At 69.9% G+C, this 115,343-nt stretch carries 88 protein-coding genes, 3 tRNA genes and 2 pseudogenes (2 of these 93 running past the window's edge); 48 read left to right on the top strand and 45 right to left on the bottom strand.

Going from position 1 to position 115,343, the window contains the following annotated elements:
- Positions 1 to 4,708 carry the 5' portion of a DUF5979 domain-containing protein gene (locus IM770_RS09520; protein WP_203580891.1) on the bottom strand. Its footprint begins 4,274 nt before the window's first position, so the window shows 4,708 of its 8,982 coding nt (coding positions 1-4,708); it begins with the start codon at positions 4,706 to 4,708; its stop codon lies beyond the left edge, outside the window.
- Between the two features lie 187 nt (positions 4,709 to 4,895).
- On the opposite strand from IM770_RS09520, the gene argG reads away from it, so the two are divergent.
- The 4 genes from argG (at position 4,896) to IM770_RS09500 (ending at position 9,776) form a co-directional block, all read left to right on the top strand.
- The gene (gene argG / locus IM770_RS09515) at positions 4,896 to 6,338 is read left to right on the top strand and encodes an argininosuccinate synthase (protein ID WP_203580890.1); all 1,443 of its coding nucleotides are present in this window, start codon (positions 4,896 to 4,898) and stop codon (positions 6,336 to 6,338) included.
- A 134-nt stretch (positions 6,339 to 6,472) separates the two neighbouring features.
- Positions 6,473 to 7,174, top strand: coding sequence for a TetR/AcrR family transcriptional regulator (locus tag IM770_RS09510; RefSeq protein ID WP_203580889.1), 702 nt, complete (start codon positions 6,473 to 6,475; stop codon positions 7,172 to 7,174).
- The gene (locus IM770_RS09505) at positions 7,171 to 7,926 is read left to right on the top strand and encodes a hypothetical protein (RefSeq protein WP_307785421.1); all 756 of its coding nucleotides are present in this window, start codon (positions 7,171 to 7,173) and stop codon (positions 7,924 to 7,926) included. Before IM770_RS09510 ends, IM770_RS09505 begins: the two co-directional genes overlap by 4 nt.
- A complete protein-coding gene (locus IM770_RS09500) occupies positions 7,923 to 9,776 on the top strand; it encodes a YhgE/Pip domain-containing protein (protein WP_203580888.1) in 1,854 nt (617 codons plus the stop codon). The genes IM770_RS09505 and IM770_RS09500 overlap by 4 nt, the downstream gene beginning before the upstream one ends.
- Positions 9,777 to 9,833: 57 nt before the next feature.
- On the opposite strand, the gene IM770_RS09495 is transcribed toward IM770_RS09500, so the two are convergent.
- Entirely contained in the window at positions 9,834 to 10,175 is a 342-nt protein-coding gene (locus tag IM770_RS09495) for a hypothetical protein (RefSeq protein WP_203580887.1), read from the bottom strand.
- Positions 10,176 to 10,407: 232 nt separating this feature from the next.
- Between IM770_RS09495 and IM770_RS09490 the strand changes: the two genes are divergently transcribed.
- Positions 10,408 to 13,074 carry a penicillin acylase family protein gene (locus tag IM770_RS09490; protein ID WP_203580886.1) on the top strand — a complete coding sequence of 889 codons (2,667 nt, stop codon included), beginning with the start codon at positions 10,408 to 10,410 and terminating at the stop codon, positions 13,072 to 13,074.
- Between the two features lie 80 nt (positions 13,075 to 13,154).
- On the opposite strand, the gene IM770_RS09485 is transcribed toward IM770_RS09490, so the two are convergent.
- From IM770_RS09485 to IM770_RS09475, 3 genes are all read right to left on the bottom strand, one after another.
- On the bottom strand, positions 13,155 to 13,448 hold the full coding sequence (locus tag IM770_RS09485; RefSeq protein ID WP_203580885.1) for a hypothetical protein: 294 nt from the start codon (positions 13,446 to 13,448) through the stop codon (positions 13,155 to 13,157).
- 125 nt (positions 13,449 to 13,573) lie between these two features.
- Complete coding sequence (locus tag IM770_RS09480; RefSeq protein ID WP_203580884.1) at positions 13,574 to 13,780, bottom strand: hypothetical protein; 207 nt, start codon at positions 13,778 to 13,780, stop codon at positions 13,574 to 13,576.
- Between the two features lie 58 nt (positions 13,781 to 13,838).
- Entirely contained in the window at positions 13,839 to 14,546 is a 708-nt protein-coding gene (locus tag IM770_RS09475; RefSeq protein WP_203580883.1) for an RIO2 family protein, read from the bottom strand.
- On the opposite strand from IM770_RS09475, the gene IM770_RS09470 reads away from it, so the two are divergent.
- On the top strand, positions 14,539 to 15,426 hold the full coding sequence (locus IM770_RS09470) for a phosphotransferase (RefSeq protein ID WP_203580882.1): 888 nt from the start codon (positions 14,539 to 14,541) through the stop codon (positions 15,424 to 15,426). The two genes, IM770_RS09475 and IM770_RS09470, sit on opposite strands and share 8 nt — an antisense overlap.
- Before the next feature lie 102 nt (positions 15,427 to 15,528).
- On the opposite strand, the gene IM770_RS09465 is transcribed toward IM770_RS09470, so the two are convergent.
- Positions 15,529 to 16,296 carry a DeoR/GlpR family DNA-binding transcription regulator gene (locus IM770_RS09465; protein WP_203580881.1) on the bottom strand — a complete coding sequence of 256 codons (768 nt, stop codon included), beginning with the start codon at positions 16,294 to 16,296 and terminating at the stop codon, positions 15,529 to 15,531.
- A 53-nt stretch (positions 16,297 to 16,349) separates the two neighbouring features.
- Here IM770_RS09465 and IM770_RS09460 point away from each other — a divergent pair, with 53 nt between their 5' ends.
- Complete coding sequence (locus IM770_RS09460; protein WP_307785420.1) at positions 16,350 to 17,588, top strand: MFS transporter; 1,239 nt, start codon at positions 16,350 to 16,352, stop codon at positions 17,586 to 17,588.
- 325 nt (positions 17,589 to 17,913) lie between these two features.
- Here the strand turns inward: IM770_RS09460 and IM770_RS09455 are convergent, their stop codons facing one another.
- A complete protein-coding gene (locus IM770_RS09455) occupies positions 17,914 to 18,111 on the bottom strand; it encodes a hypothetical protein (RefSeq protein ID WP_203580880.1) in 198 nt (65 codons plus the stop codon).
- A 535-nt stretch (positions 18,112 to 18,646) separates the two neighbouring features.
- Here IM770_RS09455 and IM770_RS09450 point away from each other — a divergent pair.
- On the top strand, positions 18,647 to 19,138 hold the full coding sequence (locus IM770_RS09450) for a MarR family transcriptional regulator (RefSeq protein ID WP_203580879.1): 492 nt from the start codon (positions 18,647 to 18,649) through the stop codon (positions 19,136 to 19,138).
- 57 nt (positions 19,139 to 19,195) lie between these two features.
- Here IM770_RS09450 and IM770_RS09445 read toward each other — a convergent pair.
- From IM770_RS09445 to IM770_RS09435, 3 genes and pseudogenes are all read right to left on the bottom strand, one after another.
- A pseudogene (locus tag IM770_RS09445) lies at positions 19,196 to 19,402 on the bottom strand (acyl-CoA desaturase); the annotation flags it as partial.
- Between the two features lie 85 nt (positions 19,403 to 19,487).
- The gene (locus IM770_RS09440) at positions 19,488 to 20,048 is read right to left on the bottom strand and encodes a hypothetical protein (protein ID WP_203580878.1); all 561 of its coding nucleotides are present in this window, start codon (positions 20,046 to 20,048) and stop codon (positions 19,488 to 19,490) included.
- Positions 20,049 to 20,358: 310 nt separating this feature from the next.
- Positions 20,359 to 21,036 carry a TetR/AcrR family transcriptional regulator gene (locus tag IM770_RS09435; RefSeq protein WP_203580877.1) on the bottom strand — a complete coding sequence of 226 codons (678 nt, stop codon included), beginning with the start codon at positions 21,034 to 21,036 and terminating at the stop codon, positions 20,359 to 20,361.
- 49 nt (positions 21,037 to 21,085) lie between these two features.
- Between IM770_RS09435 and IM770_RS09430 the strand changes: the two genes are divergently transcribed.
- Positions 21,086 to 21,901 (top strand): alpha/beta fold hydrolase, encoded by an 816-nt coding sequence (locus IM770_RS09430; RefSeq protein ID WP_203580876.1) that lies wholly within the window; start codon positions 21,086 to 21,088, stop codon positions 21,899 to 21,901.
- A gap of 329 nt (positions 21,902 to 22,230) precedes the next feature.
- Here IM770_RS09430 and IM770_RS09425 read toward each other — a convergent pair whose 3' ends face one another.
- Positions 22,231 to 22,509, bottom strand: coding sequence for a hypothetical protein (locus IM770_RS09425; RefSeq protein WP_203580875.1), 279 nt, complete (start codon positions 22,507 to 22,509; stop codon positions 22,231 to 22,233).
- A 115-nt stretch (positions 22,510 to 22,624) separates the two neighbouring features.
- On the opposite strand from IM770_RS09425, the gene IM770_RS09420 reads away from it, so the two are divergent.
- The 4 genes from IM770_RS09420 (at position 22,625) to IM770_RS09405 (ending at position 27,169) form a co-directional block, all read left to right on the top strand.
- Complete coding sequence (locus IM770_RS09420) at positions 22,625 to 24,538, top strand: alkyl/aryl-sulfatase (protein WP_203580874.1); 1,914 nt, start codon at positions 22,625 to 22,627, stop codon at positions 24,536 to 24,538.
- 593 nt (positions 24,539 to 25,131) lie between these two features.
- A complete protein-coding gene (locus IM770_RS09415) occupies positions 25,132 to 25,476 on the top strand; it encodes a VOC family protein (protein ID WP_203580873.1) in 345 nt (114 codons plus the stop codon).
- Between the two features lie 183 nt (positions 25,477 to 25,659).
- Entirely contained in the window at positions 25,660 to 26,472 is an 813-nt protein-coding gene (locus IM770_RS09410; protein ID WP_203580872.1) for an SGNH/GDSL hydrolase family protein, read from the top strand.
- 97 nt (positions 26,473 to 26,569) lie between these two features.
- A complete protein-coding gene (locus tag IM770_RS09405) occupies positions 26,570 to 27,169 on the top strand; it encodes a GNAT family N-acetyltransferase (protein ID WP_203580871.1) in 600 nt (199 codons plus the stop codon).
- A gap of 258 nt (positions 27,170 to 27,427) precedes the next feature.
- Here IM770_RS09405 and IM770_RS09400 read toward each other — a convergent pair whose 3' ends face one another.
- Together IM770_RS09400 and IM770_RS09395 are read right to left on the bottom strand one after the other, a co-directional pair.
- The gene (locus IM770_RS09400) at positions 27,428 to 27,913 is read right to left on the bottom strand and encodes a hemerythrin domain-containing protein (RefSeq protein ID WP_203580870.1); all 486 of its coding nucleotides are present in this window, start codon (positions 27,911 to 27,913) and stop codon (positions 27,428 to 27,430) included.
- Positions 27,914 to 28,208: 295 nt separating this feature from the next.
- Entirely contained in the window at positions 28,209 to 28,682 is a 474-nt protein-coding gene (locus tag IM770_RS09395; protein WP_203580869.1) for an SRPBCC family protein, read from the bottom strand.
- A gap of 122 nt (positions 28,683 to 28,804) precedes the next feature.
- Here IM770_RS09395 and IM770_RS17930 point away from each other — a divergent pair.
- Positions 28,805 to 29,047, top strand: a pseudogene (locus IM770_RS17930) (recombinase family protein); the annotation flags it as partial.
- 183 nt (positions 29,048 to 29,230) lie between these two features.
- Here the strand turns inward: IM770_RS17930 and IM770_RS17925 are convergent.
- Both IM770_RS17925 and IM770_RS09385 read right to left on the bottom strand, forming a co-directional pair.
- Positions 29,231 to 29,635 carry a PIN domain-containing protein gene (locus IM770_RS17925; RefSeq protein ID WP_307785419.1) on the bottom strand — a complete coding sequence of 135 codons (405 nt, stop codon included), beginning with the start codon at positions 29,633 to 29,635 and terminating at the stop codon, positions 29,231 to 29,233.
- Positions 29,632 to 29,853 carry a type II toxin-antitoxin system VapB family antitoxin gene (locus IM770_RS09385; protein ID WP_203580868.1) on the bottom strand — a complete coding sequence of 74 codons (222 nt, stop codon included), beginning with the start codon at positions 29,851 to 29,853 and terminating at the stop codon, positions 29,632 to 29,634. Before IM770_RS09385 ends, IM770_RS17925 begins: the two co-directional genes overlap by 4 nt.
- Positions 29,854 to 30,036: 183 nt before the next feature.
- Between IM770_RS09385 and IM770_RS09380 the strand changes: the two genes are divergently transcribed.
- Together IM770_RS09380 and IM770_RS09375 are read left to right on the top strand one after the other, a co-directional pair.
- The gene (locus tag IM770_RS09380; protein WP_203580867.1) at positions 30,037 to 30,663 is read left to right on the top strand and encodes a hypothetical protein; all 627 of its coding nucleotides are present in this window, start codon (positions 30,037 to 30,039) and stop codon (positions 30,661 to 30,663) included.
- 6 nt (positions 30,664 to 30,669) lie between these two features.
- Complete coding sequence (locus tag IM770_RS09375; RefSeq protein WP_203580866.1) at positions 30,670 to 30,984, top strand: hypothetical protein; 315 nt, start codon at positions 30,670 to 30,672, stop codon at positions 30,982 to 30,984.
- Between the two features lie 441 nt (positions 30,985 to 31,425).
- Here the strand turns inward: IM770_RS09375 and mnhG are convergent, their stop codons facing one another.
- From mnhG to IM770_RS09345, 6 genes are read right to left on the bottom strand one after another with little or no spacing between them, the layout of a single operon-like run.
- Complete coding sequence (gene mnhG, locus IM770_RS09370) at positions 31,426 to 31,800, bottom strand: monovalent cation/H(+) antiporter subunit G (protein ID WP_203580865.1); 375 nt, start codon at positions 31,798 to 31,800, stop codon at positions 31,426 to 31,428.
- Positions 31,800 to 32,066 carry an MrpF/PhaF family protein gene (locus tag IM770_RS09365; protein WP_203580864.1) on the bottom strand — a complete coding sequence of 89 codons (267 nt, stop codon included), beginning with the start codon at positions 32,064 to 32,066 and terminating at the stop codon, positions 31,800 to 31,802. Before IM770_RS09365 ends, mnhG begins: the two co-directional genes overlap by 1 nt.
- Positions 32,063 to 32,668, bottom strand: coding sequence for a Na+/H+ antiporter subunit E (locus tag IM770_RS09360; protein WP_203580863.1), 606 nt, complete (start codon positions 32,666 to 32,668; stop codon positions 32,063 to 32,065). The genes IM770_RS09365 and IM770_RS09360 overlap by 4 nt, the downstream gene beginning before the upstream one ends.
- Positions 32,665 to 34,248, bottom strand: a complete 1,584-nt coding sequence (locus tag IM770_RS09355; RefSeq protein ID WP_203580862.1) for a Na+/H+ antiporter subunit D — start codon at positions 34,246 to 34,248, stop codon at positions 32,665 to 32,667. Before IM770_RS09355 ends, IM770_RS09360 begins: the two co-directional genes overlap by 4 nt.
- Positions 34,245 to 34,862, bottom strand: a complete 618-nt coding sequence (locus tag IM770_RS09350) for a Na(+)/H(+) antiporter subunit C (RefSeq protein WP_203580861.1) — start codon at positions 34,860 to 34,862, stop codon at positions 34,245 to 34,247. Before IM770_RS09350 ends, IM770_RS09355 begins: the two co-directional genes overlap by 4 nt.
- On the bottom strand, positions 34,859 to 37,789 hold the full coding sequence (locus IM770_RS09345; protein ID WP_203580860.1) for a Na+/H+ antiporter subunit A: 2,931 nt from the start codon (positions 37,787 to 37,789) through the stop codon (positions 34,859 to 34,861). The genes IM770_RS09350 and IM770_RS09345 overlap by 4 nt, the downstream gene beginning before the upstream one ends.
- 148 nt (positions 37,790 to 37,937) lie before the next feature.
- Between IM770_RS09345 and IM770_RS09340 the strand changes: the two genes are divergently transcribed.
- A complete protein-coding gene (locus IM770_RS09340; protein ID WP_307785418.1) occupies positions 37,938 to 39,503 on the top strand; it encodes a hypothetical protein in 1,566 nt (521 codons plus the stop codon).
- Positions 39,504 to 39,537: 34 nt separating this feature from the next.
- Here the strand turns inward: IM770_RS09340 and IM770_RS09335 are convergent, their stop codons facing one another.
- A complete protein-coding gene (locus IM770_RS09335; protein WP_203580859.1) occupies positions 39,538 to 40,605 on the bottom strand; it encodes a LacI family DNA-binding transcriptional regulator in 1,068 nt (355 codons plus the stop codon).
- 81 nt (positions 40,606 to 40,686) lie between these two features.
- Here IM770_RS09335 and IM770_RS09330 point away from each other — a divergent pair, with 81 nt between their 5' ends.
- The 7 genes from IM770_RS09330 to IM770_RS09300 all read left to right on the top strand — a co-directional run bounded on the left by IM770_RS09330 (position 40,687) and on the right by IM770_RS09300 (position 50,441).
- On the top strand, positions 40,687 to 41,940 hold the full coding sequence (locus IM770_RS09330) for an MFS transporter (protein ID WP_203580858.1): 1,254 nt from the start codon (positions 40,687 to 40,689) through the stop codon (positions 41,938 to 41,940).
- A 21-nt stretch (positions 41,941 to 41,961) separates the two neighbouring features.
- Positions 41,962 to 42,657, top strand: a complete 696-nt coding sequence (nucS, locus tag IM770_RS09325; protein ID WP_203580857.1) for an endonuclease NucS — start codon at positions 41,962 to 41,964, stop codon at positions 42,655 to 42,657.
- A gap of 100 nt (positions 42,658 to 42,757) precedes the next feature.
- Positions 42,758 to 45,694, top strand: coding sequence for a glycosyl hydrolase (locus tag IM770_RS09320; protein ID WP_203580856.1), 2,937 nt, complete (start codon positions 42,758 to 42,760; stop codon positions 45,692 to 45,694).
- Positions 45,695 to 45,727: 33 nt separating this feature from the next.
- Entirely contained in the window at positions 45,728 to 46,246 is a 519-nt protein-coding gene (locus tag IM770_RS09315) for a MarR family winged helix-turn-helix transcriptional regulator (RefSeq protein WP_203580855.1), read from the top strand.
- 10 nt (positions 46,247 to 46,256) lie between these two features.
- A complete protein-coding gene (locus IM770_RS09310) occupies positions 46,257 to 47,015 on the top strand; it encodes an HAD hydrolase-like protein (protein WP_203580854.1) in 759 nt (252 codons plus the stop codon).
- Positions 47,008 to 48,273 carry a coiled-coil domain-containing protein gene (locus tag IM770_RS09305; RefSeq protein ID WP_203580853.1) on the top strand — a complete coding sequence of 422 codons (1,266 nt, stop codon included), beginning with the start codon at positions 47,008 to 47,010 and terminating at the stop codon, positions 48,271 to 48,273. Before IM770_RS09310 ends, IM770_RS09305 begins: the two co-directional genes overlap by 8 nt.
- 56 nt (positions 48,274 to 48,329) lie before the next feature.
- Entirely contained in the window at positions 48,330 to 50,441 is a 2,112-nt protein-coding gene (locus tag IM770_RS09300) for a bifunctional lysylphosphatidylglycerol flippase/synthetase MprF (protein ID WP_203580852.1), read from the top strand.
- Positions 50,442 to 50,641: 200 nt separating this feature from the next.
- Here the strand turns inward: IM770_RS09300 and IM770_RS09295 are convergent, their stop codons facing one another.
- A complete protein-coding gene (locus IM770_RS09295; protein WP_109208752.1) occupies positions 50,642 to 50,848 on the bottom strand; it encodes a cold-shock protein in 207 nt (68 codons plus the stop codon).
- A 367-nt stretch (positions 50,849 to 51,215) separates the two neighbouring features.
- Between IM770_RS09295 and IM770_RS09290 the strand changes: the two genes are divergently transcribed.
- A complete protein-coding gene (locus IM770_RS09290) occupies positions 51,216 to 51,848 on the top strand; it encodes a GntR family transcriptional regulator (RefSeq protein ID WP_203580851.1) in 633 nt (210 codons plus the stop codon).
- Positions 51,849 to 51,952: 104 nt separating this feature from the next.
- Positions 51,953 to 52,453, top strand: a complete 501-nt coding sequence (locus tag IM770_RS09285; protein ID WP_203580850.1) for a GNAT family N-acetyltransferase — start codon at positions 51,953 to 51,955, stop codon at positions 52,451 to 52,453.
- A gap of 85 nt (positions 52,454 to 52,538) precedes the next feature.
- Here IM770_RS09285 and IM770_RS09280 read toward each other — a convergent pair.
- A tRNA-Leu gene (locus IM770_RS09280) sits at positions 52,539 to 52,622 on the bottom strand.
- 157 nt (positions 52,623 to 52,779) lie between these two features.
- On the opposite strand from IM770_RS09280, the gene IM770_RS09275 reads away from it, so the two are divergent.
- From IM770_RS09275 to pknB, 7 genes are all read left to right on the top strand, one after another.
- The gene (locus IM770_RS09275) at positions 52,780 to 53,523 is read left to right on the top strand and encodes an FHA domain-containing protein (RefSeq protein ID WP_203580849.1); all 744 of its coding nucleotides are present in this window, start codon (positions 52,780 to 52,782) and stop codon (positions 53,521 to 53,523) included.
- Positions 53,520 to 54,056, top strand: coding sequence for an FHA domain-containing protein FhaB/FipA (locus IM770_RS09270; protein WP_203580848.1), 537 nt, complete (start codon positions 53,520 to 53,522; stop codon positions 54,054 to 54,056). Before IM770_RS09275 ends, IM770_RS09270 begins: the two co-directional genes overlap by 4 nt.
- A gap of 18 nt (positions 54,057 to 54,074) precedes the next feature.
- A complete protein-coding gene (locus IM770_RS09265; protein ID WP_203580847.1) occupies positions 54,075 to 55,313 on the top strand; it encodes a PP2C family protein-serine/threonine phosphatase in 1,239 nt (412 codons plus the stop codon).
- On the top strand, positions 55,310 to 56,698 hold the full coding sequence (locus IM770_RS09260; RefSeq protein WP_203580846.1) for an FtsW/RodA/SpoVE family cell cycle protein: 1,389 nt from the start codon (positions 55,310 to 55,312) through the stop codon (positions 56,696 to 56,698). Before IM770_RS09265 ends, IM770_RS09260 begins: the two co-directional genes overlap by 4 nt.
- Position 56,699: 1 nt before the next feature.
- Positions 56,700 to 58,160, top strand: coding sequence for a peptidoglycan D,D-transpeptidase FtsI family protein (locus IM770_RS09255; RefSeq protein ID WP_203580845.1), 1,461 nt, complete (start codon positions 56,700 to 56,702; stop codon positions 58,158 to 58,160).
- The gene (locus tag IM770_RS09250; RefSeq protein ID WP_203580844.1) at positions 58,157 to 59,869 is read left to right on the top strand and encodes a serine/threonine-protein kinase; all 1,713 of its coding nucleotides are present in this window, start codon (positions 58,157 to 58,159) and stop codon (positions 59,867 to 59,869) included. The genes IM770_RS09255 and IM770_RS09250 overlap by 4 nt, the downstream gene beginning before the upstream one ends.
- Before the next feature lie 98 nt (positions 59,870 to 59,967).
- Positions 59,968 to 61,662 carry a Stk1 family PASTA domain-containing Ser/Thr kinase gene (gene pknB / locus IM770_RS09245; protein WP_203580843.1) on the top strand — a complete coding sequence of 565 codons (1,695 nt, stop codon included), beginning with the start codon at positions 59,968 to 59,970 and terminating at the stop codon, positions 61,660 to 61,662.
- Between the two features lie 13 nt (positions 61,663 to 61,675).
- Here pknB and IM770_RS09240 read toward each other — a convergent pair whose 3' ends face one another.
- Genes IM770_RS09240 through IM770_RS09230 form a run of 3 tightly spaced genes read right to left on the bottom strand, consistent with a single transcriptional unit; the run spans position 61,676 to position 63,299 of the window.
- A complete protein-coding gene (locus tag IM770_RS09240) occupies positions 61,676 to 62,326 on the bottom strand; it encodes an anthranilate synthase component II (protein WP_203580842.1) in 651 nt (216 codons plus the stop codon).
- The gene (locus tag IM770_RS09235; protein ID WP_203580841.1) at positions 62,323 to 62,511 is read right to left on the bottom strand and encodes a hypothetical protein; all 189 of its coding nucleotides are present in this window, start codon (positions 62,509 to 62,511) and stop codon (positions 62,323 to 62,325) included. The genes IM770_RS09240 and IM770_RS09235 overlap by 4 nt, the downstream gene beginning before the upstream one ends.
- Positions 62,511 to 63,299 (bottom strand): class E sortase, encoded by a 789-nt coding sequence (locus tag IM770_RS09230; RefSeq protein WP_307785417.1) that lies wholly within the window; start codon positions 63,297 to 63,299, stop codon positions 62,511 to 62,513. Before IM770_RS09230 ends, IM770_RS09235 begins: the two co-directional genes overlap by 1 nt.
- 55 nt (positions 63,300 to 63,354) lie before the next feature.
- Here IM770_RS09230 and IM770_RS09225 point away from each other — a divergent pair, with 55 nt between their 5' ends.
- Positions 63,355 to 63,594 carry a cell division protein CrgA gene (locus tag IM770_RS09225; protein WP_203580839.1) on the top strand — a complete coding sequence of 80 codons (240 nt, stop codon included), beginning with the start codon at positions 63,355 to 63,357 and terminating at the stop codon, positions 63,592 to 63,594.
- Positions 63,595 to 63,770: 176 nt separating this feature from the next.
- On the opposite strand, the gene IM770_RS09220 is transcribed toward IM770_RS09225, so the two are convergent.
- Together IM770_RS09220 and IM770_RS09215 are read right to left on the bottom strand one after the other, a co-directional pair.
- A complete protein-coding gene (locus tag IM770_RS09220; RefSeq protein ID WP_203580838.1) occupies positions 63,771 to 64,661 on the bottom strand; it encodes a rhomboid family intramembrane serine protease in 891 nt (296 codons plus the stop codon).
- 9 nt (positions 64,662 to 64,670) lie between these two features.
- Positions 64,671 to 65,243, bottom strand: coding sequence for a peptidylprolyl isomerase (locus tag IM770_RS09215; RefSeq protein WP_203580837.1), 573 nt, complete (start codon positions 65,241 to 65,243; stop codon positions 64,671 to 64,673).
- A gap of 96 nt (positions 65,244 to 65,339) precedes the next feature.
- Between IM770_RS09215 and IM770_RS09210 the strand changes: the two genes are divergently transcribed.
- Both IM770_RS09210 and IM770_RS09205 read left to right on the top strand, forming a co-directional pair.
- Positions 65,340 to 65,855 carry a DNA helicase gene (locus IM770_RS09210; RefSeq protein ID WP_203580836.1) on the top strand — a complete coding sequence of 172 codons (516 nt, stop codon included), beginning with the start codon at positions 65,340 to 65,342 and terminating at the stop codon, positions 65,853 to 65,855.
- Positions 65,848 to 66,369 (top strand): aminoacyl-tRNA deacylase, encoded by a 522-nt coding sequence (locus tag IM770_RS09205; RefSeq protein ID WP_203580835.1) that lies wholly within the window; start codon positions 65,848 to 65,850, stop codon positions 66,367 to 66,369. Before IM770_RS09210 ends, IM770_RS09205 begins: the two co-directional genes overlap by 8 nt.
- Positions 66,370 to 66,388: 19 nt before the next feature.
- On the opposite strand, the gene IM770_RS09200 is transcribed toward IM770_RS09205, so the two are convergent.
- The 3 genes from IM770_RS09200 to IM770_RS09190 all read right to left on the bottom strand — a co-directional run bounded on the left by IM770_RS09200 (position 66,389) and on the right by IM770_RS09190 (position 67,144).
- The gene (locus tag IM770_RS09200; RefSeq protein WP_203580834.1) at positions 66,389 to 66,829 is read right to left on the bottom strand and encodes an NUDIX hydrolase; all 441 of its coding nucleotides are present in this window, start codon (positions 66,827 to 66,829) and stop codon (positions 66,389 to 66,391) included.
- Between the two features lie 73 nt (positions 66,830 to 66,902).
- A tRNA-Ala gene (locus tag IM770_RS09195) sits at positions 66,903 to 66,975 on the bottom strand.
- A 95-nt stretch (positions 66,976 to 67,070) separates the two neighbouring features.
- A tRNA-Ile gene (locus IM770_RS09190) sits at positions 67,071 to 67,144 on the bottom strand.
- Between the two features lie 85 nt (positions 67,145 to 67,229).
- On the opposite strand from IM770_RS09190, the gene IM770_RS09185 reads away from it, so the two are divergent.
- The gene (locus IM770_RS09185) at positions 67,230 to 67,943 is read left to right on the top strand and encodes a VIT1/CCC1 transporter family protein (protein WP_203580833.1); all 714 of its coding nucleotides are present in this window, start codon (positions 67,230 to 67,232) and stop codon (positions 67,941 to 67,943) included.
- A 65-nt stretch (positions 67,944 to 68,008) separates the two neighbouring features.
- Here the strand turns inward: IM770_RS09185 and IM770_RS09180 are convergent, their stop codons facing one another.
- The 7 genes from IM770_RS09180 to dnaA all read right to left on the bottom strand — a co-directional run bounded on the left by IM770_RS09180 (position 68,009) and on the right by dnaA (position 78,254).
- Positions 68,009 to 68,413, bottom strand: coding sequence for a DUF3566 domain-containing protein (locus IM770_RS09180; protein ID WP_203580832.1), 405 nt, complete (start codon positions 68,411 to 68,413; stop codon positions 68,009 to 68,011).
- Positions 68,410 to 71,049, bottom strand: a complete 2,640-nt coding sequence (gene gyrA, locus IM770_RS09175) for a DNA gyrase subunit A (RefSeq protein WP_203580831.1) — start codon at positions 71,047 to 71,049, stop codon at positions 68,410 to 68,412. The genes IM770_RS09180 and gyrA overlap by 4 nt, the downstream gene beginning before the upstream one ends.
- Positions 71,050 to 71,149: 100 nt before the next feature.
- Positions 71,150 to 73,192 (bottom strand): DNA topoisomerase (ATP-hydrolyzing) subunit B, encoded by a 2,043-nt coding sequence (gene gyrB, locus IM770_RS09170; protein WP_203580830.1) that lies wholly within the window; start codon positions 73,190 to 73,192, stop codon positions 71,150 to 71,152.
- A 121-nt stretch (positions 73,193 to 73,313) separates the two neighbouring features.
- Complete coding sequence (locus IM770_RS09165; protein ID WP_203580829.1) at positions 73,314 to 73,877, bottom strand: DciA family protein; 564 nt, start codon at positions 73,875 to 73,877, stop codon at positions 73,314 to 73,316.
- Complete coding sequence (gene recF / locus IM770_RS09160; protein WP_203580828.1) at positions 73,870 to 75,096, bottom strand: DNA replication/repair protein RecF; 1,227 nt, start codon at positions 75,094 to 75,096, stop codon at positions 73,870 to 73,872. Before recF ends, IM770_RS09165 begins: the two co-directional genes overlap by 8 nt.
- Positions 75,097 to 75,178: 82 nt before the next feature.
- Positions 75,179 to 76,333 carry a DNA polymerase III subunit beta gene (gene dnaN / locus IM770_RS09155; protein WP_203580827.1) on the bottom strand — a complete coding sequence of 385 codons (1,155 nt, stop codon included), beginning with the start codon at positions 76,331 to 76,333 and terminating at the stop codon, positions 75,179 to 75,181.
- A gap of 478 nt (positions 76,334 to 76,811) precedes the next feature.
- A complete protein-coding gene (gene dnaA / locus IM770_RS09150; protein WP_203580826.1) occupies positions 76,812 to 78,254 on the bottom strand; it encodes a chromosomal replication initiator protein DnaA in 1,443 nt (480 codons plus the stop codon).
- Between the two features lie 311 nt (positions 78,255 to 78,565).
- Here dnaA and rpmH point away from each other — a divergent pair, with 311 nt between their 5' ends.
- The 8 genes from rpmH (at position 78,566) to IM770_RS09110 (ending at position 89,713) form a co-directional block, all read left to right on the top strand.
- On the top strand, positions 78,566 to 78,703 hold the full coding sequence (gene rpmH, locus IM770_RS09145) for a 50S ribosomal protein L34 (protein WP_005054680.1): 138 nt from the start codon (positions 78,566 to 78,568) through the stop codon (positions 78,701 to 78,703).
- A 17-nt stretch (positions 78,704 to 78,720) separates the two neighbouring features.
- Entirely contained in the window at positions 78,721 to 79,059 is a 339-nt protein-coding gene (rnpA, locus tag IM770_RS09140; RefSeq protein WP_203580825.1) for a ribonuclease P protein component, read from the top strand.
- A complete protein-coding gene (gene yidD, locus IM770_RS09135) occupies positions 79,056 to 79,412 on the top strand; it encodes a membrane protein insertion efficiency factor YidD (RefSeq protein ID WP_203580824.1) in 357 nt (118 codons plus the stop codon). The genes rnpA and yidD overlap by 4 nt, the downstream gene beginning before the upstream one ends.
- Positions 79,413 to 79,420: 8 nt before the next feature.
- Positions 79,421 to 80,566, top strand: a complete 1,146-nt coding sequence (gene yidC, locus IM770_RS09130; RefSeq protein ID WP_203580823.1) for a membrane protein insertase YidC — start codon at positions 79,421 to 79,423, stop codon at positions 80,564 to 80,566.
- Between the two features lie 35 nt (positions 80,567 to 80,601).
- Positions 80,602 to 81,120 carry a Jag family protein gene (locus IM770_RS09125; protein ID WP_203580822.1) on the top strand — a complete coding sequence of 173 codons (519 nt, stop codon included), beginning with the start codon at positions 80,602 to 80,604 and terminating at the stop codon, positions 81,118 to 81,120.
- A gap of 49 nt (positions 81,121 to 81,169) precedes the next feature.
- Positions 81,170 to 81,799, top strand: a complete 630-nt coding sequence (gene rsmG, locus IM770_RS09120) for a 16S rRNA (guanine(527)-N(7))-methyltransferase RsmG (RefSeq protein ID WP_203580821.1) — start codon at positions 81,170 to 81,172, stop codon at positions 81,797 to 81,799.
- 6,001 nt (positions 81,800 to 87,800) lie between these two features.
- A complete protein-coding gene (locus IM770_RS09115) occupies positions 87,801 to 88,724 on the top strand; it encodes a ParA family protein (RefSeq protein WP_307785429.1) in 924 nt (307 codons plus the stop codon).
- Positions 88,724 to 89,713, top strand: coding sequence for a ParB/RepB/Spo0J family partition protein (locus IM770_RS09110; protein WP_203580820.1), 990 nt, complete (start codon positions 88,724 to 88,726; stop codon positions 89,711 to 89,713). Before IM770_RS09115 ends, IM770_RS09110 begins: the two co-directional genes overlap by 1 nt.
- Here the strand turns inward: IM770_RS09110 and IM770_RS09105 are convergent.
- Entirely contained in the window at positions 89,708 to 90,970 is a 1,263-nt protein-coding gene (locus IM770_RS09105) for an RNA polymerase sigma factor (protein ID WP_203580819.1), read from the bottom strand. The genes IM770_RS09110 and IM770_RS09105 overlap by 6 nt on opposite strands.
- A 58-nt stretch (positions 90,971 to 91,028) precedes the next feature.
- Between IM770_RS09105 and IM770_RS09100 the strand changes: the two genes are divergently transcribed.
- The gene (locus IM770_RS09100) at positions 91,029 to 91,376 is read left to right on the top strand and encodes a tryptophan synthase subunit alpha (protein WP_372430667.1); all 348 of its coding nucleotides are present in this window, start codon (positions 91,029 to 91,031) and stop codon (positions 91,374 to 91,376) included.
- A 53-nt stretch (positions 91,377 to 91,429) separates the two neighbouring features.
- Here IM770_RS09100 and IM770_RS09095 read toward each other — a convergent pair whose 3' ends face one another.
- From IM770_RS09095 to IM770_RS09075, 5 genes are all read right to left on the bottom strand, one after another.
- Positions 91,430 to 91,846 (bottom strand): YciI family protein, encoded by a 417-nt coding sequence (locus IM770_RS09095; protein ID WP_203580817.1) that lies wholly within the window; start codon positions 91,844 to 91,846, stop codon positions 91,430 to 91,432.
- 208 nt (positions 91,847 to 92,054) lie between these two features.
- Complete coding sequence (trxA, locus tag IM770_RS09090) at positions 92,055 to 92,378, bottom strand: thioredoxin (protein WP_203580816.1); 324 nt, start codon at positions 92,376 to 92,378, stop codon at positions 92,055 to 92,057.
- A gap of 93 nt (positions 92,379 to 92,471) precedes the next feature.
- Positions 92,472 to 93,488: a thioredoxin-disulfide reductase gene (trxB, locus tag IM770_RS09085; RefSeq protein WP_203580815.1), complete on the bottom strand. Its 1,017-nt coding sequence runs from the start codon at positions 93,486 to 93,488 to the stop codon at positions 92,472 to 92,474.
- Between the two features lie 154 nt (positions 93,489 to 93,642).
- Positions 93,643 to 95,247 carry a murein biosynthesis integral membrane protein MurJ gene (gene murJ / locus IM770_RS09080; protein ID WP_203580814.1) on the bottom strand — a complete coding sequence of 535 codons (1,605 nt, stop codon included), beginning with the start codon at positions 95,245 to 95,247 and terminating at the stop codon, positions 93,643 to 93,645.
- A complete protein-coding gene (locus IM770_RS09075; protein ID WP_203580813.1) occupies positions 95,244 to 97,571 on the bottom strand; it encodes a DUF6049 family protein in 2,328 nt (775 codons plus the stop codon). The genes murJ and IM770_RS09075 overlap by 4 nt, the downstream gene beginning before the upstream one ends.
- 137 nt (positions 97,572 to 97,708) lie before the next feature.
- Between IM770_RS09075 and IM770_RS09070 the strand changes: the two genes are divergently transcribed.
- On the top strand, positions 97,709 to 99,247 hold the full coding sequence (locus IM770_RS09070) for a DUF7059 domain-containing protein (RefSeq protein WP_203580812.1): 1,539 nt from the start codon (positions 97,709 to 97,711) through the stop codon (positions 99,245 to 99,247).
- A 154-nt stretch (positions 99,248 to 99,401) separates the two neighbouring features.
- Positions 99,402 to 115,343, top strand: the 5' portion of a protein-coding gene (locus tag IM770_RS09065; RefSeq protein ID WP_203580811.1) for a hypothetical protein. It continues 9,327 nt past the right edge of the window; the window shows 15,942 of its 25,269 coding nt (coding positions 1-15,942); its start codon is at positions 99,402 to 99,404; its stop codon lies off the right edge, out of view.

Genomic DNA, 115,343 nt, shown 5'->3' with positions numbered 1-115,343 from the left:
CGGTCACATTCAGCACACCGAGGTCGTCGTCGCCCGGAACGGCGGGATCGCCGGCAAGGTCGCCCTTCACATACTTCTTCGTGGCGATGGTCGCGGCCGCAAGCGGCGTGATCTCGGTGTCGGCCGAGCATTCGGGCACGCCGGGCGGGGTGTTCTCGACCGGTTTCGGCGCGAGGTCGCTGCCGTTGACGACGGTCGTCCCCTCGCAGGTCTCGAAGAGGCGGTCAGACGTGACGGTCACCTCGTTGCCGACCGTGGTGTCGGGGGTCACGTCGTCGCGGAACCGCAGCGGGGCGCGAACGGTGAGGGTCCAGCCGGCGTTGAAGACGAAGTCGGCAGGTCCGTCGATCGACAGCACGCCGGTGGTCTCGTCGAGGGATGCGGTGAATCCCGGATCGCCGCTCGGGGCGCCGGGGCCGCTCAGAGTGAACGAATACGCGGGCGTCGCCGGCTCGACGAGCAGGGAGCCTTCGGCATCCGTCTCCACCTGATCGACCACGTGGAGGCCGGTCATGTCCCACTCACCCGTGTTGGTGACGGTGATGACGTACGGGATGAGTCCCGCGGCGCTGATCAGCGTGGACGAGCCACGCGTCTTCGTCACGCGCACCTCGTTGGGCCGGTGGAGGACGACGGTCGAGTCGGCGGCCTCGCCGGTCTGGGTGAACGTCTGCACCGGGCCGAACTGCGCGGTGCTGTACGACTGCACGTCATCGCTGATGACGCCGAGCGCCTCCTCGCCCGGGTTGGGCTGCAGGTCGGGTCGCGTGGTCGACACCAGCACCGCCGGGTCGCTGCGCAGGGTGTCGCGGCGCTCGGTGGTCATCGAGAACGTCAGCTGCGGGTTGTACGGGCGCTCCCACTGCACCACGTCGCCGCCGGCATCCACCTGCTGCGCGCGGAAGCGCACACCCACGACAGTGGTCGGATCGGCGACGCCCGCCGGAAGGTCCAGCACGAGGATGCTGCCGGGGGTGCCGTCGGTCCACTCACCCGCGACCCAGCACGGCGAAGCGTCGACGAGCGGCTCGCCGTTGCAGGTCGCGACGAGCTCGCCACCGCTGAGGGAGTACTCGATGTCGCTCGCCGCGTCGTCGTCGACGAGCACGTCCATCGCCAGCTGGTTCACGGGTGCCGGCACGTTGATCTGGGCGCCGACGAAGTCCATGGTGTTCCAGAACGTGGGCGTCGTGTCGGTGAGGCTGAAGAACGTGGCGCGCGCCGTGCCGTTGGGGCGACCGCCGAGCTGCGTGACGTAGCTGTTCGACTGGTCCTCGTAGACCGACTCGGGGGTGATCGACTTCGTCGTCGTGATCGAGTAGCTCGCGGCGACGATCGCGAACTCGTCGTTCGCATCGGCGGCGCCGGTGCCGCACTGGTTGTCGGCGCAGTCCTCGAGGACGGGGCTCTCGAGCTGCACGTGCGCGTCGTTCTCGATCGGCTCCCCCGGCGCGGTCACCGTGACCGGTGTGCTCGGGTCGGATCGGAGCACATCGCGCAGCTGCCACGTGAGCGTCACTGTGCCCGTGCCGCCGGAGGGGATGACGGCACCACCCGCGTCGTCGCGGAAGGCGACCGAGATGGCGGTGACGTCCGCCAGGGCCGCCGCGTCGAGCGCGAGCGCGTCGGCGTAGCCGAAGTCCGTGGGAGTGCCGTTGATGGTGAGCGTGACGGTCGTCTCGGACTCGCTGATGCCCTGTGGCCGCACGATCGCATCGATGTCGTAGAGGTTGAGCGTCTCGAACGCCGTCGGGTCGGCTTGGGTGGCGGCGGGATCCGTGATGACCATGCCCGTCACCCGCGCCTCGGAGGTGTTCGTCGCGACGAGGGTGCCGCTGATGAGGGGGTAGTCCTCGGGGGCGACGCCTGTCGCGGCGGAGGGGAGCCCCAGCGCGCTCTGGTCGAACTCCTTCGTGAGCGTCGCGTTGATCGGCTGGTCGACGATCAGGATCGTGTCGGCGTCGACGTCGGTGCTGTCCACGCCCGTCGCCGTGTTGACACCGTGCGCACTGGCGGTGTTGTTCACCAGGCCGGCCTCGCCCGTGTTGTAGGTGTAGCTGTGCAGGTCGCCGAGCACCGCCTGCGAGGGATCGCTGCGCAGCGTGTCGCGCACGCGGAAGTCCAGATCGAACGGCCGGCGATCGTAGGAGGTGCCTATGCCGGCACCTGCCGTCTTCTCGGTGAGCACGACGCGGACCGCGAGCGCGTCAGCGCTCTGCGCGTCGGAGAGCTCGTACCCGCCGAACTCGCCATCACAGCCGGCGGCGCACGCTTGAGCGGTGATGTCGGTCCACCCGGTGCCGTCGAGGTAGAGCGACACCTCCGTGACGACGGCAGTCACGATGAGCGGATCCGTGGTCGGGGTGATGGGGTCGATGCGCACGAGGTCGAAGGCGTCGTACACCGACGCGACCGTGTCGGCCGGGTCCTCTGTCTCGGAGATGTCGGTGAGCGTCATCTCCGAGATGTTGAGGCCGTCGGTCGACCACAGCAGGCGTGCCGTCCGCGTCTCGGCCGAGAGCGCCGGCACGTCGTCGTCGGGGGTCCACTCCTTGTCGAGGAAGTCGGGGCCAGGACCGCCGTCGATCGGCAGGAGGTCGATGTCGTCCGAGGCGTTGTCGGTGTGCTCCCCGCCCGCGGCGGGGTTGTCCACGAGCGACTCCGCGGTGTTGGTGAACGTGACCGGCTCGTCCTGCGGCTGGGTGACCGCGACGTCGATGTGGGTCACCACGGTGAATCCGGGCTGCAGGAGGTCGGGGCATCCGTCGGCGTCCCTCGGGAGGTACTCGAACTGGATGCCGCCGATGTCGTCCTGCAGGTCGGCGGGGATCTGGTACGACCACAGCACCTCGGGGCCGGGGACCTCGGTTGCGCCCGGGAAGTCCGTCCAGGGCCCGTCGGGCTTGTCCCAGTAACGGACGGTGAGGGTCGTGCACGAGGGGATGTCGGTGTTGTCGATCTCGGTCGCGGTGAAGTTGTCCCAGAACTCCGTCTCGACGCCCGGGAACTGCGGATCGGAGATCACGAGCCGCTCCGAGCCCGCGTTCGACTCCGGCGTCACGTTGCCGGTGAGCGTGATGTCGGCACTCGTGCCCGGCACACCCCAGATGGTGCCGGGGGTGATCGACTTCGTGACCGAGGTGTCGAGCGTCACCGAATCGATGGTGAAAGGCGCCTCGGCGTCGTCGGTGCCGGTCTGGCCCAGCGTGTTCTCGACGACGGTGTCGACGACGTTGGTGCTCGCCACCGACTCGGCCGTCGGCAGCGCGGTGACGTCCATGGGGATGGTCGCGTACGCGCCCGACACGATGTCGTCGCCCGCCGCGGAGTACACCACGGTGAAGCCCTCGACGGTGCAGCCGTCGGTCGGCGACGGGAGCGTGTCCTCGGTCGTGGTGGACGCGGTGCTCTCGGCGCAGTCGCTGTAGGTGTAGGTGATCTCGGCGGCGGTCGCGGCGATCGGCCACTCGATCCCGGAGCCGAACCCGTCGAAGCTGAGCCCCTGCTCGGTGAACGTCGGGCTGCCGGCGGAGGGTTCGGTGACCGTCAGCGTCTGCACGTTCTGCTCGCCGATCGTCGCGGTGATGCTCGCGGTCGTGCTCTGGCCGCTCACGAGCGTGTTGTCGGCGAACGACTTGTCGATCGTGACGTCCGGTGCGCGCTGGGCGATCGTCACGCTCGCGTCGTCGGTCACCGGCGGGCTGACGACCCCGGCCTTCGAGACCGTGGACGAGGCGTCGTTGGTGACCGTGACATCGGCGCCGTCGGGGATGCCGGAGACGGCCTCGTTCGTCACGGTGTGCACGACGATCTCGCCGGAGGCGCCGGGGGCGAACGTGCCGGTGAACGTGACGCGGATGCCGCCGGCCGAGCTGATCGGATCCGGCTCGGTGGTCGTCCACCCTCCGTCGACGTAGTACTCGGTGGTCGTCGCGGTCGTCCCATCAGGTGCGACGACGTCGTAGCCGGTCACGTCGAGGTATCCGCCGAACTCCGACGGCGGGGTCACCGGGTCCTGCACGACGATGGTGTCGACGTTCTGGTTCGAGGCGTTGACAGGGACGACGGTCCAGTCGACGGGCTGGCCCGGCACAGCGGGCACCGCGCTGGTGGGCGTCACGGTCTTGTCGATATCGGCCAGCAGAGTGGTGTCGACCGCGAGCACGACGTCGGCGTTGGCGGACGCGGCGGGGGCGTTGTCGCCGGTCGCCGTCGCCGTGTTCCTGACGGTGGCGCCGTCCCACGTTCCGTCGACGGCGGGATCGACGATCGCGCTCACCGTGATGGTCATGCTGTACCCGGCGGGCCACAGCACCGGGTCGACCGTGAGATCGAGTCCGGGGGCGACCGTGAAGGCGTTGCCGGCGGTGTCGACCTGCAGGTCGTACACGCCGGCGGGCTGACCGCCGGGCGGATTGATCTGCACCGACACCGGCTCCGGGTCGTCGGGGTTGAAGATCAGCGGCTCGGGGAGGGTGTCGCTGATGAGGGTGTTGAAGCACCCGGGATCGTTCGTCGACGAGCAGTTCAGCGTGATCTGATACGTCACCGCGTCGCCGGGACCGAACGGCCCCTCCTCGACCGCCGTCTTCTGGATCGAGAATGCCGCCACGGCGAACGCGGGCGAGGCGACGCCGAGGAAGACGGACGCGGCCGCCAAGACGATCACCGTGAGACCCGCGAGAAGACTTCGACGCCGCTGCTTCATGACCTGACCCCCGAAAACCGCCTAAAACCCCGAGCACACGTATCGGCCAGCCTAGGTCCAGGTCACAAGCCGTTTCTACAGGCGTGATGTGGCGGAAGTGAATCCTGTGACTCGCGGCGGGACGACAGCGTGCGGTCGCGCGACGCGGGGACGAGGCATCCGGATGCCGCTCACTAAACTGGGAGTCATGTCGAAGGTCCTCCAGTCCCTGCCCGTCGGCGAGCGCGTCGGCATCGCCTTCTCGGGAGGACTTGACACCTCCGTTGCGGTCGCGTGGATGCGCGACAAGGGGGCCATCCCCTGCACCTACACCGGCGACCTCGGCCAGCCCGACGAGGACGACATCGACGCGATCCCGAGCCGCGCGCTCGAGTACGGCGCCGAGGTCTCGCGCCTCGTGGACTGCAAGCCCGCACTCGTCGAAGAGGGCTTCGGCGCCCTCGCGTGCGGCGCGTTCCACATCCGCTCGGGCGGCCGCACCTACTTCAACACCACGCCCATCGGCCGCGCCGTCACCGGCACGCTCCTCGTCCGCGCGATGAAGGAGGACGGCGTCGACATCTGGGGCGACGGCTCCACCTACAAGGGCAACGACATCGAGCGGTTCTACCGCTACGGCCTGCTCGCCAACCCGGCGCTGCGGATCTACAAGCCGTGGCTCGACGCCGACTTCGTCACCGAGCTCGGCGGCCGCCAGGAGATGAGCGAGTGGCTCGTCGAGCACGGCTTCCCCTACCGCGACTCCGCGGAGAAGGCGTACTCGACCGACGCGAACATCTGGGGTGCGACGCACGAGGCGAAGACCCTCGAGCACCTCGACGTGTCGCTCGAGATCGTCGAGCCCATCATGGGTGTGCGCTTCTGGGACCCGGCCGTCGAGATCGAGACCGAAGACGTCACCGTCACCTTCGAGGCGGGCCGGCCGGTCGCCCTCAACGGTGTCGAGTTCGCCGACCCGGTCGAGCTCGTCTTCGAGGCCAACCGCATCGGCGGCCGCCACGGGCTCGGCATGAGCGACCAGATCGAGAACCGCATCATCGAGGCGAAGTCGCGCGGCATCTACGAGGCGCCGGGCATGGCGCTGCTGTTCACCGCGTACGAGCGCCTGGTCAACGGCATCCTCAACGAAGACACCCTCGCGACGTACCACGAGCAGGGTCGTCGCCTCGGCCGCCTCATGTACGAGGGTCGCTGGCTCGAGCCGCAGTCCCTCATGCTGCGCGAGTCGATCCAGAAGTGGGTGGGCTCGACCATCACCGGCTCGGTGACCCTGCGCCTGCGCCGGGGCGAGGACTACACGATCCTCGACACCACCGCCCCGCGCCTGTCGTACCACCCCGACAAGCTCTCGATGGAGCGCGTCGGCGACGCCGCGTTCGGCCCCACCGACCGCATCGGCCAGCTCACCATGCGCAACCTCGACATCGCCGACTCGCGCGTGCGCCTCGAGTACTACGCCTCGAAGGGCCTCATCGGCGGTGCGACCGGCGAGCTCGTGGGCCACCTCACGCAGGGCGAGGCCGGCGAGATCACGGAGCACGCCGAGCAGGCCAGCGCCGCGCAGGAAGAGCTGGCGGAGGCGACGGATGCCGCGAACGAGGCGTCCGCGTTCGACCTGGGAACCGACTGAGTCAGGTTCACCGGCCGTTGAGCGAGCGAGGAACGAGCGAGACGAAACGCACCACCCCGCCGCAGACCTGAGCCTCTGCTGTGAGCCAGCGCACTAACTTGCACACACTTGTGCAAGTTACCTAGCCTGGAGGCATGACCTCCTCGACTGACGCGGCACGCCGTCCGCGCCGCGACGCCCTCGAGAACCGCGCCGGCATCCTCGCCGCCGCGTACGTGGCGCTGGCGCACGACCCGCGCGCCTCCGTGGACGCGATCGCGCGGCAGGCGGGGCTCTCCCGCCGCGCGCTGTACGGCCACTTCGACGACCGCGACGCACTCGTCCGCGAACTCGTCGCCAAGGGCGCCGAGCGGTTCAACGCGGTGGCCGCCGCGATCGACGACGCCGACGCCCGCGTGGCGCTCGCACGCCTCGCCGCGACGCTGTGGAACGAGGCGGTCCACGTCCAGGTGCTCGCCGCCATCGCCCTCGACGAGGCGCACCTCGACGAGACGGCCACCGCTCTCGCGCCCCTCCGCCGCACCGTCGTGCGCATCGTCCGCGAGGGCCAGGACGCCGACCTGCTGCGCACCGATGTCGCCGCTCCCACCCTCGCGCGCCTCGTCGAAGAGACGGCGCGCACCGTGATCACGCGCATCGACGCGTCGTCGCCCGCGGCCCGCTCGCTCGCGGTGCGGTCGGTGCTCAGCATCGCGGGTCTCTCCTGGCGAGAAGCGGCGGAGGTGCTCGCCGAGCACCCCGAGATCCTGGCCCCGCCGGCCGACGGTACCGACGACGACACCACCGCCGACAACGACGCCGACGACGCCGCCCGGGCCGAAGCCGCCCGCTCGTGAGGGTGGAGCTCGACGCGGTCGGCAAGGGCCGCCGCGAGCACGCCCTGCCCCTCACCTCGACCGCGTTCGAGAGCGGACGCGTCACGCTCGCGGTCGCCGAGACCGCCCAGCGACCGACGGTGCTCGGCCTGCTCGCCTCGGGGCGGATGCGACCCGACACCGGCCGGGTCACGCTCGACGGCCGCCGCGACAGCGCCCGCCTGCGTCGCCGGGTCGCGCTCGTGGACGCCCCCGATGTGTCCGAGCCCGAGCCGAACGTCACCCTTGCCGGAGTGGCCGCCGAGGAGCTGATGTTCGCGGGCCGCCGGTCCGACCCGCTCGCGGTGCGACGCTGGCTCTCCGAGCACGGACTCGACGGCGTCGCCGGCCTCCCCGTCTCGAATGTCGACCCCGCCGACCGCGTGCGCGCCCTGTGCGAGCTCGCGGTGCTGCGCCGCGGGGTGGAGGGCCTCGTGCTCGTGTCGCCCGACCGCCACGGCGGCGAGCCCGCTGCCTGGTGGGCGGTTGCCGAGCACCTCGCCGCGCGCGGTCTCGCGGTGCTCGTGATCGCGGGCCAGGCCTCGGCCCCGGTGGCGGTGAGCGCACCTCTTACTCCGGCCGTTGAGCGAGCGAAGCGAGACGAAACGCCTCAGACCGTGTCGCACGAACGCCGCGTTTCGTCTCGCTCGTTCCTCGCTCGCTCAACGACCGGTTGGGGTGGGCGACTTCGGCTGCGCCGGCTCACCGCGCCGACGAGAGGGGACCGGCCATGAAGGTCCCCCAGATGATCCTCGCCGAGCTCCGGCGCCTCACGTCCACCCGCATGTCGCTCATCGCGCTCATCGCGCTGATGGCGGTGCCGATCCTCTACGGCGGCCTCTACCTCTGGGCCAACCGCGACCCGTACGGCCAGCTCGACCAGGTGCCGGCCGCACTCGTCGTCGCCGACACCGGCGCGCAGCTCAACGGGGTCGACCGCAACCTCGGCGACGAGGTCGCACAGGAACTCATCGAGGACGGCTCGTTCGACTGGCGCCTCGCCACCGCCGAAGTGGCCGATGCCGGCCTCGACGACGGCACCTACGACTTCGCGATCGAGGTTCCGCCCGACTTCACGGCATCCGTCGCCTCCCTCACGACCGGCGACCCGCACGCCGCCGACATCGTCCTGCACACCAGCGACGCCAACAACTACCTCGCCTCGACGATCGGCACGCAGGCGGTCGAGCGCATCCAGACAACGATCACAAACAAGGTGGTCGCCGAGGCGGGCCTCACGATGCTCGACGCCCTCGACACGATCAGGATCCAGCTGACGGATGCCGCCACCGGCGCCTCGCAGCTGGCAGACGGTCTCACCGAGGCGGGCGCCGGGGCGTCGCAGCTCTCCGAAGGCGCGACCCGCCTCGCCGACGGCACCGCGTCGCTGCGCGACGGTGCCGCCCAGCTCGCCGACGGAGCCGGACAGGTCTCGGGCGGCGCCGCCCAGGTGGCCGACGGCACCGCGCAGCTCGACGCGATCGCCGACCGCATCGGTGCGGCCTCCGCAGAAGCCCTGTCGACGCTCCCCGGCGTGCGCGACGACATCGCGGCGAAGCTCGCCGCCGCCGGCGTGGACCAGGCGCAGATCGATGAGGTGCTCGCCACCCTCGACCCGGTCGGTGAGCGGCTCACCGCGGTCGACGACCGCGTGCAGGGCGCGGTCGCGCAGGTGGATCGGCTGAACGACGGCGCGCAGCAGGTGTCGGCGGGGGCGGCGACCGTCGCCGCGGGCGCCTCGACGCTCGCGACGGGATCGGCGACCGCCGCCGACGGCGCCGCGCAGCTCCGCGACGGCGCCGGGACTCTCGACAGCGGGCTCGTGCAGCTCGAGGACGGCGCCGGGCAGCTCCGCGACGGGCTCGCCGACGGGGCCGCGCAGCTTCCGTCGTACGACGCCGCGACCCGCCAGGCCCAGGCCGACACCCTGGCCGCACCCGTCGCGATCGAGCGGTCGTCGCTCACGCAGGCGCAGAACTACGGGGCCGGCCTCGCCCCCTTCTTCGCCGCCCTCGCCGGCTGGATCGGCATCTACGCGCTGTTCCTCATCGTCAAGCCGGTGTCGAAGCGCGCCGTGACGGCGCTGCACTCGCCGATCCGCATCACCTTTGCGGGATGGGCGACCCCGGCGCTCCTCGGCGGCGTGCAGATGCTCGGACTGTTCGGCGTGCTCGCGCTCGCGCTCGGGTTCTCGTTCGCACACCCGCTCGCGACGCTCGGCATCCTGCTCCTCGCGAGCGCCACGTACGCCGCGATCGTGCTCGCCCTCAACGTCTGGCTCGGCTCGGTCGGGCAGTTCCTCGGCCTCGTGCTGATGGTGCTGCAGCTCGTGACCGCCGGCGGCACCTTCCCGTGGCAGACCCTGCCCGCGCCCCTCGCGGCACTGCACCACGTACTGCCGATGGGCTACGTCGTCGACGCCATGCGCCAGGTGATGTACGGCGGCAGCGCCGACCGGGTGTGGCTCGACCTGGCCGTCCTCGGCGTGTGGCTCGTGGGCGCGGGGGCGATCGCCGCGATCGGCGTCACCCGCATGACCCACTTCCGCACGCTGCGCGACCTGCAGCCCAGCGTCATCGGGTAGCGAGCACGCCGGAGAGACGGATGCCGCGACCCGCGGCATCCGTCTCGTCAAGGCAGATCAGCCGACGCCGCCCCCGTCGCAGGTGCCGTCGCCGATCTGCGACGCGTCGCCGTTGCCCGGGAACCACAGCACCTCGCCGTGACGCTCGTACCAGAAGGCGGGGATGATGTCTTCGTCATCCTGGTGCTTCTCGTGCGCGCGCACGACGGCGAGCTTGTCGGTCTCGATGTAGACGTACGGATTCTTCTCGCTGTGCGTCGCGTGACAGTACGCCACCCGGTGGGTGCCGTCTGCCGGATGCGACGCGAAGGCGGGTGCGGCGCTCCCGAGCGCGACGACCGCGGTGAAGGAAACGGCGGCTGCGACGGCAGCCGCACGGCGCTGAACGCGCGTGGACATGGACATATGGATCTCTCCCCAGTTGAGATCGGCCAGTGACGGGACGAGTCTGACAGCGGCTCACGTCCGTGACAAGGGGCCGATCGTGCGGCGAAAAGCTGAGACGATTCGGTCGCGGGCGGGCGTCGGGGTTACGATGCGGAAAGGTGTGCGTGCGACCCGAACGGCGCGGCACCGAGTTCCGCGGTGCCCGGCACCGCGTCTCCCCCACCCCAGCCCGGAAAGCCCTTCAATGCCGAAGCCCCAGCCCTCGCCCTACGCCGTCGATGACACCGCGCCGCGTCGATCCGTGGGGCGGAAGATCGGCATCGCCCTGTTCAGCATCCTGGCGGTCGTCGTCGTGCTCGCCCTCGTCGCGGTCGGCTTCGTGACGTGGACCGTGCAGCGCTCGTTCCCGCAGCTGAGCGGCGAGGTGAAGGCGAGCGGGCTCGACGCCGAGGTGACGGTGCAGCGCGACGCGCTCGGCATCCCGACCATCACGGCCGACTCGCCGGGTGACCTGTTCTTCGCGCAGGGCTACGTCCATGCGCAGGACCGCTTCTGGGAGATGGACTTCCGCCGGCACGTCACGAGCGGGCGACTGTCGGAGCTGTTCGGCGAGTCGCAGCTCGGCACCGACCAATTCCTCCGCACGCTCGGCTGGCACGACATCGCCCAGCAGGAGGTCGACGCGCTCGACGAGACCGAGCGCGCGTACTACGAGGCGTACGCCGACGGCGTGAACGCCTACCTGGCCGACAACCAGGGCGCCGACGCGTCGTTCGAGTACGCCGTGCTGGGCCTCCAGAACGCCGACTACGAGATCGAGCCGTGGACGCCCGCCGACTCGGTCGCATGGCTGAAGGCGATGGCCTGGGACCTCCGCAGCAACATCGAGAGCGAGACCGAGCGCGCCGTCATCGCCCCGGACTTCACCGAGGCGGAGATCGACCAGCTCTACCCGGGCTATCCCTTCGACCGCAACCCCGTGATCGTCCCCAAGATCTCGACGGTGCCCGCTGTCGGCACCGCCCCCGACGCCGAGGAGGGCTCGGGCGAGACCGAGGGCGCCGACTCGGGCGAGGGTGAGGGCGACGGCGGTGATGCGGCGGGAGAGACGGATGCCGCGACCGCCGCGATCGAGTGGACCGAGGTCGACGGCGTGATCGCGGCCGTGGGCGAGCTGGTGGGCGACGCCGGCGAGGGCATCGGCTCGAACTCGTGGGTGCTCTCGGGCAGCGTCACCGACACCGGCATGCCCCTGCTCTCGAACGACCCGCACCTCGGAGCGTCGCTGCCGAGCGTGTGGCACCAGATCCAGCTCAAGTGCTCCACCGTCGATGACGACTGCCCGTTCGACGTCGCAGGCTTCTCGTTCTCGGGCCTGCCGGGCGTCATCATCGGTCACAACGCGCGGGTCGCGTGGGGCTTCACGAACCTGACGACCGACGTCACCGACCTGTACCTCGAGAAGATCGAGGGCGACTCCTACCGGTACGACGGCGCGCTGGTGCCGCTCGAGACGCACACCGAGACGTTCAAGGTCGCCGGCGGCGACGATGTCAGCCTCGAGGTGCGCGCGACGGCCAACGGGCCGATCGTGTCGGGCCTGACCGACGACTTCACGGCGATCGCCGACGACCCGTTCACCGGCACCGACGGAACGGTGACCGCGCCGGCCGACGCGCCGGACGGCGAGTACGCGGTGAGCCTGCGCTGGACCGCGCTGCAGCCTGGGACCACGGCATCCGCCATCTTCGCGCTCAACACCGCGAAGGACTTCGACGACTTCCGCGGTGCCGCGGCCCTGTTCGACGTCCCGGCGCAGAACCTCATCTACGCCGACGTCGACGGCAACATCGGCTACCAGACGCCCGGCAAGCTGCCGATCCGCGGCGCCGGCGACGGCTCGATGCCGCAGCCCGGCTGGGACTCGACGTACGCGTGGCAGGGATTCATCCCGTTCGAGGAGCTGCCGGTGTCGTACAACCCGACCGAGGGCTACATCGTCACCGCGAACAACGCGATCGTCGGGCAGGACTACAGCCACCCCCTCACGACCGACTGGGACTACGGCTGGCGCGCCGCCCGCATCGACGAGCTCATCCAGCGCGCGATCGCGAAGGGCCCGGTGACCGCCGACGACCTCAACGCGATCCTCGCCGACGACTACTCGTTCATCGGCATGCGCCTGACGGCCGCGTACGCCGAGATCACCACGGGCGACGACGAGACCGATGCCGCGCTCGCGCTGCTGCAGGAGTGGGATGCCCAGAACGAGGCGGATTCTGCGGCAGCGGCGTACGCGAACGTGCTGTGGGACACCCTTGCCGAGAACGTCTTCGTCGACGGCCGCGAGAACCCTGCGCCGCTGAGCGGCCAGGGCCGGCTCTTCCTGGTGCTGGATTCCCTCTTCGACGACGAGGCGTCGCCGTGGTGGACCAACGACGAGCTGGGCGTGGACGGCATGGCCGACACTCTCAAGCGCGCGGCGATCGACGCGTACGAGCGCCTCGTCGACGAGCAGGGCGACAACCCCTCGCGCTGGAACTGGGGCAGCCTGCACGCGCTGCCGCTCGTGAACGACTCCTTCGGCACGTCGGGGATCGCCCCGATCGAGTGGCTGTTCAACCGCGGCCCGTTCCCGGTGGGCGGCGGCTCGTCGGTGGTGAACGCGACCGGCTGGGACCTCGGCTCGAGCTTCGCGACCGTCACCGTGCCGTCGATGCGCATGATCGTCGACCTGTCGGACTTCGACGCGTCGCGCTGGAACCAGCTCACCGGCCAGAGCGGCCACGCCTTCCACACGAACTACATCGATCAGGTGGAGTCGTGGCAGAAGGCCGAGCTGACGCCGTGGGCCTTCACGTCCGACGCGGTGGACGCTTCCACGACCGACACCCTCGTGCTCCGGCCCTGATCAGCGAACCGGGCTCCGGCGGTCCGACCGCCGCGGCCCGGGGTCGGGGTCGGGGTCGGGGTAGGCGGTGGCGCTGGTGGTCACACGCGCTGCAGCGAGCGGTTGTGGTGTGCGATCACCGCGACTCCGCACAGGATCGCGGTGAGCAGGGCCGCCACGCCCCAGTAGCCCAGCGGTGACGCGATGGCGGCGAAGCCGATCGTCGCCGCCCCGATGGTGCGGACGGCCACCGATGACCCGGAGGGTACGCGAGGGCTCGACCAGTACGGCACGCGCTGATCGTGATTGGCGCGCGCGAGCATGATCGCCGCGAGCAGGTACAGCGCGGCGCCGACGGCCGCGAGCATCAGGCCACCGGTCACCGTCATCTGCACCCGCTTATCCGACCACTCCTGCGCGACGGGCGCAAGCGCGAGATGTGGCACCCGCCTGTTGATCTTCGCCCGGGGCCCTCGGTATACCGCGCGGTGCCGTCACCGGTGCGGGATCTTCGACGAGATCACGCCCCGCTGGTCGGTGGCTTGTCCAGTCCGTGCCGGCCGGGCCGGTCGGGCTCGGCGGCCGTCGCAGGACTCACCGCCGAGGCATCCGCCGGTCCTTCGGTGCCGGGGTAGTGCGGCTCGTCGATCTCGATCGCCTTGTCGCGCTCGTCCTTCGGAGGCAGGTGGTCGAGGGGCTGCTTGATGTCGTCGGGGTGGTGACTCATGGGACGGAGTCTCGCTCCGCCCGGCGAGGTGACCGAGGGGCTTGACTTCGACGTTGCGTCAACGCCCACCCTCGTCCGCGTCGAGCGTCGACGCGCGGGCGAGTCGGTGCCGAGCATCGGCGGCCGCGAGGCCGAGGCGCATCGTCTCCCGGTCGGCTGGCTCCCACGGCCCGGACTCGGCGAGCGGGATCTCGGTCATGAAACGGCGCTCAGCTTCGGGGATGCCTGTGACCACGGCATCCGGATCCGACGCGGCAGTGGCGTAGAGTGCCGGACCGTCCGCGTAGAACGGGTCGATCAGCACGAGGCGGCCGTCGGACCCGCGCATGACATTCGACGGGTTCTCGTCGATCGGGCCGCACCAGGGCAGCTCCGCGAGAGCGCGCTCGTGGATCGCGCGCACGATGCGGGTCAGCTCGGCGACACTCTCGTCTTCCTCCAGAAGAAGGCGGTGCAGTCCGGCGGCATCCGACGGGTCCACAGGATGCAGGCGCTCCATGACCATGAGGTCGCCGCCGCCGGTCAGTCGCCGGTGCGCATACAGCCGTGGCACGAGGAGCGTGTGCTCGGTGCGGAGGTACAGCTCGGCGGTGTACGGGCCGGTCGGGTCGAACGGACTGATGCGCGCGACGGCCTGGCCGTCCGGTGACAGCAGCGCGATCGCCCAGTCCCCCGCGCCGAGCCGCGTCCAGCCCGCGTCTGTGAAGACGTGCTCGGCATCGCCGTGATCGGCGCTCGGCGCCGGGTCGGGGTATGGGGTGGGCACGACGCCCAGTCTCGCGCACCCGACGGGCGGGCCATCGCCCGATCTGTCGATGCTCGGACAAGATGGAGGGATGGCTGCGTTTTCGGAGGGACCTGAGGTCGAGCTTCCGCGCGGTGATGTCACGGAGGGAGTCGTTCGGATCGGCGACACTGTCCGCCGACCGCACCAATCGACGAGTGCCGTGGTCGAGGCCTACCTCCTCCACCTCGAGTCCGCCGGCTTCACCGGCGCGCCGCGCTGGCTCGGGCGAGACCACCAGGGGCGCGACGTCCTCACCTTCCTCGAGGGCGATGTCGCGGGCTCACCGGTCGATGCCTGGGCGACCAGCGACGAGGTCCTTCCCGGGGTTGCGCGTCTTCTTCGAAGGCTCCACGACGCGAGCGAATCGTTCGACCCGCCGACTCTGCCCGTCGAACCGGGGAAGCCCACACCGAGCTTTCCCGCCGGTGAACCGGTGATCTTCGGGCACCGCGACCTGACCCCTCAGAACACCGTGTTCCGCGATGGCGTCGCCTGGGGGGTCATCGACTTCGACCTCAGCAACCGCACGACGCGCTCGGTCGACTTCGTGAACACCGCGATGCACTGGGTTCCGCTCTGCGCCGACGTGGATGTCGAACCAGGTCAGGCGGGACGCGATGCAGGGTCGAGGCTCAGGTTGATGTACGACGCCTATGGCCGAGATCGGTTCGATGTGGATCTCTTGTTGGAGGCCGCTCGACTTCGATTCAGCGGGTCGTACGCCGCGATGAAATGGGCCGCGGAAAACCTCGGAGGCGGGTGGGCACGCATGTGGGACGAAGGCGTCGGCGATGTCATCCGGCGGCGGGTCGCCTGGCTCGACGAATCACGCGACGATCTCCGCCACGCGCTCGTCTGAGCGAGCGCGGCGCGGAGCGGAGCAAGGGCGAGCGGTTGGCTCGCTGCACGGCACTCCGAGACCATCCCGGAGCCCTTACCGCGCGCCGCGCATCGCGATCGATCAGCCCGCACGTGGTGCCGAGGGGTTGTCGGCGGCGGGGATGGTGAGCACTTCCACGCCTGCTTGCCGGGCTTGGTAGCGCACCACGACGCCGGCGTCCGGGGTGGTGACGATGGTGTCGAGGTCGGACAGATCACCGAACCGGTGGGCGGCGGTGCGGGAGAACTTGTCGGCGGTGGCGACCAGGATCGCGCGCCTGGAGTTGGCCAGCGCGGCCCGCTTGACTTGCGCGTCGCCCCAGCCGGCGACCGTGAGCCCTGTGTCCGGATCTGCCGCGCAGGCGCCGAAGATCGCCACGTCGAACCGCATGGCCCGCACCGCGTCGGCCGCACCGGCACTCGTGAATCCGAGGTCGTCATGGTCGACCAGTCCGCCAGGAACGATCACCTGGTTACCGGGTCGGCTTGCCAGCGCCGCTGCCGCGTGCAGCGACAGCGCCAACGCGGTCACACCGAGCCCTGCCAGCTCCACGGCAACCGCGAGCGCGGTCGTGCCGTTGTCGACGAGCACACTGTCACCGGGCTTGACCAACGTCGCCGCCAGGTCAGCGAGCGCCTGCTTCGTCACCGATTCCTCGGACTGCCGCAGCCCGAACGGGTACTCGCTGCCCCGTCGCTTGGCGGGGGCCGCACCACCACGGGTGCGGACGAGCGCGCCCTGCTCGGCGAATTCGACGAGGTCGCGGCGCACGCTGATCGTGGACACCCCGGTGAGCTCCGCGAGTTCACCAACCGTGCGGGGACCGGCCTCCACCGCCCGAATGATCATTCTCTGTCGTTCTGATCGGAACACCTGATCATTTTGACGCCTATCGTGCCGCTGTGACTACCGACAAAAAGACCGGCCGCCGCGGCATCACGGGCGTGGGCATCATGTTCGCCAGCAACGGCGCCATCTTCGCCGCCCTGCTGCCCTGGTACCCGACCATCGCCACCCGCCTGAACCTCAGCGCGGTCGAGTTCGGCTTCATGGTCGCATCCTTCGCGGTCGGCGCGATCGTGTCCTCCGCTCTGCCCGCACGCCTGATCGCCCGATATGGCCCGGTAAAGGTGTCGATCGTCGGCACGGTGCTGCTGGCACTCGCGATCATCGCCGCCCCGTGGGCGACGACCGGCTGGATGTTCGCCGCGTGCCTGTTCTTCGCTGGCTTCTTCGACGCGATCGTCGACGTCGCACAGAACGTCGCCGGCATCCGCGTGCAGGACGTCGTCGGACGCTCCATCCTCTCCTCCATGCACGCCTTCTGGAGCCTGGGCGGCGTGGCCAGCGGAGCGATCTCCACCGCGGCCGCCGCGGCAGGCGTGGACATGCGCCTGCAACTGGCGATCATGGGCGTCGCCGGGGCGACGCTCGTCATCGTCGGGGCGCTGATGACTGCTTCGCTGTCCGCCAATCCCGCGCCAGCAGCGGCACCGGCCGCGACGACCGGTTCCCGGTCGCAGCGGTGGGGCCGCGTCACCCTGCTTGCGCTGCCGCTGGTCATCATCGCCATCTGCGGCACGATGGTCGAAGACATCGCGAACAACTGGGCGGCGATGGCCGGCATGCAACTGGTCGGGCTCCCCGCCCAGGTCGCCGGCCTCGCGTTCACCGTGGTCATCGGCGCGCAATGCATCGGCCGGTTCACCGGCGACCTGCTGATCGAGAGATGGGGACGCGCCAACGTCGCCCGCCTCGGCGGCGCCATGATCGCACTCGGCGGACTCGTACTGGTCCTCAACCGTGCCGACATCGGAGCCCTGTTCTTCGGACTGGCCGCCATGGGCTACGGCTCCGCCACCCTCGTCCCCAGCGCCTTCAGCGCCGCCGCCAAACTCCCCGGCATCAGCGAAGGCGCCGGCGTCACCATCATCAGCTGGCTCATGCGCCTCGGCTTCCTGTTCACCAGCCCCCTCATCGGCACCATCACCGACACCGCCGGCCTGCGCTGGGGCCTCGGCACCCTCATCATCATCGGCATCACCACCGTGACGCTCGCCGGAGCGCTGCGCCCCCGACCCACCAGCACCGAAACAGAGGTCGTTCCATCACGTGACAAAGCCGGTGTCGGCGCCGCGTGAGCAGCGCGGGGCCGCTCGACGCGGCGGTCCCTGCGCGAAGTCATCCGCCCGCCACAACGCGATCCCCACCGCCGCCTGGGAGGGCTCCTCGACCCGGCGATCGCGGCCGCGTTCGCCGCACGGTCGGCGCAGAACCGCTCCGCGATGACGTTCCGCGTGAGCAGCCTGAAGCGGCCGGAGACCCGCGGGCCCGCGTCGCCCAGTACGTCGCCATGCTCGAGCGGGGCAAGACGATCCACTGAGTCGCGCTCGGCGGAACGAGGGCGCGAAGCCCATGCGCACTTGGTCCTCCGGGATGCGGGTGCGTTCATGGCGGCGCGGTCGGCTAGAAGCGTCGCACGTAGATGGCAATACCAGCCTGATCCTCGATGTCGAGGCGGTATTCCTCTCCTCGGAACCATGCGGCGGTGGGAATGGACCCGTCGGACTCCCGGTCTCGCATTTCGACGCCAACGGTGACGCGGCGCTGGCCGCCGGGAGCCACCTCGTCGAATCGGGCCTTGAACACGTTCGGCGGCTCCATGCACCGAGCGTACGCCGCGGACGAGAGGTCGACGTGACACCAGCATGGTCCGTCGTGATCACTGAGTTCGGGTCGCCGCACGCTCGGTTCCTGAGAGGGCGCACACGTCGGCGCCCTAGCGTTGCGAGATGAGCAGCGGACTCGATCAGCCGAGTGACCAGACGCCGGATGAGCGGCGCGTCGCTCGCGACAAACGGTGGGCGGAGGTTGGAGCTCAGAATCGGCACCCCGACCGATCGAAGCCGCGGACCCCGGCACGGCCTCATGCAAGTGAGCGTCTCCGCTCGCTGAAGCCGACCACTATTCCCTCGCGCGCGCCTGGCGATGATCCACAGGAGGCTTCCGAGCCTGATTAGTCGCTGAAGCCGCGGCGTCACTGGATTGCCAACCCGGATCCGGGCACGTGGTGTTACCCGGATGCACGGTGCTCGTCAATGGCTTAGGTGATCGGCACCGGAGCGTGGTGCTGTGGGGCCGTACCCGGGAGGGGTGCGCACAAGGTGCGCTCGTGCTCCGGGGATGAAAGGGAAGTGATATGTCGGAGATCGCGGCCACCGGGGGTGGCGCCGATCCGGGTCGCCCCGACGTCGGCGCGCTCCTGGAGAGAGTGCGACGCGCTGACGCGCGAATCGGACGACGCCGACGCCTGCCCGCAGCGTTGAGCGAGACCGACCGGGCCGCTATACGGTTCCTGGCGGAGACGGGACCCGCCACGGAGGTCACCACCACGATGATCGTCGCCGCCCTTCATATGGCGGCGGCATCGGGCACCGCGCTTGTCGACCGGCTGCTCGCGCAGGGCCTGGTCGTCGTCAATGTCAGTTCTCTGGACCGACGCAAGAAGATCATCAGCCTGGTCGACGACACCATGAACCCCGATGACCTCGACCCGATCACCACCACGCTCCGCGCGATCGCCGCGCGCTTGACACTGAGCGACGCCCAGGTCGTCGCCGGTTTCCTGGAAGAAGTCCTGGCCACCTTCACTCACGCCGCCCAACCCCCATCTCCGGCCAAGCTGCGCTGAGCAGTCGACACAGGTCATCCGGACAGTCTTCCGTGCCGCTGCGCCCTCGTCGACCACTCAGATCGCGCGCCGCTGGGCGACCAGGGGGCAGTCGAACGGATCCCGCTCGCCGAGACCCACCCGGTTGATGTAGCCGATCACGATCGCGTAGGACGCCAGCAAACGCGTAGAGGTGTAACGGATGCCCTGCGCGTCGCAGTAGGCCCGAACGATCACCGAAGCGCGGCGAAGGTGCGGCCGGGGCATCGAAGGGAACAGGTGGTGCACGCACGCGGACAGTGCGGCTTCGTTTCTTGCGTGGGTTGAGGATCGCCTGACGGGCGGCCAGCGGTAGTCTCACGCGTCAGGATCAGGCAGCGAGCTCTCCAGTCCGAACATCGGCAGGGGCCGCCGTGAGAGCGGTGAGGCAGATCACGCGGATGCGCCATCCGTACGAAGCGATCGCGAGTGTCGTGATCGCGTAGATCGTGGCGGCCTGCAGCACGTAGGCCGGGTAGTCGATGATCCAGCGGGCGTCTGATCCACCGCTGCCGAACGCAGGGTTGTCGCGCACCGATGGCGCGATTGCACCGACCCAGTACCCGACGGCCTGTGCCGCGCCGTACACGAGCAGTGCACCACCGACCGCGAGCCAGGCCTGGCCCCTGCGTGAGCTCCATACCGCTCGGGTTCTCCTGAGCGCGGACCGGGGGGTCCAACGCCCAGTGACCGGGGCTGCGATCGCGCTCATCAAGGGGGCGAAGACGAACGCCGCCGCGAGGAGCACGAGTAGCGTGAGCGAGCCGACGATGAGCAATTGCTCGCTCCCCGCCCGGCTGCGCATGAGCTCAGGAATGAGCAGCAAGATGAGAAGCGGAAGGCAGCCGACGATGGAAACGATCCAGGTTCGGACGAATGCGATGAAGGGCATGTCTCGAACCTAAGGAAGGCGGACGTCACGGAGAATCGGGAGAACCCCCGAGTCGCAGGCGGTCAAGGACCAGTCCCAGCGGCCGCGGTCTTCGCTGGCGGATCCTTGCACGCGCGCTTTGGTGTAGCCGGGTTCAAGCCGTATCCGATACCGAGCGCCACAGGTCTGACACGCTCCCGATCCGTAAAAGGGTAATGCGCGGGAGAGGTACCGCACGGGGCGAAGATCCCGACCCGATGGACGGTGTCGGCGGCGGATCGTGCCTGGCTGGGCAGGCGGGAAATTCGGCGGAGCTCCTCGTGCACGGCTCTCAGGGGGCGAGCAATCCACGGAGCACTCCCCGTACTACCCGTTCGAGGAGATCGTCTCGTGCGTCCATTGCTTCGTACTGTTGCGCTGCCGTTGCGGCTGCGGCTGCCGCTGCGAGGTGAGGGTAGGTGGCCGAGTCAACCGTCGGTGGGGCGTCGCTTTGGCGCGCCGCGCGAGGTTCTGGGGCGGAGGCGAACATCGCGGCAATGCCGGTGACCATGGCGATGGCCTCGAACTTGGCGTGGATGGGTCCGGTTTCACCTTCGAGCGCTCGCAGGCTCGTGTCGAAATAGCGGAGAGTCTCCGGCCCCGCACCAGCCAATCGAAGATCCATCTCCTTCAGCCACGGATGACGGCGGTAGAGGTCGCGCTGCGCATGTGCCATTCTCACCAAGGCATCGATTCCATTCCCGGGAGCAAGCTCGAAGGGCCGCAGCTCCGCGACCACTCGATCGGCCATGAGGGCGAGCAACTCGGACCGGTCCTTGATGTACCGGTACAGGCCACTCGCGCTCGTGCCCATGCGACCGGCAACAGCGCGCATCGACACGGCGCGCAACCCACCCTCGTCGGCGAGAGCGACCGCGGCCGCGACGATGTCGGCGCGATCGAGCGAGGGCACAGGACCGGGCGGACGTGTCCTCTCCGGGCGTTGACGCCCGGACGCCTGTTCGCTCATGAAAACAGACTAGACTGCGAACACCGTACGCAGATAAAAGGAGACAGCGGTGCCGAAGGTGCGCATGTTCGAGGCGAGCGATGGCACGGCCGTGCGCGTGACGTCGGTCGGCGCCGGCCCGGGTGTCGTGGTGGTGCACGGCGGTGGCGTCACCTCCCGTCTCTACAACCGCCTCGCGCACCGACTGGGTGATCGACTTACCGTGCACCTCTACGACCGGCGCGGCCGCGCTGGCGCTGCTCCCCGGACAGGCGGCTACTCGATCAGCGACGACATCGCCGACATCGACGCGGTCACGCGAGGCACGGGTGCCACCGGAGTGATCGGCCACAGCGTGGGTGGCTACATCGCCCTGCGTGCCGCCGAGGTTCTGCCCATCGGTCGGCTCGTACTGTACGACGCGGCGGTGAGCATCGACGGCCGCTTTCCCGCCGGGTGGCTGCCTGCCGCGCGAGCCGCGGCCGAAGCCGGCGACATCGCCCGAGCCCTCGCTTTGACCTCCGCGGGCATCAACACGCACCAGGTGACCAGCCGGTTGCCGCTGTCCATGCAGACTTCACTCACCAGCGCGTTCCTACGGACCCCCATCGGCGCACAGATGGCGGAGCTGCTCCCGTCCACGCTCGCGGAATCACAAGAAGTGATCGACAACGACGGGCCTGCCACCCGATGGGCCGACATCTCCGCCGACGTTCTCGTTGCATACGGCGTAGCGGGACCGCGCTACTACGCGGGACTGAGCCAGGCTCTCGCCGATGCAATCCCCAGCGCAACTGTCCTCCCCATACGGCATCACGGTCACGACGGGATCAATCGAGCACCCCGCGCACTCGTCGACGCGACCGTCGCCTTTCTCCTCGAGTGACGGCCACGTGTCTTCGATGCACTCACTCGCCCACGCCTGAACCTGCTGGCACCGCCCGTGTATCCGTGGATCCCTCACGGTGCGGCGCCCTTGTGGCGCGTCCTGCTCGCACAGAAGCTAACGTATGACGCGCTAGTCGCAAGCCACCACGTCGACCGAGCGGCTCCGGCCGACCTGGTGTCGCTTATCCCTACGATGAAAATCGAAAGCGTTCGCGCATTGGATTGGCGTCGGCAGCAGTCCGGAGACATGCAGGATCGCGCTGGCGACGACGCAGTGAATGCAGCAGTGGCCGCGGCACGCGCGTATGTCGCGGACAGCGTCAAAGACTAGCCCGAGAAACAGCACAGGCAGCGGCGGCTGGCGTCAGCGACGCTGTCTTCCATCGCATCGATCCGCTGGTCGTGCGATGAATCAATGTCGATGTCGCCATCGGCAACGCCGCAGTCGAACTCGACCGCGACGCCGATGCGGCTGTTCGAACGCTTGAGTCGTTGCAGTCGTTGGGTACCGGATTGAGCCGTGACATCGTTCGACCGGTCGCTTCCTACCTTCGCGTGGATCGGCCGGCCGATGTGGGTTGGCGAGCGCTCCGCGATCGTCTTCACCGACCCTCAAACTGGTCGGTAGACGATCTCGGCACTTTGATCCCACCCCATCGTTGAGCACGCGGCTCGGTGGCATATAGCGTGAGGAATCGCCAACCGACTCCGGGGAGAGTTCATGTCTGACGCCGTCGCGCCCAAGCCCGCATCGTCCCACACCGCTCGAGCGAACGCCGCGGCCCGCGAGGGCCTCCCGCTCGCAGATCGCCGGGACTACGACGATGCCCGACGCGGCTTCATCGCGACGCTCTCCGAGCCGGTGATCCGTCGCGGCGACGGCGTGCCGGTGATCGACGTCGCCGGCCACGACTTCGTCCTCGACACGGACGACGCGCCCGACACGGTGCACCCGAGCCTGTGGCGGCACGCGCAGGTCAACCAGAGCCACGGGCTGTTCGAGGTGACCTCCGGCATCTACCAGGTACGCGGACTCGACCTGTCGAACATCACGATCGTCGAGGGCGATGAGGGCATCATCGTGATCGACCCCCTCGTTTACAAGGAGACCGCCCAGGCGGCGCTCGACCTCTACCGGGCGCACCGGGGCGATAGGCCGGTGAAGGCGCTCATCTACACGCACAGCCATGGCGACCACTACGGCGGTGCCAAGGCGGTCCTCAGCCAGGAGGAGGTGGACGCCGGGCGAGCGGTCGTGATCGCGCCCGAAGGGTTCCTCTCTGAGGCGGTGGCCGAGAACGTCTACGCCGGGAACGCCATGACACGACGCGCCATCTACATGTACGGGCCGCTGATCCCGCCCGGACCGCAGGGACACATCAATGCGGGCCTTGCGAACGCCCTGTCGAACATGGGGTCGTCCACGCTCATCGCGCCGACGGACCTCATTCGCGAGACCGGCGAGAAGCGCACGGTCGACGGTGTCGAGATGGTCTTCCAGATGGCGCCCGGCACCGAGGCGCCTGCCGAGTTCCTCATCCATCTCCCGCAGCGCCGGGCGCTGTGTGCGGCGGAAGACGCGACGCACACCCTGCACAACCTGTACACCCTCCGAGGAGCGCAGGTGCGGGATGCCGCGACCTGGTGGAAGACGCTCAACGAGACGATCGAGCTCTTCGGCGCCGACACCGACGTCATCTTCGCCCAGCACCACTGGCCCCGCTGGGGATCGGCCGACATCGTGGCGTTCCTCGAAAGCCAGCGCGACCTGTACAAGTTCCTTCACGACCGGGTTCTGCACCTTGCCAACAAGGGCGAGACGATGGTCGAGATCGCCGAGCAGCTCGCACTTCCCCCCGGGCTCTCGGCGCAGTGGCATAACCGTGACTACTACGGCTCCGTCAACCACAACGCCAAGGCGGTCTACCAGCGATACCTGGGATGGTACGACTCGAACCCGGCGCACCTGCACCCGCTCCCGCCGGTCGACGCGGCGACCCGGTACGTCGAACTGGCCGGAGGGGTCGATGCGCTGCTGGCAAGGGTGCAGGCGGCGTTCGATGCCGGTGACTATCGCTGGGCGGCCGAGCTCGGATCCCACCTCGTGTTCGCTCAGCCCGGCAACCGTGACGCGGCGCTGCTCCAGGCCGACATCCTTGAGCAGCTCGGCTACCAGTGCGAGAACCCGACCTGGCGCAACGAGTACCTCATGGGCGCGCAGGAGCTGCGCGGAGGGGTCCGCGACCTCGGCAAGATCGAGCTCGCGACGCTCGACGTCCTCGGAGCGATGCCTCCCGAGATGATCTTCGACTACATGGGGATCAAGCTCGACGGCTCGCGTGCCGCCGGCGCTTCGTCGCGCATCCAGTGGACGATCGGCGACACGGGAACGACCTACGCTCTGGAGCTGCGCAACGGCGTCCTCATTTACACCGTCGACAAGACGCTCGACGCACCCGAAGCCACGGTGCACTCAACGAAGGCAGCCCTGGCCCGCGCCGTATTCGGCACCTCCGGAGTGGCCGAAGCGGTCGCCAGCGGAGACATTAGCGTTGACGGCTCCAGCCAGGTCATCGTCGAGCTGTTCGCACTCCTCGAGAACTTCCCCTTCTGGTTCCCTATCGTCCAACCCTGAGCACCGCGGGTCCTCATGTGCATAGAACGAGACGGGTTCCAGACATTCGAATGGCCCGCCAGCTCGAACTGCTTTGGTCGCGTGAGGCCCACCGGCTGCATCCTGGGGCTGACGACCTCCCACGGATGCTGACGCACACGGCCAGGACGTGTTCCACGATTCGTCCTGGACCAACTGGGAGCGGCAGAACACCGACGCATTCATCGCTCGCGACCCGACGTTCATCAGAACAGCCCCGAACGCCGGAAGCTTGAGTCGTTGATCGCCGCTTGGGCGAGCCGGGCTCACCAAAGTCGTCACGATCCCATGCCGTGGGAGTACACCCGCGGCTATGCGCGTTCCAGTGCCGTCCCCCTCGAGAACCACACACACCCGTGATGAGGCGTTGGTCTCGCTAAGCCACGACCAGGTGGAGTCCGAAAACGGAGGGCCTGCGCCTGGAGTGATTCACGCCCGCCGAGGGACCGGCGATGGCTCTCCGCTCGACGTCCCGGCACGGCGACCACTGCGGACCGCAGCAATACGCGCTGATCCGATCCGATCCGACAACCTCGGGTTGACGGCGACGGACGATTGTGGACAGGCTCGGAGCTATGGCATCCGTGGAGCACTTCGAGATCCCCGCTGACGACGTCGACCGCGCGCAGGCCTTCTACGGAAAGGTCTTCGGTTTCACCTTCGAGGATTGGGGCGACGGCAACATCATGCTGCGCACTGGGAGCGACGCCGGCATCAACGGTGACATCCACCAGCGCGGTCCCGTGTCGCACCCGACTGTCGTGATCTCGGTCGATGATCTCGAGGCGACCATTGCGGCCGTCGTCAAGGGTGGTGGCGAGCAGGTCGGCGAAATCGAATCGATGGGCGAGACCGCCCGCTACGCATACGTGAAGGATTCCGAAGGGAATGTCATCGGGTTGTACGCCGACGCCCCGTAGCATCTGCGCGCACAACGTGACGGTCGCCGGGTTCGAACCCTTGAGCCGGCGGGCCAATGGCTGACGCCCGACGCGCGGCTCGCCGCGCGAAAGGGGGCCCTCAGCGAGAGAGGCACGCCTCACCACCCCTTATGTGCGGGCGCCGCCGGGAGTACTGTGCCGGCCAGGAGGGAAGACCTCGCCATGCCCCACACTCCGCGCTTCGCGCGCACTCCGATCCCTGCGGTGATTGTCGGCATCCTGATCCTCACCGGGTGCTCGCCGAGTGCGGGCAGCGCGAGCGAGGCAGATGGCGCGGCTCCGAGTCCACCCTCCGCAACGGACTACGTGGCGCTGGGGGACTCCTGGCCGCACGGCGGCCATTGCGGCGGATGCACGACGTTCGCCGGCCTCTACGCGGACGGACTCCAGACCGCGCTCGGCGCAACGGTCGCCTTCGACAACAGGACAACGAACGGCGGCGACACTCAGAGCATGCTCGCCGACATGAAGAGCGATGAGGATCTTCGGGATTCGCTCTCCCGCGCAGAGGTCGTGATGATCTCTACGGGACCGAACGACCTCGACTCGGCCGGTGCCCTCTCCAGCCTGGGGTCAGGGACGTGCGGGGCGGACAGCGCCTGCCTCACCGACCTATACGGACTGTGGGAGGAGAACTTCGCCGCGATCCTCGAAGAGATCGCGAAGCTCCGCGGCAGCGCCCCGACCGTGGTGCGCCTCGTCACGCCGCAGAACATCTTCGTCTCCGACCCCTCGATCGCCCCCGCCTACGGCCTGCCGGAAGACTTCGGCACGACGACGGGTCTCGACATCTCGCGCAAGCTCGCCGAGATCATGTGCACGGCTGCATCCGACCATGGGGGGCACTGCGTCGACGTCGTCCAGCTCTTCAACCGCCCCGACGGGACGACACCGCGCGACGAGAACACTCCGGAGTCGCATCAAGACCTCGCCGACGCGCTCGTGGCCACAGGGACCGCCGAGCTCGACAGCTGAGCTCGAGATGTTCATGCCGCCGCTGACCGCGATCCGCAGCCACTCGGTCAGCGGGTCTTTTGCCCGTCGTCAGAGTCTCGCGCCCTAGGTTGGCTCTGTGAGCTCAGCACCGTTCCTCGTCAAACCGACACTTGAGGGCGAGCGCGCGACCCTGCGGCCGTTCACCGCGCCAGACATCGACGCGATGGGCGAGGTATTGGCGGACCCGGAGGTGCTCAAGCTCACCGGCAGCGTCCGCACGACGGCCGAGACCCTCGACCAGCCGACCCAGCTTGATGCCCGAACCCGACAGTGGTACGAGACGCGCGGGACGGAGCCTGATCGGCTTGATCTCGCCATCATCGACCCTGCGACCGGACTGTGCGTCGGAGAAGCAGTGCTCAACGAGTGGAGTGAGCCGGACGCCTCATGCAACTTCCGCATCTTGATCGGCGCGGCGGGCCGCGGCAAGGGGCTCGGCGTAGAGGCGACTCGGATGCTGGTCGACCACGCTTTCCGGTCCACCGACGTGAACCGCATCGAGCTTGAGGTGTACGACTTCAATCCTCGAGCCCGGCACGTATACGAGCAGTCAGGCTTCGTCGAAGAGGGTCGACGCCGGCAGGCGTTCACGTTCGACGGTTCCCGCATCGACGCGTTCATCATGTCCATCCTCCGCGAGGAGTGGGAACGCCGTCAGCTCGGAGCGCCACAGTGAGGATCGCCCGCCAAGGACGATCGTCGCCTGAGTCCTCACGGGCTTGCGGTACTTCACACTGACCCGGAGGAAGACCATCAGTCGCCGACATGTTCGCGCCACGTCCTATCGGCAGCGGGCCAGCACCCGCATCACGCCCCGGCGGACACGAGGTAATCCAAGGAATCACCATGCACGCGCATTGGGCCCGCTCGCTACCCGCCCCGTACGAGGCTGCGCGTAAGCGATCGGGGTCTCTTGGCTCGCGCGCTACCCGCGTCAGAGCGGGCCGAGAACGCTGCCCGCGTCCTCGTCCAGCGCGAGCGTGTCGAGGATCGCGAGCAGCTGCCGCTCTTCGTACGCGAAATGGTTCTCCATGATGGCGCCGATTCCGTCGAGGTGCCTGGCCAGGGCTGCTGCGTCGGCATCGTCGTCAAGCGCCCCCGACAGCGCGGTCAGCAGCTCGTCAATCATGAGATGGTCCCGCCTAAGCATATGAAGCGGGTCGGCCAGTTCGGGGTGGGCCGCTTCGATTGCGGGGAACAATGCTCGATCCTCGCCGCGGTGGTGCTTGTCCAGGGCGACACAGAACCCGCGGCAGTACAGCAAGAGGTTCGCTGCCGCGCCCGGATCTACGCGAGTCGAGTCACCCGCGCCCGCCGCCACGGCGGCGCGCGCAAAATCGAGAGCTTCACGCAGCCGCGCATGGACGTGGCGCAGTTCGTTGCTCCAGGCGATGAGCCTGGTCGTCTCGCGATCAGTCACGCGAGAACGAAGGGTGGGACGAGATCATCGTCGACTCCTTCACGTCCGACGCCTCCATGCCTGACACAGCCTGTCACCGACACGCGACGCTGCTCCGACGGTACCGCCTCAGGCTGAACGAACAGTGCGATCCGCCTTCGCGCGCACGCGTGATCCCTCCATCGCACATCGCCCGGATGGGAATCGCAACCGCCCGCGCCCTCGGCCGCCCGGGGCCTTCCTCCTACGGGCGATGCCCGTTCAGGGATCCGCACCGGCGCTTTCGCGCGCTGCGTGCTGCCGTCAGCGCACGGCTCTACCCACGCGCGTGACCGCCGGTCGTCCCCTCGGCCGCCTTCTTCAGGTCGGCGGTGAACCGCTCGAAGTTCCTCTCCAAGGGAGGGATCCTTCGGGCCACGAGTGGGTAGAGCGGGCCGCCGATGCGCTCGACGATCTCAACTCGCGTGCCCTCGGCCCCGCTGCTCAGGGAGCACGTGCGAGCAAACATCGCATTGGCGAACGTGAGGCGCGTGTTCGGCTCGAATTCCGTGACCTTGAGTTTGAACGTGCGGGTCGGGTCGAGCGTGGAGACGAGCTTGATCGTCGAGCCGAGAACGATCTGGCCCTCGAGCGAGACGGTCGTCGAGCTCCAGGTCGGGTACTCTTCCGCAGTCGCCAGCAGTCGCCAGACCGCGGCGGCGTCTGCGCCGATGTGCTGGGCGATGCGGGTGGAACGGCTGAACGTAGTCCGGGTCGTCGAGGCGACTCCATCGGTCGCAGAAATGGACATTTGTGCCCCCGTTCTCCGCCTGAGGCCGATTGTAGAGGCCGGTCTTGGCCGCCGCGACTGGGCCTACGTCGAGCGGGTCAGCGCGTCAGGTGCCAGCGGACCTCACCGCGTAGCGGGACGCACTGCTGCGACTGCGAGTCCTTGATTCGAACATCTACGTCGATCACGGGTTGACCGGCACCAACCGGGCCGGGCCCGGACTGCGCGAAGCTCTCGCCGCCGTCCGGCAAGGTGGCACACTGGTGGTCACCAAACTCGACCGGCTCGCCCGATCGGTGAGGGACGCACGCGACATTGCCGACGAACTGACAACGAAAGGCGTCGCGCTCAGTCTCGGCGCGAGCAGGTACGACCCCACAGACCCGTGTCCCGCGCCACCGTCTGCCGCGAATTGCGGCGTCGCCGCCTGGCCTTCCTCGCCACGTGCGAAGCGCACATCTTCTGAACGCTCGTCGAGGCCACCCGCCGCCGCTGCCCGCGGCGGGCCCGCGACTGCGGCCAGGTGCCATCCGCAACAGTGTTGCGGAAGGGACCCGGCCGGAAAGCCTCTAGGCCTCCACGTACTCCTGCCGGACCGCGCCGCGTGTGGCGATCTCGATGAACCCGAAGTCGTGGTCGGAGTTCAGGATGACGGCGTCGTTGACGACCGCGTACGCCGCGATGAGGCAATCAAACGCCGCTGCCGCGCGCATGAGACCTGAGTCCCATAGCGCCTGCTGGAGGTCCAGTGCGTGCTGTTCGTCGGGGTGTTCCCACGCGGGCAACAGCTGCTCCATGTCCGCGCGGAGTTCTTGGTACTCCTGAGGCGTCCGGGCCGAATGGCAGTACTCGAGGACTTGAGGAGGGCACGTGATGATCAGATGGGCGGGTGATAGCTCCCGGAGCCTTGCCGCAATCGCATCGCTCGTCGAGGCCTTCTGCCAGATGCTGTTGTCGACCAGGTAGGTCGTCACTGGTCGGCAATCGCCGTCCGCGGCGGGATCGTCGGAGCGTCGATCTGGTCGGGCTCGAACGTTCGGGCGATAATCCGCTCGACGGCGGCGGGCTGGCGACGGACGGCGATGAGCGTACGCAGGGCGAGGTCCACCGTTTCGCGATTGGAGGTCGTGCCGGCGAGCTCTTTCGCTTGGCGCAGGTCGTCCGGGTCGATATCGATCGACGTGACGGTCATGATTCCTCCTCCGCTTTGTATAAAGCAGTATATAGACCTCTCGCGCAACTCCGCCTCGATCTCAACCGCCTACGGCCTCCATTGGGTCAGGTGCCCAAGAAGCTCCCTCCTACGCGCGACGCACGCATGAGGATCCCAGTCGCCTGCCGGCTGGGGACTGGATTCGCGCATTGCCACATACCGATGGCGCCATGGGATTCGCGTACTGAGCGAGAGAAGATCGACGCCGCACTTAGGTCGGGAGATCCCGGGGATGTCAAGGCGATCGATGATGTCGGCGCGGCCTCACCCGACGAGCGGACACGGCTGATCCGGATACTTGCGTATCAGGGCTGGGTCGGGCCTCGCGACGAGTCCATGATCGAGCGGCTCTGGGCGAGCTTCGGTGACGGCACGCCGGAGATCGCTCGCCAACACATCGTCTTGTGGACGCATTGTCTGGACGTCGGAGCGGAGTTGCAGAAGCAGCCATCGTTCCGACGCGCGCAGAGCGCGTTTCTGGTCGATGTCCAGAATGGTGCTCAAAGCACGCTCGACAAGAACCGCGAGTACATCGCTGATGAGTTGACGGCCATCGGCGCGGACGGTCCGTCCGTGGCTGCAGACGAGAAGCTCGCCGAAATCCAACGCATGGCCCGTCTGGTGCGCGAAGCACGCGTTCAGGAGAGTGCCCTACGTCGGCTGCCGGTCGGCGAAGAACTGGAAGTCACGGCGGACGGCCTTCCCTATTGGTCGACTCTGACGTTCGATCCATTGAATGTCCCGGGGCGCAACCTGGACCGCGACGGCGACGACCCACAGCGAGACTGACGCAAGGTGCACGCGATCTGGGCACCGATCGCTTCACTCATCACCCAGACGGCAAACTCCTATCCGTCGATATACGCGCTCGTGGCGCAATCTCCACCCGATGCGCTAATCGACACGAACGCGCTGGTCGCGTCCGGTGATCCGGCCGCCGCTCGGGCGCTCGTCACCTCGGCTCTCCGGAAGGTCGTCCAGGCCGTGTTCGTCGTCGAGGGTCTACGTTTCCCGACCCTCGAGAATATTCAAAAGTTGACGGACAGGAGGCTTGAGCCCTCCCGAGGGCTTACCGAAGAAGAAAAGATGCGGGATGCCCTCGACAGCTAAGGGCATGTCGCCGATCGCGACATCGCGGCCGCGATGGCACTGTCGAAGACCAAAAGGTACCTTGTTCGGGCTCATGCGTTCACGCTCGCACTTGATCGCGCGACCGCTGCGCCCGGCGGCCGGTCCTCCGGCGGGCGATCCCCTCGCCCCTTCGCGCCCCTCGCGATGCCCCGCGCGCAACCGCCCGTAAACCCCGCCCGCTGCCAATGCCCTCACGGGCGCCTCAACCGAACGCACACACCCAGCATCAAACTCCGGCGAGCACGGGCACGAGGTCACGGGCCGACTGGACCACCGACGGCCTAGTGAAGAGCCCTGTGTCCAGTCCTGCAGCGCACTCACCCAATCGAGTCCCCCGCGCCGGGCAGCAGGGTCACGAAGCTGCGGCCGCCGGCCGGGGTCGGCGGCCGGCCGCAGGCCGCGATCCGCCGCAGGCCGGGGTCAGCCGCCGGCGGCGGGCGGGGTGCGCTTGGACTCGGCGAGCTCGTCGACGTGGAGGCCGGTCTCGTCGATCGTGCCGTTGCGGTAGGCCTGGCGGCCGACCATGTGCGCCGACAGCGGAGCGGTCGCCAGCTGGATGAGCACGACGGGCACGAGGAAGGCGACCACCGGCCACGACCGCAGCGACAGCGCGATCGCGAGGCAGATGAGGATCAGGCCCAGCACCTGCGGCTTGGTAGCGGCGTGCAGACGCGTCGGCACGTCGCGGAAGCGCAGCACGCCGATCGCCGCGGTGAGGCACAGGAGCGCGCCGATGAGGATGAGGACCAGCGCGACCCAGTCCAGCAGCACGGCACTGTCGAGAGCGGTGTCCATCAGCTGTCCTGGTCCCTTCTCGCGACGAACCGCGCGATCGAGATCGACCCGAACACCCCGACGGCGGCGATGATCAGCAGCACGGGCAGCGTGCGGGTGTGCTGGTTGATCGCCATCTCGGCGCCCAGCACGCACATCACCTCGGTGAGGAGGACGTCGGATGCCACGGCCCGGTCGAGGATGGACGGTCCGATGACGATCCGCCACAGGGTCAGGAGGGCGGCCACGGCGAACACGACGTAGATCACGATCAGCAGGGTGTTCATCGCGCACCTCCTCTTGCTGCGGCATCCGTCCGGGTCGCGGCATCCGCTCGAATCGCCTTCAGCTGCGCACGCGAGCCGACAGCGCGCACGATCCTGCTCTCCCACTGGTGCACACTCGCCCGCTGCGTCTCCACGTCGGCGTCGTTGCGCACCCCGATGACGTGGAGGTAGAGGATGCGGCGGTCCCGGTCGGTGTCGACGATCAGCGAGCCGGGGATGAGCGAGCACGTGACGGCGACGTGCGTCATGATCAGGTCGTCGTCGGTCTTCAGCTGCACCGCGATGATCGCCGCTCCCGGCTGGCGGCGGAAGTCCAGCACCTGCCACGCGACCAGGAGCGAGCCCTGCACCACCGCGACCAGGAACTGGAGCACGAAGACGAGGCCCCACCACAGATGGACCCGGCCCGACAGCTCGACCGGCGGCAGGCGGAACACGCGCGTGACGACGATCGCCGCGACCAGACCGGTGAGGAAGGCGAGCCACGTGAACTGCCCCCACAGCAGCATCCACAGCGCGATGAGCCAGACGAAGAACGGCAGCTGCCGCCACGCCGTCACGAACGCCCGCGAGAGCCGGCTCTGGGGAAGGTCGGGGGTCACGGCGCCTTCTCCGTTCCCGCCGAGTCCTCTTCGAGCTGCGTGAGCGACACCGGCTGCAACAGGGCCTCGCCGATGCGCGTGCACACGTCGTAGAGCGGCCCCGCGAACACGGTGAGTGCGACGGTGATCGCCACCATGCCCGTGGTCGCCGCGGTCATGATCTTGGGGATGACGCGGCGCTGGGTCTCGATGCCGGCGGCGGGTGCGGAGCCGAGGTACGAGATGCGCGCCTCGGTCTCGGCCGAGTCCTCGTCCTCGCGCCAGAACGACAGGTTCCACGCCCGCATGAGGGCGTACAGGGTGAGGAGGCTGGTGAGGATGCCGCCGACCATCAGCACCATCATGATCGGCGTGCCGACCTGCGCCGCGGCGTCGAACAGCGCGAACTTGCCGATGAAGCCCGAGAAGGGCGGCAAGCCGCCGAGGTTGATCGCGGGGATGAAGTACAGCACGGCGATGACCGGCGCCGCCCGCATGAGGCCCTTCACGCGGAGGATCGACGTCGATCCGGCGTCGCGCTCGACGAGGCCGACCGCGAGGAACAGCGTCGTCTGCACCACGATGTGGTGGACCATGTAGTAGATCGTCGCGCCGATCGCCGCGGGCGTCGCGATCGCCAGCCCGAAGATCATGTAGCCGATATGGCTCACGAGCGTGAACGACAGGATGCGTTTGAGCTCGGCCTGCGCGACGGCGCCGAGCACCCCCACGAGCATCGTCGCGAGCGCCACCCACATGAGCAGCTGGTTGACGTCGTTGTCGAGGAACAGCTCGGTCTCGGTGCGGATGATCGCGTAGACGCCGACCTTCGTCAGCAGGCCCGCGAAGACCGCCGTGACGGGCGCCGGCGCGGTCGGGTACGAGTCGGGCAGCCAGAACGACAGCGGGAAGACGGCCGCCTTGATGCTGAACGCGAGCAGCAGCATCAGGTGCAGGATGAGCTGCGTGTCCTGCGGCAGCTCTCCCATGCGCTCGGAGATCTGCACCATGTTGACCGTGCCCAAGGCGCCGTAGATCATGGCGATCGCGGCCAGGAACAGGATCGACGACACCAGCGACACGACGATGTAGACGACGCCGGTGCGGATGCGCGACTCGGTCGACCCGAGCGTGATGAGCACGTACGACGCGACGAGCAGGATCTCGAATCCGACGTAGAGGTTGAAGAGGTCGCCCGCGATGAACGCGTTGAAGATGCCCGCGCCGAGGATGAGGTACGACGGGTGGAAGATCGAGACCGGCGTGTCGTCGTCGCCGTCGGCGGCGCCCTGGCCGACCGAGAAGAGGAGGACCGCCAGCAGCACGATGCTCGACACCACCACGAGGAGCGCGGCGAGCCGGTCGACGTAGAGGACGATGCCGAACGGGATCGGCCAGCCGCCCACCGACACCGCGATCGGCTTGTCACCGGTGTCGACGACGTAGAGCAGGATGGCGGCGATCACGGTGACGGCGCTGAGCGTCACGACCGAGACGACGACCTGCGTCTTGCGATGACGACCGGCGATGAGGGCGATCGCGGCGCCGAGCAGCGGCAGCGTCACGAGCAGCGGGACGAGCACAGGGGCGATCTCGATCATGCGTCGTCACCCCCGTCTTCCGTGTCCCGTTCTCGATCGCGCTGGTCCGCCCGGTCCCGTTGGTCGGTCCGGAGCCGCTGGTCGGCCCGGTCGCGCTGATCGGGGCGGTCCACCGGCGCGTCGTCGCGGAGCCCGGCGAAGTCGCGCGTGCCCAGGATCGTGATCGGGGCGGTGTCGGTCCCCACGAAGTCGGTCGTCGCGTCGTCGTCGGTGTCTTCGATCTCGGTCTCGTCGTCCATCGCCTCTTCGGCCTCGGCGGCACGCTCGCGCACCTCGAGGTCGGCGAGGTCGTCGGGCACCGTGTCGGCCTGGCCGAGCTGCCACGAGCGGTAGATGAGGGCCAGGAGGAACGCCGAGACCGCGAACGTGATGACGATGGCGGTGAGCGTGAGGGCCTGCGGCAGCGGGTCCGACATCTCGTCGACGGAATCCGCCGCCCCGAAGAACGGCGCGACGCCGGGCTCGCCCATCACGATGAGCAGCAGCAGGTTGGCCGCGTTGCCGAGCAGCAGGAACCCGATGAGCACCCGGGTGAGGCTGCGCTCGAGCATGGCGTAGACGCCGCACGCGAAGAGCACGGCCATCACGATGATGAGGACGAGCGAGACGTTCACGAGGCGGCCACCCCCTGCTGCTCGCGGGCCTCCTGCGCCTGCCGGTCGACCTCGGCGCCCAGGCTGCGCAGCACGTCGAGCACCAGCCCGATGACCACGAGGTAGACGCCGACGTCGAACAGCGTCGACGTGACGAACTCGACGTGCCCGAGCACCGGAAGGGTCGCCTCGAAGTAGGTGCTGGTGAGCGGGGCGGCCCCGAAGAAGAGGGGCACGATCGCACACGCGACCGCGATCGTCATGCCGGTGCCGAGCAGGCGACCGGCGTCGGTCGGCGCCGCGGCGCCGAGCTCGTACCGCCCGCCCGCGACGTACCGCATGACCAGCGCCATGCCGGCCACCAGGCCGCCCGCGAAGCCACCGCCCGGCAGGTTGTGACCGGCGAAGAGCAGGTACAGCGACACGATGATGATCGTGTGGAAGAGGATCCGCACGATGACCTCGAGCATGATCGAGCGGTTCTCGGGACGCACGCGCTGACCGCCGACCAGCCATGCCATGCGCCCGCCGTCCGCGCCGCGGGGCTTCACGCCCTCCGCGGTCTCGACCAGCGGCCGGCGGGTGCGCGCGGCGCTGGCGGGAAGCGGGGCGATGAACCGCGACAGCGTGTCTGCGCGGTGCGTGACGAAGACGAGGGATGCCACACCCGTCGCCGCGAGGATCAGCACCGACAGCTCCCCCATCGTGTCCCACCCGCGCAGGTCGACGAGGGCGACGTTGACCACGTTCTTGCCGTGCCCCAGCTGATACGCCAGCTCGGGGAAGGCGTCGGAGATCGGCTCCTCGACGCGCGCGCCGGTCGCCACGATCGCGACGAGGGCCATCGTGATGCCGACGGCCGCACCGAGGACGGCGCGGGCGACCGGCCAGACCGACGCGTTGTGCTCGCCCATGCGCGAGGGGATCCGCCGCAGCACGAGGGCGAAAGCCACGAGCGTCACCGTCTCGACGAGGATCTGCGTGAGCGCGAGATCGGGCGCGCCGCTCGTGGCGAAGAGCAGCACCATGCCGAGGCCGGTCGCCGACACCAGCACGACGCCGGTGTAGCGCTTGCGCGCCCTGATCGCGATGAGCCCGGCGGCGATCATGATGGGCGCGACGAACAGCTGCGTGGGCGTCTGATACGCGTCGAGCTTCGCGACCCAGTCGTCGCTCGCGATGAGCGCGGTCGCCTCGGCGGCCACGAACACGACGAAGATCGTGCCGACGTACACCGGCAGCGAGCCGCGCTGGGTGAGGCTCGTCGTCAGCACCGACAGCCGCGCGATGGCGCGGAGCGTGCCGTTGTAGGCCTCGGCGGCCGTGAAGGGCAGCAGGCGCTTCGCCGGCCGCCAGGACCGCGTCAGCCAGAACACGACGGCTCCGACCACGATGGTCGCCAGCGAGATCCACAGCGCCGGCACGAACCCGTGCCAGAGCGCGAGGTGCGCGGGGTGCTCGGCGGGGGTGACGCCGGGGGTCGCGAGCGGCGCCTGATCCGCGTACGGCGCGAAGACCTCGTCGAGCCACGGCGTCGCGACCCCGGCGACGACGGTGAGCGAGGCCAGCACGATCGGCGCCACCAGGAACCCGATGGGCGGATCGGGCCATTCCGTGTCGGGAATACGATCGCCCGACGCGTCGCGCTTCGTCCAGAACGCACCCCACAGGAAACGGATGCCGTAGCCCGCGGTCAGCACCGAGCCCAGCACGATTCCCGCCAGCGCCACGATCCCCCACACCGCCCCGCCCTCGGCCTCATGGAGCAGCGCGGTGAGCACACCCTCCTTGGCCACGAAGCCGATCGTGGGGATGATGCCCACCATCGAGGCGACCGCGATCGCGGAGAACGTGGCGAGGACCGGCGCCTGACGGCCGACGCCCGACAGCTCCGTCAGGTCGCGCGTGGACAGCTGGCGGTCGATGACGCCGACCACGAGGAACAGCGCGGACTTGAAGAGCGCGTGGCTCAGCAGCAGCGCGAGACCCGCGAGCGCGGCATCCCTCGTGCCGTAGCCGAGCACGACGGTGAGCATGCCGAGCTGGCTCACCGTGCCGAACGCGAGCACACGCTTCAGGTCGGTCTCGCGGAGCGCCTGGAAGCCGCCCAGCAGCATCGTGAAGACGCCGAGCGCGACGACGATGGGGCGCCAGGTGGGGGCGATCGCGAACACGGGCGCGAGGCGGGCGATGAGGTAGATGCCCGCCTTCACCATGGCTGCGGCGTGGAGGTACGCGCTGACCGGCGTGGGCGCGGCCATGGCGCCCGGCAGCCAGAAGTGGAAGGGGAAGATCGCGGACTTGCTGAGGGCGCCGACGAGGATCAGCACGAGGGCCGCGTCCACGATGGCGCCCGTGGGCGCTTCGGCGAGGATCGTCGAGATGCTCGACGTGCCCGCGTCGACGACCAGCAGCACGACGCCGATCAGCATCACGAGCCCGCCGAGGGTCGTCACGAGCAGCGCCTGGAGCGCGGCACGGCGACTCGCCGCGCGGCGGTTGTAGTACCCGATGAGGAGGTACGACAGCACGCTCGTGACCTCCCAGAACATCACGAGCACGACGAGGTCGTCGGTGAGCACCAGGCCGTACATCGCGCCGGCGAACGCGAGCAGCACCGCCGCGAACTGGCCGAGGTTGTCGGTCTTGCCGCGGAAGTACCAGCGGCAGTACAGCATCACGAGCGCACCCACGCCCGTCACGACGAGTGTCATGAGCCACGAGAGCGTGTCCATGCGCATCGACATGTCGATGCCGAGCGGGGGGATCCAGGCGTATGACTCGAACGGAATGTCACCGGCGAGCACCGCCGGTGACAGCACGGCGGCATGCGCGAACGCGGCGATCGGCAGGACCGCAGCGACGTAGAAAGCCCGTTCCCCGATCCGCGCGACGAGCCACGGCAGCAGGATGGGGACCACCGCGAACGCGCCGAGAACGAGGAGCATTCGGGCCTCCTCGTGGTCGTCGGCCGGCGCAGGTCATCGGAGGACAGCGCGGAGCCCAGGCGATCGGGGTGTCCGGTCCATCCTACCGGGCGCATCCGGCGCCCCTGCCCGAAACGGCATACATCGGGTCGCGTGGGAGAGTGTCAGCGTGGCCGAACACAGCCTGACGAAGGTCGGCGGAGAGTCCGGAGGCCCGCGCTGGGTGCGCGAGCTGCTCGGCGCGCTGGCAGCCGTCGCCGTGGGGATCGCGACCGTCGCCATCGTGGCCTCGTCAGAGCGATCCGAGCTGCTCTTCCGCGACGGGGACTCCCTGGTAACTACGCTGATCGTCCGGTCGATCGCGGTGGGCCAGCCGCAGGACTGGGCGCTGTCGACGGTGCTGTTCCTCCCCGAGACCGCGGTGCTGGCGGTGCTGAGCATGGTGGGCCTGGGCGTCAGCGGCACACTCGCCCTCGCCGGGGTGGTCAACGTCGTCGCCCTTTACGGCGCGCTGCGGGTGGCGGCCGGCGCATCCGCCCGCGCCCGTGCGCCGATCGCCGGCGCTCTGCTGGCCCTCGGCGCGTTCGCTCTGCTCGCGGTCACGGAGCACTCGCCCTCGCGCGACGCCCTCGAGCTCGCGTCGCTGCTCGCGACCACCACCTACTACTCCGCGACCGTCGTCGGCGTGGTGCTGGCGGTCGGCCTCGCGCGCCGTGGGCTCGACCGCACCCGACCCGGGCCGGCGTGGGGTGCGGTCGTGGGCCTCGGGCTGGTGGCCGCGGCATCCGTTCTCACCAACCCCCTGTTCGCCGTCTGGGCGACGGTCCCTCTCGGACTCGTGCTGGCCGTCGTCGCGCTGCGACGGAGAGCCGCCCTCTGGCTGCTCGCCGGACTCGTAGCGGGATCGCTGCTGGGATTCGCCGGACGGATGCCGCTGGCCCACCTCATCGCGAACACCGGCGCGGGCTACTTCGACCCGTCGCGGTGGTGGGCGTCGCTGGGCTACTACGGGGCACTGCTCGCCGAGCGGTGGAGCGCGCCGTGGGGCGCGGCATCCGTCATCGCCGTCGCCGTGCTGTGGGGCTGGAGCTTCGCCGCCACGGTGATGCTCGCCCGCCGCCGCGAGGTCGGCGCGACGGTCGTCGCGGCGTGCGGCTGGGCGATGCCGCTGCTGGTCGTCGTCGGGGCGGTCGTCGCGGGCACCCACGCGGCCCGGTACCTGCAGCCCGCCGTCTTCGCGCCGCTGCTCGGGCTCGTCGTCCTGCCGATGCTCCTGCCGCAGCGAGCCGGCGTCCCGAGGCCCGTCGTCCGTCCGGCGATCGCCGTCGGAGCGACGGCGGCGGCTCTGGCCCTGGCGATCGGGATCGGGATGCCGCGCCTGGCCGTCGCCGCCGACGCGCCCGACGCCGACCTGGAGTGCGTGGTCGAGTGGGCGGAGCAGTCGGGACGCACCGGCGCCGGGCAGTTCTGGACGGTGCGGCTGCCCAAGACGCACCTCACCGATCCCCGTGGGCTCGTGCAGGTGGACCACCGCCTGCGGGGCTACGCGTGGCTGGTGAACCGCGACGACTTCGGCGTCGGCGAGGTGTCGTTCCTCGTGCTGGACGCGCAGTCGGCCGCCTTCGACCTGCCCGGCGGCGCGACGATCGACGACGCCGAGCTCATTCCGTGCGGCCGCTACACGATCGCCGACTTCGCGCCGGACTCGCTGCCGATCGGACCGCTGCGGTCCTGACCGGGCAGCCTGGCCGGGGCCCGTGCTCGGCGGGTCAGGCGTCCGCCGGCGCCGGTCCCGTCGTGTTGCCCTCGCGGAAGGTGCAGGTGAAGCGGATCGAGGCCGCGGGCGTGCCCTCGAGCATGGCGGCGACGGCGGCCCCGGCGGCGCGTCCCTTGTCGGTCGCCGGCTGCACGAGCGTGGTGAGCTCGTACGGCGCGAGACCGTCCACCACGATGCCGTCGAATCCCGTGACGCTGACGTCCTCCGGAACGCGAAGACCCGCCTCCTCGGCGGCGCGGATCACGCCGGCGGCCAGCAGGTCGCTCTGCGCGATGACGGCGGTCGGGCGCCGCTCGGGATCGGCGAAGATCTCGCGACCGGCGAGGAGTCCCTCGTCGATGAAGCTGCCGGCGGCGGCGAAGGTGGCGGCATCCGGGAACACGTCCAGGGCACCGGCGAGGCGCTCGCGCGTCACGTCGACCGCGACCGCGGTGTCGTCGTGCACCCAGCCGCGCTGCCAGCCCGCGCGCGCCGGGAGTGCGACGACGGCGACCCGACGGTGGCCGAGCGCGCGCAGGTGGCTCGCGGCCTGGCGCTGGGCTTCGCGGTTGTCGAGTCCGATGCGGGGCACGTCGTCGCCCGCATCGCCCTCGATGACGACGACGGGGATGCCGCGGGCCTTGACCGTCTCGAGCGACTCGCGCAGCAGGCCGCTGCACCCGATGAGCACCGCGGCGTCGAGCGGCGCGGTCGTGAGCGAGGGCCCGCCGCCGGTCGGCTCGTGGTCGCGCAGCAGCAGGAGGCCGGCGCCGAGCGGCGTGACGGCATCGGCGAGGCCGTCCATCATCAACGTCTTGACGGGATCCAGGAACGCGGTGCCGAGGTGCTCCTCGAACACCACGCCGACGATGCCCGAGCGGCCGCGCCGCAGCGATGCCGCCCGGGGATCGGGGCCGGTGTAGCCGAGCGCGGCCGCGGCGTCGAGCACCCGCCGGCGCGTCGCATCCGAGACGGGCGTCTTGCCGCTGAAGACGACCGAGGCCGTCGACGGCGACACGCCGGCCTCGCGGGCGACGTCCGAGATCGTGGCGCGGCGGGCGCCGGTGTCGTGACGGCTCATGTCGTCCTGATCGTAGCCGGTCGCCGAATGGTCGGTCGAATCGATTCGAGGATCGCCGAATCGATTCGTTACGATGTCCGGATGGACACCGCGCTCACCCGGAAGCAGCTGGTCGCCTGGCGCACCGCGATCTTCGCGATCTTCTTCGTCACCGGCCTCGGCTTCGCATCGTGGGCCTCGCGGCTGCCCGCGGTCAAGAACGACCTCGGCATCAACGACCTGCAGATCGGCATCCTGCTCTTCGTCTCGGGCGCGGCCTCGATCGTGGGCCTCTCGCTCGCGAACGTCATCGTCGTGCGGTGGGGCGCCCGCCGCGGCATGGTCGCGACCATCATCACGTTCTCGCTCGGCGTGTTCGTGGTCGGTCTCGGCGTGCAGCTCCTCGAGTCGTACGCCGTGACCGCCGTCGGCCTCGGACTGATGGGCATCGGCATGGCCGCCACCGACGTGATGATGAACGTCGAGGCCGCCGCGGTGGAGCAGGCCTTCGAGCGCACGCTCATGCCGCTCTTCCACGCGTTCTTCAGCATCGGCACCGTCGTCGGCGCCGGCATCGGGGTCGCGATGGCGGCCTGGGGGATCGGCGTCTTCTGGCACCTCGGTGCGATCGGCGTGCTCGTCCTCGCCGCGGGGCTCCTCGCGCTGCGACTCGTGCCCTCGCGCGAGATCGTGCACGACGACCCGGCGACCACCACCAGCCGCCGGGAGCGCGTCGCCGAAGCGCTCGCGGTCTGGCGCGACCCGCGCACCTACGCCATCGGCGCGATCATGCTCGGCATGGCGTTCGCCGAGGGCAGCGCCAACGACTGGCTCACCATCGCGATGGTCGACGGCCACGACCAGACCGAGGCCGTCGGCGCGGTCGCCCTGACGGTGTTCTCGGTCGCGATGACGGTGTTCCGCATCCTGGGCGGCCCGCTCGTCGACCGCATCGGCCGCGTCTGGACGCTCCGCATCCTCGCCGCCGCGGCGGCGGTCGGCCTGGTGATGTTCATCCTCGCGCCGTCGCTGCCCATCGCCTTCATCGGTGTCGCGCTGTGGGGCGCGGGCGCCTCGCTCGGCTTCCCGCTGGGCATGTCGGCCGCTGCCGACGATCCGGTCAAGGCCGCGGCGTCCGTCTCCGCCGCCGCGACGATCGGGTACCTCGCATTCCTCTGCGGTCCGCCGATCCTCGGCTGGATCAGCCACGAGATCGGCATCCTGCCGACTCTGTGGATTATCGTCGGCCTCATCGTGATGTCGGGGCTGGCGTCGGGCGCGGCCAAGCCGATCGCCGGCTCGCAGGTCGGCGTCGGGCACCCGCATCGCGAGCGCAGCGCCGACTCGGCGGGCTGACGCCCGGGCTAGGCTCTTCGGGTGCGTCTCGTCATCGCCCGCTGCTCCGTCGACTACTCCGGGCGGCTCAACGCCCACCTGCCGCTGGCGACCCGGCTGCTGGTGCACAAGGGCGACGGTTCGCTGTTGGTGCACTCCGACGGCGGCTCGTACAAGCCCCTCAACTGGATGAGCCCGCCCTGCCGCCTCGACGTCGAGCTGCCCGACGACGAGTCCGCCGCCGCCGGCGTACGCGAGCACTGGCGGGTGACGCACGCGAAGACGGGCGACTCGCTCCTGGTGCGCATCTACGAGGTGCTGCACGACACGTCGCACGAGCTGGGCATCGACCCAGGTCTGCAGAAGGACGGCGTCGAGGCCGACCTGCAGCGCCTGCTCGCCGAGCAGGTCGACGTGATCGGCGACGGTCTGACGCTGGTGCGCCGCGAGTATCCGACGGCGATCGGCCCGGTCGACCTGCTGCTGCGCGACCCTGCGGGCGGCACGATCGCCGTCGAGGTGAAGCGCCGCGGCGACATCGACGGCGTCGAGCAGCTCACGCGCTACCTCGACCTGCTCGGGCGCGACCCGCATCTCGCGCCCGTCACCGGCGTCTTCGCCGCCCAGGAGATCAAGCCCCAGGCCAAAGTGCTCGCCGCGGACCGCGGCATCCGCTGCGTCACCCTCGACTACGAGGGCATGAAGGGCATCGAGTCCGGCGCACCGCGCCTGTTCTGAGGCTCCGGCGTCTCCCCCCGCACAGCGGGGTCTTGTGTTGTGTCTGCAGGACAGTACATACTGTCGCAGAGACAGTTCTTCCCTGAACGGATGCCGCGCAATGACGCTCGACGACTTCCGGCGCGAGATCGCCGACCCTGCCATCGAATTCCGCCCCGAGCTGCGGTGGTGGCTCGCCGAAGGGCTCCACAGCGATGCCACGCTCCGGCGCGAGATCGCCGACGCGCATCGCCTGGGCTTCGGCGGCATGGAGTTCCTCGCGATGGACGAGGGGGCCATCGACCACACCCGGTACGGCTGGGGCTCCGAGGAGTGGGTGCACGACTCGCAGGTGGTCGTCGAGGAGACCACCCGCCGCGGCATGTCGGTGAGCTTCACGTCCGGCACGAACTGGTCGAACGCGAACCTCCCGACGATCGACCCCGACCAGCGCGCGGCCGCGCAGGAGCTCGATGTCGCGCGGGAGACGCTCGCCGGCGGCACGTCGCGCAGCGGACCGCTCCCCCGCATCGACTTCGAGGCGCCGATCGCCGAGACCACCCTGCCCGGGCACCGCGGACGGATCACGCAGCAGCACCTCGTCGCGGTGGTCGCGGCGCGCGTCGCGGGCGACGGCCTGCTCGACGCGGCCTCGGTCGTCGACCTCACAGCGCAGGTGCACGACGAGTCCCTCGACTGGACCGCCCCCGACGACGACGGCGACGCCGAGTGGCGCCTGTTCTCGTACTGGATGCACGGCACCGGCCAGACGGCCTCGCCCTCGGCGAGCGTGAACTACACCGTCAACTACCTCGATCGCGACGGCGTCGACGCCGTCATCGCGTACTGGGACGACGTCGTGCTGACGCCGGCGCTCCGCGACGAGATCGCGCGCAACCCGCGCGCGCAGATGTACATGGACTCCCTCGAGCTGTCGACCTACGGTGCGGGCGGCCTGTTCTGGGGCTTCACCGTGGCCGACGAGTTCCGCGCCCGGCGCGGCTACGACCTCGTGCCCTGGCTGCCGTTCCTCACCCGCGACGTGCCGTTCATGGCCGTGTCGACCGTCTACCACCACGAGCCCGTCGACGAGGCCGACCGCCTCACCGTCGAGAAGGTGCGGTTCGACTACGCCCGCACGCTCACCGACCTCTACATCGAGAACATGCTCCGGCCCTTCGCCGCCTTCCTCCACGGGGTCGGGATGACATTGCGTGCCGAGATCAGCTACGGACTCCCGTTCGAGCTCACCCGGCCCGGTCCCGAGGTCGACGGCATCGAGACGGAGTCGCTCGAGTTCGGATCGCAGATCGACGCATACCGTCTCATGGCCGGACCCGCGCACCTCTTCGGCAAGCAGTATTCGTCCGAGACGGGCGCGACCACGCGCAACCACATGCTCGACCACCGGTTCTACGACCAGATCATCGCCACGCAGCTCGCCGCGGGCATCACCAAGACGGTGCTGCACGGCTGGGCGAGCCCTGCCGGGGCCGAGGGCGTCACCGAGTGGCCGGGCCACGAGGGCATGTGGCCGATGTTCTCGGAGCGGTTCGACACCCGTCAGCCCGGCTCGGAGTTCTACCCGCTCTGGACCGCCGCGATCGGACGCCTGCAGTATGCGCTGCGGCACGGCCAGCCCCGCATCGACGTCGGGATCCTGCGCACCGACCACTTCACCGACAACCTCATCGGCGTCAGCCTGACCGCCCCCGACGGCGAGCGCATCCCCGACGAGGTCGCGTACGGAACCATGTGGATGCGCGACCGCGAGAACCACTGGTGGCAGGACCTCGGCATGCAGGACGCCGGCATCACGTACGAGTTCTTCGACGGTTCGCTGCTGCTGCGCGACGACGTGTCGTTCGACGGCGACGAGGTGCAGCCGGACGGTCCGGGCTACCGCGCGCTCATCGTCTACCAGAGCACGCTCGACGCCGATGTCGCCGCGCACCTCCGCGGGTGGGTCGAGCGGGGCCTGCGCCTCGTGATCGTCGACGGCGCGCGCGAGCTCGAGTCGCTCCGCGACGGTCGCTTCCGGACGCATGAGCGCGCGGCATCCGCCACTCCCGGACTCGACGGAAGAGACGACGAGCTCGCCGCGATCATGACGGAGCTGCGCCGGATGCCGGGAGTCCGCGTCGCGGCTCCCTCCGGCGTCGTCGCGGCCCTCGACGAGCTGGGTGCGGGCGGACGCGCGCGCTTCGAGACCGATGACACGCACGTGCTCACCCACCTGCGCGAGGGGGACGACCTCACCGTCGTGTACGCGTATCACTTCCTCTACGAGACGGCCGAGCCGACCACCGTGCGCGTCTCGCTCGAGGGCATCGGCTCGGCGCACCGGCTCGACCCGTGGACCGGTGAGCTGCGCCCGCACCGGGGCACCCGCAGCGACGGCGGGCGCACCATCGTCGAGCTCGCCCTCGCGCCCGGCGAGGTGGCGATCGTGGTGCTGGACCGGACGACGGATGCCGCAGACTCGGCGAGCCCGGCGCTCACCGAGGTCGCCCGGGCCGACGCCTGGCGACTGGTGGTCGAGAGCTGGGACGCGGGCGAGCCCGAGGTGCTCACGGAGGACCGCGGCCTCGGCTACGTCTCGCGCGAGGTCCGGCCGACCACCGCGGTCACGCGCCTCGACGCCGGCGAAGTTACCCTCACGCCGTGGTCCGGGATCGCGGCCGTCGGCCCCGAGGTCTCGGGCGTCGGCGAGTACACCGCCACGGTCTGGGTCGACGCCGTCGACCCGGGCGCCCGCTACGTGCTCGACCTCGGCTCGACGGGCGGCGGCCTCGGCTCGGTGCGCGTGGGCGACGGCCCCGAGCGGGGATTCGACACCGCGCACCCGGTGGTCGACGTGAGTGCCGACCTCCGTCCCGGTGACAACGCCGTCGTGGTGCGGGTCTCGAGCTCGCTGAACAATCGGCTCCGAGCCCGCGGCTACTATGACGACATCGTCGACATCGTGGCGCGGGACGCCGGGGTGGAGCGCCATCAGGTCGCCGTCGTCCGCGAGTACGGACTCATCGGCCCGGTGCGCCTGCTGCGGGAGGACTGACCGCGGCGAAGGTCGCGATGGAAGGAACGCAAGATGGCCCGAGGTGACGTCGCCGTCGACGACTCCGCCGACCTCAGCCCGCTGGTCGGCGACGACCCGCTCGACCTGCGGCTGTCGCTCGCCTCCATCGTGCACTGGGCCGACAGCACCGCCGTCCGGCGGGATGTGATGGCGAAGGTCGCCTTCCCGGTCGACGACATGGGCATGTTCCTCGTCGTCAACCAGCTGTCGTACAACGGCGCCATGCGGCCGGTCGAGCTGTCGCTCGCGCTCGGCATGACGCCCACCAACATGAGCAAGATCGTCGGGCGCCTCGTCCACGCCGGGCTCGCGGTGCGGGTGGCCGCGCCCGACGACGACCGCGGGGTGCTCGTGGCCCTGACCGCCGAGGGGCGGGCCATCGGAGAGCGCATCATGGCGACGGCCGAGGCGAACCTGCGCGACGTGCTGGCCGACTGGTCGGCGAGCGAGGTCGACGAGCTGCGGCGCATGATGGCTCGCCTGGCGCGCGTGCACCGCTCCGTCTCGGAGCGGCGGGCCGCCTCCGCATAGGCTGGTGCTCATGCCCCGACCCCCGCGGACCCCCTCGCGATGGACCTGCGTGCTGTGGGACGTGGACGGCACGCTCGTCGACGCGTCCGACGGCATTCTGCGCCGCCTCACGATCTGCCTCGAGCACTTCGGCAAGCGCCCCCCGACGCGTGCCGAGCTCGTGCACTGGATCGGCCCGCCGATGTACGAATCGTTCCAGGTGAACGTCGGCATGAGTCCGGAGCAGGCCACCGAGGCCGTCACGTTCTACCGCGGTCTGAACAAGATCGACGGGTACTCGACGGGCGCCCGGCTGTTCCCCGGAATGGGTGAGCTGGTGACGGATGTCGCGGCCGCCGGCATTCCGCAGGCCACGGCCAGCTCGAAGCCCGAGGTGCAGGTCGTCGCCCTCATGGACCACTTCGACCTCTCGACCTCGCTCACCGCGATCGTCGGCGCCACCGCCGACGAGAAGACGCTGAGCTCGAAGTCCGACGTCGTCGCCGAGGCGCTCCGGCGCCTCGCCGCGGCGGGCGTCGACACCAGCCGTCCGGTGCTCGTGGGCGACCGGCACCATGACGTCGAGGGCGGAGCCGAGCACGGCGTGCCCGTCATCTTCGTGCGGTGGGGTTTCAGCTGGCCGCACGAGGCCGAGGGTGCCCAGGCTGTCGTCGACGACGCCGACCAGCTGCGCGCGCTGCTGCTGATGGACGAGTCCGGCGGAGAGGGCGAGGCGGCGGCCCGCGACGCCGTCGCCCCCGCGGAGGCCGTCGGGTCGGTGGATGCCTGACCTCGACACGATCCTGAGGTGGGCGGTGCCCGCCCTGGTCGTCTTCGGCGTCACCGCGATCGCGATCGCCGTGATCGTGTGGGCGGTGCGGCGCGCGCGCCGCTCCCCCCGCGCCCGGGCCGCGGCCGAGCAGGCCCGCGCCCGCGCGGGCGCCACGCTGGTGCGCCTGGATGACGAGGTGGACGAGCTCGAGCTCGAGATCGGGCTGTCGGGCGCGCTCCACGGCGGCGACGCGCCGTCCTCGCTGCGGCGGGCGCGCCTGACGGCGCAGCACACGCGCGACGACGCGTTCGAGGACTACCGGGCGATCAGCGATCCCGCCGCGGCGCCCGCGGAGGTGCGACAGGTGGCGGCGCGCATCGAACGTCGCGCCACCGAGGCGCTCGCGATCGTCGCCGCGGCGCGCGACGAGCACGGAGCCTGGGTGCGGCAGCACGTCTCCGCCGCCGCGCAGGTCGACGCCGCCCGTCGCCGGCTGGCCGAGTTGCGCGCCGCAATGGGCGACCCGGCCGCTCTCGTCGCCGACCTGTCGTCGCGCTTCGCCGAGGACGAGTGGCGCGAGGCGTCGCGCTCCGCGCGCGCCGCGCTCGCGGGGGCCGCGGAAGCAGAGCGCCACCTCGACGCCGCGGCCGCCCGGGCGGCCGACCCGTCCCTGAGCGCCCTGCCCGACCTCGCGGCGGGCGAGCGCGCGCTGCGCCAGGCCGAAGCCGACGCGCGCACCCTGGAAGAGACGCACCGGCTGGTGCTGCAGGCCGCACAGGCCGTGCGCGAAGAGATCGCCCACGCCCGCGTGGCACTCCGGCAGGCGTCCGTCACGCGCGAGCACCTCGATGCGGCCGAGGCCGAGCGGCTGGGCGCGGAGCTTCACGCCGTCGAGGACGAGCTCGACCGCATCGAGGCGGATGCCGCGCACCGCCCCACTCGCACCGTCGAGGCGGTCGCGCGACTGCGAGGCCGAATCGACCTCGCGCTCGGCGACGCCCGCACGTCGCAGCAGCGGCTGCGCGGGGCGCGGACCGCCCTGCCGGGCACCCTCGCCGCCGCGCGCGGCGCACTGGCTCAGGCCGAGGCATCCGTCCTCCGCGCGCGCGCCGGCGCCGACGCGCGATCGCGTCTGCTGTCGGCGCAGCGGGAGCTCGCGAGCGCCCGCCAGGCCCAGGACCCGGTCGCGGCGCTGGACGCCGCGCGCCGCGCGATGCGCGACGCCGAGGACGCGAAGGCCCTCGCGGACTACCACCACCTGTCCTCCGCCGACTGACGCTCCGTGCGCGCCGGCCTTGCGGCGCGCGAAGGGCACGTCGCTACGCTGTGCACATGAGCGACGGGGCGACTCAGGGATCCAACCGCGTCCTCACGGGGATTCGCCGCATGCCGGCGACGCTGACGATGGTGGCGCTGATCCTCGTGGCGGGCGTCGTGTGGCAGGGATTGTGGCGGCCGTTCGAGGAGTCGGACCTGTTCGACGTGGTGGCCTACGGCCTGCCGGCGTTCGAAGCCGGCCGCTGGTGGACGCCGGTCACCGGCACCTTCTTCGTCAACGAGCCGTGGGTCTACCTCTTCACGATCGCCAGCTTCGCCGGCATGGCGTACCTCGAGTTCCGTCGCGGCTCGCGCATCGCGCTGGCGTACTACTGGGTGGGCCAGCTGTTCGCGATCCTCGCCACCGCGCTGCTGCTGTGGGGACTCGCGCAGCTGCCATGGGCGTGGGCGCAGGAGCAGGCGGCGGCACTCGACGTCGGCGCGTCCGGCGGCACGATGGCCTGCATCGCAGCGGCGGTCGGCCTCTTCCGCAGTCCCTGGCGCGTCCGCGCGTGGCTGGTGCTCCTGGGAACCGTGTTCGTGGCGATGCTGTTCTGGGGCAGCCTCGCCGACCTCGAGCACCTGCTCGCGGTGCTGCTGGTGCTGTTCGTCGACCGCTCGCTGCGCATCCAGCGCACCACCACCCGCGAGCAGCGCCTCATCGCCTTCATCTCGGTGCTGGTGCTGGGGGCGGTCCAGATCGTCACGATCCTCGTGCCGACCGACGGCCCGTTCGGCCCGACCGAGCCGGTGTCGGGCGGCTTCATCGACTTCGCGATCGACACGCTGGTGATCCTCCTCGTCGCGAACGGCCTGCGGCGCGGACGGCGCTGGTCGTGGGTCGTCGCGCTGATCCTCGCGGCGGTCAATGTGCTGACGGGGCTCCTGGTGCTGGCCGCGATCATCATCGCGAGCGAGGCGCAGGTCGAGGCCCAGATCGACGGCGAGACCGAGCTCGCGCTCGCGAGCGGGTTCCTGTGGCTGCTCATGCTCGTCTACCTGATCTGGGTGCGACGGGCGTTCCGGGCCCGGCGCACGTCGCGGATCGGCCGGCAGCCGGCACCCGGAGTGGAGGACGTGAAGCGGATGCTGCACGCCGACGGCGGCGGCACGCTGTCGTGGATGACCACGTGGGAGGGCAACGACTACGCCCGCACTGCCGACGGCATCGTGGCGTACCAGCGGCGCGCCGGTGTGGCGCTGGCCCTCGCCGACCCGCTGGGGCCGGAGGCCACGCGCGCGGCATCCGTCCGGGAATTCATCCACGATGCCGAGCAGGCGGGACTGGTCCCGTGCTTCTTCAGCGCCGACGAGGCGACACGCGCCGCCGTGCCCTCGACCTGGCGCAGCCTCGTGGTCGCCGACGACACGATCGTCGATCTGCCCGGCCTCGAGTTCACCGGCAAACGGTGGAACTCGGTGCGGTCGTCGCTCAACCGGGCCGGGCGCGAAGACATGACGTTCCGCATGACGCACCTCAAGGACGAGCCGTGGGGCGTGCAGCAGCAGCTGCGCGCGATCTCGGAGATGTGGGTCGGCGACAAGGGCCTCCCCGAGATGGGGTTCACGCTCGGCACCCTCGTCGAGGCGGAGGATCCCGAGGTGCGCCTAGCGCTGGCTCTGGCGCCGAACGGCGACGTGGACGGCTTCCTGTCGTGGCTGCCGGTGCACGGCGGGGGCGCGCGGAGCGGCGGGGAGAGCAGCGGAAGCGGAGCAGACGGGGTGCGGGGCTGGACGCTCGACCTCATGCGACGCCGGGACGGCGGCTTCGGTCCCGTGATGGAGTTCCTCATCGGGTCGTCGGCGAAGCTCTTCTCCGAGGAGGGCGCCGAGATCATGTCGCTCTCGGGAGCGCCGCTCGCCCACGACTACCCGCCCGACGCCGGGATGATCGCCGCGCTCAGCGACAGACTGGCGGAGGCGCTCGAGCCGGTCTACGGCTTCCGGTCGCTCCACCGCTTCAAGGAGAAGTTCCACCCCCGGTACGAGACCATGTACCTGCTCTACCGGGACGAGAGCGACCTCACGCGCATCGGCGGGGCGCTCACGCGGGCGTTCCTGCCCGATGCGACGCTGCGTCAGTTCGCCGGCGCGGGCCTCGAGCTCGTCCGCGGCGACCGGGACTGACCCGCAGCCGACCCCGTCAGGGGCAGGGTGAGCAGGGCGCGACGTTCGGGCGACACCGCGAAGCCGCGGCATCCGCCGATCCCGAGCCGCCCCGGCGCATCGCCGGCGCTCCGGGCATGGCGAAGCCGCGGCATCCGCCGATCAGGTGATCTTGGGATGCCGCGGCTCACTGACCGCACGAGGCGATCAGTCCGCTCGACTCAGAGCGGGCGGATGTTCTCGGCCTGGAGGCCCTTGGGTCCCTGCGCGATCTCGAATTCGACGCGCTGGTTCTCCTCGAGGGAGCGGTAGCCGCCCGACTGGATGGCGCTGTAGTGCGCGAAGACGTCTGCGCCGCCCTCATCGGGAGCGATGAAGCCGAAGCCCTTCTCCGAGTTGAACCACTTGACGGTGCCCTGCGTGCTCATTACTTGCCGTTCTTCGTTGATCTCGTCGCGATTGCGGCGATTCCCTCCAACGTAGTGAAGACACGCGCGCGCGGCGAGACCCAATTCCGATGGTGACACAAACGTTGCACACCGGAGCTTGACGGAGGGTTCGGGCGCGTGCCCATCGTCCGCCCGGGCTGAGCGGAGCTCGAAGCCCGGGCGTCGACGGATCCCCCCGGATAGGCCACGTCGAAACGTGGACAGGGACATCGTACCGATATATCAGCGAGAGGGCGAGGTCGGATGCCGCGTATTTCGGTGCATCCCGCCGCGCGGCGGCGACGACGCCGAGGCCTGATCGGGGGTTGTATTCGCCTGAATCGTCCGGCGTACACTGGTGCCACCCATGGCTGCCCCCTTCGTCCCCCTCGAGCCGCGCGGCGCCGTCCTCGGAGATGAGGTCTACGCGCGGCTCGGCGAGGCGATCCTCGACGGACGCCTTGCGCCGGGCGAGCGGCTGCGGGATCACGAGCTCGCCGAATGGCTCGGCGTCTCGCGCACGCCCGTGCGCGAAGCGCTGCAGCGGCTCGAGCGCGCCGGACTCGTCGAGGTGTCGCCCCACCGGTACACGCGCGTGTCGTACCCCAACCAGCAGAGCGACACCGTCGAGCTCGTCGCCTACAACATGGGGATCGCGGTGCGCATGGCGTGCCAGCGGGCCGAAGACGGCGCGCTCGCCCTGGCCCTCGAGCGTCTGGACGACATCATCGCCGCGTCTCGCGCCGACGACCCCACGGCCCTCGTGGCGGCCAGCCACGGCTTCTTCGCGGTCGTGACGAACGCCGGCGCCAACTTCGCGCTGGTGAAGTTCATCCGCGAGTACGAGATCGCGATCCGCCGCGACATGGTGGGCTGGCGCCCCTTCATCGAGTGCCCGATCGGCCGCACCGCCGCGTACGAGCGCTTCCGCGACGCGTTCGCCGCACGCGACGGCGATCTTGCCGAGAAGCTGCTGCGCGACATCCACGGTCTCGCCTGACGCGCCGCCGCCGGGAGTCGGCCGCCGCCGCGGATCGGCCGCCGCCCCGGGAATCGGCCGCTGCGCCGCTTCTCACGCCTGCCCGCCCCGGCTAGCGTGAAGACGTGCGCCATATCGAGCTGCGGCCCCTCGACGACGACGACCTCGACGCCGTCTTCGAGATGATGCGCGATCCCGAGGCCATCGCGATAGCGGCGTTCACCGCCGAGGATCCCGATGACCGCGCCGCGTTCGACGCCTGGATCGACCGCCAGCGGACGTCGGGCGACGTGCGCTCCTTCGTCGTCACCGAGGACGGCGGCTTCGCCGGCACGGCGGCGACCTTCACGATCGACGGCGACCGCGAGGTCACCTACTGGATCGCGCGCCACGCCTGGGGCCGGGGCGTCGCCACCGCGGCGCTGCGCCTGCTGATCTCGCGCGAACCCATCCGGCCCCTGTTCGCGCGCGTCGCCGCGCACAACGCCGCCTCGATCGCGGTGCTCGAGAAGGCCGGGTTCACCGAGGTGTCGCGGAACGTCGACTTCGCCCCGGGCGTGGGTCGCGAGATCGAAGAGATCGTCTTCACCCTGGTGCCGGCCCTCGACGGTCTCGGCGGCGCCTGAACCCGGCGCTTCACGCGGCGCGGCCAGCCGGAAACGTATGGAAACGCCGAAGGCCCCCGGTCACCCGGGGGCCTTCGCTGCGCTGTGCGCGAGGGGGGAGTTGAACCCCCACGCCCTTTCGGGCACTGGCACCTGAAGCCAGCGCGTCTGCCTATTCCGCCACTCGCGCGAGTCGCTGGATCCGTGGATCCCTCGAAACTCAACTTCCCGAGGATATCATGCGTCGCGGCCTGCTTCGAACTCGCCTGATCGCGAGGACGATCCACGTCCGGGACAGCGTGTGCAATTAGCATGTAGCAACCGGCACCCCCCTCCAGAGGAGCTCCGTGGGACTACTTGACAGCTTCGAGAAAGGTCTCGAGCGCGCAGTGAACAGCGCGTTCGCCAAGACCTTCCGCAGCGGCATCCAGCCCGTCGAGATCGCGTCGGCCCTGCGCAGCGAACTCGACAAGAAGGCCGCGGTGGTCAGCCGCGACCGCATCCTCGCGCCCAACACCTTCACGGTGCTGCTCGCGCCGGCCGACGACGAGCGCGTGTCGGCTCTCGGCGACGCGCTCATCCACGAGCTCGACACCCTCGTGCACAAGCACGCGAAGGCCCAGGGCTACTCGTTCGCCGGCCCCGTCTCCATCTCGCTCCGGCGCGACGACCAGCTGGCGACCGGCACGCTGCGCGTCGAGTCGTCCACGGCTCAGGGCGGCCGCGTCGCCTGGCGCGGCGTGGTCGACGTCGAGGGCCGGCGCATCCCGCTGACGAAGTCGCGCACCGTGATCGGCCGCGGCAGCGACGCCGACATCACCGTGGCCGACTCGGGCACGAGCCGCAAGCACGTCGAGATCCTGTGGGACGGCGAGCGCGCGATGGTCCGCGACCTCGGCTCCACCAACGGCACCATGCTCGACGGCCGCAAGGTGGGCGAGGCGGCGCTGCCCCCCGACTCGACCGTGCGGATCGGCCGCACCGACATCGTGTTCCGCGTCGTCGCGCAGGCGTCCGCCGCCCGGCCCCCGGCATCCGTCGACGACGCCACGCGGGCGTACGACCCGCGCGAGAGGGGACCGCTGACGTGAGCGAGCTCACCCTCCTCCTGCTGCGCATCGGGTTCCTGGTGCTGCTGTGGGCGTTCGTCTTCGCCGTCGTGTACTCGCTGCGCGCCGACCTGTTCGGGGTGAAGGTCAGGCGGATGCCGGATGCCGCGGCCGCCGCTGCGGCCGGGCCCGCGGCATCCGCTGCCCCCTCTTCCGTGACCGCGCCGGTTGCTCCCGCGCCCGCGAAGCCGGCAGCGCAGCCCGGCGGCCCCGCGACCACCGCCACCGCGTCCCGCATCGTCATCACGAGCGGACCCAAGACGGGCCTCGAGCTGCCCCTCGGCAACGAGCCCCTCACGATCGGGCGCTCCAGCGAGTCGGGGCTCGTCGTACGCGACGACTACACCTCCAGCCACCACGCGCGCCTCGTGCTGTGGGGCGACCAGTGGATGATCCAGGACCTCGACTCGACGAACGGCACCTGGCACGACGGCGCCCGCGTCACCGCTCCCGTCCCCGTGAACCTCGGCGCCCCGATCAAGGTCGGCGCGACGACGTTCGAGCTGCGGAAGTAGCGGGCGGACCCCTCGCATATGGTCTTCCAGGGCTCGAGCGCCGCGATCTCGCACACCGGCAAGGTGCGCTCCAACAACCAGGACTCCGGCTACGCCGGCTCGAACCTGTTCGTCGTCGCCGACGGCATGGGCGGCCACGCGGGCGGCGACGTCGCGTCGAGCCTCGCGATCTCGCGCCTCGAGAACCTGGACCGGCCCTACGACTCCACCGCCGAGGCCGAGAAGGCACTCGGCGACGCCATCTCGGACGCGGCCGTCGACCTCGTCGAGACCGTCGGCGTCCGCCCCGAGCTCGCGGGCATGGGCACGACGGTCAGCGCGCTCATCATGGTCGACGACTACGCGGTCATCGCCCACATCGGCGATTCGCGCATCTATCTCTACCGTGACGGCGCTCTCACCCAGATCACCACCGACCACACCTTCGTGCAGCGCCTGGTCGACTCGGGCCGCATCACGCCGGAGGAGGCCCGCTACCACCCGCGCCGGTCCGTGCTCATGCGCGTGCTCGGCGACATGGACACCGATCCCGAGCTCGACACGTTCATCATGCCGACGCAGCCGGGCGATCGCTGGCTGCTGTGCTCGGACGGTCTGTCGGGCGTCGTGGACGACGCCCATACGGCCAAGGCCCTCGGACTCGGGCTCGCACCCGGCCGCACCGCCGACAACCTGCTGAAGCAGGCGCTCGACGGCGGCGCCCCCGACAACGTCACGATCGTCATCGTCGACGTCGGCGGGCAGCATCCGCTCTTCAGCGGCACGCCCACGATCGTGGGCTCCGCCTCCAACCCCGTCGGCGTCGAAGTGCCCGCCGCCGCACCCCGGCGGTCGAGCTGGCTGCACCCGAACCGCCAGGCCGCGAACGAGCCCACGCACTTCGAGCCGGCGCCGGAGTTCCTCGAGGAGCTCATCGAGGAGGACCGCCGCCGCGCGCGCCGCCGGCGCATCGGCTGGATCGCGGGCCTCGCGCTCGTCCTGCTGCTGCTGGTCGGCGCGGCCTGGATCGGCTACCAGTGGACGCAGACGCGCTACTACGTGGGCGCCGACGAGGACACGGTCGTCATCTTCCGCGGCGTGCAGCAGAACATCGGGCCGATCACCCTGTCGACGCCCTACGAAGACACCGAGATCCCCCTCGATTCGCTGTCGGAGTTCGCCCGTGCGACGGTGGAGGGGACGATCTCGGCGGACTCGCTGGCGCACGCGCGACAGATCGTCTCGGGCATCAACGATCTGGCGGGAGGAGGCGGATGAGCGCGCCCACGCCCACCGAGGCGGTGTCGACCGACACCGCGGTCATCCGCGCCCTGCGCCGCATCCGCGTGCCGCAGACGCAGCGCAACCGCGAGCTCGCGCTGCTGGTGTTCGCGTTCGCGATCAACGCCTCCGCCGTCGCGCTGGTGCAGCTCGGCGCGCTCGACGCCATCGACTGGACGTTCCTGGTCTACTGCGGCGGCCTGACGGCGCTCGTGATCGCCCTGCACATCCTGCTGCGCCTGCGCGCCCGCGACGCCGACCCGTTCGTGGTGCCGATCGCGACCTTGCTCACCGGGCTCGGGCTCGCGATGATCTACCGCCTCGACATCGCCGAGGACCTCCACGGCTGGGATTCGTTCTCGACCCGTCAGCTCGCGTGGGCCGCGATCGCCCTCGTGGCCGCCGCGCTCGTGGTGATGTTCCTCAAGAACTATCGCGTGCTGTTCCGGTACACCTACATCTTCGGCCTCGCGGGCATCGTGCTGCTGATCCTTCCGGTCATCCCGGGACTGGGAACGGATGCCAATGCCGACGTGTGGGTGCGGCTGGGGTTCTTCTCGTTCCAGCCGGGCGAGCTCGCCAAGATCGCGCTGGGGATCTTCTTCGCCGGCTACCTCGTCCGCACGCGCGAGAGCCTCACCTCGACCGGGACCCGGTTCCTCGGGCTCACGTGGCCCCGGGCCCGCGAGCTCGGCCCGCTGCTGGTCATCTGGCTGGCCTCGCTCGGCATCATCGTGATGCAGCGCGACCTCGGCACGGGCCTGCTGATCTTCGGCATGTTCGTCGCGATGCTCTACGTCGCGACCGGCAAGACCAGCTGGGTGCTGATCGGCGTCGTGCTCGCCGCGGCGGGCGCGTTCGTCGCCTCGCGCTTCCTGCCGTACGTCGGCAACCGGTTCACCATCTGGCTCGACGCGTTCAACCCCGATCTCATGGACGGCGCGAGCTTCCAGCTGGTCACAGGCATCTTCGGCATGGCCAACGGCGGGCTGCTCGGCACCGGACTCGGTCAGGGCCGGCCCGACCTCACCCCGGTCGCCGAGAGCGACTACATCCTCCCCGCGCTCGGCGAGGAACTCGGGCTCATCGGCGTCTTCGCCATCCTGTGCCTGTACATGGTGTTCACGAGCCGCGGCATCCGCATCGGGCTGGCGGGGCAGGACGACTTCGGCAAGCTCCTGGCCACCGGGCTCTCGTTCACGATCGCGCTGCAGGTGTTCATCATGGTCGGCGGCGTCACCCGCCTCATCCCCCTCACCGGCCTGACCACCCCGTTCCTTGCCGCCGGCGGTTCGTCGCTGGTCGCGAACTGGATCATCGTGGCGCTGCTGCTGCGCATCTCGGATGCCGTCCGCAGCCGGCCCCGGGTGGTGATCGGCTGACATGACGAAAGAACTGCGTCGCCTCAGCATCCTGATGCTGCTCATGTTCCTCGCGCTGTTCGGGTCCGCCAGCTGGATCCAGGTGATCCAGGCCGACGAGCTCGCGGCGAACGCCGCCAACAAGCGGTCGCTGTACGACTCGTACGAGGTGCAGCGCGGATCGATCATCGCCAACGGCTCGGCGATCGCGTCGTCGGTACCGTCGGGCGACGTGTACAGCTGGCAGCGGGTGTACACGGATGCCGCGATGTGGGCGCCCGTGACCGGGTACTTCAATCCCGTGCTCGACTCGCTCACGGGGATCGAGCGCGCGATGAACCAAGATCTGAGCGGCACCGGCGGATCGCAGTTCTTCTCCCGCGTCGAGCGGATCTTCACCGGACAGCCGCCCCGCGGGTCGAACGTCGTGCTGTCGCTCGATGCCGACGTGCAGCGCGCCGCCTTCGAGGCGCTCGGCGACCTCCAGGGCGGAGTGATCGCGATCGAGCCCTCGACGGGGCGCGTGCTCGCGCTCGTGACCAGCCCCAGCTACGACACCAACACGCTGGCCTCCCACAACCCCGCCGAGGTCAACGCCGCGTATGACGCACTGACCGCCGATCCCGGAAAGCCGCTGTCGGACCGGGCGATCGGCGGCGATCTCAACCCGCCCGGGTCGACCTTCAAGCTCGTCGTCGCCTCGGCGGCGCTCGCCTCGGGCGACTACACCCCCGACTCGGCGCTCCCCAACCCCGCGACGTATCAGCTGCCGCAGTCCAGCAGCATCGTCCACAACGCCAGCGGCGGCACATGCGGCGGCGGCGACACGGTGACCCTCGCGGACGCGCTCCGGCTCAGCTGCAACATCCCCTTCGCCGAGCTGGCGGTCGAGCTCGGCGACACCGCGATCCGGGAAGAGGCCGAGAAGTACGGCTTCAACCAGTCGTTCGAGCTGCCGCTCGTCTCCACCCCCTCGGGCTATCCGCGCACGATCCAGGACGACGCGCAGACCGCGCTGAGCGGCTTCGGTCAGGGCCAGGTCACCGCGACGCCCCTGCAGATGGCGATGGTGTCGGCCGGCATCGCGAACGGAGGGGTCGTCATGAACCCGCGCATGGTGGACCGGGTGATCGGCGCCGACCTCTCGGTGCAGCAGACGTTCGACGACAGCGAATTCGGGCGCGCGCTCGACACGGACATGGCTGACGAGCTGGTCACGATGATGGTGGCCAATGTCAATGACGGCGCTGCGTCGGGTGCAAGAATAGACGGGGTCGACGTGGCCGGTAAGACGGGCACCGCGGAGAACACGGGCGACGAGCCGTACACGCTCTGGTTCACCGGGTTCGCACCCGCCGACAACCCCGAGGTCGCCGTCGCCGTTGTGGTGGAGGACGGCGGAAGGCAAGGACAGTCGGGCAGCGGCAACACCATCGCCGCTCCTATCGCGAAGAAGGTCATGGAGGCGGTGCTGGGACGATGAGACCGACGCAGGGCGTGACCTTCGGCGGCCGATACGAACTCGATTCGCGCATAGCGATCGGCGGCATGGGAGAGGTCTGGGAGGCGACCGATCACGTCATCGGACGTACGGTCGCCATCAAGATCCTCAAAGACGAGTACATGGGCGATCCAGGCTTCCTGGAGCGCTTCCGTGCCGAAGCCCGCCACGCGGCGCTCGTGAATCACGAGGGCATCGCGAGCGTGTTCGACTACGGCGAGGAGAACGGCAGCGCCTTCCTCGTGATGGAGCTCGTTCCCGGCGAGGCCCTGTCGACGATCCTCGAGCGCGACGGCTCGCTGTCGACCGACAAGACGCTCGACGTGGTCGCCCAGACGTCCGCCGCACTGCAGGCGGCGCACGCCGCCGGTCTGGTGCACCGCGACATCAAGCCCGGCAACCTGCTCATCACCCCCGACGGGCGCGTGAAGATCACCGACTTCGGCATCGCGCGCATCGCCGACCAGGTGCCCCTCACCGCCACCGGCCAGGTGATGGGAACCGTGCAGTACCTGTCGCCCGAGCAGGCGTCGGGGCACCCGGCGTCGCCGGCGACCGACATCTACTCGCTCGGCATCGTGGCGTACGAGTGCCTCGCCGGCAAGCGCCCCTTCACCGGCGAGTCGCAGGTCGCCATCGCGATGGCGCAGATCAACGAGCAGCCGCCGCCCCTGCCCGCCACGGTCGGCGTGCCGGTGCAGAACCTCGTGATGGCGATGATCGCAAAGAAGCCCGAGGAGAGGCCCGCCTCGGCGGCCGCCGTCGCCCGCGCGGCGACCGCGCTCCGCCGCGGAGACGTCGCGGCCGCCGCTGCGGCGGTGCCGGCGATCGCCGGTGTCGTCGCCGGCGACGCCGCCACGCAGCTGCTCACTCCGGGCTCCGACACCTCGGCCGCGACGCGCGTCATGCCGGCTCCCGACGAGGAGGTCGTCGAGGAGACGACGGAGAAGAAGAAGCGCAGCCCGTGGACGTGGCCGCTCATCGCGCTCATCGCGCTGCTGCTGCTCGTGCTGATCGGCACCATCTGGGCCGTCGTCGCCAACCAGGACGCCGATCCCGATCCCGCGCGCACGACCGCCACGTCGACGCCCGACAACACGCCCACCGACACCCCGGAGCCGACCCCGACGACGGCCAACGTCGTAGCCGACGACTTCGTCGGCCAGGACTGCGCGACGGCGTCCACCGCGCTCGACGCGCTGGGCCTCGCCGCCACCTGCACCGAGGGGAACGCCGCGCCCGACGAGGCCAGCGTGGGCAAGATCTACGAGGTGAGCCCGACGGGCAACGTGCCCAAGGGCACCGTGATCGAGCTGACGGCGTACGCCGGGCAGGTGCCGATGCCGGCGCCTGGCACGCCGACCTTCCAGGGATCGCCCGCGACGGTCGAGCCCGGTGACCCGCTCACCGTCATGTGGGACGGCTACACGTGCCCGCCGGGAACCGGATCGGTGAGCGCCTACACCTTCACGGTGCAGAACGGCACGATCGCCAACGGTCCCAGCTTCCCGCAGAACGCCCGCAACGCGACGGTGACCGCCGGCGACGCCGCGGGTCAGACCGTGATCGTCACGTACAACGTCACGTGCAGCGGCGGCACCGCCGGAAGCCGCACGTCGGGCGAGTCCGGCGAGGCCACGGTGCTGATCGAAGCCGCCGCGCCCGTTCCCACGCCCACGCCCACGCCGTGAGCCGAGTGACTGAGTGAGTCCGCAGAGCGGGTCACGCGAGACGCGTGGCCCGCTCCGGCTCGGCTAGTCTGGCTGATGTCCGCAGGCAGGGAGAGACCGTGACAGCTGAGCCGCGCGTGCTTTCGGGGCGCTATCGCATCGACGAGCCGATCGGCAGGGGCGGCATGGCGAGCGTCTACCGCGGGTACGACCTGACGCTCGGCCGCGAGGTCGCGATCAAGATCCTCGACCGCGAGCTGGCCGACGACAACGCGTTCCGCACACGCTTCCGCCTCGAGGCTCAGGCCGCGTCCCGCATGGCGCACCCCACCATCGTGCGGGTGTACGACGCCGGCGAGGATTCGCTCACCGCTCCCGACGGCACGGTCCGCCCGGTTCCCTTCATCGTGATGGAGCTCGTGAAGGGCCGGCTGCTCAAAGACATCATCGCTTCGGGCCCGGTTCCGGTGACGGATGCCGTCCGCTACGTCGACGGCATCCTCGAGGCGCTCGAGTACTCGCACCGGGCGGGCGTGGTCCACCGCGACATCAAGCCGGGCAACGTCATGGTGACCGACGCCGGCCAGGTGAAGGTGATGGACTTCGGCATCGCCCGTGCGGTGTCCGACAGCTCGTCCACCGTCGCCGAGACGACGCAGATCCTCGGCACGGCCGCGTACTTCTCGCCCGAGCAGGCCAAGGGCGAGCCCGTCGACGCCCGCGCCGACGTCTATTCCACGGGCGTGGTGCTGTACGAGCTGCTCACCGGCCGGCAGCCCTTCCGCGGCGAGTCTCCGGTGGCCGTCGCATACCAGCACGTCAGCGAGGCGCCGATCCCGCCGTCCGAGGTGAACGACACGGTTCCGCGCGCACTCGACACGGTCGCCCTCCGCGCACTCGCGAAGGATCCGTTCCAGCGATACCAGGACGCGGCCGGCTTCCGCGAGGCTCTCGACGCGACGATCGACGGGCGCCAGCCGTCCAAGCGACAGGTGGGCGCGCTCACCAGCGAGCTGTACGGACCGAACCCTCGCCAGGCCGCCGAGACCGCGCGTTCGCTGCGGCAGCTGAGCACCGACACGACCATGAAGCGCACGCAGGCCGGCCCGCCGGTGGCGTGGATCTGGGCGGGCGTCGCGCTCCTGGCCGTCCTGCTCATCTCCCTGCTGTTCTGGGTGCTGTCGATCCAGCCGCGAGACGATCTTCCGTCCAGCGTGCGCCAGGTGCCCGAGGTCAGCGGAATGACCTACGAGCGCGCCAACGAGGCCCTGGCCGACGCCGACCTGCGGGCGATCCGCATCGACGAGGAGAACACCGAGGTCGCCGCCGGCAACGTCATCCGCACCGAACCGGCCGCGGGCACCTCGGTCGCGCCCGACGAGCAGGTGCGCGTGTACGTGTCGACCGGGCAGGAGATGTCGACGGTTCCCACGCTCACCGGGCTGGGGCAGGATGCCGCGACCGGCGCGATCACCGGCGCCGGCCTGCAACTGGGCACCATCACACCCCAGAACGACAAGGACCTCGCGGCCGGCACGGTGATCTCGAGCGATCCGGCAGAAGGGTCCAGCGTCGCCGCCGGCACGATGGTCAATCTCGTGGTCGCCTCCGGCCGCGTGACCATCGACGACGTGCGCGGCTACACCGTCGAGGCCGCGACCCGCGAACTCGAGGAGCTCGGACTCACCGTCGTCCCGCAGGAGGATCCGGACTGCGCGGGAGCGAACCCGCCCACCGTGCAGTCGCAGTCACTGCCCCCGGGAGACGTGGCGGTCCGCTCCGAGATCACCCTGACGTACTGCTCGGGCAGCTAGCCGGTCGAGAGGGTCAGGCGCCGTCGCGCCGCGGGCTCATCGTCGCACCGCGGGTCGCGGCATCCGCGAATCCGATCGACGTCAGCCAGTTGCCGAGCAGGCGATACCCGCCCTCGGTGAGCACGCTCTCGGGGTGGAACTGCACCCCGACGATCGGTGCGGTGCGATGCGCGACGCCCATGATCACCCGGCTCGCCGTGCGACTGGTGACGGCGAGGTCTGCCGGCAGCGTGTCGGGGACGATCGCCAGCGAGTGGTAGCGCGTCGCGACGAAGGGATCGGGCAGCCCGTCGTACAGCGACGAGCCGTCGTGGTGCACGAGCGACGTCATGCCGTGCATGAGCTCTGGCGCATGGTCGACCCGGCCGCCGAACGCCTCGGCGATCGCCTGGTGACCCAGACAGACGCCGAGGAGCGGGATGCCGGCGGCCGCTGCCGCGCGGACCACGTCGATCGACGCACCCGCGTCGGCCGGCGTGCCGGGACCGGGCGAGACGAGCACCCCGGGTCGCCCGGCGATGTCGCGCGCGGGGTCGGAGATCGCGTCGGCCTCGACCAGGTCGGTCCGCGCCCCGAGCTCGTGCAGGTAGCCGATCAGCGTGTGGACGAAGCTGTCGTGGTTGTCGACGACGAGGATCGGCTCCGACGGCAGGGCCGACGTCATGACACCGACGATGCGGGCGGGGCGGCCGGGAGCGTCACCGTGACCTCCTGAGGGTTGACGAACTGGCTCACCCACGGGAACACGTAGAAGACGAGGCCGTACAGCACCGCCGCGAGGAGCGCGAGCAGGATCAGCACCCGCACCCACCACGGTCCGGGAAGGACGTGCCACAGCGCCGCGTACATCAGGCCACCGCCTGGAGGGACGACGGAGCACCGGCGTCGCGGGGCGTGAACGACTCGAACACGCCGTAGGCGACGATCCGCTCGGTCATCGCGTACATGGGACTGCAGCTGGTGAGCGTGATGTAGGCCGTGCCGGCGGGGACGTCCATCGCCTGCGGGACGGGGAGAAGCACCTCGACCTCGTTCGGCGTGACGTACTCGAGGGTGCGGAAGCGATACGTGAACCACCCCTCCCGCGTCTCGACGACGATGGCGTCGCCGATGCGCAGGTCGGCGATGCGGTTGAACGGCTTGCCCCACGTGGTGCGATGCGCGGCGAGGGCGAAGTTGCCCGGCTCGCCCGGCATCCGCGTGCCCGGATAGTGGCCGATGCCGATCGGGTCCAGCGTGCGCGGGCGGCTCACACCGCCGGCCATCGGCATCGCGTAATCCGCGCCGAACCGGGGGATGTACATGACGCCGAACCTCTCGCCGTCGGCGGGCTCGGGAAGGACCGGCGGCGGGGCGGTGACGGGGGCGGCGGGGTCGGTGGCGTCGGGCTCGGGGGCGGCGACAGGATTCTCGGCGGCCCACTGCTCCTCGAACTCCTGCGAAAGCTCGGTGCCCTCGGCGTTGCGCTCGGCGCCGTAGATGAGGTCGCCGACCCACAGCTGCCACACCACGTAGAGCAGCACGATGACGCCGGCGGTGATGAGCAGTTCGCCGATGACGCCGACGACGGACGTGCGCCGTCGCGGGGACCGCCCCCTGCGCGCGGCGCGCCCCAGCTCGGACACCGCTTCATCCACAGGGGGATTGTCGCACAGCGTGGGTTGAGGTGCGCTGACAGTTAGACTCTTGTGCATGGCACGACCCGGCAAAGACGACGACTCGCTCGTCGAGCGCGCAGAAGGCGAGGCCGCACCCAATCCGGTGTGGTTCAAGCCGATCATGATCGGACTGATGCTCATCGGTCTGGTCTGGATCCTCGTCTTCTACCTGAGCGGCATGCAGTACCCGATCCCGGGCATCGGCCCGTGGAATCTGGTCATCGGATTCGGGATCGCCTTCATCGGCTTCCTGATGACGACGCGCTGGCGGTAGCGAATCCCATCAACAGCGAAAGCCCCGGTCTATGACGACCGGGGCTTTTCGGTGCGCGCACGCGGCGGACGCGGCATCCGTCAGTTGTTAACAACCCTGTTAACAGGTGTGAATTACACCCGTGTGATTCTCCCCACCTGTGGAAGAACCTGTGGATAACTCCGACGCGGTGCGGCTCAGCCGAGGATGAGCGCGGGGAACAGGGCGGGCACGAAGAGCAGCGCGATCATCCCCGCACCCACGGCGACCAGCAGCCCGATCTGGAGCCCGCGCTGCCGGACCGCGCGCGTGCGCGTGAAGATGAACGCCACCAGCAGACCGGCGACCAGCCCTCCGACGTGCGCCTGCCACGAGACGTTGAAGCCGGGGATGAAGCCGATGACCAGGTTGATTCCCAGCACGATCGCGATGCCGGCGATGTTCGCGCCGATATGCCGCCCGATCACGAGGAGCGCGCCGAAGAGGCCGAAGATGGCGCCGGATGCCCCGACCACCGGCGTCGCGAACGACAGCAGCGTCACGGCGACGGAGCCGCCCAGGGCGCTCAGGAGATACAGCGTGAGGAACCGCCAGCGGCCGAGGAGCGGCTCGAGGCTGCGGCCGATCATCCACAGCGCGAGCATGTTGAGCCCCACATGCCAGATGCCGGAGTGGACCAGCGACACGGTCACGAGTCGCCACGGTTCGAAGGGGCCCCCGAACTGCGGGTACATCAGCGGCGCCCAGTACAGCAGCGCCTCCTGGATCGACTCGCCGATCCCCGGGATGAGGGTGAGGAGGTACACGAACGCGGTGATCCCGATGATCGTGTACGTGACGATGGGCTGCCCGGACGACGCCGACATCGCCCGCGGGCGCGACCACCGACGCTCGGCCTTCCGCTGCGCCGGCGACTGGGACTTCTGCTGATCGCGCAGGCACTCCGGGCAGACGACGCCCACCGCGGCGGGCGTCTGGCATTCCGGGCAGATCGTGCGCAGGCATCGCTGGCAGAGCACGAAGCTCTGCCGATCAGGATGCCGGTAGCAGAAGTTCTCGCGGTTGCGCTGGAAGTCGTCGGTGGTCACGCGCGGCGGTCAGACCGTGGCGATGTCGATGGACTCGATGACGACAGGCTCGACCGGACGGTCGCCCGCAGCGGTCGGAACCTCGGCGATGGTGTCGACGACGGCCTTCGAGGCGTCGTCGGCGACCTCGCCGAAGATCGTGTGCTTGCCCTGCAGCCACTCCGGACCGCGGCCGCCCTGGCCGGGGACGGTGATGAAGAACTGCGAGCCGTTGGTGCCCTCGGGCTTGCCGGTGATCGCGTTGCGGCGCAGGCCGGCGTTCGCCATCGCGAGCTTGTACGGCTCGGTGAAGGTGAGCTCGCCGTTGATCTCGTCGTTGAAGTTGTAGCCCGGGCCGCCGACGCCCTGACCGAGCGGGTCGCCGCCCTGGATCATGAAGCCCGAGATGATGCGGTGGAAGATGACGTCCTTGTACAGGGGTCCGTCGCCGGGCTTGCCGGTCGCGGGGTGCGTCCAGGCCTGCGAGCCGTCGGAGAGGCCGATGAAGTTCTGCACGGTGCGGGGCGCGTGGTCGCCGAACAGGTTGACGAGGATGTCGCCGTAGTTGGTGTGGATCGTTGCGACTGCGGTGTGAAGCGGCATTCCTACATTGTCTCAGAGTTCCCTGCAACCCCTCCCGTCTCAGCAGTGGTCTGGCAAGATGGGGAGACCGACATCCCCACGACAGGGAGGGCAACCGTGAGCCTCAGCCGCAAGCGCAAGAAGGAACTCCAGAAGCTGCAGAAGCAGGCCGGAAACCTGTGGGAGGCCCAGCAGGTGCTGGTCGGCGAGGCCGCTTCGGTCGCGCGCGAGGCCAGCCGCCAGCTCGGGAACTACGGCCGTGAGCAGGTCCGGCCCCAGGTGCAGGCCGGCTACGAGCGATACGCCGCGCCGTATGTCGACAAGGGCAAGAAGGTCGTCAACGGAACGGTCATCCCCGCCGCGGGAGCCGTCGTCGGCTCCGCGCTCTCGGTGTGGGACGCCGCGAACGACACGCGGTCTCGCCTGGCCGACGGCCGCGGCATCGACCTCAAGGCGTCGTTCAAGAAGGCGGCTCCCGAGCCGGTGAAGAAGGGTCTCGGCGCCGGCGGCTGGATCGCCATCATCCTCGGCGTCGCCGCCGCGGTGGGAGTGCTGTACGCCGCGTGGCAGACGCTGCGCGCCGACGACGAGCTCTGGGTCGCGGACGACCCGCTGCGCGCACCGGATGCCTGAGCCCGCTCCCGGCGACACCCGGGAGCCGGTCTCCGGCGACACTGCGCAGGGCGTCGACCGCGTTCGCGCGGCGGCGGCCGCGCGCGGCCTGGCGATCGAGATCCGCGAGCGCCCGGCCGCGAACAGCCTTCCCGAGGCGGCCGCCATCCTCGGCATCGCGCCCTCGGGCATCGTGAAGACCCTGGTCGTCAAGCGCAGCGACGACACCTATCTGTTCGCGCTGATCCCGGGTGATCGCGCGATCTCATGGCCGAAGCTGCGCGCCGTCGTCGGCGTCAACAAGCTGCAGCTGCCCGACCCGGCGCGCGCCCTCGCCGCCACCGGCTACGAGCGGGGCACCATCGTGCCGCTGGGCAGCACGCACGACTGGCCGATCTACGCCGACGGCGCGATCGTCGGTCAGCGCATCGCGATGGGTGCGGGCGCCCACGGCTACGGCATGTTCGTCGACGCCGACGACCTCATCGCCGCCTACGGCGCGACGGTCGCCGACATCTCGCAGCCCATGGAGTGACCCCGCCCCTCGCGAGCGCTCAGCGCTTCGTCGGCAGCACGACGCCGGCCATCTCGAGCGCGATGTCGACGAGCTTGACGCGCTGGAGTCCGCGCACATCGGCCAGCGGGAACCAGTCGGCGCGGTCGGTCGAGCCGTCCTTCTCGTGCCGGAGGCGTCCGCCGGTGACGCGCGCCCGGTAGACGATGCGCAAGGTGTGAAGCGGCGCCTCCGCCCCCTCCTTCAGTCGCCGACCGGGAGGGATCACGCGCGAATGGATGCCGAGCAGCCCTTCGATCGCGACGCGGTACCCCGTCTCCTCCCGCACCTCGCGGCGGGCGGCACGCTCCGGATCCTCACCGGGCTCGAGACCACCGCCCGGCATGGTCCATGCGGCGCGCCGGCCCTCGTTCCAGTGAGCGAGCAGGATACGGTCGTCCTCGTCGACGATGACGGCGTAAGCCGCGACGCGCAGATCCATGCTTCACCCTAACCGCGCGGGCCGCACAGGAGAACGAAGAAGCCGGTCCCGCAAGGGAACCGGCTTCGGAGTGTGGAGCCTAGGAGATTCGAACTCCTGACATCCTGCTTGCAAAGCAGGCGCTCTACCAACTGAGCTAAGGCCCCGGGGCTTTGATGTGATCGCGGACTTCGTCCGCTCAACAGGACTCAATCGGCTCGGCAGTGACTGCAAGCATCGCTGCGCTCGCCTCAATCGCCTGTGGGGCTACCAGGACTTGAACCTGGGACCTCTTCATTATCAGTGAAGCGCTCTAACCGCCTGAGCTATAGCCCCGTCTGCTGCTTCGCCTGCGCGCCGCAACCTCCAAGACTTTACCCGACGAATCCGGATTTCACGAATCGGCTGGTTGACTGGGCACGTGACGGCTGACTCCCATCCCCACGAGCCCCACGGCGCCGGCCTCGGGCAGCGTTTGAACTGGCTCCGCGCGGGCGTGCTGGGCGCGAACGACGGCATCGTCTCGGTCGCCGCGCTGGTGGTCGGCGTCGCCGGCGCGACCACCGATACCGGCGCGCTGTTCACGGCCGGCATCGCGGGCCTCGTCGGCGGTGCCATCTCGATGGCGCTCGGCGAATACGTCTCGGTGAGCAGCCAGCGCGACACCGAGCGCGCCCTCATCGCCAAGGAGCGCCGCGAACTGCATGAGATGCCGGAGGAGGAGCTCGCCGAGCTGGCGCAGCTGTATCGCGCGCGCGGGCTGACCGAGGAGACCGCACGACAGGTCGCGCTCGAGCTCACCGCACACGACGCGCTGTCGGCCCACCTCGAGGTCGAGCTGCACATCGACCAGGACGACCTCGTCAACCCGTGGCACGCGGCCGTCTCGTCGGCGATCGCCTTCACGCTCGGCGCGCTGCTGCCGCTGCTGGCGATCCTGCTGCCACCGCCCGAGTGGCGGGTGCCCGTCACCTTCGTCGCGGTGCTCATCGCCCTCGCGGTCACCGGCACGGTCTCGGCCCACCTCGGCGGCGCTCCGCGCCTGCGCGCGGCGACTCGTCTCGTGCTGGGCGGGGCGCTGGCGCTCGTCGCGACCTGGCTCATCGGAACGCTGCTCGGCACCACCGTGGTGTAGCGAGAAGCACGAAGCGCCGGCATCCGGAATCGAGATCCACGGATGCCGGCGCTCCGGCATGTGCGTCAGTTCGAGGTGAAGCCGACCAGAAGGCCGCCGGTCACCTTGACCGCGAGGTTGTAGATGCCCGCGACGACGGCTCCGAGCACCGTCACGACGACGAGGTTCAGGATCGCGACGACCGCCGAGAACGCCAGCACCTGTGGGAAGCTCACGAAGTCAGACAGCAGGATGCTGCCGTCGGAGAAGCTGGCGAAGAACTCGTCGGCCTTGCCGATGAGGCCGGTGGTCGAGACGACGAGGAAGACCATGACGAACGAGACCACGGTCACCACGGCGATGGCGATCGCCGCGAGGAACGACAGCTTCACGGCGGACCAGAAGTCGATGTACACCAGGCGCAGGCGCACCTGCTTGGCGCTGGTCTTGTGACTGGACTTCTTGGCGAGCTTGTCGGCTACTGTGCTCATGCGTCAGTGCTCTCTTCGGGGGTATCGGGAGAGGCGTCCGGTCCGGTGGCGTCGTTCTCTGCAGCGGTCTCGGGGGATGGAGCCGCTGCGGCGCCGTCGGCGGATGCGTCCTCAATTTCTTCAGCCAGGCCGCGTTCGCCGTTGCGGGCGATAGCGAGGATGCGATCGTCGTCGCCGGAGCGGGCGAACACGACACCCATCGTGTCTCGACCCTTGGCGGGGACCTCGGCCACGGCAGAGCGTACCACCTTGCCGCTGGCAAGAACCACCAAGACCTCGTCGTCCTCCGAGACGATCAGACCGCCCGCGAGATCGCCCCGATCCTCGCTCAGTTTGGCCACCTTGATGCCCAGTCCGCCGCGGTTCTGCACCCGGTACTGGTCCACGGCGGTGCGCTTGGCATATCCGCCCTCGGTGACCACGAAGACATACCCGTCGTCGGTCGCGACCGATGCCGAGAGCAGCTTGTCACCCGCACGGAAGTCCATGCCCTTCACGCCGGAGGTCGACCGGCCCATCGGGCGCAGCGCCGAATCCGTCGCCGAGAAGCGCAGCGACATGCCGTGCCGGCTGATGAGGAGGATGTCGTCGCCCTCGTCGACCAGCAGCGCGCTGACGACCTCGTCGTCGGGTCCCGCCTCGACCTCGTCGCCGTCTTCGGGCACCTGGCCGCGCAGCTTGATGGCGATGATGCCGCCCTGCCGGTTGGTGTCGTACTCGGTGAGGCGCGTCTTCTTCACCAGGCCGCTGCGGGTGGCGAGCACCAGGTAGGTCGCGACCGAGTAGTCGCGGATGTCGAGGATCTGCGCGATCTCCTCGTCGGGCTGCAGGGCGAGGAGGTTCGCGACGTGCTGACCCTTGGCGTCGCGCCCGGCCTCGGGCACCTCGTAGGCCTTCGCGCGGTACACACGGCCCTTGTTCGTGAAGAACAGCAGCCAGTGGTGCGTCGTCGTGACGAAGAAGTGCTCGACGACGTCGTCGGCGCGCAGCTGCGCCCCCTTGACGCCCTTGCCGCCCCGGTGCTGCTGGCGATAGTTGTCGCTGCGCGTGCGCTTGATGTAGCCGTCGCGCGTGACGGAGATGACCATCTCCTCTTCGGGGATGAGGTCTTCCATCGACATGTCGCCGTCGAAGCCGTGCAGGATGTGCGTGCGGCGATCGTCGCCGAACTTGTCGACGATGGCGGTGAGCTCCTCGCGCACGATGTCGCGCTGGCGCTGCGGCGTGGCGAGGATGTCCTGGAAGTCGGCGATCTGCAGCTCGAGCTCGGCGGCCTCGTCGATGATCTTCTGGCGCTCGAGGGCGGCGAGGCGGCGCAGCTGCAGCTGCAGGATCGCGTCGGCCTGGATCTCGTCGACGTCGAGCAGCTGCTGCAGACCCTCGTTGGCCTCCTGCGCCGAGGGCGACCGGCGGATGAGCGCGATGACCTCGTCGAGCGCGTCGAGCGCCTTGAGGTAGCCGCGCAGAATGTGCATGCGCTCTTCGGCCTTGCGCAGGCGGTACGCGGTGCGGCGCACGATCACGTCGATCTGGTGCTCGAGCCACAGCGTGATGAACCCGTCGAGCGACAGCGTGCGCGGCACGCTGTCGACGATCGCGAGCATGTTCGCGCCGAAGTTCTCCTGCAGCTGCGTGTGCTTGTACAGGTTGTTCAGCACGACCTTGGCGACGGCATCCCGCTTCAGCACCACCACGAGGCGCTGACCGGTGCGGTCCGAGGTCTCGTCGCGGATGTCGGCGATGCCTGTGATCTTGCCGTCGCGCGCGAGGTCGCCGATCTTGACGGCGAGGTTGTCGGGGTTCACCTGATACGGCAGCTCGGTGATCACGAGGCACGTGCGGCCCTGGATCTCTTCGATCGCCACCACTGCGCGCATCGTGATCGAGCCGCGACCGGTGCGGTACGCCTCGCGGATGCCCTTGGTGCCGAGGATCTGGGCGCCGGTCGGGAAGTCGGGGCCGGGGATGCGCTCGAGGAGCGCCTCGAGCAGCTCCTCGCGCGACGCCTCGGGGTGCTCGAGCGCCCACAGCGCGCCGTCGGCCACCTCGCGGAGGTTGTGCGGCGGGATGTTGGTGGCCATGCCGACCGCGATGCCGACCGACCCGTTGACGAGGAGGTTGGGGAAGCGCGCCGGGAGGACCGAGGGCTCCTGCGTCTGACCGTCGTAGTTCGGCTGGAAGTCGACGGTCTCCTCTTCGATGTCGCGCACCATCTCGAGTGCGAGCTGAGCCATCTTGGTCTCGGTGTACCGCGGGGCGGCGGCGCCCATGTTGCCGGGCGAGCCGAAGTTGCCCTGGCCCTGGGCGAGCGGGTAGCGCAGCGACCACGGCTGCACGAGGCGGACGAGGGCGTCGTAGATCGCCGTGTCGCCGTGCGGGTGGTACTGGCCCATGACCTCGCCGACGACGCGCGCGCACTTCGAGAACGACTTGTCGGGGCGGAAGCCGCCGTCGTACATGCCGTAGATCACGCGGCGGTGCACGGGCTTCAGCCCGTCGCGCACGTCGGGCAGCGCCCGGCCGATGATGACGGCCATCGCGTAGTCGAGGTAGCTGCGCTGCATCTCCAGCTGCAGGTCGACCTGGTCGATCCGGCCGTGATCGTGTTCGGGTTCGGGGCGTTCGTCTTCAGCCATGTCTTCTTCGATTCTTGTTGCGTTTCGAGATCGGCTTGCGGCGTTTCGACTCGCTGCGCTCGCTCAACGAACGACGGCAGCTCGCTGCGCTCGCCTGTTCTTATATGTCGAGGAAGCGGACGTCCTTGGCGTTGCGCTGGATGAACGTGCGGCGGGACTCGACGTCCTCGCCCATGAGCACCGAGAAGATCTCGTCGGCGGCGGCCGCGTCGTCGATGGTGACCTGGCGGAGCGTGCGGGTGGTGTGGTCCATCGTCGTCTCCCACAGTTCCTTGGCGTTCATCTCGCCGAGGCCCTTGTAGCGCTGGATGCCCTCCTTGGGGATCCGCTTGCCGCTTGCGAGGCCGTCCGCGAGCAGCGCGTCGCGCTCCTTGTCGGAGTAGACGTACTCGTGAGCCGCGTTTGTCCACTTGAGGCGGTACAGCGGCGGCATCGCGAGGTAGACGAAGCCGGCCTCGATGAGTCCGCGCATGTAGCGGAACAGCATGGTGAGCAGCAGCGTGGTGATGTGCTGGCCGTCGACGTCGGCATCCGCCATCAGCACGATCTTGTGATAGCGGGCCTTGTCGATGTCGAAGTCCTCGCCGATGCCCGTGCCGAAGGCCTGGATCATCGCCTGCACCTCGCGGTTGCCGAGCGCCTTGTCGAGGCGCGCGCGCTCGACGTTGAGGATCTTGCCGCGGAGGGCCAGGATCGCCTGGGTGTGCGGGTCGCGTCCTTGCACCGCCGAGCCGCCGGCGGAGTCGCCCTCGACGAGGAAGATCTCGCTGATCGACGGGTCTTTGCTGGTGCAGTCCTTCAGCTTGTCGGGCATCGCCGCCGACTCGAAGACGCTCTTGCGGCGCGCGGTCTCGCGCGCCTTGCGGGCGGCCATGCGCGCGGTCGCCGCGTCGATCGCCTTCGTGATGACTCGCTTGGCCTGCACCGGGTTGCGGTCGAGCCAGTCGGCGAGCTGGTCGCCGACGACCTTCTGCACGAACGCCTTCGCCTCGGTGTTGCCGAGCTTGGTCTTCGTCTGACCCTCGAACTGCGGCTCGGACAGCTTCACCGAGATGACGGCGGTCAGGCCCTCGCGGATGTCGTCGCCGGTGAGGTTGTCGTCCTTCTCCTTGAGGAGGTTCTTGTCGCGCGCGTAGGTGTTGATGCGCGTGGTGAGCGCGGCGCGGAAGCCTTCTTCGTGCGTGCCGCCCTCGTGCGTGTTGATGGTGTTCGCGAAGGTGAACACGTTCTCGGTGTAGCTCGTGGTCCACTGCATCGCCAGCTCGAGCGAGATGTGGCGGACGGTGTCCTCCGACTCGATCTCGATGATCTCGTCGTTCACGACATCGGCGTGGCGCACCTTGTTGAGGTACTCGACATAGTCGACGAGGCCGCGCTCGTAGTAGAAGTCGTCGAACGGCTGACGCTCCTCGGAGCCGCCGCCCTCGGCATCCGTCACGTACGTCGACTCGGGGCGCTCGTCGGCCAGCGTGATGCGCAGGCCCTTGTTGAGGAACGCCGTCTGCTGGAAGCGCGTGCGCAGCGTGTCGTAGTCGAAGTGGACCGACTCGAAGATCGTGTCGTCGGGCCAGAACTCGATCGTGGTGCCGGTCTCTTCGGTCGGCTCGCCCTTCGCGAGGGGCGCCTGCGGCTGCCCGCCGTCGCGGTACGACTGGCGCCACACATTGCCCTGGCGCTTGACCTCGACGTCGAGACGCGTCGACAGCGCGTTCACGACCGACGAGCCGACGCCGTGCAGGCCGCCCGAGACCGCGTAGCCGCCGCCGCCGAACTTGCCGCCCGCGTGCAGGACGGTCAGCACGACCTCGACCGTCGACTTGCCCTCGGTGCGGTGGATGTCGACCGGGATGCCGCGGCCGTTGTCGACGCAGCGGATGCCGCCGTCGGGCAGGATCGTGACGTTGATGGTGTCGCAGAAGCCGGCGAGGGCCTCGTCGACGGAGTTGTCGACGATCTCGTACACGAGGTGGTGGAGGCCGCGCTCACCGGTCGAGCCGATGTACATGCCGGGGCGCTTGCGGACGGCCTCGAGGCCCTCGAGCACCTGGATGGCGTCTGCCCCGTACTCGCTGGGAACCCCATTCGGGCTCTGCGGGAGCGTTTCGGGTTCCTCGGAAACGTTATCGGGGTTGTCAGACGTCATCTTCGCGAGGGCTCCAGATCCTTCGACACGGGCCCTGACAGTCTATCGGGTAACAGCCCGATCACAGCGCTCTACGGCCCTGTGACGCCCGGAAATCGATCGGGACGGCTCCTGACGTGACTTATCCGTAGGTATCGCGCGGGCCCCGCCCTGGAATCGTTCTGGGACCCCATTTCCAGGAGGGGACGTCGGGGCCGATGAAGCGCACCGCGTTCACCCCCGCCTCGGGGTACCTCCGGACGATCTCCGAGAGGATGTGCGCACGCATCAGCTGCAGCTGCTTCGCCCACGCCGTCGAGTCCGCCTGGATGGTCAGCGTGCCCTCCGAGAAGGCGACGGGCCGGGTGTGCTTGGCCGTGTCGTCGCCGGCCACCTGATCCCACGCGCGGACCACGTCCTCGCGCGCCAGCTGGGCGTCCCATCCCGACTCCCGCGTCAGATCGGCGAGCACATCGCCGACGCCGCGCGGGTCGCGTCCCGGTGCGAACGGGATGTTCTCGTCGTCCTCGGTGCGCCGGCGCCGCTTCTTGCGCCACGACCGGGCCGACGGCTCGAGCCCGCGGAGCCGCAGATAGGTCGCGATCGTCTCCGGCACCGCCGTGCGGTCGGCGGGCGGTTCGGATCGGGAGACGGATGCCGCGTCCTGCGGCTTCTCGGTCCCCGAGCCCGTTGAGGGGTCAGACATCCGTCGCCCCCGGCTCCGATACCGGCGACGCGTCGTCCGGCGGAACGATGCGTCCGGCCTCGACCCGCACCATGCGGGCGCGCAGCACCTCGGGCACATCGCCCTCGACCGCGGCGGTCACGACCACCTGCTCGTAGTCGCCGGCGAGTCCGGCCAAGCGCGCGCGGCGGTCGGCATCGAGCTCTGCGAAGACGTCGTCGAGGATCAGCACCGGGTCGCCGAGGCGCGAGTCGGCGCGCAGGAGCTCGGCCGACGCGAGTCGCAGCGACAGCGCGACCGACCACGACTCGCCGTGCGAGGCGTACCCCTTCACCGGAAGGCCGCGGATCCGCAGGAGCAGGTCGTCGCGGTGCGGACCGACGAGCGTGAGGCCGCGCTCGAGCTCGGACATGCGCTTCGCCGCCAGTGCCTGCCGGAAGAGGTCGGCGATCCGCTCGGTCTGCGGCGAACCGGATTCCGGCGCCGCAGCGACCGGAGCCGCGGCGCCTGACATCGAGTCGCCGTCTTCGCCGGTCTCGGCACCGGCCACGGAGAGGGCCCATTCGATCTCGGGCCGGTGATCGGCGCCGGCGATCGCCGTGTACGCCGCGGCGAGCGGCGTCGCGAGATCCGCGGCGAGGGCCAGACGCGCGGCGATGAGCTGCGTGCCGAGAGCGACGAGCTTGTCGTCCCACACGTCGAGGGTCGAGAGGGCGTCGCCCCGGACCCCGCGGGCCTTCGCGGACTTCAGCAGCGCGGTGCGCTGCTTGAGCACCCGGTCGTAGTCGGCGATGACGCCGGCCATGCGGGGAGCCCGCTGCACCAGGAGCTGATCGGCGAACCGCCGGCGCGCCGACGGGTCGCCGCGCACGATCTGCAGGTCTTCGGGAGCGAACAGCACGACCTGGGCGTAGCGCGGAAGCTCGGCCGGCTTCACCGGCGAGCCGTTGACCCGCGCTTTGTTCGAGCCCTGGCGATTGACCTGCGCCTCGAGCTGCACGCGACGCTCACCGTGTGCCAGCCGGGCGCGGATGATCGCGGCATCCGCGCCGTCCCGCACCATCGGCGCATCGTTCGACACCCGGTGCGACCCGAGGGTGGCGAAGAAGCCGATGGCCTCGGCGAGGTTCGTCTTGCCCTGACCGTTGCGCCCGACGAAGACATTCGGACCCGGGCCCAGGTCGACGTCGGCGGCCGCATAGTTGCGGAAGTCGACCAGACTCAGGTGCTCCACGATCACTGGACAAGCCTAATGATCGGGGCCGACGTCGTGCCCGGTCGTTGAGCGAGCGAGGAACGAGCGAGACGAAACGTGTCGGGGATCAGCGCAGGAGGAGGTTGGGCTGCAGCAGGTAGCGGAAGGAGTCCGAACCCGCGCGGTCGACCGACGTCTGCGGGGTGATGAGCACCGGGCTGAGCTTGTTGGCGTTCTCGCTCGAGGTGAACGTGATGCGCACGAACTCGCTCTTGACCGCGCCGAGCGACTCGAGCAGGTACTGCGGGTTGAGGCCGAGCGTGACCTCGTCGCCGCCGAGCAGCGTCGCATCGACGGACTCGGTGGCGCGCGCCTGCTCGGTGCCCGAGGCATCCATCGACACGCTGTCTGTCGTGAACGTGAACCGCAGCGGGGCGGAGCGGTCGAGCACGAGCGACACACGGCGCACGGCCTCGGCGAGCTCGGCGGTGTTCACGACCGCGTGGTGTTCGGTCTGCTCGGGGAACAGTCGCCGGACGGGCGGGAAGTTGCCCTTGATGAGCAGCGACGTCACCGTCTTGTTGCCGGCCGTGAAGGCGATGATCTCGCGGTCGCCCGAACCCGAGAACGCGATCGAGATGTCGCCGCCGTGGGCGAACGTCTTGCCGACCTCGGTGAGGGTGCGAGCGGGCACGAGTGCCGTGGTCGACTCGTCGGATGCGGCCGTGCCGCCGTCCCACGGGATGTCGCGGAGCGCGACGCGGTACCGGTCGGTGGCGACGAGGCTCAGGTTGGTGCCCGAGACCTCGAGCTGCACGCCGGTGAGCACGGGGGTCACGTCGTCGCGCGACGCGGCGAAGGCGACCTGCGCGATGGCGGTCGCGAAGTCCTCGGCCGGGACGAGGCCGGAGTCTCCGGTGACCTCGGGAATGGCCGGGTACTCCTGCACCGGCATGGACGCGAGGGTGAAGCGCGCCGAGCCGCACGTCAGCAGGATGCCGCCGTCGTCGTCGACCTCGATCTGGATCGGGGCGTTCGGCAGGCGGCTGGCGATGTCGGAGAGCAGCCGGCCGTGGACGAGGATTGTGCCGGGATCGTCGACCGTCGCCTCGATCGTGGTGCGGGCGGATGCCTCGTAGTCGAAGGCGGCGAGCGAGAGACCCTCTTCGGTGGCCTCGATCAGCACGCCGGCCAGGATCGGCTGGGGGTTGCGCTGCGGGAGGAGCTTGACGACGAACGACACGGCTTCGCTGAACACATCGCGGTTGACGTGGAACTTCACGAACGCTCCCTCTGCAGCGGTCCCGCAGTCTGCGGGCTCGGGGTTCTCATGCTAGTGCCAGCCTCCGAGATTGCCAGTCCGATGTGAGCCCGAGCCCCTCTCCACCGCAAAGGTGATCGGACGGGTTTCATCAGAGAGATTTCTTGTCATGGTGTTAACGGCTGTGGAAACTGTGGACAACCGTCGCGTTGCCAGTCGGGACATGGAAACCACAAGAGTGTGAGTTGTGGAGCGGCTGCGGAGGGAGTTCGGAGAGACGGATGCCGCGACCCCCGGCATCCGTCATCCATCCACAGGCATCCGACCGTCGTTCACAGCCGTTTCCGCAGCTTGTGAGAGTTATCCACAGGTTTTCCACACTGTGAAGAACCGAAATGATGGCCCTGCTCGAGGCGGGTGTCAAGAACTTCTTCTGGCATATGCACCGATGGGTCCGCGCGCCGTAACGCGAGGACCCATCTGAGGTGGTATGCGGGCGTCAGCGGCCGTTGCGACCCAGCTGCGCGGTGATCTCGGTGACCTGGTTGTAGATCGACCGGCGCTCCTTCATGAGCTCGCTGATCTTCTTGTACGCGTACATGACGGTGGTGTGGTCGCGGTTGCCGAACAGCTGCCCGATCTTGGGCAGCGACAGGCTCGTGCGCTCGCGACACAGGTACATCGCGATCTGCCTCGCCTGCGCGACGGACTGCGAACGGCTCGAGCCGTACAGGTCGTCGACGGTGAGCTTGAAGTAGGCCGCCGTGGCCGTGATGATGTCGGTCGGCGAGATGACGTTGGCGTCGTCCTGGTCGACGATGTCGCGCAGCACCGTCTGGGCGAGCGACATGTCGAGCGTGGACCGGTTGAGGCTCGCGAACGCCGAGACCCGGATGAGGGCGCCCTCGAGCTCGCGGATGTTGCTCGAGACGACGGTGGCGATGTACTCCAGCACCTCGTCGGGGATGTGGAGCCGCTCGGACTGCGCCTTCTTGCGCAGGATCGCGATGCGGGTCTCGAGGTCGGGCGCCTGCACATCGGTGATGAGGCCCCACTCGAACCGGCTGCGCATGCGGTCCTCGAAGCCGGTGAGGTGCTTCGGCGGCACGTCGCTGGTGATCACGACCTGCTTGTCGTGGTCGTGCAGCTGGTTGAAGGTGTGGAAGAACGCCTCCTGCGTCTCCGCGCGACCCTGCAGGAACTGGATGTCGTCGATGAGCAGGATGTCGACATCCCGATACCGCGCCTGGAATGCCGAGCCGCGGTTGTTGGCGATCGAGTTGATGAAGTCGTTGGTGAACTCCTCGCTCGACACGTACCGGACGCGGATGCCGGCGTAGAGGCTGAGCGCGTAGTCGCCGATCGCGTGGAGGAGGTGCGTCTTGCCGAGCCCGGAGTCGCCGTAGATGAACAGCGGGTTGTACGCCTTCGCCGGCGCCTCGGCGACGGCGACCGCCGCGGCATGCGCGAAGCGGTTGGACTGTCCGATGACGAAGTTGTCGAACGTGTACTTGGGGTTCAGCCGGGTGTCGCTGCGCGAGACGGATGCCGTGTCCACCGGCTCTTCCAGCGGCGGACGCCCGACGGGGGCTGCGCTCTGCATGACGGGCGCGGAGGCCGCCGGCGAGGGGATCGCGATGGGGGCCGTGAGGTGGGCGTCGGCGAGCTCGGGATTGACCACGACCCGGAAGTTCGACGCGGGGTCCTGGACGTCTTCGGCGACACGGGTGAGCGCCTCGAGGATCGGAGCCCGCATGCGCTTGGTGAACTGCGCGGCCGTGAGATCGTTCGGCACGTCGAGGTACAGCGTTCCGCCCATCACACCCTGCGGCACCGCGAGGTTGATGAAGCCGTGCAGCTGCGGGGTGATGCGATCGTCTCGCACGAGTTCGTCCAGGACGGCCGTCCAGACCGGTACATCTGGAACGTCGTGCGGTGTCATGGCCCCCCCGGGTTGTCGAATGATTCCACCGGAGGCCGCGGAACGAACGGTCCAGGCCTGTGGATAACTGCCGGAGCCACGCTAAGTCAGGAGGCATCGCGTGAGCAAACTCCACTGTAGAACCGGCCTGCGTGTCGGTGCCAGGGTCGAATGGCCCGGCGCGGCATAATGACACGTTCTGTGCTCGGTTTGAGTTCTCGGGCGTCTCGACGTAGCCTTAATCGGTTGACTTATGCCCTCGTGGCGGTCGCCCCTGTACACACGTCCCCGGTCTCGAGCGTCCCGGTGACACCTGATCGGAAGTAATCCTCATGAGCAAGCGCACCTTCCAGCCCAACAACCGTCGCCGCGCCAAGAAGCACGGCTTTCGCGCCCGCATGCGCACGCGCGCCGGCCGCAGCATCCTCTCGGCCCGCCGCGCCAAGGGCCGCACCGAGCTCTCGGCCTGACTCGATTCAGTCCTGCGGTGCTCGCGAGGTCGAACCGACTCACCCGCGGGACGGAATACAAGGCCGTCGTCCGTCGGGGTCGTCGGTGTGCCGGAGCGCACACCGTGACCTACGTCAACCGCGCCGTGACCGATGGTCCGGCGCGGTTCGGCTTCATCGTGAGCAAGCAGGTGGGCGGCGCCGTCGTGCGCAACACCGTCCGCCGACGCCTGAAAGCGCTGTGCTTCGAGTCCCTCGAAGCGGTCGCGCCGGGCAGTGACGTCGTGATCCGGGCGCTGCCGAGCGCGGCATCCGCGTCCTTCGCCGATCTGCGCACCGACGTCGAGAAGTGTCTCGCCCGAAGGGCTGCCGCATGAGCGTCCTGCCCGCCTACGCGTTCGGAGAAGCCGAGTTCTCGGCATCCGATTCCCTGCGCAGTGTTCCGCTGCTCCCCCGCAATGCCGTCCTCGCACTGCTGCACGGATACCGCGCCACCATCTCGCACACGTACGGCGACGTCTGCAAGTACTACCCGTCGTGCTCGGCGTATGCCGTCGGCGCGGTCCAGCAGCACGGAGCCATCGTGGGCTCCGCGCTCACCGCCGCTCGCATCGCACGCTGCCACCCCTGGGCGGTCGGCGGCGTCGACGACGTCCCGCCGCGCAAGAACTTCCGGCACGCCCTGACCCGCCACGGGTTCGTCGTGCCCGCCCCCACCGGAAAGGACTGATCCACCGCATGGATCTCTTGTCAGCCCTGGCCTCGACGCCGTCGCCCTCCGCTCCGGCGACGAACGGAGGATTCGACCTCTTCGGCATCATCCTGTGGCCGCTGAAGTGGGCCGTCGAGGCCGTGCTCGTCTTCTGGCACTGGCTCTTCACGGCGATCGGCCTGCCGCCGGCGGACGGCATCACGTGGGTGCTGGCGATCGTCGGTCTGGTGATCGTGGTGCGCTCGGCGATGATCCCGCTGTTCGTTCGGCAGATCAAGAGCCAGCGCAAGATGATGGAAATCGCTCCTGAACTGCGAAAAGTTCAGGAGAAGTACAAGGGCAAACGCGATCAGCTCTCTCGCGAGGCGATGAGCCGCGAGACGATGGCGCTGTACAAGAAGCACGGTACGACGCCGGTCTCGAGCTGTCTGCCGCTCCTGGTGCAGATGCCCGTCTTCTTCGCGCTCTTCAGCGTGCTGAACGACGTCACCAAGCACTACAACGCCGGCACCGGCGGTGTCGGCCTGCTCAACGCGGAGCTGACGGCCGAGTTCTACAACGCGAAGCTGTTCGGCGTCGCGTCGCTGCACGAGACGCTCATCGACGCCGTGAACTCCGGCAACACCCCGGCGATCATCATCCTCGTCGTGCTGGTCGTGCTCATGATCGCGTCGCAGTTCTTCACCCAGCTGCAGATCATCTCGAAGAACCTGTCGCCCGAGGCCAAGACCGGCCAGGCGTACCAGATGCAGAAGATCATGCTCTACATCCTTCCGCTGGGCTTCATCTTCTCCGGTGTGTTCTTCCCGCTCGGCGTCGTCATCTACTGGTTCGTGTCGAACCTGTGGACGATGGGTCAGCAGTTCCTGGTCATCCGCGAGATGCCCACGCCCGGCTCCGACGCCGCGAAGGCGCGCGAGGAGCGACTGGCGCGCAAGGGCAAGGCAATCGACTCCTCGGGCAAGGTCGTGCCGATGGAGAAGTACCAGGCTGAGCAGCAGCGCCTGTACGAAGAGGCCGAGCGCGCCCGTGCCGCCGCTCCCAAGCGCCAGCAGCCGGTGAGCAAGCAGCGCGCCAAGAAGCAGGCGCAGAAGCAGCCCGGACAGAAGCAGGGCGGCTCGGGCGGATCGAGCGGCGATGCCGGCTCCGGTGGCTCCGGCTCCGCCTCCTGACCACTTCCCGATCTGACGCCCCCGAGGATCACGACATGACCACGTCTTCCGACCACGCCCCCGTCGACACGCGCGACGAGCGGCTCCCCGCCACTGTCGCCCAGCTCGAGGAGGAGGGTGACGTCGCGGCGGACTTCATCGAAGGCCTGCTCGACATCGCCGACATCGACGGCGACCTCGACCTCGACGTGCGTGCGGGCCGCGCGTACGTCTCGGTCGAGGCACCGGCCGGCGGGTCCGTCGCCCTGATCGCCGCGCCCGACACGGTGCAGGCGCTGCAGGAGCTGACGCGCATCGCCGTGCAGAACCGCACGGGGCGGTTCTCACGCCTCATCCTCGACATCGGCGGCTCGCGCGACGCGCGCCAGCACGAGCTCACCGCGCTCGTGGACCGGGCGATCGCCCGCCTCGAGGACGGCGCCTCGCAGGCATCGCTGCCGGCGATGTCGAGCTACGAACGCAAGGTCGTGCACGACATCGTCGCCGATCGCGGCTTCGTGTCGGAGTCGTACGGCGAGGGGGCTGACCGCCACACCGTGATCCGTCGCGGCTGACGCGCGACGTTTCACGTGGAACATCCGTCTTTGTCTCGAGGAGAATGACGTGACGACGATCGAGATCGAGCCGGAACCGGCCGCTGCGGCCGCGATCTTCGGTGACCGCATCGACGTCGCTCGCCGCTTCACCGAGGCCCTCGGACAGCACGGCGAGGAGCGCGGACTGATCGGCCCGCTCGAGCCGCCGCGACTGTGGTCGCGGCACATCCTGAACAGCGCCGTCATCGCGCCCCTGTTCTCGGGGCGCGTCGGTGACGTCGGATCTGGCGCGGGCCTCCCTGGTCTGGTGCTGGCGATCGCACGGCCGGACGTCGAGTGGGTTCTGATCGAGCCGATGGAGCGCCGGGTCGCATGGCTGTCGGAGCAGGTCGAGTCGCTCGGACTCGACAACGTCGAGGTGCTGCGCGCGCGCGCCGAGGATTGGAAGCGCGGACCTGCTTTGGACGCCGTGACCGCTCGCGCGGTGAGCGCGCTGCGAACCCTGGTGCCGATCACCGCTCCCCTGGTCCGCGACGGCGGCGAGCTCATCCTGCTCAAGGGCACGTCGGCGACCAACGAGATCGAGGCTGCCGAGAAGCAGCTCCGCAAGTTCAAGGTGACGAACGCGCGCGTCGAGATCGTCGGCGAGGGTCTCCTCCCCGAGCCCTCGCGCGTCATCCGCGCCACCGTCCGCTGAGCTCTCGGCGCCGAATCGCACCGATTCCGGCTGCGCGATGCGGCCGGGAACGCCGCGCGCTGCGCCGCAGGGATGATCAGCGCCTGGAGCGGCGAAGCATCAGGGCAGGTGTGTTTCACGTGAAACACCCGCCGCGCTTCTGTTGGCGAGGGCTGCGCGCCGGCGGTGAGTGCCGCTCAGTGGGATGTGTGCGCTTCCTGCTGTTGGAGCGCTAGTTGTCGCTGAGCGACGATGCTCGCTCCCCTGAGGCCGGTGCGTCAGTTGCGCTGAACGGCGATGCTGCCTCCCCTGATGTCGGAGCGGCTCGCTCCCCTGGCACCGGAGCCGCTCGCTCCCCTGGAACCGCAGCACGGGCCGGCGCTTGATGCTCGCCGCGTTCTCGCAGCGTTGATGCGCGGGTGGTAGGAGCGCTCGCCGCGCGTCCGAGAGTCGGTTCATGTGCCGATCCGTCGAGATTTCATCGAGGATTCGTCGTGCGCTGGCGTGGCTTCGTCCCCGTGGCCTGAGAATTGTGCGGTTGGTCGGTGTTCTCGCGCTTACGAGCGAGCAGCGCCCGACGAGATGCCCATCAGGAGTGGTCGGCCACCGACGCGACGGGAGGGCGGCTGAACCTTCTGTCGCGTGGCGATGGTGGCCATCGTGTGTTTCACGTGAAACGTGGCCGGGATCCGAAGCGTCGAGACGAAAGGCTCGCAACTTGCATGAGGGCGCTTGGCCGGACGACGCGTGATGGCGGACGACGCCCGGTGCCGCCGACGCTGCTCGTGGAAAGGTCGAGAATCGGCGGATCGCGAAGTGGCGGACGGCGAGTTTCCGCCGATGTCGCTGGTGCGAGGCACCGCTGTGGTGGCGGCGGAATGTCGCGGTGTTCCTCGTCTTGGTCCCCGCGAGTAGCCTTGGCGGCGCACGGATCTGTGGGCCACGCTTCGTCGGCGGCCGTTGGGGACGCGACTGCTCCGACTGTGCCGCGACCCTTGGTGTCGGTCGACGCTGCGGGGTATTCACGAATGCTGGGGCGGGAGGACCGGTGACGTGGATGGGGGCGAGTATCGGTCCCCCGCGGCTCCGCCCTGTTGCCTTCTCGCACACATGTCGGTGCCGGCGGGATGCGGATGGTGTGTCGCGGGGCGGCGCTTCTGCGGTCGGAAGGAGCCATCGGGTCGGCAGCGACGTGCGCAGTGGCGGATCTCGCCTGCGCGCGCTCGCACGACTTCGCGGACGCCGAACCCGCGGGTGTGGCAAATCGGCGACTCCGAGAACGGGCCGCGAGAGGGTGGCGCGCCTCTGTACGCAGTGATCGGCTCAGGAAAGCACCGGCGTCGTGGCGCCATGGTTCGTCGCGGGGCGTTGCTGCGCGTCCCTTGAGATCCGCATGGTGTGCTGCGTCATGCTGCATGCGCCAGGTCGGGAGGCTTCGGCCGGCTTGTCATCGGTCGACGGCGGGCGGAGCTGACTGAGGTGCGCGAATGTTCTGTGACCATGAGGAACCGTGCGGTCGCCATCGCCGGATCGGCGCCGGTCCGTGCCGACACCGCTGACGGCGAAGCCGCCAGGCCTGCCGAGGACCACCCTGCTTCGACGGCGTATGACCGGGAAGGCCTGGCATTGCTGCGCGCAGGTTGTGACAGCGCGGCGGCGCACTCACGGCTGGATTGTTGCTCTCCCCCACTCTGACGGCGGCGGTCAAGTCGTTGCCGGGTCTACGCACAGCGTTACACGTGAAACACGCTGCGGCATCGGATGTTGTTCGTCGGTGAAGGCTCGTGCGCGGGCTGAACCTCTCGGGGTGCTCGAGTATTCCGAATGAACCGGCCGACGAAGAGTTGCACGCGGTCTTGGCTAATGCCCGCGCGAGGCGGAGTCGCCGCTCTCGGCTGCGATCCGTACTCCCGACGATGGCGACGTTTACCCGGCGCGAAGCCTACGCACGGCGTTTCACGTGAAACACGTCGCTGGAATCGAAGTCGTTCGTCGGTGAGAGCCGTGGGCTTGCTGGGCTTCTGGGGATGCTCGAGTATTCCCAATGAACCGGCGCAGGAACCATTGCAGACGGTCTTGACTGCTGCCGCGCGAAGCGGGCTCGCCCGCAGTCGGTTGCTGCCCTCACTTCCGACGATGGTGGCGTTCATCTGGCGCGAAGGCCACGCACGGCGTTTCACGTGAAACACGTCCCGCAGGCCGATTGTCGTTCGTCGCCGGGAGCTCACCGGCGGGAGCTTGCCGGCGGGAGCTCGCTGGCGGGCTGACCCAGGGGGAACTTGAGCATGTCTCAACGACTCGGCCGGGGGAACCGTTGCAGGCGGTCTCGACTACTGCCCGCGCGAAGCGGGCTCATCCGCTTTCAGCTGCTGTCCGCACTCCAGACGATGGCGACGTTTCTCCGGCGCGAAGGCTACGCACGGCGCTGCACATGAGACACGTCGCGGAGACCGGATGTCCCCGGCAGGAGTTCACGGGCGAGGCGACCCCTCGGGTGGTTTGAGCGATTGCCGATGAACCCGCGGAAGAACCAATGCCATCGTCTTGGCTCTCACCCCCCACGTCGCATCGCCGCTGGGTAGCGGCTGTCCGCGCTCCGACGACGGCGTTCATCCGTCAGCTAAACGACGCACGGCGTTTCACGTGAAACACGTGGCGGAGATCGCACGACCTTCGCCGGTGGGAGCTCGCTCACATGCTGTCCTCTCGGGATGCTTGAGCGTTCCCGATGACCCGGCGGAGGAACTGTGGCTGACGGTTTCGACTGCTGCCCGCGCGTGGCGCTTTCCCCCGTTTGCGCTGTGGTGTTCGCACTCCCGACGATGGCGGCGTTCATCGGGTGCGACGGCTGGCCCCACGGCTTTTCACGTGAAACCCATCGCGGAAGTCGTTCCGTGGCGGAAGTGCGCGGGCGCGTGACGCCGAGGGAGGTCTGAGCAGTCCGAATAGCCCGGCGAGCAGCACTGCAGGTGGTCTCGGCTACGGCCCTGCACGTAGCGTTCGTCGTCGGCCTGTTGCGGGACCCTCTGCGACGGTCGCATTTCACCCGTGACCAGAGCTGCAGGCGGCGTTTCACGTGAAACACGTTGCGAAGCGCGGATGTCACTCGTGGCGCAGAGTCGTTCGGAATACTACAGCTTCCCGAGGGCCAAACGCGCCCGCGAGCTTCCACCGGAGGATCCATCGCAGGTCTTGACTGCTGCCCGGCGGGTAGCGCGCTCACCCGCTGGTTGGAGCGGACCGCACTGCGACAGGGGCATTCATCCGTTGCCAAGAGCACGGCGACGCAAGGCGTTTCACGTGAAACACATCCCGGAGATGGGATGTCGTTCCTCAGCGGGCACGCGGGTCCGCAGAGCCCCTCGGGAACCTTGAGTATTTCAAGAGGCCAGCGGGCAAGCCCACGCGGTCTTGGCTGCTGCTGCCGGCGCCACGCAGCGCTCCCCCACGAGTGGTTGCTATCCGCGATCGATACCCCGGCGTGCGTCCGCTGCCCAGACGATGCGGGGAGTTTCACGTGAAACGGACTCGAGAGTCGGACGTCGTGCGACCCCGGGACTTGCTCCGGACGCGTTCACCGTCCGGCGAGGCTTTGGTGCCCTACGTGTTCCGGCGATGGAACCAGGACCGTGACCCCGGGTCCCCCGCCGGGTGCGCGATCCGCGGTGGGCGTGGCAGCGACGCGCGCGTGGTCGCTGGGGCCCTGCGGTGGGCTGGCCGGTTTGATCAGAAGCGCACCGACCATGCGGATGTCCGGGACTTCCATGCCCGCGACGGTGCGTGTCGAGACCGCGGCCCGGTGCGAGCGACTCGCCTCTGCGACCAGCTGACACCGCCGTGACGGACGTCCCATCACCGCAGCAGAGTCCGCGAGCATGGGGCGGGAGCCGCGGTGACACGGCGCGCGTCTCATCGCGAGCCACTGTGCGGAACGCGGGTCGTCGTCCGCGGTGGGTGCGACCGCCGGCCTTGCGGAGGGAGGGCTCGTACTACGCGCCTCATCCGGCGACGAGCACACGAGTAGGCACCACGGGCACCCCTCTCCCCATGTGCGGATCCGCGGCGGTCGCTTGCTGTGCAGCACAACCGACGCCTGCTACAGCAGTGCGTCCCTACGGGAACGCTCAGAGTGTCGGCTCGCGCCGTTGCATCGGAGGGCTGAGCTCTTGTTACGGCTGACATGAGCCGCCCACGCGACGTTTCACGTGAAACGGGAGCGACTGATCGGGCCTCGCTACGGTCGGTGACCGCCCTCGACAGGTTGCCGACGGTCAGCGCGCACCTCCGGTGCGTCCTCAGTTTGGCCCTCACCGCGGACGGCGCGGTTGAGAGAGCCACACCGACTCGGGGCCGCCCCCCCGAACTGGGCCATCTGCGTCTCCGAATCATGATGATGATGGTCGCGCTCGTTCGGATAGGTCGCGGCTGAACCGCGCGTAAACCGCGGCCTCCGAGACCCGTCCCGGTCCACCGCGACGATGGGGCGGGTGCATCAGAGCGTCTGACCGACGAAGCATTTCACCAGAATGGGCAACTCCCTTGCTTGCGCGGGCGGACGGATCGGCGTGCCGCGGCGATCGAGGCGTCAGCTCATCGAACCCGAGACGACCAGACCTCCACTCGAGGAATGGATGCGGTGGGAGTTGGGTTCAGCACCTCACCGTTTCACGTGAAACCGTCTCGATAGGCATGCGGGCGTGCGTTGGAGACCGTGATCCTGCACACAGCGATCGACACATCCGCCGCCTACACCGCGAGGGCGCCGTTAGCCGCGTCGGACGCTCGGCAACGCCGGGATCGTCACGCCGTGATCGACATCTCGATCGCGGAGGCAAGGCAGTCGAGGGTACGTCCTCCCCCACGCGAGCGTCCACCTGTCGCGTACGTGAGTCGCGAGATGCAGGATGCTGTTGACCGCGAGCCGGAGCGTCCTGTCTGCGACCTGACCACCCGGCGCCTCAGCGACCGTTGTGCGCCCGCCTTACACGCGTCGCCATGCCGGTCGACGACAGGATGTGCCGATGAGTCGGACGAATGCGCGTCGCGTACGCGTCCCCGACTTGCGAACCCGAACAGTGGGCCCGAAACAGCTCGCGCACGGTTTGGTCGCGATTGCCCCCGACGAGCCTGCGTTGACCGCCGGCGGCGAGCCATCGCGCCGCCTGGGCTCACGCGTGGCACACGCCCCCGGTAGCGAGCGCGATTCACCTGCTGTGTTTCACGTGAAACGCACACAGGCTCAGCCGCAGCCCGCCGGCGGGCAGCGAAGCCGTCCCCAAGAACCCGCGCCCTGGCGGCCGCGCGTGCCGTAAGCACGCCCGCAAATTGATTCATCAGACCTCGGTCCAGCCCCCGAACAACGCCACACCGGAGCGGTGTCGGTGCGAGGAAGGCTGCCACGCCGTCGTGACATCGGCGGGGTGTGAAGGCGTCGGATCGGCGCCGAGGAGCCCGGGCCGAATGAGAGAGTTCTCAGTCGCGAGCGAGCGGCGGGTTGGCGCGACTGAACGCGCGGCCCAAGGTTGACTAGGGAGGTGGATCATCCACGCGGAATGGTAAGGAACGCATGAATAAGTGGCTCCGGCGGCTGGGGATGGGGGGAAGGCGGGATAGGGTGGGAGACGATGTTGAGCGGCTCGGGCACGGGGGAGAGTTTCACGTGAAACAACCGGCCGAGGTCGACGCTCAGGCATCCATCTCGTCCGACGAACCGCGTACGGTCTGGACGCCGGAGTCGGTGACCGAGGATGCGTCCCTTCACGAGTCCGACCTCAGCGAGGCGCCGTCGCCCGACGAAGGCTCCTCATCCGAGGAGGACGGCGGCCCCCGCCAGGCGCACGAGGACAAAGCCGACGAAGCGGAACGCGACGGCAATGTCGAACCGAGTGAGGACACTGACCTCACACCCGAAGCCACCGCATCACACGAAGCCGCATCACCCGAGGCCGCATCACCCGAAGCCGCATCACTCGAAGCCGCATCACCCGAGGGCTCGACCGTCACGCAGGAAGAGGAATCCCCTATCGTGCAGCAGGACGGCGCCGCATTCGCGCAGGAGGCCGACGACTCCCCGATCGCTCGGGAACTCGCAGACCTCTCCGCACGCCGCAAGGCGCTCGAAGAAGCCGACGTGCAGCTCACCGGCCGGACGCGCGTGCTCACCGTGTCGAACCAGAAGGGCGGCGTCGGCAAGACGACGACCACCGTCAATCTCGCGGCTGCAATGGCCGAACGAGGCGCAAAGGTCCTGGTGATCGACCTCGATCCGCAGGGCAACGCCTCGACCGCACTGGGTGTGCCGCACACCGCAGACACGCCGAGCGTGTACGACGTGCTCATCGACGAGTTCCCGCTGGCCGACATCATCCAGGTGAGCCCTGAGTCGCCGAACCTGCTGTGTGCACCGAGCACGATCCACCTGGCGGGTGCCGAGATCGAGCTCGTGTCACAGGTCGCGCGCGAGCACCGCCTGCGCGTCGCTGTCGACGACTACCTCGCGAGCAATCCCGGTGAGCTCGACTTCATTCTCATCGACTGCCCACCCTCGCTCGGTCTCCTCACCATCAACGCCTTCACCGCCGCCGGCGAGCTGCTCATCCCCATTCAGTGCGAGTACTACGCGCTCGAGGGGTTGAGTCAGCTGCTCGGCACGGTGCGGATGATCCAGAAGCACCTCAATCCCCGTCTGGAGCTGTCGACCATCATGCTGACGATGTACGACGGGCGCACCAGGCTTGCCCAGCAGGTCGCCGACGAGGTGCGAGCTCACTTCCCCCGCGAGGTGCTCGACACCATCATCCCGCGGTCGGTGCGCGTGTCGGAGGCGCCGAGTTTCGGGCAGTCCGTTCTCGCCTACGATGGACAGTCGGCCGGCGCCATTGCGTACCGCGAAGCGGCTGTCGAGATGATCCGGCGCGACAGCGCCTCGAACGAAAGGGGCGCGTGATGGCAGCGAAGCGCACAGGACTCGGCCGCGGAATCGGGGCACTGATCCCGACGAACGAGCAGGCTGACGAGCGTCCCGCAGATGTCTTCTTCCCCCGTGCCGTCGCGGTGAGCGAGGCCGAACCGGCCGGCTCCACCTCCGACGCGGACGTGCGAGAGGATCTCGTCGAGGTGCCCGGCGCCCACCTGGCCCACATCGACCCGCACGACATCGTTCCCAATCCGCGCCAGCCGCGCACGAACTTCGACCCTGAGCACTTCGCAGAGCTCGTGCACAGCGTGCGCGAATTCGGGGTGCTGCAGCCGGTGGTGGTCCGCCTCAACGAGAAGGGCGACTACGAGCTCATCATGGGTGAGCGCCGTACCCGCGCCGCCCGCGAAGCCGGACTCACATCGATCCCCGCCATCGTGCGCGAGACCGCAGACGAGCACCTGCTTCGTGACGCCCTGCTCGAGAACCTGCACCGCTCAGAGCTGAATCCCCTGGAAGAGGCGTCGGCGTACCAGCAGCTGCTCGAAGACTTCGGCATCACGCAGGAGGAGCTCGCCACCCGCATCGGCCGCTCGCGCCCGCAGATCAGCAACACCATCCGCCTCCTCAAGCTGCCCGTGCCGGTGCAGCAGCGGGTCGCTGCGGGAGTGCTCACCGCCGGCCACGCCCGCGCGATCCTGTCGCTCGAGGATCCCACCGCGATGCAGCGCTTCGCTGACAAGATCGTCAACGAGGACCTCTCGGTCCGCGCCGCCGAAGCTGCGGCGAAGCTGCCGGACGCCTCCCCCACCCGTTCGGCGAAGCCGCAGGCCGGATCTCGCCGCTCCCACCTGGATGAGGTCGCCGGGCGCCTGGGTGATCGGCTGAACACGCGCGTCAAGATCGCGCTGACGGCACGTAAAGGCCAGATCAGCATAGATTTCGCGACGATTCAGGATCTGAATCGCATCCTCGCCGAACTCGGCGAGACGGAGTACGGGGCCCTCGAGGCGTCATAGCCGCCGGAGTGCCGCCGCACGACGCCGCAGGGCTTCGGCTTCGGCCGCATTGCCAGGCAGCTCTGCCGCCGCGAGGAACTCGGAGGCCGCGGCATCCGTTCGTCCGAGACGCTCGAGAAGCTCGGCGCGCACGGCGGTCAGCGGGCGGAACCCCGAGAGCTCGGGTGTGAGCTCGTCCACCACCGCGAGGGCGGGCTCGGGCCCGCGCGCCATGGAAAGTGCGACGGCGCGGTTGAGTCGCACCACCGCCGACGGCGCGAGCGACTCGAGCGTGTCGTAGAGCCGGAGGATCCGGGTCCAGTCCGTCGAGGCGAAGTCGGGCGCCATCGCATGACATTCAGCGATGGCGGCCTGCAGGCCGTAGTAGCCGATGCCGCGGGAGGCGGCATCCGCTCTCCGCATCGCCTCGCGACCGCGCGTGATCGCCGAATGATCCCAGCGGCGGCGATCCTGGTCGGCGAGGGTGACCGGCAGTCCGTCCGCGTCGACGCGCGCGGCGAACCGCGACGACTGGAACTCCATGAGCGCGATGAGGGACCAGATCTCGGATTCCCGCGGCATCATCGCGACGAGCTGCCGGCCGAGCCGAACCGCTTCGCGGGCGACTTCGGGGCGCAGGAGCCCCTCCCCCTCGGCAGCGGAGTACCCCTCGGTGAAGAGCAGGTAGATCACCTGCAGCACGCTGGCGAGCCGCGCCGGACGCTCGGCGCGATCAGGCACCTCGAATGCCACGCCCTCGGCGGCGAGTTGGCGTTTCGCGCGGACGATCCGCTGCTGAACGGTGGGCACCGTCATGAGCAGCGCACGAGCGATCTGCTCGGTGGTGAGTCCGGCCACCGTACGGAGCGTCAGTGCGAGGCGCGCTTGCGGCGCGAGCACGGGATGGCACGCGACGAAGACGAGCCGGAGCACGTCGTCGTCGATGCGGTCGGGGTCGGCGTCGTCGGGCACCGGATCGGAGGTCTCGGCGGCCAGGGCCTCGGTGACGAACATCGGCTCGCGCTGCGCGAGGCGCTCGCGTCGCCGCCAGCCGTCGATGGCGCGTCGTTTGGCGACCGACATGAGCCAGGCTCCGGGATTGTCCGGGATGCCGGAGGCCGGCCAGGACGCGAGCGCTTCGACGAGCGCTTCTTGGGCCAGATCCTCGGCCCATGCGAAGTCGCCGGTGTGCCGCGTGAGGGCGGCCACGATCCGGGCCGACTCCTCCCGCCACACGGCCTCGACCGCGCGGCGCGCGTGTGCGTCGTCAGAGGTCATGCTGTCAGCGTAGGCGCGGCCGGCCCGCGAGGCCCGAGCGACGTCGTACCCTTGATTGGTGGCGAACGACGAGCAGACCCCGCGCCGGCGCGCGAGCCTGGAGCTGCTGCGTGCGGAGGCCGCGGATGAGCTCTCGGTGCTCGTCACCGAACGTCTGCGGGCCGGCGAGGATCCGTGGGACTTCATGGACGACCTGCCCAGCGTCGACGAGCTCGTCGTGTTCATGCTGCGCGCCGAGAACATCGCCGCCAACGGCGGGTCGCGGCCGAACGCCACGCGGCACTACCGCGTGCTGCGGCAGATCGCCCTCGACTATCCCCCGCTCACCCGTGCGGTGTGGGGCTTGCTCGGTGACGCGAACACGCACCGCCGGTGGGACCCGACGGTGCGTGCCGAAGCGAGCTGAGCCACACGCCCGAACAGGTCGAGTCGAAGTGATCGGCTCGAACCCGCTCACGCTCAGGCGTTGGCGGCGCGCCACTCCTGCGCCTTCTGCACCCACTCGTCGTTCTGGTCGAGGTCTGCGAAGTCGTTGACTCGGCGCACCTCCAACACGGTGCCGGGGCCGAGCGGGCACTTGCGGGCCCAGTGCTCCGCCTCTTCGCGCGAGGCCACCTCGAGGATCCAGAACCCGGTGAACACCTCACGCGCCTCGGCGAAGGGGCCGTCGGTCTGCGCCGGCGGCACCGTGCCGAAGTCGAGCCGGAAGCCCTCGGACGCGTCCGAGAGTCCCTCGGCGCTGAGGAAGACGCCCGCCTTCTGGAGCTCTTCGTTGTACGCGCCCATCGCGGCGTACATCGCCGGCACGTCGGCGGCCGTGGGGTCGAACGCCGCTGCCGCCTCGGCCTCGACCTGCATGATGAACATGTAACGCATGGTGTTCCCTTTCGTCGGGGGCCGAGAGGCCCGCTGCGGGCCCGTGTGAGCCTTCACCGTGTGCGTCGAACCAGACTGCCGCAGATCGACACGCCTCCGCAGAATTCTTCAGATCTCGCCGAATTCCGCGAACGGCATATGAGGGGATCGCCGTGGAACGACGAAGCCCCGCCGGCGCGAGCCGGCGGGGCTTCGGAGGAGATGTTGCTCAGCCGATGTAGGGAGCGAGGTCCTGCTCGAGAGCGAACTTCGGCTTCGCGCCGATGATCGTGGTCTCGACCTGACCCTTGTTGAAGACCTTCATCGCGGGGATCGACGTGATCTGGTACTTCATCGCGAGGTCGGGGTTCTCGTCGACGTTCAGCTTGAGGATCGTGATCCTGTCGGGGTGCTCCGACTGGATCTGGTCGAGGACGGGCGAGACCATGCGACACGGGCCGCACCACTCCGCCCAGAAGTCCACGAGCACCGGACCCTCGGCCTGGAGCACGTCCTGCTCGAACGTGGCGGAGGTCGTCGCCTTGGCGGTCATCTGTCTTTCTCCTTCTGTGGAAAGTCTGTCCACGCACATCTAACGCGAGAACGGCGTGAAGTGTTCCCGGCTTGTGCGCGGCCGTCGACCGCGCTACGCGGCGGCGGCGTCCGCGGCAGCGTCGCCCTCAGGGTCGGCGCCGGGAAGTCCGTCGATCTCGGCGACGTCGGGTGCCGGTGCGCCGGCCTCACCGAGTGCGGCGAGGTAGTGCTCGAGGTCGAGAGCCGCGACCGTTCCGCTGCCGGCGGCGGTGACCGCCTGGCGGTAGGTCGGGTCGATCACGTCGCCGGCGGCGAAGACGCCCGGCACCGAGGTGCGGGACGAGCGTCCGTCGACCCACACCGTGCCCTCGGACGTGAGGTCGAGCTTCTGGTGCACGAGGTGGGTGCGGGGGTCGTAGCCGATCGCGACGAAGACGCCGTCCAGCGCGAGCTCACGGGTGGAGCCGTCGACGGTGTCCTTGAGCACGACGCCGGTGACCGCGTCGTCGCCCAGGATGTCGGCCACCTCGGAGTTCCAGATGAACTCGATCTTCTCGTTCTTGAACGCGCGGTCCTGCATGATCTTCGATGCGCGCAGCTCGTCGCGGCGGTGGATCACGTAGACCTTCGACGCGAACTTGGTGAGGAAGGTCGCCTCCTCCATCGCGGAGTCGCCGCCGCCGACGACCGCGATGACACGCTCGCGGAAGAAGAAGCCGTCGCAGGTCGCGCAGTACGAGACCCCGCGACCCGACAGGCGGGACTCGCCCTCGATGCCGATCTTGCGGGGCGCGGAGCCGGTCGCGAAGATGACCGCGTCGGCCTCGTGCGAGGAGCCGCTGCCGAGCGTGACCTTCTTGACCGGGCCGTCGATCTCGAGCCCGACGACGTCGTCATAGACCACCTCGGCGCCGAACTTCTCGGCCTGCTCCTGCATCTTGGCCATCAGGTCGGGGCCCATGATGCCCTCGGGGAAGCCGGGGAAGTTCTCGACCTCGGTGGTGTTCATCAGCTCGCCGCCGGCCTCGACCGAGCTGGCCACGACGAGCGGGTTCAGGTTCGCGCGAGCGGCGTAGATGGCCGCCGTGTAGCCCGCGGGGCCCGAGCCGATGATGATGACCTGACGCACGTTCACACCTTTCCTCGTGAAGCCCCGGAGCGTCTCATGACAGACGCGAGGGCTCCGGATGCCTCAACACATGGTAACCGCGTGGCATTCCAGGGCCCGTCCGGCGCGGGCGTCCGGCCCAGATGCGCGGGCCTGCCCAGATGCGCGGGCGGGCTCAGCGGCCGCCGGGAAGGAAGCGGCGCACGAGTCCGGTCGCGACCGACAGCTCGGGCGCGCGCAGGAGGGCGAGGAAGCCGACGTAGACCGCGACAGACACGAGCCCGATGACCGCCGCGCCTGCCGCGCCGAGCAGCGGACTGGCCGTGGTCCAGCCGCTCGCACCGCCGAACCAGAGGAACACGAGCCACCCGGCACCGGCCGCCGGGAGGGCGGCGATGACGAAGCGCAGAAGTGACAGCATCCACGATCCGATGGACAGCCCGCCGAGACGGCGCTCGAGCAGCCACGTCGCGATGATCACCTGGATCAGGCTCGCGATCGACTGGCCGAGCGCCACGCCCGCCGCCAGGTATGCCTGCGACAGCACGGCTTCGGCGACGAGCGCCGTCGCGACCACGATGCCGCACTGCAGCAGCGTGAAGAAGAACGGGGTGCGGGTGTCGTCGTAGGCGTAGAACGTGCGCTGGATGACGAAGAGCACCGCGAGTGGAATGAGTCCGACCAGGAACGCCAGGAGCACCCACGCGGCCTCGACCGCCTGATCGGCGGAGTTGGTGAAGATCCGCGACGCGGGCACGGCCGCCGCGGCGAGGGCGAACGTGGCGATCACGATGAACACGCCGAGCGTGCGGATGCTGCGCCCGACGTCGGCGCGGACGTCGGCGTCGCGTCCCGCCGACGCGTGCTCGCTCAGCTGTGTGAAGTACGGGGTGCCGATCGACAGCACGATGATCGAGTACGGGAGCATGAAGAGCAGCCACGCGTTCTGCGAGGCGAGCGCCGCCGGGCCGTCGCCCGACGCGCCGGAGAGCACGCGGGACTGCACGAGCCCCGCGAACTGCCCCGCGAGCACCATCAGGAACGTCCACCCGGCGAGACGGCCGATGTGGTTGAGCCCCACGCCGCGCCAGCGGAAGTCGGGGCGGACGTGCAGTCCGGTGCGGCGCCAGAAGAAGAGGAGGATCACCGCCTGGACCACGATCGCGAAGGTCGCCGTGCCGCCGATGAGGGCGATCATCTCCGGCGTCCAGTCCTCGGTCTCGGTGATCGGGCCGCCGAAGAGGGCGATGAAAACGAGGAAGCCGGCGATCGACACGACGTTGTTGACGATGGGCGCCCAGGTGAACGGGCCGTACACCCGTCGCGCATTGAGCGCCTCGCCGACCAGCGCGTAGAGCCCGTAGAACAGGATCTGGGGGAGGCACCAGTAGGCGAAGGCGGTCGTCAGGGCGAGCTGATCCGCGGTGTAGTCCGGAGCGTAGAGCTGGACGAGCCAGGGCGCCGCCAAGGTCGCCAGCACGGTCGTGACGACGAGCACCACGGTGCCGAGCGTGAACAGCTTGGAGATGAACGCGCGTCCGCCGTCGGGGTGGGCGCTGGCCTTCACGATCTGCGGCACGACGACGGCGGTGAGCAGCCCCGTCGAGATGATCGCGTAGATGTTGTTGGGCAGCTGGTTGGCGGTGCCGAACGCGTCGCCCGCACGGCTGCTGACCGAGCCGACAGCGGCGACCAGCACGACCGAGCGCAGGAACCCGGTCAGCCGCGACACGACCGTCCCTGCGCCGATGAGGACGCTCGCCCGCCCGATGCCGCTCATCGCTCGCGCTCCTCGCCCGGATCGGTGGCGTCGGATGCGTCGGTCGGCTCCGCAACGTCGACCCCGTGGACGACGTCCTTCGGACCTTCGGCCGTCGCCTCGCCGGGAACAGCCGCATCGCCCTCCGCCGGAGCCTCCGCCGGAGCCTCCCCCGGAGCGTCCGCGGCTGCGTCGGCTGCGGCATCCGTCTTCCGCCGTCGGCGCATCCGCAGCACCGTCCGCGCGATGCCGAACGCCAGCAGCACACCGACCAGCACCGCGAGGGCCGCGATGCCGACGGCCTCCCAGTCGGCGTAGACGCTGACCTCGACGGTCTCGGAGTCGCCGATCGCCACGAACGCCGGGCTGCGCAGCTGCAGCGTCAGGTTCACGTCGCCGCGCCCGACGCGGGCCTGTACGGGCACCTCCACGCGCGTGTTGCTCTCGGGCGTCGCCACGAGAGGGGTCTGCGGCTGCACGTCCAGGCGCGGATTGTCGCGTGTCGTGTACAGCACGAGGTTCACGGGATACGGCAGGTCGTTGCGCACCCAGAACCGCAGCGCGGCGGTCGAGCCGTACAGGTCACTGGGGCTCGTCGGCAGGAGTGCGACGGAATCGAGGGTCTCGACGGTCGAATCGCGGTGGTCCGCGAGGGCGGCCGGCCACGCGCCGTCGCCGACCCAGGCGACCCCGAGCAGCTGCAGGATCTCGGCGCGCTCGGGACCGGTCAGGAGCGAAGGGGTGTCGAGAATGGTCGCGAACCGTGCGAGTTCGGCTTCGTCGGCGACGAGAGCGGATGCCGCGGCAGCACGTTCCTGCGAAGCCTCGACGTCTTCGAGGTCGACCGCGCGGGCGTCGCTCGCGGCCACCGTCGGGAGTGTGCGCGGCGCGACGTCGGGCGCCTCGAACGCGGCCGCGAGGGCGGCGCCGAGCTGGACGCGGCTGCGACCCTCTCCGCGTCCGACTGTCGCCAGAAGCGGTCCGTCCGTCTCGGCCGTCGCGAACGAGAGATAGGCGGTGGCCGAGGTGAGCGCCGCGCCACGGAGCCACACCTGCTCCTCCTGCGAGGCCTCGTCGAGCGCCGATGAGATGTCGCTGTCGTAGACCAGGACCTCGGCGGATCCGACGCGCCCGTGCGCCGAGACGGTGCGGCCGGCGGCACCGGCATCCGTCGTCGATGAGGGCACGAGCGTCACCGGCGTGGTGCCGTCCGCCGCGATCTCGGAGAGCCGGGTGGCGATCTCGGCGTCTGCAGTGCCGTCGGCCGGCCAGTAGACGCCTGCGCGTGTGGCGGGGCCGACGTCGAGCAGCTCCTCGTTGCCGGGCAGGGTGCTGCCGGCGGTCGGCGTCGGCGTGGGCGTCGGCGTGCTGGACGGCGTCGGGGACGGCGTGGGACCGGGGCTCGGCGCGGCGAAGTTCGCCGGATCCATGTACGCCGTGAACGACGTCGGCGCCAGCGGGCGCGGCAGACCCGACTGCAGCTGCGCCGTGACGTCGGCGTCGCCGAACTGGAGGGCGAAGCGCGAGTTCTCGAGGCTCTCGAGGCGTTCGAGCCACTCGACGGCGGACTCGGGGGCCGAGGTGCCGAGCACGCGGATCGCGGCCGGCACCGCGGGGTCGATCGCGAGGATCGCCGCGGTGCCCCTGACCGCGTCGAGCTGGTGGGTGAGATCGCCGTCCGATGCGGTGAGCGCGGTGAGCTCGTCGGCGGTCAGCAGTCCTTCGCCGAGAGCACCGGCGGTGATCGGCACGATGACGCCGAGGCCGACGTCCACGGCGTCGGCAGGAGGCACGATCATGGCGCTCGTCGACGTCACGGTGCCCTCCGCGCCGGCGTACGACGCGGCGAGCGGGTAGACGCCGGGCGCGAGGCCGGCCAGCGCCGGGTCGGCGGCCTCGACGGTGATGCCGCGGACCTGGTGCGATCCGGGCTGGACGGCGTCGAACCCGCCCTCGGCGACCGGTTCGAGCCCGGCCGACGACACGGCGCCCGCGAGCCACTCGCCCAGCGCCTCGCGATCGGCGATCGGCGTCCGTCCCAGCGCCAGGGTGACGGTGGTCGGGGCGATCTCGGCGGCGGTGGCGTTCTGGAGCGAGATCGAGACCCGCAGCGCCTCGCCGGGGCGCACGACGCCGTTGGCCGTCGGCGCGAGCGTGAAGACGGAGGTGCCGGCCGGCACCTCCGAGATCTCGCTGGACGTGGGGGTGGGCTCGGGCTCGGGCGCCGCGGCCGTCGCCGGCACCGGAAGCAGGACGCCGCCGACCACGAACACCGCCGCGAGTGCGGCGGTGACGAGACGCGGTGCGCGGCGAGGGGGGCGCCGCAGAGCTCGCGGTGGGGTCACGATCATCCTGTCGGGGGTTCGCTCCTGTGCGATGTCCTGACCGCACGATCGACCCCGATTCTACGGTCAGCGCCTCCGAGCCCGCCGGACGCCGGGCCGCCGGGGCGGCGCGCCGTGCCACACGGTTGAATGGAGACGTGCTCCCCGAACCGGATCCGACCCTCTGCCGAGACCTCGCCGCCGACCTGCGCGACGCCGACTTCACCGCGGAGGCCCTGCGCGACGCGTGGGGCGCGGCGGCCGACGACGCGATCGCGCGCGGCCTCCGTTCGCCGGCCTCGCGAGCCCTCGGCGACCGCCGCGACGCCCTCGCCGTGCTGGGCAGAACGCTGGTGCTCGGGATGCCGGAGGCTGCGGCATCCGTCGACAGCGCGCTCGCCCGAGTCGGCGCCGCCGGACTCGAGCGCCTCGGCCTCGCGCGCGTCACCGACGAGGTTGTGCAGCCGCTCGCCCTCGTGCGACCGCAGTCGTACGCCGATGCGTCGGGACCTGGCCAAGAGGAGACGACGGCGCAGTGGTGGATCGCGAGCGACCTGGACGAGGCCGCGCTCGGCGGGCCGCTGCCCGAGGACCACGTGCTCGGCGTCGGCGGTGCGTCGCTGACGCTCGCCGGCCTGCAGCTCACGACGCCGGCAGCCCGAGGGCTCGACATCGGGGCGGGATGCGGCATCCAGGCGATCCGGGCACGCGCCCAGGTGGCGCACGTGGTCGCCACCGACATCTCGCCGCGCGCGCTGGCGTTCACGCGCCTCAATGCCCTGCTCAACGGCATCGACGGCATCGAGACCCGCCTCGGCAGCCTCTTCGAGCCCGTCGCAGGCGAGCGATTCGACCGCGTCGTGTCGAACCCGCCGTTCGTCATCACGCCGCGCGTCGCCGACGTGCCGGCGTACGAGTACCGCGACGGCGGCATGGTGGGCGACGACCTGGTCGCCGCCTTCGTGCGCGGGGTCGGCGCCCACCTCACCGAGGGCGGGGTGGCGCAGCTGCTCGGCAACTGGGAGACGCGCGACGGCGTCGCGGGACTCGACCGCGTGCGCGCCTGGGTGGAGTCCTCGCCGGTGCCGCTGGACGCCTGGGTGGTCGAGCGCGAGAGCCTCGACCCGCTGTCGTACGCGGAGCTCTGGGTGCGCGACGGCGGCACGCTGCCGGGCACGCCCGGCTTCGCGCGGCTGGTCGACGCGTGGCTCGACGACTTCTCGGAGCGCCGCGTCACCGAGGTCGGCTTCGGCTACCTGCTGCTGCGGCGTCCGCGGACGGGGGCGCCGACGCTCGCGCGCTACGAGACGCTGCACACCGCGCTCACGGGAGACGGGCTGGGCGACCACTTCGCCGCCGCGCTCGAGGCCCACGACCGCCTGGCCGTGCTCGATGACGCGGGGGTCGCGGCATCCGTTCTGGTCGTCGCGCCGGACGTGACGGAGGCGCGTCACCATCTGCCGGGTGCGGAGGACCCGACCGTCATCGAGCTGCGGCAGGGCGGCGGCTTCGGCCGGGCGCTGGGCGTGGACCCGGGCCTCGCCGCGCTCGTCGGCGCGTGCGACGGTGATCTGCCGGTCGGGGTGCTGATCGACGCGATCGCCGACCTCCTCGAGGTCGACGCCGCCGCGCTGCGCGCGGACCTGCTGCCCCGCGTGCGCGAGCTCGCGTTCACGGGGTTCCTGCGCTTCGCCTGACGGATGCCCGAAACCGAATATGGATGCTGTCGCTGACAGTATCTTGACAGCGGTCGCAACCCAGGAGGATCATCCGACGCGGGTGCTGGTGTGGGCGCCCCGCCGCGGTGACGCGGCGCGAACGTGGTGATCTGAAGCCCTGGGGAGGGCTGCAGTGGTGAAATCGCGGAGATCTTCGCGCGTCGAGCAGGACGCGGGGATCTCCCGCGCGCGCTCCGCCGGCGTCGCCGCGAGCGTGTCGATCGCGATGGCGATCACTCCCCTCCTGGTCCCGCCGGCCGCGGTCGCCGAAGAGTTCGCGCTTCACTCGGCCGTGCCGGTGAGCTCGTCCTCCCAGCCCGCGCTCACGCGGGCCGACATCGCCGCGGTCCTTCCGACCGCGCTCGCGCTCTGGGGCGAGACCGACCTGGGTGACGCGGTCGTGCGCATCGGCGACGTCAGCGGCGATCGACTGGCGGTGACCTCGGGAAGAACGATCACGCTCGACGCGGATGCCGCGGGTCGCGGGTGGTTCGTCGACCCCACGCCGTCGAGCCCGCGGGAGTTCACCGAGCGCTCCGGCGACCTCGCCCGCGCATCGGGCTCGAGCCCGGCGGCCGGACGATTCGATCTGCAGACCGTGCTGGCGCACGAGATCGGTCACCTGCTCGGACGCGCCGACCTCGACCGCGCCGACCTCGACGGCACCGACGCGATCATGCACGAGAGCCTCCGCCCGGGTGAGCGGCACCTGACGCGCGGCGCCGACGCCGGAGCGCGCGCGGGCGTGCTGCGGGCGCTGGCCGCAGGTGCGGAGCTGCCGCTGAGGGCGGCTGCCGATGCCGTCACCGAGGAGGCCCCCGGGGAGGCCGGCTCCGAGCCCGCCTCGAGTGAGCCGCCACCGGCCCCGGAGCCCCCTCCCGCCGAGCCCGCGCCCGCCGAGCCCTCCGCCGAGCCCGCGGCGCCCGCGCCGGAGGAGCCGGCGCCGGCGACCGAGCCGGCGGCGTCCGAGCCCGCGCCGGCGCCCGGCACCGACCCGGCGCAGACCGAGGCCGCCGAGCCTCCCGCGCCTGAGGACGCACCTGTCGCCGAGGTCGCACCCGCAGCCGAGGCCGCAGCCCTCGCGGCTGAGACCACGGTCGTTGCACCGGGACCGTGGAGCATCGCGGTCTCCGGGCGCGTCGTTGTCCGCCTGGACGGCGGCGACCTCGTCATCGGCGACGAACGCCGACCGCTGGCGTCGGTCACCGCGCTCGCGATGCTCGGCTCGGGCGGCGCTGACGAGGTCGTCTTCGAGGCCGCGGCTCTCGCGGCGCTCGCCGGCATCCCGATCTCGTTCGACGGCGCGGGCGGTCACGACACGCTCAGCGGCCCCGCGGCCACGACCCGGTGGGTGGTGGGCGGCGCCGGATCCGGCGCGATGCTCGCGGCCGGGGCATCCGTCTCGTTCGCCGGCGTCGATCACCTGCAGGGTGCCGCTGCCGGCGACGACACCTTCGTGGTCGAGGGCGGCGGATCGATCGGGTCGGTCGACGGCGGGTCGGGCGGGTACGACACGATCAGCGTGGCGTCCGGAGCATCCGGCGCCGTCGCATCGCAGGTCACCGGACCGCAGTCCGGTGTCGTGACGCGCGACGCGGGGGCGATCGCGTACGACGGGCTCGAACCGGTCGACGTGCAATCGTGCACGGCGTGCATCGTGTCGGCGAACGACGGCGGGCACATGATGCGTGTGTCGATGCAGGGCAACGAGGTCTGGGTCGAGTTCACCGACGGCTCGGGCGAGACGCACCGGATCTCGGTGACGGCGGCCCTCGACCTCACCGTGCGCGGCGGTGCGGGGAACGACACCATCACCGTCGGGGAGCTGTCCGACCTCATCACGCTGATCATCGAGGGCGGCGCGGGAACCGACACCCTCGTCGGTCCCGATGTCGACACCTCTTGGGTCATCACCGGAGCGGATGCCGGCGCGGCCGATTTCGCCACCTTCACGGGCACCGAGCAGCTCGGCGGCGGCGCGGGCGCCGACACCTTCGCGCTCAGACCCGGCGGCACCGTCGCGTCGCTGGACGGCGGCGGCGGCGACGACATCATCGTCGCGCTCGACGTGGCCAACACCTGGACCATCGGCGGCGCCGACACCGGCACGCTCACGTGGGCCGGCGCATCCGGGACGATCACGTTCGCGGGCGTCGGCACCCTCGTCGGGGGCACGGGCGACGACACCTTCGTCGTGCAGTCGGGCGGCACGCTGTCGGGCGGGGTGTTCGGCGGCGGCGTCGACGCGTCCGCGGCGACGGCCCCGGTCGATGTGCTCGACTTCTCGGCGCTCGGCGGGGCGATCGTCGCGATCATCGCCGGCGGCGCGGTCGACATCAGCTCCGCGTTCTCGACCTCGACCGCCGCGGGCGTTCCGGCGCCCGGCACGGTGCAGCTCGACACCGCGGTGCAGAATCAGGCGACGCAGGTACGCGTCAGCGTGACCGACGCCGCGGGCGCTACGGTCGCCGCCGCGATCGACCGGATCGACACATCGCACGGCACGGGCCAGCTGCTCGTCACCGACGCGAACGATCCCACCAAGTGGATCCTCTTCGACGTCCTCGGCATCACGATCCCTGCCCTTCCCGGGTATCGCACGCTCTCGGTGCAGGTGGCCGGATCGAGCGCCGCGTCGCCGTTCACGGACGGCTCCGACATCACGCTCTCGTACATCCCGCCCGCGAATACGGTGGTCGGGTTCGGCGCGTTCTCCGGCATCGGCGAGCTGATCGGCACGCAGAGCGCGGGTGACAGCATCCGCGGTCCCCCGAACGACTACGTGCGCTGGACCGTCGACGGCGCGAACTCAGGTTCGGTCGCCGGCATCGCCTTCTCCTCGTTCGAGCACCTCGCCGGCGCCGACGACAACGCCGACATCTACCTCGTCACCCCCACCGGATCGATCGGCTCGATCTCCGGTGGCGCCCGCGGCACCGACTCCCTGGTCATCTCGTGCATCGGCTCGTGCGGCACCCTCACCGCCGCCGTCTACAACGTGACCGGGACGGATGCCGCCGGCACCGCTTCCCTCTTCGGCCGGACGGTGGTGTACTCGGGGCTGGACCGGCAGCAGCCCGTCGTGTACGTCGGCCTCGCCACGGACCCCGACGTCGTCCGGATCGTGGGCAGCCCGTCGGACGACACCATCACGATCTCGCCCGGCCCCGACGACCAGCACATGGTCGTCAGCTACGGCACGATCGGCTGGTACGACGCCGTCTCGGGCGTGGTCTCGGTCGCGTACGAGTTCGCGGTGCCGAACGTCTCGCTCGTCGTCGAGGGCATGGAGGGCGCCGACACCATCACCGTCACCGGCCTCGCCGCCGGCTGGGTGAGCGAAGCGACGTTCCACATCTTCGGCAACCAGCGGCTGAGCGACGACCTCCCCATCTTCGTCGACGACCCCGATCCGGATTCGGTGCGGTTCACGGGCGACGTCGACACAAACGACGGCACGCTCGAGGTGTACGCGGCCCACATCACCGTCGACCCGGACGTCACGATCGACGCCGGGGCCGGATGGATCACGTTCCGGGTCCGCCAGATCGGCCTCGCCTTCGCCGAGAACCTCTCGCCCCTCTTCGTCTCGGACCGCGATGTCTCGATCACGATCGGCGATCGCGCCCACGTGCGGGCGACCGGCATCTACTTCATCGCGCAGGCCGAGGACCGCAGCCTCGCCGAGTACCTGGGCGTCGGCCGCGAGGTGGCCAACTACGTCATCGAACCTCTCACCAGCCTGCTCGAGGGTGCGCTCGCGCTGCCGGTGAAGCTGCTCGTCAAGGCGGCCACCGCGACCATCACGATCGGCGAGTCCGCCCAGCTGATCGGCGACGACACGGTCGGCATGTACGCCGTGGCCACGGCGGCCGCCAACGGGACGGCGAGCTCCAGCCTCGTCAGCGTCGGCTACGTCCAGGCGACCGCCACGGCGACGGTGACGATCAAGCGCAACGCGACGGTCACGAGCACCGCTGCCATCGTCATCACGGCGACCGCCACCGCGAACGCCTCGATCAGCTCGTCCACTGAGCGTGAGCTGTCGAGCATCCCCAACCCCGGGGGCTCCCAGGTCGCGATCGCGATCGCCGTCAGCCGGGCGGTGGCCACGTCGAACATCTCGGTGGAGCAGGGCGCGCGCATCGACGCGGGCAAGACGGCGAACCTCGTCGCCGGCGGCACGATCGAGTCGGAGGCCGAAGCCGAGTCCGGACTGTATGCCGACGGTACCGCGGGGCTCGCCTTCGCGATCGAGCTGTCGGATGCCGACATCACGACCACCGTCCTCGGCACGGTGATCGCGCGCATGACGCCGTGCGAGATGGTCGAAGGCACGGATCCCGTCCCGTGCTCGACCGTCAAGATCGAGATCGACCCGACCGTCAGCGACGTCAAGAAGCCCGGCTACATCGACGAGGCGGGCAACCGGATCCTGGTCGGGCCGCACGGCCTGGTCACCGAAGACACCGTCACCTACACGAACCGCCGGGGAACGAGCATCGAGGGACTGGTCGACGGCCGGGTCTACTACGTGGTCGGCCTCCTCGACGACCCCGCCACCACCGACTTCAACGAAGCCGTGTTCATCGCCCTGGCCGCCTCGGAGCAGGCGGCGGTGCGCGCCGCCACGTGCGGCACCGACGACGGCTACGCGGCCTATCTGGAGTGCCTCGCGGACTACGTCGTCGACCTCGGCACCCCCGCCGTTCCGGAGAGGGACAACAACGAGCAGAAGTTCACCGCCTCCGACGTCGACGCGCAGGCGAACACGATCAAGCTCGACTGGACCGAAGACGTCTTCAACACGTTCGAGCTGGGACAGGCCGTGGTCTACCACCAGAACGGCAACGCGGCGATCGACGGCCTCGTCGACGGCCGGACGTACTACGTCGTCGCCAGCACCAGCCAGACGAACCTGCAGGGCAACACCCGCTTCACCGACGCGCAGGTCATCGGCCTCGCCGAGACCGAGAACGAGGCGCGCGCCGGGGTGCTCATCGACATCGGTCCCGCCGGCGCAGGGACGTACTCGTTCGAGGCCAAGCACGTCCTCGACACCGGCTTCGCCACGGGCGTCGGGATCATCGCGAAGCTCGAGGCCACTGACGGCGCCTCGGCCACGGCCGGGCTCTCGAGCGAGAGCTCGAACACGAACCGGTGGGCGGAGCTCAAAGAGACCGTCGGCGCGAACCTCGCCGACACGATCTTCACGGCCCTCACGAAGCTGTATCGCGCGAACCAGGGCAAGCCCGGCGTGGCCGCAAGCCCGACACTCGCCGTCGCGGGTGCGCTCGCGTTCATCCTCGCCGACCACGAGGTCGTCACCGTCATCGGCCCCTCCGCCGTCATCCAGTCCAACGAGGACCTCGAGATCAAGGCGACGATCGGGCAGCGCTTCACGCTCAGCGGCGACAGCACGTTCGAGCCGCAGGAGACGGTGGGGTCGGCCGGCGGGACGAGCGCCGAGAACGCGGTGAGTGTCGCGGTGTCGATCGGCATCTTCGAGAACACCGCGACGGCGACGGTGCGCACCGGGGCGCGGCTCGACGGGCTGCGAGCGACCCGGGTGATCGCCGACGTCAGCTACCCGTTCCTGATCCGCTTCGACCAGTACATCCCGCTCTCCAACGGCGAGTGGGTCGACCGGCTCCGCAACGAGGGCTGGAACTCGGTCCTCGCCTACCTCAACGCCACGCTCGGACTCCAGAGCATGTTCAACGCGTGGACGACCGCGGCGACGACCGCCGATGAGATCGGACTCGCCGGATCGGTCACGGTGCTCTCGCTCACGAACACCGCGATCGCCACGGTCGAGGGATCGGTCCGGATCAACCAGGACCTGGCGTGGCGCCACTCCGGCCATGACAACGACACGAACGAGCAGGTGCTCTCGGTCGAGGCCACCAACTACCAGCAGCTGATGACCATGACGGGCAACTTCTCGCTGCCCGACATCGACCTCGACGAGAAGGGCAAGCTGCTCGACGTCGACCGCCTGCAGCGTCCCTCGATCAGCGGCGGCGGCAAGCGCGGCGGTGCGGGCGGGTCGTTCTACGTCTTCGTCCAGGACAACACGACCCACGCGATCGTCGGCGGCGGCACGTGCATCGACGACGCCGGCGACACCGACCCCTCGTGCATCTACAGCGGCTCCGACGGCGGCTTCAACATGAAGGCCGAGGAGGCGATCTTCCACCTCGACTTCGTCCAGGCGGGAAGCCAGGGCGGGCAGCTCACCGTCGCCGGCTCGGTCGCGTACGTCGGCCAGACCAGCGACACGCTCGTGTGGCTCTCGTCGGACGCGATCGTCACCGGCCGCAACGTGCGCCTCTACGCCGGCGACCTGATGACCCAGGTGACCTGGGTCGGCGGCATCGCGGTCGGCACCGGTGTCGGCGTGGGCCTTTCCGTCGCCATCAACGACCTCGACCGCACGACGAAGGCCGTGATCGGCTCGCCCGACGCGGTGGCCGCCACCACGGGCGTGGCCCGCGACGTGGGCAACATCACCGTCGACGAGGAGGTCGACGTCCTCGCGAAGCTGAACGGCGATCTGTGGGCCTTCGCGGTCGCCGGCTCCGTCTCGACGCCGGCCGCGGCGACGCCGCCGGCGGGCACGCCGCAGAAGGCGCTGCAGGTGCTCGGCACCCAGGTCCAGACGCCCACGACCGGCGTCGGCGTCGCTGGCGCGGCATCCGTCAACATCGTCCGTGACGTCGTCCAGGCCTCGATCGCCGACGCCGGGATCATCCGCGCCGGACGCATCGCCGTCACCGCGACCGCCGAGTTCTTGCAGCTGTCGGTCACGGGCGCCGCCGCGTTCGTCGTGAGCAAACTCGACAGCGCGAAGTCGATCGCGGGCGCGTTCAGCCTCAACGATCTCGACATCACCGCGCGAGCCTTCATCGTGAAGACGGATGCCGTCACCTCGGGCGACGTCGCCGTCACGGCGGTCCGCGGCGGCGACCTCGTCTCGATCGCGGCGGGCATGGCCGGCGTGGTCGGCAACGACAGCATGAGCGTCGCGGGCTCGTTCTCGGCGAACGTCGTCTTCAACGTCACCGAGGCCACCCTCCGCGGGATGGTCGCGACCGTCGGCGGCGACCTGGTCGTCAGCGCGCTGGACCGCTCGCGCATCATCGCCGTCGGGGGTGGCATCGCCTTCGGTGGCAAGGCCGGCGTGGGGCTCGGTGTGGGCCTGAACCTCCTGGGAACCGACGAGCGTCCCACGATCACCCGCGCGGTGGTCGCGGACTCGCGGCTCATGGTCGGAGGTGACACGTTCGCCGTCACGGCCGACAACGTCAACACCGCCACCGATCCGCGCATCTATGCCGTGGGCGCGGGCATCGGAGGGGCACTCGGCCCGAAGACCACGCTCGGGCTCGGCTTCATGATGGCGATCAACATCGTCGTCGCGGTGACCGAGGCGCTCCTCACGAGCAGCACGGTCTCGGGAGCGGGTCCCCTGCAGGTCACCGTGGCCGCGACAGACGGCACCGGCATCTTCTCGATCGCCGCCGCGGGCGGGATCACCGTCGGCGGCGGCACCGCGGTCGCTGCCGCGCTCGGCTACAACGAGGTCGACACCACCACCCGAGCGCGGATCGACGACACCGACATCACCACCGCCGGCGACGTCGCGGTGCGTGCCATCGCCGGCGGCTCGGTGCTCGGCGTCGCCGTCGGGCTCGCGATCTCGGCGGCGGGCACGGGGACCAGGCTCGCGGGTGCGGGGTCGGTGCTGATCAACATCGTCGACAGCGTGGTCGAGGCGTCGATCCTCGACCAGGTGGCGAACTCGCCGGTCGGCTCGTCGGTGATCGCCGCCCGCGGCGTGCTGGTGCAGGCCGAGAGCACCGCGTCGATCGTCGCCGGCGCGGGCGCGCTCGCGATCTCGGCGAGCAAGCCCGCCCGGTCGGGCCTCAGCGGCGTGCTCGGGATCTCGGTGGCCGACAACACCGTCGCCTCCGACGTGCGCGCCATGATCTCGGGCGTGACGGTCTCGACGACCGGCGCCCTCGCCGACGACCCGCGGGCGGGCTCCGGCCCCCGGCACGCGGTGGTCGTCGCCGCGAAGTCGTCGCCCACCATCCTCGCGGTCACCATGGCGGGGGCCGCGAGCACCGACCCGATCAGCGGCGGGGGCGCGGGCTCGGGCAACACCATCGATCAGATCGTCCGGGCGACGATCGTCGGCAGCACCGTCACGGCGACCGGCGCGGGCGTCCTGGTGGACGCGGCGAGCACCGCGATCATCACCGCCGACGCCGGGGGCGTGGGATTCGCGCTCGACTTCCGCCAGAGCGGGCAGACGCCGAACATCGCGGTCGGCATCGGCGTCGCGATCAACGACGTGGCCGGTGAGACCCTCGCCCTCGTCTCGGGGTCGACGCTGACGGCGCTGCGCGACGTGGTGGTCTCGAGCATCGCCTCGGCGACGATCTCGGCGCTCACGTTCGGCGTCGCCGTGGCGGTGGCCACGAGCAACCCGACGCTCCAGCTCGCCGGCGGCGGCGCCGGCGCGTTCAACAGCATCGGCGGACGATGGGATGCCGCAGCCGCCGTGCCGACGGTGCGCGCGGCCATCGTGAACAGCGCCGTGACGTCCACGGCGGGCGCGGTGACGGTCCGGGCGTCCGACACTTCGACCATTCACGCCGACGGCGCCGGCGTCGGCGTCGCCGCGGCCTTCGGATCGGGCGACAAGGCCGGCTTCAGCGGCGGCCTCGGCGTCGGCGTCGCGATCAACGAGATCTACACGCACGACCCGGGTCAGCCGGCGACGCGCCACCGCAACGTCATCGAGGCCGTCATCGACGCCTCGGCCGTCTCGGCGGCCACCGGCGTGACCGTCTCGGCCGTGTCGGCGCAGACGATCGATGCACTCGTCCTCGGCGGTGCGGTCAACGGCCGCATCGGATCCACCGGCGGCTTCAACCTCGCCGGGGGCGGGGCCGGTGCGAGCAACGTCATCGTCATCGCGGTCCGCGCCCTCATCGAGAACGGCACCGAGACGCAGACCGTCACCACGTCGGCAGGCCCCGTCACGGTGACCGCCCACGACGTGTCGAAGATCATCGCCGACGCGGGTGCCCTCGGCCTCATGCTGGCGCTCGGCAAGGGCAGCGGCTTCAACCTCGCGCTGGGCATCGCGGTCGCCCTGAACACCATCGACAGCGAGGTGCAGGCGATCGTCGACGGCACGACCGTGCACGGCGACAGCGTGACGATCTCGGCCGGCACCACCGAGCAGACCACCATCGACGTCCTCGCCCTCGGCATCGCCGCCGCCTTCCACTTCGGCAGCGGGGACTCCAACGGCCTCGACCTGTCGGCGGGCCTCTCGGTCGCGATCAACACGATCACCCGCGCCATCACGGCCGAACTGCGGGGCGGCGCGCACGCGGTCGCCCGTGCCGGTGCCCTCATGGTCACCGCGACCGATCGCTCGAAGATCCACTCCGACGCCGGCGGCTTCGCGCTCACCCTCGCCTTCTCCAACGGCGACGGCAGCGGGGCGGCGCTGAGCGCCGGCATCTCGGTGGGCGAGTCCCGCGTCACGACGACGCTCATCGCGCGGGTCGCGGCATCCCTCGTCGATGCGGTCTCGGCCCGCATCGCCGCCGACGCCGCCGCCGTCATCGACACCCTGACGATGGCCGGTGCCGGCTCGAGCAAGCTCAACATCGGCTCGGGTGTCGGCTTCGCAGGCGCCGTCGCTGTCACGTGGGCCGGCAACAGCGTCACGAGCGTCGTGCTGGCCGCGATCGACGCCGCGGTCACGAGCGTCTCCGGCCGCACCGCCGCGGTGCAGATCGGCACCGGCGGACTCGTCGTCTCGGCGAAGGACTCGGCGACGATCACCGCCCGCATGGGCGTCGGCGCCCTCTCGGTCGCGCTCGGCATGAGCGAGGGCGGGCTGTCGCTGAATGTGTCGATCGCCGTCGCCCTGGCCTCCAACATCATCGACGGGGCGGTCGACGCCCTCGTCCGCCACTCGTCCGTCAACAGCGCCGGCGGTGTGTCGGTCGAGGCGGAGTCCTTCCGCAAGCTCTGGGCCGAAGCCGGCGCCGTCTCGGTCGGCGTCTCGATCCAGGTCTCGCAGGTGCCCATCTCGATCGGCGGGGTCGGCATCGGGATCGTCGGCGACAACACCGTCGAAGGGCACACCGCCGCACAGATCGTGCGGTCGGACGTCACCGCGGTCGGCCCGGTATCGGTCACCGCGAAGGACGTCTCGATCGTCGACGCCGCCCTCATCAGCGTCGGCGTCCAGGTCTCGGCGATCGGCGTCTCCGCCGTCATCGCACGGCTCACCAACACGATCTCGAACGACGTGCTCGCCCACATCCTCGGGTCGCACGTGACCTCGACGAGCGCCGGCGTCACAGTGTCGGCGGACTCCACGGCCGACATCCTCCGCACCCGCAACACGAGCGTGAGCATCGCGATCGGCCTCAGCGGCGCCGGCGGCGAGGTGTCGGGCACCGGCACGATCAGTGGGCGCACCGAAGCGTCGATCGGGTCGTCGCCGGCCGAGGGCGCGATCGCCGCGCGGCGGCCCGTCATCACGGCCGCAGGGTCGGTGGACGTGCGCGCGACGACCGACGCGCACGTCTCCGTCGGCACCTACGGCGGCTCGGGCAGCCTGATCGCCGCCACGGTGATGTCGTCGACCGCCACGATCAGCCGCGACACCCTCGCCCACGTCGACGACGGCGCCACCGTCCGCGCGGAGTCGCTCACGGTGACGGCCGAGGCGGAGCGCATGGTGGCCGAGGCCTACGCCGAGCTCGGAGCGGTCGGCGTCGCCGGGGGCGGAATCAGCGAGAAGACCACCGCCCTCGTGAGCGGCGATGTCGAGGCCTGGATCGGACAGCGGGCCGGGGCATCCGTCGCCGCTCTTCCCACCGAGGTCGACGTCGCCGGTGCCGTCGCGATCACCGCGCTCACCACCGACACCCGGGCGAAGGCCACCAGCAACGGCGGCTCGGGCTCGGTGCTGATCGCCGTCAGCATCGTCGACGCCTCCGCCAAGGTCACCGGTGACACACGTGGCTACCTCGGTCTGCTCGAGGGACCCGGGGGCGACGCGGGCTCGTTCATCGCGAACGGCCTCGCCGTGAGCGCCACGGCGACGCAGATCCGGGCGGACGCCTCCGTCCTTGCGGTCGCGGTCGGACTCGCCGGCGGCGGCAGCGGATCGGTGAGCCCGGTGACGGCGAGCGTCGACGGAGCCGTCGCAGCGTTCGTCGACGCGGCGGATCCGAGCCGCGCCCCTCCGCTCCTCGTGCTGCAGATCGGGTCCGCGGGCGTTCGCATCGCGGCGGAGGCGACGGTCGACGTCACCTCGACATTCCGCGGAGGTGCCGGATCCGCGATCGCATCCGGTGTGTCGCACAAGGCACGAGCCACCACCTCCCTCTCCGTGCGGGCGTATCTCGCCACCAGCACGACCGTCATCGGCGGCGATCTGGTCGTCACCGCGACGATGGCGCACGCGATCGCCATCGCCTCGCTCACGGTCGGCACCGGCGCTCTCATCGCCGCCGGCGGCATGGCGGATGGAACCGCGATCTCCAGCGGCGACACCACCGCCTACATCGCCGACGGCGTCGTCGTCGATGTGACCGGGGGACACGTCGCCGTCTCGGCGAGCTCGTCGCAGCGCACCGAGGTGACCGCTCTCATCGTCGCCGCGAGCGGTGTCGCCTCCGGACGCGACGCCGGTGCGACGAGCACGATCACCGGTGACACGAGGGCGTGGGTCGGCGCGAACACGAGGATCACCGTCCGTCTCGGCGGAGCCGTGAACACGCCGGGCCTGGGTGCCGGCGACGTCGCGATCACGGCGACGGCCTCGGCGGAGGCGGACGCGACGGCGCAGGCCTACGGCGGATCGGTGCTCGCCGACGGCGGTGCCGCGCACTCGACGACGACGGTCACTCCCATCGTCCAGTCGCTGGTGGGCTCCGGCGCCGTCATCGATGCGGCCGGCGACGCGAGCGTGTCGGCCGCGCTGATCAGGCAGGGCGACGCACCCTCCAGCGACATCGTCGGCGTGGATCACATCACCGAAGACACCATCTCGGTCGAGCTGGGCCTCCTCGACGGCCAGATCGTCCGCTACGTCGCCGGCTCGCAGCCGATCACGGCGGGCGGCGTGCAGATCCCCGCCGACCGCGATCTGTCGATCATCGTCGTCGACGACGGCGTGTACCGCTTCGGCGTGCGCTTCAGTGCGGCATCCGTGGATCCCGTCTTCGACGTGATCCGCTTCGACGGGCCTCACCTCCTGCGCACGGGCGACCGCGTGCGCGTCTCGGGCGGCACGATCGCGGGCCTCGGCGCCGGCACGTACACCGTGCTCGTGATCGACGAGACGACGATCAAGCTGCAGGACGGCACCGAGGACGGCGTGCTGGTGCTCACCCCCGGCGACGTCTCGGGAGAGACCATCACGCTCCCCGGCCACGGCTTCGAGGACGGCGACGCCGTGACCTACCGCGATCCCGGTCTCTCGAAGGGCTTCGCGGCCGGCTCAGCCGACATGGTCTACAGCGAGACCGTCACCGGCGGCACGATCACGAGCTTCAGCCTCGTCGACACGCCCGGCTCCGACCGCATCGTGATCCGCAACCACGGCTTCGTCAGCGGCGACGCGGTGCGATTCCGCATCGTGACGTCCGGCTCCGGCGTCAATCCGCTGACGGGTCTCGTCGACGGCCGGGTGTACCGGGTCGTCCGGATCGACAAGGATCAGCTGCAGCTCACCAAGGCGTGGGTCTCGGGCGTGATCATCCCCGGCAACGACGGCGACCACGACACCTTCCGCCTGCTCACCGGCGGCACCTGGGCCGACGCGGGCTTCGAAGCCGGTGACAGCTTCGTCGCGACCGGATGCTTCGCCGGCTCGTACACGATCGTCGCGGTGTCGGGCGACACCGTCGTCGTGAGCAGCGACATCGGGCTCATCGGCGGCACCTGCGTCATGACGGCTTCGACGGGGGTGCAGGGCATCTCGGCCGCCCGGCCCACAGACCCGAGCAACGCCGAGGATCCCGTCTACGGCTGGAACTACTCCCTCACACGGACGACGGAGGAGCCGATCGGTCCCCTCGTCGACGGCCGTACCTACTACGTGGTGCAGCGCGGCGACGACACCTTCAAGCTCTCGGAGACCCCGGACGGCACCCCGATCACCTTCGACGAGACGGGACTCGGAGCGGGGGTCGTCCATCACATCGGCGTCGAGGGCATCGACCTGGGGGCGGCGTCCGGCGACTTCACGATGCACCTCGATCTCACCGGCGGCGGTCTGGACGCCGGTCACTTCGTCTCGCCCGCGGGCATCGACCTGGCCGTGCTGCTCGGGGCGGGCGGCGACGGCGCGTCCAAGGCGACGGCTGTCGGCGCGTCGGGTGCGGGCCTGCTGACGGTCGGCCTGCCGCGCTCCGAGCTCACGTACACGGCGAAGGTCGACACGTGCGTCGGGTGGGATGCCGCGACCCAGTCCTGCACGGGGGCGGCGACCATCACCGCCGGCGGCGACGTCGCCCTCTCGGCCACCGTGACCGGCACCGGCACCGTGTACTCCGACATCCGCGCCGGAGCGGCCATCAAGGTCGGGATCGCCCGGTCGATCAGCACGGTCGGCGGCTGGGCGCTCGTGCGCGTCGGCGCGGGATCGAAGATCGCCGCCGGCGCCGGGGTCGACCTGTCCGCGTCCGCCGACGAGCACGTCGAGGTGAGAGCGATCGCCAAGGGCGGCGGCATCATCGCCGTCACGCAGACCGACACGCGCGCCGTCATCGACGCCCACGCCGACATCGTCGTGGACGACCGCGCTCAGCTGATCGCCGGCGGGCTGCTGTCGGCCGCCACCGACGTGAGAGTGTTCGGACTCTCGGAAGCGGAGACGCTCGGCGTCGGAACCGTCGGCTTCGCGGGTGCGGATTCGAACTGGAGCGACGACACCGGGTACACCCCCAACGGGCTGCACGTGCAGACGACCTCCACGATCTCCGTCGGCACGGGTGTGGTGCTCGAGGGTGACGAGCTCAGCCTGCGTGCGATCACCTCGCACGCCGACCTCCAGTCGCACGCGGGGGCCGAGGCCTTCCTCGTGCTTCTGCTCGGCGGCGCGGCCGGGCAGGCCCAGGCCGATCTCGCCGGCTCCATCGTCTCCACGATCACGATCGCCGCCGGTGCGGTCGTCACGGGCTGGGCGGGCGTCGACCTCATCGCCCGCATCCTCGACGTCAGCGTCGAGCGGCTCGCCAGTCGCCTGGGCGTCGCGTTCCCGGTGCCCATCAACGACGCGTACGCCGGCGGCACGCTGACCCTGGCGTCGTCGGTCCAGACGACCGCCACGGCGCTGGTACGGGCCGGCGTGCGCTCGACGACGACGAGTCTCGAGAAGCCGGTCCAGGACGGCACGACCATCTACCCACGGCTCGCCCTCTTCGTCGACGCGATCACCTACACGGTCGCGAAGGCGGGCGAGTTCCGCATCACCACCGTCGCAGACAACGGATTCTTCGACGGCGACGATTCGCAGACCGACCGCTACGGGTACGTGCGGTGGGATGCCGACGTCATCATCTTCGGCGGCGACGACGGCGCCCCGCGCCTCGTCGTCGACGAGTCCGGCATCGTACGGGTCGCGAACGGCGTCAAGATCGACGGTGCCGACGCGTACGTCGGCCAGCAGGTCGGCGACGCGTTCACCGTGACCGTCGAGAACGGCGGGCCCGGCAACGTCCTGATGACGGCGAGCGGCAAGGACACGAAGGGCGGCTGGAGGGACTTCGCCACGCTGGCCAACGGCACCTCGAACGCGCTGAACGGCTGGCCGCTGTTCACCTTCAGCGACACGCTCTCGAGCGTGCTCATCATCGACCGCTCGAACGCGCACATCACGCTGGGCTCGATCGACGTCGTCACCCCGGTGTCGAACACCACCGAGCCGACGGTGTGGCTGGTCAGCCGGATCCAGGACTCGTTCGCGACGCAGATCCCGATGCAGTTCGACGTCACGCGCAACGCCTTGGAGAGCTGGATCGACATCCAGAAGCGGGCGACCGGCCGTTTGACGATCGCGGGACCGATCAACAACCCGACCGGATGGACGCACATCCTCCACACCGACGGCGACATCGAGTTCGCTGCGGACGGCGCCGCCGTCACGGCGAACGCGGTGCACCTCGAAGCGCCGAACGGCGCGATCGGCACGGCGGCCGCGCCGGTCAGGGTCACGCTCGTGCAGAGCCTCGACCGCGGAGCCCCCGGTGACGCCGACGATCGCGTCCGCCTCACGCGCCTGTGGGCGACGGCCCGCGACGACATCGAGCTGCGGATCCTCGGGGTCGACCGCGTGCCGACCGCGAGCGCGCGGCGGCCGGCGGTCTTCGTCGTGTACGTCGATGAGATCGTCTCCACGCAGGGCAGCGTCCACGTGGTCCTCGACGACAGCCGCCTGCAGACGGGCGTGGGCACCCACGTGACGGTGCACGTGCTCGCGTACACCCCGGCCCACCAGTCGCCCGCGATCACGGGTGCGACGAAGGTCCACGACGCGCATCACTCCTCGCACTTCCGCCCCGACACGTTCTCGCCGCTCCTGCGCGACCCCGCCGCGTACGTGAGCGGACCGGGGACCGTCATCGACAGCACCTACCGGTTCGAGCGCCGGACGGCGCCTCCCGCGTTCGAGCTCACGACCTACCTCGGCACCGCGGTCACCTACGCCGCGCAGACCTCGCCGCGCGATCCGGTGCTGCTGACCGCCAGCGGGACGCACGTCGGCGACACCCCCGTCGCCGGCCTCGCCGAACCCGGTCTGACCGCGGCCTTCGACATCTCGGTGAAGGATCCCGGCGCCGGGGTCGCGGCATCCCGCATCTCGGTTTTCGCATTCACCCAGCTCGCCGACACCGTCGCACCGGACGTGCGTGCCGTGCTCGACGTCGACGTCGCCGGCTACGTCGTGGCGACGGAGAACGACGGCGACCTGCGCCTCGGGCTCGTGCGCTCCCGGCAGGGAGATGTGCAGCTGTGGGCGAAGCAC

It is taken from the genome of Microbacterium hibisci, from assembly GCF_015278255.1.
Classification (GTDB): domain Bacteria; phylum Actinomycetota; class Actinomycetes; order Actinomycetales; family Microbacteriaceae; genus Microbacterium; species Microbacterium hibisci.
This window is presented reverse-complemented; position numbering and strand designations above follow the sequence as displayed.

Bases quoted from the DNA above. Each gene is read 5' to 3' on its own strand.
- IM770_RS09480 (WP_203580884.1), bottom strand. From the start codon at position 13,780: ATGAGTCACCACCCCGACGACATCAAGCAGCCCCTCGACCACCTGCCT.
- yidC (WP_203580823.1), top strand. From the start codon at position 79,421: ATGGATCTCTTGTCAGCCCTGGCCTCGACGCCGTCGCCCTCCGCTCCG.
- IM770_RS09315 (WP_203580855.1), top strand. From the start codon at position 45,728: ATGGCCCGAGGTGACGTCGCCGTCGACGACTCCGCCGACCTCAGCCCG.
- IM770_RS09295 (WP_109208752.1), bottom strand. From the start codon at position 50,848: ATGAGCACGCAGGGCACCGTCAAGTGGTTCAACTCGGAGAAGGGCTTC.
- IM770_RS09330 (WP_203580858.1), top strand. From the start codon at position 40,687: ATGGACACCGCGCTCACCCGGAAGCAGCTGGTCGCCTGGCGCACCGCG.
- IM770_RS09300 (WP_203580852.1), top strand. From the start codon at position 48,330: ATGAGCGACGGGGCGACTCAGGGATCCAACCGCGTCCTCACGGGGATT.
- IM770_RS09420 (WP_203580874.1), top strand. From the start codon at position 22,625: ATGTCTGACGCCGTCGCGCCCAAGCCCGCATCGTCCCACACCGCTCGA.
- IM770_RS09465 (WP_203580881.1), bottom strand. From the start codon at position 16,296: ATGATCATTCGGGCGGTGGAGGCCGGTCCCCGCACGGTTGGTGAACTC.
- IM770_RS09110 (WP_203580820.1), top strand. From the start codon at position 88,724: ATGGCAGCGAAGCGCACAGGACTCGGCCGCGGAATCGGGGCACTGATC.
- IM770_RS09410 (WP_203580872.1), top strand. From the start codon at position 25,660: ATGCCCCACACTCCGCGCTTCGCGCGCACTCCGATCCCTGCGGTGATT.
- IM770_RS09500 (WP_203580888.1), top strand. From the start codon at position 7,923: ATGAAGGTCCCCCAGATGATCCTCGCCGAGCTCCGGCGCCTCACGTCC.
- IM770_RS09450 (WP_203580879.1), top strand. From the start codon at position 18,647: ATGTCGGAGATCGCGGCCACCGGGGGTGGCGCCGATCCGGGTCGCCCC.
- IM770_RS09165 (WP_203580829.1), bottom strand. From the start codon at position 73,877: ATGTCTGACCCCTCAACGGGCTCGGGGACCGAGAAGCCGCAGGACGCG.
- trxA (WP_203580816.1), bottom strand. From the start codon at position 92,378: ATGACCGCCAAGGCGACGACCTCCGCCACGTTCGAGCAGGACGTGCTC.
- IM770_RS09125 (WP_203580822.1), top strand. From the start codon at position 80,602: ATGACCACGTCTTCCGACCACGCCCCCGTCGACACGCGCGACGAGCGG.
- IM770_RS09180 (WP_203580832.1), bottom strand. From the start codon at position 68,413: ATGAGCACAGTAGCCGACAAGCTCGCCAAGAAGTCCAGTCACAAGACC.
- IM770_RS09205 (WP_203580835.1), top strand. From the start codon at position 65,848: ATGCCTGAGCCCGCTCCCGGCGACACCCGGGAGCCGGTCTCCGGCGAC.
- IM770_RS09255 (WP_203580845.1), top strand. From the start codon at position 56,700: ATGACGAAAGAACTGCGTCGCCTCAGCATCCTGATGCTGCTCATGTTC.
- IM770_RS09490 (WP_203580886.1), top strand. From the start codon at position 10,408: ATGCCGAAGCCCCAGCCCTCGCCCTACGCCGTCGATGACACCGCGCCG.
- yidD (WP_203580824.1), top strand. From the start codon at position 79,056: ATGAGCGTCCTGCCCGCCTACGCGTTCGGAGAAGCCGAGTTCTCGGCA.
- IM770_RS09260 (WP_203580846.1), top strand. From the start codon at position 55,310: ATGAGCGCGCCCACGCCCACCGAGGCGGTGTCGACCGACACCGCGGTC.
- IM770_RS09345 (WP_203580860.1), bottom strand. From the start codon at position 37,789: ATGCTCCTCGTTCTCGGCGCGTTCGCGGTGGTCCCCATCCTGCTGCCG.
- IM770_RS09385 (WP_203580868.1), bottom strand. From the start codon at position 29,853: ATGACCGTCACGTCGATCGATATCGACCCGGACGACCTGCGCCAAGCG.
- IM770_RS09265 (WP_203580847.1), top strand. From the start codon at position 54,075: ATGGTCTTCCAGGGCTCGAGCGCCGCGATCTCGCACACCGGCAAGGTG.
- IM770_RS09200 (WP_203580834.1), bottom strand. From the start codon at position 66,829: ATGGATCTGCGCGTCGCGGCTTACGCCGTCATCGTCGACGAGGACGAC.
- argG (WP_203580890.1), top strand. From the start codon at position 4,896: ATGTCGAAGGTCCTCCAGTCCCTGCCCGTCGGCGAGCGCGTCGGCATC.
- IM770_RS09250 (WP_203580844.1), top strand. From the start codon at position 58,157: ATGAGACCGACGCAGGGCGTGACCTTCGGCGGCCGATACGAACTCGAT.
- IM770_RS09225 (WP_203580839.1), top strand. From the start codon at position 63,355: ATGGCACGACCCGGCAAAGACGACGACTCGCTCGTCGAGCGCGCAGAA.
- gyrB (WP_203580830.1), bottom strand. From the start codon at position 73,192: ATGACGTCTGACAACCCCGATAACGTTTCCGAGGAACCCGAAACGCTC.
- gyrA (WP_203580831.1), bottom strand. From the start codon at position 71,049: ATGGCTGAAGACGAACGCCCCGAACCCGAACACGATCACGGCCGGATC.
- IM770_RS09395 (WP_203580869.1), bottom strand. From the start codon at position 28,682: ATGTCCATTTCTGCGACCGATGGAGTCGCCTCGACGACCCGGACTACG.
- rpmH (WP_005054680.1), top strand. From the start codon at position 78,566: ATGAGCAAGCGCACCTTCCAGCCCAACAACCGTCGCCGCGCCAAGAAG.
- IM770_RS09305 (WP_203580853.1), top strand. From the start codon at position 47,008: ATGCCTGACCTCGACACGATCCTGAGGTGGGCGGTGCCCGCCCTGGTC.
- IM770_RS09215 (WP_203580837.1), bottom strand. From the start codon at position 65,243: ATGCCGCTTCACACCGCAGTCGCAACGATCCACACCAACTACGGCGAC.
- IM770_RS09290 (WP_203580851.1), top strand. From the start codon at position 51,216: ATGGCTGCCCCCTTCGTCCCCCTCGAGCCGCGCGGCGCCGTCCTCGGA.
- IM770_RS09355 (WP_203580862.1), bottom strand. From the start codon at position 34,248: ATGATCGAGATCGCCCCTGTGCTCGTCCCGCTGCTCGTGACGCTGCCG.
- IM770_RS09240 (WP_203580842.1), bottom strand. From the start codon at position 62,326: ATGACGTCGGCCCTGCCGTCGGAGCCGATCCTCGTCGTCGACAACCAC.
- IM770_RS09380 (WP_203580867.1), top strand. From the start codon at position 30,037: ATGGCGCCATGGGATTCGCGTACTGAGCGAGAGAAGATCGACGCCGCA.
- IM770_RS09335 (WP_203580859.1), bottom strand. From the start codon at position 40,605: ATGAGCCGTCACGACACCGGCGCCCGCCGCGCCACGATCTCGGACGTC.
- IM770_RS09440 (WP_203580878.1), bottom strand. From the start codon at position 20,048: ATGCCCTTCATCGCATTCGTCCGAACCTGGATCGTTTCCATCGTCGGC.
- IM770_RS09495 (WP_203580887.1), bottom strand. From the start codon at position 10,175: ATGTCCACGCGCGTTCAGCGCCGTGCGGCTGCCGTCGCAGCCGCCGTT.
- IM770_RS09415 (WP_203580873.1), top strand. From the start codon at position 25,132: ATGGCATCCGTGGAGCACTTCGAGATCCCCGCTGACGACGTCGACCGC.
- murJ (WP_203580814.1), bottom strand. From the start codon at position 95,247: ATGAGCGGCATCGGGCGGGCGAGCGTCCTCATCGGCGCAGGGACGGTC.
- IM770_RS09435 (WP_203580877.1), bottom strand. From the start codon at position 21,036: ATGAGCGAACAGGCGTCCGGGCGTCAACGCCCGGAGAGGACACGTCCG.
- IM770_RS09095 (WP_203580817.1), bottom strand. From the start codon at position 91,846: ATGCGTTACATGTTCATCATGCAGGTCGAGGCCGAGGCGGCAGCGGCG.
- IM770_RS09105 (WP_203580819.1), bottom strand. From the start codon at position 90,970: ATGACCTCTGACGACGCACACGCGCGCCGCGCGGTCGAGGCCGTGTGG.
- IM770_RS09310 (WP_203580854.1), top strand. From the start codon at position 46,257: ATGCCCCGACCCCCGCGGACCCCCTCGCGATGGACCTGCGTGCTGTGG.
- IM770_RS09510 (WP_203580889.1), top strand. From the start codon at position 6,473: ATGACCTCCTCGACTGACGCGGCACGCCGTCCGCGCCGCGACGCCCTC.
- IM770_RS09320 (WP_203580856.1), top strand. From the start codon at position 42,758: ATGACGCTCGACGACTTCCGGCGCGAGATCGCCGACCCTGCCATCGAA.
- IM770_RS09455 (WP_203580880.1), bottom strand. From the start codon at position 18,111: ATGGAGCCGCCGAACGTGTTCAAGGCCCGATTCGACGAGGTGGCTCCC.
- mnhG (WP_203580865.1), bottom strand. From the start codon at position 31,800: ATGGACACCGCTCTCGACAGTGCCGTGCTGCTGGACTGGGTCGCGCTG.
- dnaA (WP_203580826.1), bottom strand. From the start codon at position 78,254: ATGACACCGCACGACGTTCCAGATGTACCGGTCTGGACGGCCGTCCTG.
- IM770_RS09365 (WP_203580864.1), bottom strand. From the start codon at position 32,066: ATGAACACCCTGCTGATCGTGATCTACGTCGTGTTCGCCGTGGCCGCC.
- IM770_RS09235 (WP_203580841.1), bottom strand. From the start codon at position 62,511: ATGTACGCGGCGCTGTGGCACGTCCTTCCCGGACCGTGGTGGGTGCGG.